Consider the following 115343-nt stretch of genomic DNA (forward strand, 5'->3'; position numbering starts at 1 on the left):
ATGATTTTCAGAACCTCCAGTAGAACCCGTTGTAACGGTTATTGTTCCTGAAGCAGTTACTGGAGTTCCTGCACTTCCAGAAGTGGTTACAGAGTAAGACACATTTGCAGTTGGAGTTCCTGTAATGGTAATGGTTTTTGCCGATGTATTTTTTACAAAAGACAATCCAGAAGCTGGTAATCCAGTTATTGAAGCGTCTGTAGCGTTTCCGCCCCAAGTAAACACAATCGAAGCAATTGCAGTTCCAGAAGAAACAGTTTGGCTATTGTTTCCAGAAGAAGTTAAAGTTTGGTTTCCAGCAGCAGTAACAGTTACAGTTCCTGAACCAGTGGCTGGAGAACCACTAGTTCCAGAAGTTGCAATGGAGTACGAAACTGTTGCAGTTGGCGTACCCGAAATAGTGATAGTTTTTGCTGATGTATTTTTTACAAAAGATAATCCAGAGGCTGGTAATCCCGTTACAGTTGCATCTGTTGCGTCACCACCCCATGTAAATACGATCGAAGAAATAGCAGTTCCGCTTGCAACAGTCTGATTGTTGTTTGAAGCAGATGTTAGCGTTAAAGTCTGTCCGCTTGAAGGCGGATTTCCTTCGCCTTGTACAGCAACTAGAGTTCCTGTATAGTTTGTTAGAGCTGTTTTTAATGCTGTAATAACTAAAGAAGAAGTATCATCTGTCGCATTATTGAATGTCCATTTTAAATCTCCTCCAGAAACACGTCCTGCATATTGAGTCGTTTTAGTTTTTGCCGCTGCTGGAGTATCAACTACTAGATTTTTTACATATAAATTAGCATCTGTATCAAAGTTATTGTAGGTATTAGCGCCCGATTTCGATTTTACAGAACTGCTTACGACTTCTCCTCTTGTAGCAGCTACATAGGCATCAAAATCTGTTGTAGAGCTTATCTTTCCTGAAATATTGTATAAAGGATTTGGATCATTATACGCTACAAAACGCATATTGTTTGTTCCGTTAGAAGCGTCAAAAGTATTGTTAAAAGCTTTGATGCTTCCACCTGCTTCACCAGAGAATGTTCCCATTGTTCCTGCGTTATTCACTTGGTTCGCTTCGTCCCAAATATCAGTACCTTGCAGTGAAGTTAGCATTGGATGCTTGCTGTTTCTATAATAATTTCCTTCAACAAAAAGTGAAGATCCTAACGTTGAACCTGCTCCATATTTAGAAACGCCATCATAATAGTTGTTGTAAATATGTGCAGAATAATAGCGCACTCGTGGATGACGAGAATCAGAATGGTCAAACCAGTTGTGGTGATACGTGATGTACAATCCTGAAGTTGTACCTTCGCTTAAACCTAAAAGACTTGCTTTTCCATTGTCCCAAAAGTGGTTGTAAGACAATGTAATATAAGTCGAAGTTTTGTTGTCTAATGCTCCGTCGCCTTTTATTTGGTCGGCATCGCTTCCTGCATTTCCATAGAATAAATCGCAGTTATGTACCCAAACGTGATCGTTGTCTTGCTGCATTCCTACGTTATCACCTGCAGTACTGTTACAGTTCATAAATCCAAGATTACTAACTTCTATGTTTGAAGCCGATTTCAATCTAACTCCCCAGCCATTTGCAACAGCGTCGTCACCAATACCTTCAAATGTAACATAACTTGAAGCATTGTTTGCATTTTCAATAACAACATCACCGCCTTCCATAACGGTCATATCGGTGATATTTCCAATCAAGCGAATAATGAACGGACGCGTATCTTTTCCTTTTTTAATAGCATACAAAATATTTTGTAAACCAATGCATGGATTTGAACTTGCCCCAGTAATATTCATAGAAATGGTGTTTTTGGTATTTTGCGTAATATAAAGAATTACGGCATTATCCTTTGGAGTTCCGTCAGCTTTATATCCGCCAGGAATACGGCCGCTTTCAAAAGCAAATCCATTTCGGTCATGTGCTGCCACAGTTAAGTTTCCCGTTGTGGTTCCAGTTCCCTCGTTGCCATTTATAACTGGCTTTACTTTTACGGTATAAGTTCCTGCTTTTAACCCAGGAATATCAGCGCGAAAATAAGAGCCATAACTTCTAATAAGTTGGTCGTCAATTTTTTTGTCTGTAAATCCGTTACCCGTGTAGTAAACATTGTAGGTCTGGGCACCGCTGACTGGCTGCCACTTTACAAAAGCATATTCCAACCAGCCGGAAGCTTCATTGATAGTTTGGGCCCATAATTGAGCTGTCATAAGAAAGACAGCTACGAAAAGTAGGTTTTTTTTCATAGTGTTTGTTTAAGATAGTTAATAAAATAAGTAAGTGGTTTTACTTTCGACTCCAAGTGGTTTAATTGTAATCGATTACACAAAATTATATATTAATTTTTAATACCGTAATTTTTTTACTAAAAAAAAGAATATACTTAATTTTTTTAGCTTTTAAAATATTAAAAATGTAATTAATTGCATGAATTGTAATTTATTACACATTGATTATTGTGTAAGCAAAGCCGTAATTTATTAGCTTTTTAGAATTTTACAATTTAAACAGGAAGAATTTCGAGGATTTGTAATTTTTTTTAATTACATAAATTACATTTCCTTTTTTTGTAGGAAAAGAATTCTTTTTGTTTTTTGAAGAACAGATTATTCTTAAAGATTTAATCTCAAAATTTACATTTAAACTTCAAAAAAGTAAATTTATTAAAATAAAAAAAGCCCTTTTGATTTTACTCAAAAGGGCTTAAATTTTTATAAAGAAGAATTAATCCTTACTATAAAGCTTAGCTAAAAGTCTTAGGAATTCAATGTATAACCAAACCAATGTAATCATTAATCCCATCGCTCCGTACCATTCCATAAATTTTGGCATTCTTTCTCTTGCACCTTTTTCAATTAAATCAAAATCTAAGAATAAATTAAGAGCAGCAATAATAATTACAAAAACACTGATCCCAATACTCATCATAGAATTTCCATAATGAACAGGCTGCCAGCTTGTAAATAGAGAGACTAACCAAGAGATTAAGTAATAAGTAGCAATTGCCAATGTTGCCGCAACAACCACAGATTTAAATTGTTCTGTAACCTTAACAATTCTGAATTTGTATAATCCTAAACAAACTAAGAAAGTAACTAGAGTTGCACCAACTGCATTAATTACGATTCCTGGAAATTTTAATTCAAATATTGCAGAAATCCCTCCAATAAACAATCCTTCAAATAAAGCATATCCCGGAGCTAGGTAAGGCGAAGCCTGTGGTTTAAATGAAGAAACCAACACTAAAATAAAACCAATAATTGCACCTCCAATTGTTGGAAGCATCGGATTCATCCCGTTAAAAGCCATCCACCATGTTACCATAGCAGCACCGCATAAAATAAGAAATAAAATTGCTGTTTTATTGATTGTTCCAGACACCGTCATTTCTTGATTGTAATCAATAATCTGAGCTTGGTGTACTTCTGTTCTTGAGTCAGCATTTGAAAAACGCTTGCTGTTTAAAAATGGATTTTTTGAATTAAAGTTCATAATTTAATACATTTAATTGAACCCAAATATATGGAGATTTTTTGAAGTGCAATCTCCGAAGAGAATTATTTAACATGAATTTCTGTTCTTTATAAAGCAAAAAAATCCATCAACCGAGACTGATGGATTTTTCTATATATTGTATTTTTTATCTTAATTCAATAAGTCTAAAACTAATGAAGGGAATAAACCAATAATAATATTTAAAGCAATTGAAACTACAGCAGTTGCGTAAATAAGGAATGGTCTTCCTGTTCTTTCCTGATTTGGTTCTTTAGAATACATAGCAAGAATTAATTTGAAATAGTATCCAACACTAATGATAGAGTTAATTACGGCAACAATTACTAAACCGATATATCCTGCTTGAATAGTTTGGTTGAATAAGAATAATTTAGCAAAGAATCCAGAGAAAATAGGAATACCTGCCATCGACAATAATGAACCTGTAAGGATTGCAGCCAATAACGGATTTGTTTTTCCTAAACCGTGGAAATTGGTAATGTCTTCATTGTCATGATCTCTGCAAACATATAAAATTACGCTGAAAGCTGCGATTCCTGATAATGCGTAAGCAGCAGTGTAGTATAATAAAACGCCAGCAGAAGCTGAAACAGTTAATAATGTCATTAACATGAAACCTGCGTGAGAGATTCCAGAGAAAGCCAACATACGTTTTACGTTTACTTGTCTTAATGCCATAATATTACCAACAGACATTGAAGCAATAGAAAGAACAACGACAATAATTTCAAATGTGTGTAAAAGATCTTGGTTGTCTAATGAAGCAATTAAATTTAAACCAGAAACCAATTTAAATAGCGTTGCAATTGCTACCACTTTTGCCAATGTGCTCATTAAAGCAGTTGTTAAAGCTGGTGAGCCTTCGTAAACATCTGGAGCCCAGAAATGGAAAGGTACAGCAGCTACTTTAAATAACATACCGATAACCATTAAAATCATACCGATTGGAAACCAGATTGGCAACTCAGCAGAAAGTGCGCTTTCGTGAATTTCGCTAATATCAAAACTTCCCATTGCACCGTAAATCAAGCAGATTCCAAATAAGATAATTCCAGAAGCAAAAGATCCCATCAAGAAATACTTCATACCGGCCTCGTTGCTCTTAATATTTAAACGATCGCTTGCTGCCAAAACATACAAAGCGATAGATAGAATTTCAATTCCTAAAAAGAACATTGCTAAGTTTCCAAAAGAAACCATTGCTACAGCTCCAGCCAGTAAGAAAACTTTAATAGCAACATAATCTGAAATTTTCGTTGGATGATTATGGTAGAAATTATGGCTTAATGCTACAAGGAAAATCGTCAGGACAATAAACAATGATGAAAAAGAAGTAGAGAACTTACTTACTGTAATCATATTGTTGTAATAACTTTGTTCCATTCCGAATTCGCAGAAATTGATTGCCAATACCCCTAGTAGACCTAAAATGGTAAAAGGAACGATGGCTTTTCTTAAATTAAGAATTTCAAACAATAGGCAGAAAATACCCAATCCTGTTATAGCTATTAATGTATTCATTTTTATCTTTTTGATTTAGGATTTCAATTTTTAAATGTAATCCTAATTTATTTTTTGTTTAAAATATTAGTTCTTATTGATAACTTGTAAAATGTTTTCCAAGCTTGGTGTAATCAAATCTGTGATTGGTTTTGGATAAAATCCGAAGAACAATAAAACAGCTATAATTACGGCGAAAGAAATTCCTTCGTTAAGCGTCACATCAGCAAAAGCTTTTGAGTTGGTTTCTCCCAACATTACGTGCTGGAACATTCTCAACATATAATAAGCTCCTAAAATAATAGTCGTTCCTCCTAAAATAGCAAACCAAATATTAATTTGAGATAAGCTGTATAAAACAGTAAATTCTCCAACAAAGTTAAATGTACTTGGTAATGCAACAGAAGCCAATACTAAGATTAAAAACATTGAAGCAAATTTTGGAGACTGTGTACGAATACCGCCCATTTCTGCAATTTCTCTAGTTTCATATCTTCTAAAAATAACTTCAGCAGCGAAGAATAATCCAACAACCACAAAACCGTGAGCAATCATTTGTAAAACCGCACCTCTTAAACCATCAAGTGTTAAGGTATAAGAAGCCGCCGCGATTAAACCAACGTGTGCAAGAGAAGAATAAGCTAATAATTTTTTAAGATCATTTTGTCTTAAGGCCACAATTGAGCCATAAATTACACCTGCAATTCCTAAAGCAATAAAGATGTACATGTATTCTTTTGCAGCAGTTGGCGCAAGTGGCAATTGCCATCTAAGAACACTGTAAAGTCCCATTTTTAGCATGATACCAGATAAAAGCATTGTTCCAACAGTTGGTGCTTTTTGGTACACATTTGCCTGCCACGTGTGGAAAGGGATAATCGGAATTTTAATAGCATAAGCTAAGAAGAAAGCCAAGAAAATCCAGAATTGCTCGCAAGCAGATAAATTTAATTTATATAAATCTTCAATTAAGAAAGATCCTGCTTTTGTGTATAAGTAAATAAAAGCAGTTAACATGAATAACGATCCAGCAAGTGTGTAAATAAAGAATTTAACCACTGCTTTTCTGCGTTCTTCAGCATCGCCATTACCCCAGATTAAAGCAATAAAGTAAATCGGAACAAGAGCAAGCTCCCAGAAAATATAATATAAAAGACCGTCAGAAGCTAAGAAAGTTCCTGTCATAGCAAATGCCATAAAAAGAATTAATCCGTAGAAAGCTTTTGCGTTTTTATATTCATTTCCAAAAGAAGAAAATATAATTATAGGAGTAAGGGCTGCAGTTAATAAAACCATTGCCAATCCTAATCCGTCAGCATTTAAAGCGAAAGAAATTTTCGGCTGTGTGATCCAGCTGTTGATTACGCTGATGTTCTCACCAGCATTATAATTATTCAATAATACAATTGAACATCCTAAAGCAACTAAGCTGAAAAGCAAAGCAACTTTTGAAGCTAGTTTGTCACCAGAAAAATAAGTGGCAAATGCACCAATTAAAAGTATAATTAATATAGTAGAAACGTTCATAGTTATAATATTATTGAGCTAAAAATATATAGGAAATAATGGCACACATTCCTAAAACAAATACAAATAGATATAATCCGATACTTCCTGATTGTAATCTCTTTCCTTGATAAGCGATTTCGTTCGTCACTTTACCTAATCCGAAAACAAGAGCAGATAAACCAGTTTCGATATAATCTCTAAAGAATTTAGATAAGCTATTAATTGGCTGAACAAATACGGCATCGTAAACTTCGTCTACATAATATTTGTTGTATAAAACTTTGCTTAAACCTGTAATGTTTTCATCAGATTCCGGTATATTGTCCTGCTTGAAGTATTTTACGTAAGCAATTAAAATTCCTAATAATCCACCAAGAACAGCAACACCCATTAAAGTATATTCAGTTGTACCTAAGTGATGCTCTTCGCCTGCTACTTTTGTGAAAAGAGGAGCTAGGTAATGATTTAACCAGCTGTTTCCAGGTAAACTAATTAATCCACCGAAAGTGGCTAAAATAGCTAAGATGATTAATGGAATAGTAATTAAAGAACCACTTTCGTGTAAATGATGTTTTTGCTCTTCTGTTCCTCTAAATTCTTTGAAGAAAGTCAAGAACATTAAACGGAACATATAGAAAGCTGTCATAATTGAAGCAACAGATCCAACAACGTATAATGGAATACTGTGGTGGAAAGCGGTCAATAAGATTTCGTCTTTAGAAAAGAATCCAGAGAAGAATGGAACTCCAGAAATGGCTAATGAAGAAATTAACATGGTCCAGAATGTAATTGGCATCGCTTTACGCAAACCTCCCATGTTACGCATGTCTTGCTCTCCGTGTAATCCGTGAATTACAGATCCAGAACCTAAGAATAAACAAGCTTTAAAGAAAGCGTGAGTGATTACGTGGAAAACAGCTACTTCGTAAGCTCCAAATCCTAATGCTAAAAACATTAATCCTAATTGAGAAACTGTAGAATAAGCTAAAACTTTTTTGATATCTGTCTGTACTAATCCAATTGTAGCAGCAACCAATGAAGTGATAGCTCCAATAATTGCGATTACATTTTGTACATCATGAGCTAAGTCAAATACAAAATTTAATCTTGTTACCATAAAGATACCTGCAGTTACCATCGTAGCCGCATGGATCAATGCAGAAACTGGAGTTGGCCCAGCCATCGCATCAGGTAACCAAGTATATAAAGGAATTTGAGCAGATTTACCACAAGCTCCAATAAATAAGCATAAAGCAGCTAAAGAAAGTAATGGTAAATTTAAATCAGCTGTTCCTGCAATTGCAGTTTTTAAAGTCGAATAATCCAAAGTTGAAAACATCGATCCGATGATGAACATTCCGATTAATAAACCTAAATCTCCAATTCTGTTCATGATGAAAGCTTTTTTTGCAGCATCATTGTAATCTTGGTTTTTATGCCAGAATCCAATTAATAGGTAAGAACAAAGTCCAACACCTTCCCAACCGATGAAAAGAACTAATAAGTTGCTTCCAATTACAAGCGTAATCATAAAGAATACGAACAGATTTAAATACGCAAAAAACTTGTGCATATTCTCATCGTCATGCATGTAACTGATAGAATATAAGTGAATCAAAGATCCGATTCCAGTTACGAATAATAACCAAAGAACAGATAATTGATCTAATAAAAATCCAAGATTGATTTTTAAGTTGCTAATTTGAATCCAATCAAATAAAGTAACCTCAATTCCTTTTCCTGTTGAAGTTATTTGATTAAAAAGTAAAAGAGAAACTACAAAAGAAATCGCTACAGCAACAGTTCCGATTGCACCAGAAGCTGTTTTTCCTAAGCTTTTTCCAAAAAAGACATTTACTAGAAAACCTAGTAAAGGAGTTAAAACTAAAATTAAAGCTAAATTGGTATCCATTTCTGATTATCCTTTTAAATTTTTTAAATTATCGATACTAATTGATCCGATATTTCTAAAGATAGAAACTAAAATGGCCAATCCTACCGCAACTTCGGCTGCAGCAACCGCCATCGAGAAGAACACAAAAACTTGTCCTTGCGCATCTTGATGATAAGTTGAAAAAGCAACAAATAAAAGGTTTACCGCATTCAACATAATTTCGATAGACATGAAAACGATAATAGCATTTCGTCTGTACAATACACCAAAAATACCAATACAGAAAAGTACAACACTCAAAAAGATGTAGTTTTCAATACCTATTTGATTTAATATATTACCCATTATTTATTTAATTTTTCTTTTTTAGACAATAGAACTGTTCCAATCATAGCAACCAAAAGTAAGATCGAAGCAAATTCGAAAGGAACCATATATTCGTCCAATAAAATTTTACCTAAAACTTTAATTGATTGGAAATCTTCTCCAGTAGAGTCGTATTCACCCACAATTGGTTTCGAGTTAATAAAGATTGTAATCAAAACAATCAAGATTAAACAGAAAGAAACAATAGCGCCAAGACGTGTAATTCTAGGACGGTGAACTTCTCGTTGTTCGTTCAGGTTCATCAACATGATGGTAAACAGGAACAGAATCATAATAGCTCCAGAGTAGACTATTATATGAACAACAGCTAAGAATTGAGAATTTAATAGTAAATAATGACCAGCAATTGAGAAGAAACAGATTACCAAATAAATGGCACTGTGAATCGGGTTTCTGCTGAAAATAGTCAAGAAAGCAGTAATAACGGTAATAAACGCTAAAAAGCAAAAGATAACTTGAACAGTTGTTGCGTGTGCAAAATCAGGAATATGTATCATTTAGTTAGCGTTTTTAAGTTGAGCGTTTTTCAAAGCCATTTCTAAAGGCATTACTAATTTATCTTTCCCGAAAATGAAATCTTCTCTGTTGTAGCTAGCAGGAACTAACACTTTAGATTCAGTCAAGTAAATAGCGTCTTTTGGACAAGCTTCTTCACATAAACCGCAGAAAATACAACGAAGCATATTGATTTCGTAGATTTCTGCATATTTCTCTTCTCTGTACAAGTGTTTTTCATCTGGCTTGCGTTCTGCAGCTTTCATCGTAATTGCTTCTGCAGGGCAAGATAATGCACATAATCCGCAAGCAGTACAGTTTTCACGGCCTTGTTCGTCGCGTTTCAGCATGTGCTGACCACGGTAAACTGGACTCATTTCACGAACTTGCTCAGGGTAATGAATGGTAACTTTTTTTCTAAAAAGGTGCTTTACTGTAATAACCAGACCTTTTACAATCGCCACAAGATACAATCGCTCAACAAAAGACATGTCTTTATTTGACACCACCTTTTTTCTACCCGATAATGATATAGTTTCTATTGACATTTTTACTATTATAGTTTATGATTTACAATTTGACATCAATCAAATTCAAAATCTATTTTGTTTTTTATTTGAAGCTAATCCTGCTATCCGCTATATCTTATATTTTTTAAAGAAAAAAATATAAGGATGCCGCTTCTATCAGGGCTAGGGCATTACGGTTCTTAGAAGCCTAAGGCAGCTAAGATTTCGTGTCTTAAAATAACAACACCTGTTATCATGATATTAATAATCGAAAGTGGAATTAAAATTCTCCAGCCTAAATTCATTAATTGGTCATATCTAAATCTTGGAATTGTCCAACGTACCCACATGTAAAAGAATATGAAGAAACATATTTTTACAAATAATGCTGCAATTCCTAATAAGTTAGCTGCATTTACACCTACATTTTCTACCATCCATTGCATTCCTGGGTAGTTGTATCCACCAAAGAATAAAACAGAAATAATAGTAGAAGAGATAAACATACTCGCATATTCAGCAAATAAATAGAATCCCATTTTCATTGACGAATATTCTGTATGGTAACCTCCAATTAACTCGTTTTCACATTCTGCTAAATCGAAAGGAGTTCTGTTTGTTTCTGCAAATGAACAGATTAAGAAAATTAAGAATGATAATGGCTGATAAAAAACGTTCCAGTTCATTCCTTGCTGCTGTAATGAGATTTCTTTTAAACTCATTGTTCCGGTCATCATCAATAAAGCGATTATTGATAATCCCATTGCAACCTCGTAAGAAACCATCTGAGAAGCAGCACGAATAGCTCCCATCAAAGAGAATTTATTGTTAGAAGCCCATCCACCAATCATGATGCCGTAAACTCCAACAGAAAGAACTCCAAAAATGTATAATAAAGCAATATTTACATCAGTAGCCTGAAGAATAATGTCTCTTCCGAAAAGGTGTAAACGATCTCCCCACGGAATTACAGCACTTGTCATCAAAGCTGTACTCATCGAAATTGCGGGACCTACGACGAATAAGAATCTATTAGGAGTGTTTGGGAAAAATTCTTCTTTCGAGAATAATTTCATACCATCTGCAAGCGGCTGTAATAAACCTCCCCATCCTGCACGGTTTGGTCCAACACGGTCTTGCAAGAAAGCAGCAACTTTACGCTCTGCCCAAGTAGAATACATGGCCATAATCATTGTAACCGCAAAAACGACTACAATAACAACACTTTTTTCTATAATTAACGCACTTTCCATTTCTTACTATTTTTGGTCTTTATCAGTTAATGGAATTGCTGCCATACTAATCTTTTTACGGTCAATATCACGGCCTAAAAGAATGTTCTTTTCTGTGTCGATCGTTACTTTCTCTAATTTCTGAGTGTAATTATTTTGATTGATTACAGAGTCTTTTTCAAATTCTCTTGGACCTTCAATTACCCAATCCTTCACATCTTTATGATCAAAACGACAGCTGTTGCAGATGAATTCTTCCACTTCATGGTACTCGTCTTTACGGCCAGTTACACGCTGAATTTCTCCACCAAACATCCAAACGGTAGTTTTTCCGCAACATCCTGGAGTTGTACATTCTCTGTGTGCGTTGTAAGGTTTGTTAAACCAAACTCTTGATTTAAAACGGAAAGTTTTATCTGTTAAAGCTCCAACTGGACAAACATCGATCATGTTTCCAGAGAACTCATTTGTAATAGCTTTAGAAATACAAGTCGAAATATTAGCGTGATCACCACGGTCTAATACCCCGTGAACTCTGTTGTCTGTCAATTGATCTGCAACTTGTACACATCTTTGGCAAAGAATACAACGGTTCATGTGAAGTTGAATATTCGGACCAATATCTTCTGGTTCAAATGTTCTTTTTTCTTCAATGTAACGCGACTTCGGATTTCCGTGTTCAAAACTTAAATTCTGTAAATCACACTCTCCAGCCTGATCACAAATAGGGCAGTCTAATGGGTGATTGATTAATAAAAATTCTGTTACAGATTTACGTGCTTCCGTTACTCTTGCAGACGATTTACTGTTTACTTCCATACCATCCATACATCCTGTTACACAAGATGCCATCAATTTTGGCATTGGTCGCGGGTCAGCTTCACTTCCTTTAGAAACTTCAACTAAACAACAACGGCATTTTCCGCCACTGCCTTTTAATTTTGAGTAATAGCACATGGCTGGCGGAACTAAATCTCCACCAATCATACGTGCAGCCTGCAGGATCGTTGTTCCTGGTTCTACGTCTATACTTTGACCGTCTATGGTTACTTTCATCTCTTATTGATTTGAATGTTGAAAGTAAGAATATTCAAAAGAGTTGCTGTCCTTTTAATATTTTTAACTTTATAACTTTCTGCTATATATTTTTATACGATTACTTTACCGCCAACTAAATGTTTAACCTGAGAAAAAGGCTCAGCTACAAAGTGATCTCTATTTTTAATTTTTTCTGGGAAACGAACGTGATATTCGAATTCGTCTCTAAAGTGGCGAATTGCTGCAGCTACTGGCCAAGAAGCAGCGTCACCAAGTGGACAAATTGTGTTTCCTTCAATTTTACTTTGAATGCTCCACAATAATTCGATATCTTCTTCACGGCCTTGACCGTTTTCGATTCTCCATAAGATTTTTTCCAACCATCCAGTTCCTTCACGGCAAGGAGTACATTGTCCGCAAGATTCGTGGTGGTAGAAACGAGCAAAGTTCCAAGTGTTTCTAACCACACAAGCAGTGTCGTTGTAAACGATAAATCCTCCAGAACCTAACATAGATCCAGTTGCAAAACCACCATCACTAAGAGATTCGTAAGTCATTAATCGATCTTCTCCGTTTGCTGTTTTGAAGATTAATTCAGCTGGTAGAATCGGCACAGAAGAACCTCCAGGGACAAATGCTTTCAAAGGTCTGCTTGAAGACATTCCTCCTAAATATTCATCAGAATTCATGAATTCGTCAACACTTAAACCTAATTCAATTTCGTAAACTCCAGGATTTTTAATGTGTCCAGAAGCAGAAATTAATTTAGTTCCAGTAGAACGTCCAATTCCAATTTTAGCATAATCATCACCAGAATTGTTTACAATCCAAGGCACCGTTGCAATAGTTTCCACATTGTTCACTACTGTTGGGTTTGCCCAAAGACCAGAAACCGCTGGGAAAGGTGGTTTAATACGAGGATTTCCTCTTTTACCTTCCAAAGATTCGATTAATGCAGTTTCTTCTCCACAGATATATGCTCCAGCTCCACAGTGAACGTGAAGTTCTAAATCATATCCTGATCCTAATATATTTTTTCCTAACCAACCGGCAGCTTTTGCTTCGGCGATTGCTCTTTCTAAGATTTTGAAAACCCACATATATTCTCCACGAATGTAGATATAAGATAGGTTAGCGCCTAGAGCATAGCTTGAAGTAATCATTCCTTCGATCAATAAGTGAGGAATATATTCCATCAAGAAACGATCTTTGAATGTTCCTGGCTCAGACTCATCGGCATTACACACTAAGTGTCTTGGTCTTCCTGATTTTTTATCAATAAAGCTCCATTTCATTCCAGCAGGGAAACCTGCACCGCCACGACCACGTAATCCTGATTTTTTTACTTCTTCAGTAACTTCATCTGGAGTAAGTGTTTTTAAAGCTTTTTCTACAGAAGCATAACCACCATTTTGGCGATATACTTCGTAGGTTTTAATTCCAGGAATATTGATTTTATCTAATAATATTTTTTGTGACATCTTATTTATCGTGTAATATTATTTTATCCTCTTTACAATCAGCAATAATCTGATCGATTTTCTCTTCTGTCAGTTTTTCTTTGTAGAAATCTCCCAACTGCATCATCGGAGCGTATCCGCAAGCGCCTAAACATTCTACGCCAGCAATGGTAAACATTCCGTCTGGAGTTGTTTCGCCCATTTTAATGCCTAGTTTTTCAGAAGTGTAATCCATCAAATCTTCAGCACCTCTTAAACAGCAGCAAGAAGTCTGGCAGAACTCAAACATATACTTGCCAATTGGCTTTTGGTTGAACATCGTATAGAAAGTAACCACCTCATAAACCTCAATCGGTTTTATCTGAAGAATCTCGGCAACTTTATCTTGAAGTTCAATGCTAAGCCAGTTGTTGTGTGCATCCTGAACTTCGTGCAAAACAGGCAGTAAAGCCGATTTTTGTTTGCCCTCAGGATAATGACTGATCAATTCATTGATGCGGTTCATCAATGCCTCAGTCATATTTATTTCTTGTTTGTAATGTTTACGTTCCATTTTTATTTTAGATTTTAGATTTTAGTCCCGATAGCTATCGGGATAGATTTTTTCAAATCTTTGTCCAATCCGTATTCTGCAATCTTGTTAATTTTAGATTTCTGAGTTTAGATTTTAGATTTTTTCAAATCTGCATCTATAATCTGTATCTATAATTTTTTAAGTTTTAGATTCTTCAATCTTTATTTGGGTTAGATTTATGACTCTAAATTTTAAAATCTGCGAAGCAATCTAAAATCTAAACTCTTAAATCTACAATCAATTACGCGTCTAATTCTCCTGCAATTACGTTCAAACTTGATAAGATGATAATTGCATCAGAAAGCATAGCGCCTTTAATCATTTCTGGGAATGCTTGATAATAAATAAAGCAAGGTCTTCTGAAATGTAATCTATATGGAGTTCTACTTCCGTCTGTTACTAAATAGAATCCAAGTTCTCCATTTCCTCCTTCTACTGGGTGATATACTTCTGCAACTGGCACAGGAACTTCTCCCATTACGATCTTAAAGTGATAAATTAAAGATTCCATAGAAGTATAAACATCTTCTTTTGGAGGAAGGTAGTAATCTGGAACTTCAGCATGGTATTCGTTTCCTGGAGGCATTTTCTCTAGCGCCTGACGAATAATGCTTAAACTTTCCCAAACTTCAGCATTACGAACACAGAAACGATCGTAAGTGTCTCCTGATTTTCCAACAGGGACAATAAAATCGAAATCTTCGTAAGAAGAGTAAGGCTGTGCTACACGTACGTCGTAATCAACTCCTGCAGCACGTAAGTTTGGACCTGTAAATCCGTAAGCCATAGCTTTTTCGGCAGTAATTCCACCTACGTTTACAGTTCTATCAAGGAAAATTCTATTTCTTTCGAATAAGTTTTGGAATTCCTGCCAAACTGGAGGGAATTCTTCAAGGAAAGCATCTAGTTTTTTGAAAACTTCTGGAGACCAGTCTCTTTCAAAACCACCAATTCTTCCCATATTGGTTGTTAAACGAGCACCACAAATTTCTTCGTAGATTTCGTAGATTTTTTCTCTAAATTGGAAAACATATAAGAAACCAGTATACGCACCAGTATCTACACCTAAAATTCCGTTACATATAATGTGGTCTGTAATACGAGCCAGCTCCATAACGATAACTCTTAAATATTGAGCTCTTTTAGGAACTTCAATACCTAATAGTTTTTCTACTGTCATCCACCATCCCATATTATTAATAGGAGACGAACAATAGTTCATACGGTCTGTAAGAGGTGTAATTTGATAAAAAGGACGATTTTCGGCAATTTTTTCGAAAGCTCTGTGGATGTAGCCAATAGTTGGCTCAGCCTCAAGAATTTTTTCACCATCCATCAACAAGATATTTTGGAAAATACCGTGTGTAGCTGGGTGAGTCGGACCTAAATTCAGTACAGAAAGTTCGCTTCCGTCGTCATTTAGTCTCTCCTTAATTATTTTAGCATAACGATGCTCTGGTGGTAATAATAGTTCTGACATTTTATAATGTTGAATTATTTTTTAGCAATTTGTTGTTGTTCTTCCAAAGAACCTGTCATCCTTATCAGTTCTTCCGCTGTCTTCCAATGGGAATTCTTTTCTCATTGGGTGAGACTGCATTTCGTCCATATTCAAAATACGTTTCAATTGAGGATGGCCTATAAAGTCAATTCCATAGAAATCGAAAGTCTCTCTTTCCATCCAGTTGGAAGACAAGAAAATATTTGAAATTGATTTTATTTCTGGTTTTTCTCCGTTTAGAAAAACTTTGATTTTTAATCTTTTGTTTTCGTACCAGTTGTGTAAATGATAAACAACTGCAAACTGACGTTCCGCTTCATTATCTGGGTAATGAATACCGCATAAGTCAGTTAAGAAATGAAATTTTAATTCTGGATCGTTTTTAAGGAATAGAATCAACGGTGTGATTTTATCAGCCGAAGCTTCTAAAGAAAAAATATCTCTTTCTTGTTGAAAGTTAAAAACATCATTGCTGAATGTTTCTACAAGTTTGTCTTGAATTTGGGTATTTTCTAAAGCCATCTTATGAGATATTATATGAAGCTAATAATTCTTGGTATTCTGGTGAGCTTCTTCGTCTCACAGATTCGCTTTTTACTAAATCTTGCAATCTCATAACTCCATCAACAATTTGTTCTGGTCTTGGCGGGCATCCTGGCACATAAACGTCAACCGGAATTACTTTGTCAATTCCTTGAAGAACAGAGTACGTATCAAAAACTCCTCCTGAAGAAGCACAAGCTCCAACAGCAATTACCCAGCGTGGTTCAGACATTTGTTCGTAAACTTGTCTTAAAATTGGCGCCATTTTTTTAGAAATAGTTCCCATTACTAAAAGCATATCAGCTTGACGAGGAGAGAAACTTACACGTTCAGAACCAAATCGAGCTAAATCGTAGTGAGATGCCATTGTTGCCATGAATTCAATACCACAGCATGAAGTCGCGAAAGGAAGCGGCCATAATGAGTTGGCTCTTGCTAAACCAACAACATCACTAAGTTTTGTAGCGAAGAAACCTTCACCAGTAACTCCTTCTGGCGGCGCAACCATATTTACTTTTGAATCGCTCATTTTATTTTAGATTTCTGATTTTAGATTTTAGATTTTTTAAATCGTAAAAAGTAAAATCAATTTTTTAAATCAGTACTTTAAATTTGAGTTCAAATTTTAAATCTCAGTATTAGATAAATCTAAAATCTCAGATCTAAAATCTAAAATCATTTATTCCCACTCTAATGCCTTCTTTTTGATGATATAAAAGAAACCAACTAAAAGTAAAGACATGAAAACTATCATTTTTAACATTCCTTCAACTCCTAAGTCTTTGAAGTTTACTGCCCATGGGTAAAGGAAAATAACCTCTACGTCGAATAATACGAACAAAATAGCAACTAAGAAGTATTTTACTGAGAAAGGAATACGGGCGTTACCAACAGATTCGATACCGCATTCGAAGTTTTTATCTTTAACTTCAGAGGTTCTTCTAGGTCCTAATTTTCCAGAAATAATGATTGTTCCTACCACAAAACCAACAGCTAGAATAAACTGCATTAAAATAGGAATGTAACTGTATTGATCAGATTGCATAAACTTCGATTTTTTACTTAAAAAATGAGCCACAAAGATAACTTGGAACTCTGTAAAACACAAGCTAAAGGAGGAGATAAGTAGTGCTTGAAACCGCGTTTATGTGTAATTTTTATTCATTATAAATAACATTGCGTTATTTTAATATTTTTTTAAGAAATGGGTAAAAAAAAACGTCCCGATATTTCGAGACGTTTTCTGAGACCATTCAGAGGCAAAAAAAATAAATTGCTATATTTTTCTTAGATTACTGCTACTTTAGCAGCAACTTTCCCTTTTCTTCCTTCTTCTTCTTCGTAGCTTACACGGTCACCTTCGCGTAATTCTTCCGCGTTAATTCCTGAAGCGTGAACGAAGATGTCCTTTCCTGTTTCTTCGTCTGTAATGAATCCATAACCTTTAGATTCATTGAAAAATTTTACTGTACCTGTACGCATTGTAATTGTAATAATAATTTATAATAAAACAAATGTAATATATAAAATAATACAAAAGACATCTACGTGTTAATTTTTTGTAAAAATTATTGATTTACAGTGTTTTTACGCGGTTTATTGCATCAATTTATTTATAGAATAGTGAAATTTGCGAATCATTAATTGTAAGAATCTAAAAATATTGCATTTGTAAGAATTTGATAATTCAAAAAAAATAGCCTTAAGATTTTTCTTAACATTTTATTAAACCAAAAAACGCGCTGCAATTGCAACGCGTTTTTAGTTTTTATGAAGGAACTATTTAAAACTAAGCAATATCTACTTTAATTTTTAGTTCTTTTAATTGTGCATCATCAATTGCAGCAGGTGCATCGATCATTACGTCGCGCCCAGAATTATTTTTTGGGAAAGCGATAAAATCTCTAATTGTTTCTTGTCCGCCTAAGATGGCAACCAGTCTGTCCAAACCAAAAGCAAGACCTCCGTGTGGCGGTGCTCCAAATTGGAAAGCATCCATTAAGAAACCAAATTGCGCTTTTGCTTCTTCTTCGGTAAATCCTAAATATTTAAACATCAATTGCTGTGTCGCCTTATCGTGGATACGAATAGATCCTCCACCGATTTCGTTTCCGTTCAAAACCATATCGTATGCATTTGCGCGAACTTTTCCTGGTTCTGTTTCCAATAAAGCCATATCTTCTGGTTTTGGAGACGTAAATGGGTGGTGCATTGCATGGTAACGGCCACTTTCTTCGTCAAGCTCTAATAATGGGAAATCTACAACCCAAAGAGGTGCAAATTCCTCTGGATTACGCAATCCTAAACGAGTTGCTAGTTCCATACGTAAAGCAGAAAGTTGTGCGCGTGTTTTGTTTGCAGGACCAGAAAGTACAAAAATCATATCGCCAGGATTTGCTTCTGTAGTTTTTGCCCAATTTGCTAAATCATCATTATCGTAAAATTTATCTACAGATGATTTATAAGTTCCATCTTCGTTGCATTTTACGTAAACCATTCCAGATGCTCCCACTTGCGGACGTTTAACCCAGTCAATTAATCCGTCGATTTCTTTACGAGTGTAGTTTCCTGCTCCTGGAACAGCAATTCCGACAACTAATTCTGCTGCGTTGAATACAGGAAATTCTTTATGTTGTGCAAACTCGTTTAATTCTCCAAACTTCATTCCGAAACGAATGTCTGGTTTATCGTTTCCGTATGTTTTCATGGCATAGTCGTAAGTAATTCTTGGGAATTTCTCTACTTCAATACCTTTAATTTCTTTTAATAAATGTCTTGTCAATCCTTCAAAAACATTCAAAATATCTTCTTGTTCCACAAATGCCATTTCGCAGTCAATTTGTGTAAACTCTGGCTGACGGTCTGCACGTAAATCTTCATCACGGAAACATTTTACAATTTGGAAATATTTATCCATTCCTCCAACCATCAAAAGTTGTTTGAAAGTTTGCGGAGATTGTGGCAAAGCATAAAACTGACCTTCGTTCATACGGCTTGGCACAACGAAATCTCTAGCTCCTTCTGGAGTAGATTTAATTAAATAAGGAGTTTCAACTTCACAGAAATCCAAATCAGATAAATATTTACGAACTTCCATTGCCACTTTGTGACGGAACAATAAACTGTTTTTTACAGGATTTCTTCTGATGTCCAAATAACGGTATTTCATTCTGATATCTTCTCCACCGTCTGTTTCATCTTCAATCGTAAAAGGTGGAGTTAAAGCCGAATTTAAAATTGTTAATTCAGAAACTAAAATTTCGATTTCACCTGTTGGAATATTTTTGTTTTTAGCTTCACGCTCAATTACAGTTCCTTTTACCTGAATTACAAATTCTCTTCCTAGAGTTTTTGCCAATTCAAAAACGGTTTTATCGGTACGGCTTTCGTCAAAAATAAGTTGTGTAATTCCGTAACGGTCACGTAAGTCAACCCAATTCATAAATCCTTTATCACGAGATTTTTGAACCCATCCCGCTAGTGTAACTTCCGTATTAATATTTGAGGCATTTAATTCGCCACAATTATGACTTCTATACATAATCAAAATTTTAGACTGCAAAAGTAAACACAAAATTCAAATTAATATAGTAAAGTGAGAAGTTGATGCAGAATAATTTTAAATATTTTGTTAATTGTCAAATCTGAAAGCTTTAATTTATTTAGTTTTGATTATCTAAAAACTAATTATAATACCTATGAAAAAACTTTTTATTGCGGGTTTGGTAATTTTTAATGCTTTGAATGTTATCGGTCAGAGCAAAAATTCAATAAAATTTACTGCTAAGATTGCCAATAGAAATAGCGATACTCTTGTAATAAGAGGTAGAGATAATTTCAGACAAGTAATTCCAATTGATAAAAAGGAAGTTTTTGCTGCAACTTTTGATGCTCCTCAGGGGTTTTATGTGTTTTCTGACGGAAAGGAATCTTCTAATTTATACTTAAAGCCAAATTCTGAAATCAATTTAACAATGGATGCAAAAGAATTTGACGAAACTATTGTTTATAAAGGTAAAGGTGTTGATGAAAGTAATTTTTTAGCACAGCAAGCCCTAAAGGACGAAAACTTTCAGAAAGATGCTTTTACTAAAGAACCAGCTGAATTTACTGCTTTGCTTGACGGCAAATTAAAATCGGATACAGAAAATTTAGAAAAGAATAATTTTGATCCAGAGTTTAAAAAATCTTTAAAACTTAGTTTCGAAAGTTTTCACCAATATGGCACAGAACAATACGAGAGAGCTGCAAAAGCTAATAAATTGACAGGAAAACCTTCTCCAGGTTTTGACTATGATAACTATAAAGGAGGAAAAACAAAACTTTCTGACTTGAAAGGAAAATATGTTTACATTGATGTTTGGGCAACTTGGTGCGCACCTTGTAGAGCTGAGATTCCGTATTTACAAAAGATCGAAGAGAAATATCATGGAAAGAATATTGAATTTGTGAGTATTTCTATTGATAAACTGAAAGACACTGAGAAATGGAAAAAATTTGTAAATGATAAGCATCTTGGCGGTACACAGCTATTGGCTGACAAGGATTGGGAATCTGAGTTTGTTGTTAACTACGGTATATTAGGAATTCCGAGATTTATCTTGATAGATCCAAATGGAAATATTCTGAAATCTGAAGCGGCAAGACCGTCTGATCCTGAATTAGATAAACAGCTTAGCGCATTATTGAACTAAATTTTTTACGAAATTTAAAACGTTTTCGTAAAATAGCATTTTTTATAAAACACCAGTAAAACCAGTGCCTGAGCGCTGGTTTTTTGTTTTTTTGCGGTTTTCCAATGTTAAGTTTTTATTTTATGTTACCAAATTGTTAAGCAAAAGTTTTTTTAATGTAAACATTTGATTATATTTGATAAAGATTTCTTAACATTAAATACCTAAAGATATGAAAAAGAGTGTAATTTTAGCTGCAATATTGTTCTCAGGAATTGTAGTTGCACAAGAAGGAAAGCCTGAATTGGAAGCTGCTGGAAACAAGGTAAAAGCAACGTATTACTATGACAATGGTAAAGTACAGCAGGAAGGCTTTTTTAAAGACGGTAAATTAGACGGTGTTTGGGTATCTTATGACGTAAATGGAAACAAAAAAGCCGTTGGAGAATATACAGACGGAGTAAAAACTGGAAATTGGATTTATTTTAATGAAAACAGTTTAAACGAAGTTGCGTATGTAGACAATAAAGTAAGCTCGGTTAAAAGCTTACAGAAAAATGCTTTAGCAAACAGAAATTAATCATAATTTCAGAAACCCCAATTATAAAAAAACCGTCCCGATACATCGGGGCGGTTTTTTTATGCTTTTCTCTTTTTAGATTTTCTGTTTCTTCCAAACCAAATTATAAATCCGCTTATGGGTAGTGCGGCTGCAATTAAACTTACGGTAAAGGCTAGAATTTTTCCAGGAAGATCCAAAACTTGTCCCGTATGTATTCCGTAATTCATTTCTACAACTTGTAGTCCTAAAGTTTTTTTATCGAAAGTCTGGCTTTGAATTAATTTTCCGCTTGACGGATGAAAATAATAATTGCTCTGCTGATCATAACGCAATGTATGCGGATAAGCGCCAGTACTCACAATATCTCCTTTTTGCTGCGGAATCATCACAAAAAACATTTCTGCTGTTGGCTCTAATTTTTGGGTCTGAATAAATGCTTTGTCAATTGCGGTAATCGAATTGGTTTTGAATGCAGTGGTATCAATTACAGGAGTTTTTGTTTCGGCTGCTTTGTCTCCGCCCAAATTAAAAGATTTGTAAATTCCGTCGCCAACCCATTCGTAGGTAAAAGTAAGTCCAGTTATGGCTAGAATTAAGGCAATTATCGAAATGTAAAAACCTGTAGTATTGTGCCAATCATAATTGATACGTCGCCATTTGGCATTCCATTTAATGGTAAAACTTCTTTTGAGATCACTTTTTCGTTTTGGCCACCATTGTATAATTCCGGAAATGAGCAACAAAATAAAAATGATAGTTGCTCCACCAATAATATGTTTTCCGATATAATCGGGCAGAAGAAGATACAAATGAATGTATTCTACAATGATGAAGAAATCAGTTTCGGGATTTTCAGATTGCAAATGTTTTCCTGTGTACGGATTAAAATATAAGTAAAGATTTTCGGTATCTGAATAGGTGTAAACAATTGCCGATCTGTTTTTCCCGTAATAAGCAACCATGCTGACTTTGTTATCAGGAACGGTTTCTTTTGCTTTTTCCTGCAATTCAGATGGCAATAAAAAAGGTTTGTTTTGAGGTTCAACTAAACGCCATTCTTTTCGGGTAATGTCTTTTATTTCGTCATGAAAACAAAAAATACAACCCGTAATACAGACTACAAAAACAATAAGCCCAGAAATTAATCCGAGCCATTTGTGCAGAAATCGTATTTTGGTCTTGAATCCCATTTTTTAATTAAAAGCGTAAAAGTATGCTCAAAATTTATATGGAACAAATCCTTGTGGATATTTTGTTTAAATGCGGAAATAAGATTGGAATATTTGAAGAAATGTTTCTCCCGCAGATTTGGCAGATTAAGCTGATTTTTTTCACGCAGATTTAAATATGATTCACGCGGATATTCGCAGATGACTCAATTTAAATCTGCTCAATCTGCCAAATCTGCGGGAAACAAAACTTTGCGACTCCGCGACTTTGCGAGATTCAAAAAAACTTAGTGCCTTCGTGTCTTCGTGGCAAAAAAAAACTTTTAGTTAGAAACCGCTTTTTTAGGTTTTAAATGATAAGCTGTATATAACGAAATGGAAGCCAAGAAAATCCAGAAAACATCAATAAAGAAAATCTGAATTTTGTTTTCCATAAAAGAAGTCCAAAACCAATCTCCAGAAACGATACCGTTTGTAATCGGAATCAAGAATCCTAAAATACTTCCAGAAATCAGACAGAACTTGTTGGTAAAAGCATCATTCTTTTTAATAATAAAGAAGATCGTAAGGATTAACCATCCACCAAAATAAAGTGCAAATAAATTAGATTGGCTTAAAGGATAGAAAATTTTACTTCCAATAAAAGACATGGCTGTAATTGGATACATGCTTAAGCAGATTGCCAAATAAATACGCACCACTGCAGCGTTGAAACGTCTTTTCTTTTCTGGCAAATTGTTTTTTTGTCGAGCAACAAGCCAAATCATAACTCCAGAAATTATGACAAAACAGGTTATAATTCCTAAAATGAAACTTACGATTTTTAAAGCATATCCGCCGTAATCTCCAAAATGGATACGGTATAAAACAGTTTTTACGGCATCAAGATAATTGTTTTGTGAAACTGGATCTTTTTTAGCAATTTCTTTTCCGTCAGATACGCGATATACTGCTTTTCCAACGCCGACAAATTTTTTATGAGATAATAATTCGCCTTCGACCAAAACATGCATATTAATATCTCCGTAATTCTGAATGATTACTCTGGTGATTTCAAAATCTTTCCAGTTGTTTTTTGCCTTTGCAACTAATTCATTTACATTAAAAGGATTGGCCAGTTTTTTATTTTCAAAAGTATAATCAGGATCGTTGTATTCTAATTCGTCATACAGTTTTTTATCATCTCCTCCATAAAGAGCCATTACAGCGGGAGCAACGATTAAAAGTTTAATCATAAAAAAGGCTCCTGTAACCGCATAAACAAATTGGAATGGTAGACCAATCATTCCTAATGCAGTGTGTGCATCTGTCCAAAGTGTTTTTAATTTTTCTTTTGGACGAAAGATGTAGAAATTAGATACAATTTTGTTCCAATGCAATAAAACTCCTGTTACGATTGCAAACAAGAAGAATAAAGCTGTAAATCCAGATAAATAATATCCGGCAGGATAAGGAATCTGCGCTAAAAAGTGCAGACGGTATAAAAGTTCTCCCAAAGAATACGATTCTTCGTAAGTGTACGATTTAAAATTTTTAGCATCAAGATAGAAAAACGAACCTTCTTTTTGTTTGGCTGGAGCCAAAGTATCTTTGGTTCCTTCCATGTAAACGGCTACTCTTTCTTCGACAGAAGGTTTAGAAATAGTAATATTTCTTCCGTGTAAAATATGTTTTTTGTCAAGATCTTTTAGCGCACTATTGTAGTCTAGTTGGATTTCTCTTGTAATTGCAGTGGATTCACTTCTTTCCCAATTGATGATTTCATCTCTAAAAAAAGAAAAAGACCCAGCAAAGAAAATTACAAAAAGAACTACGCTGATAACGATTCCGCTAACAGTATGTGTATGAAAATAGATATTGTAATGACGGTTATTCATAAATTATTTTGCCGTTGGATGGTAAGTTTGACCTAAGTAAATAAAAAGACAGAAAACTAAAGTAAGAAGAATGTAAATTCCCCAGATTTTCCAACCACTTTTGGCTAGAAAAGCAATGACCATAAGCGCAACCCAAAGAATAAAACCGCTATAAGCCATTGTCATTAAAACATTAGCTCGGTTAAACCAAGCTGCAAGGGCAAGGTGAAAAGAAACGGCAACGAAATAACCGCCTAAAATTGCGGCCGTGATTTTAAGAAAACGCGGCAAAAAGGCTGGAGTTAAATATTTTGGATTTGCTGGCATTCGTTATTGGATTTAAGCGTAATAAAATTCTAAAATAGAAATGATGATCAAAAGTGCTAAAAGCGCTTTGTGGTTCACTTTTTTAAGCGGTGCTAAAATGATGATTAAGCTTCCAACAGTCATTAGCTGAATAAAGAACATTAAAGTGCCACAGCCTAATGATTGTGTATAAAGCCAAGATGCATAAGCAATCAATAATAATCCTAGACCTGTAAGTTTGGTTTGCTTTGGATTGTTTTTCATCCATTTTTCAAAACCAAAATCATACGATAAAACAGCTCTTTTTGAGGTGTAATAAAGCGTATAAAAAGCTAAAAAAACGATAAGACTGGCTATAGTAATCATAATCTTAGAAATTTAAAAAACACCTTTCTAAATTTTTAGAAAGGTGTTTTTGTTTATTATTTATTAAAATCTATATGAAAAGTTTGCAGACACACTTCTCATGTTTTTTGGGTGAATGGTTGACCATCCGTCATAAGTGTCAACATTTGCAATATTGTCTAACTTAAGTGTCAATGTAAATTTCTCTGTTCCGTAGAAAATAGATGAATTTAATACGGTGTAAGAAGGAAGTGTAAACTGACCCACAACATTTCTGTTCATGATTAAGTTTTTATCAGCATAATTTCCTCCAAAACCTAAACCAAATCCTTGTAAATCTCCTTGTGGGAATTTATAGCTTGCCCAGAAGTTTGCAGTGTTTCTTGGTCCAGAACTTTCTGGTCTATGTCCTACAAAAGAAGGATCTCCAGCATTTAGGACAGCATCAACGTAGCTGTAACCTGCAACGATGTTTAAACCGTCAATTGGGCTTGCAACGATTTCTGCTTCAAAACCTTTGTTTCTTTGTTCACCATCCTGGTAAGAGGTTTGAGTTGGTACTCCGCCTGTAGAACCATAAACAGTATAAACTTGATCTGTTACCTTAATATCGTAGTAGCTGAATGTTGCATAAACTTTATCTTTAAGAACATTTAATTTCGTACCAATTTCAAATTGGTTAGCGTGTTCTGGTTTGAAAGTTCTTGGAATACCCATTCCGCCTAAGCCGGTATCAGTTGTTGGAGCTGTGTTAGTAAAACCATCCATGTAGTTAGCAAAAAGCGATACTTTATCAATAATTGGCTGATAAACGATACCAAACTTAGGTGAAAAAGAAGTTTGGTTAAAATCATCAGCATTTGTAGTAACGTCACCTTCTGTCATAAAACGGTCAACACGTAAACTAGCCATTGCAGATAATGCAGGCGTAATATTGATTACATCAGATGCGTAAGCACTAATAACTTCTTGTTTCGTTTTGTTGTTGTTTGCATCAGTTGCTGCAATAAGTTTGTCAGAACCAGCTTTTGTTAGATTACCGCTGTCATTATCTGTAATATATTTTGTTGGATCTGTAATTCCAAATAAATAATTATTTACAGTTGCTACATCTAAGTTTCCGATATAAACATATCCGTTTGATACGTATCCTGAACCATTGTCAACTTGTCCTCTATTAAAATAATCCAAACCAACAACAATTCTGTTTCTTAAACTGCCTAATTTAAAGTCGCCAATAAAGTTTTGTTGAATATCTGTTGTTAATGTAGTAGTGTCTTGGTAATTCATAGAACGTCCTAAAACAATTCCTTGATTAATCTGCGTCGGTGCAAATTGTGTTCCTTCGTATAAATAAGTATAATATCCTTCAGATTTAGATGATCCTCTAGATAGAACTGTTTGAGAAGTCCATTGGTCAGAAATTTTGTAATTCATCTGTCCTTGAAGAGAGTAAGAAGGAGTTTCGATAAATAATTCGTTGCTTGTATAAGAACGTTTGTTGTCGTATCCTAATTCATCCATGTTATGAACTCTCAACTCTGTTCCTCTATCTAAGAATAACATAGTTGGGTTCGTCTGTTTGTTATTCATGAATTCTGTATTAATCAAGAACGAAAGTCTATCACTAACTTGGTAAGATAATGAAGGAGCAAAGAAAAACGATTTTCTAAATCCAGCATCTTGAAAACTATTTTCGCTGTGGTAAGCTGTGTTAACACGGAAATTAATTTTGTGTTCATCATCTAATGGAGTGTTAACATCTGCAGTAACACGGTTTAATCCGTAGCTTCCAGCAGTGTAGCTTACTTCTCCACCAAAATGATCGTAAGGTTTTTTTGTCGTAAGGTTAATTAAACCTCCGTAAGAGATTAAACTACTTCCAAATAAAGTTCCAGATGGCCCTTTAATAACTTCAATTTTGTCAATGTTTGCCGGATCGATGCTTCCGTTATTCAAAGCTGGCAATCCGTTTGTCATAGTTGGCTGTACAGCAAAACCTCTAAGAGAGAAGTATCCTGCACCGTCTCCTCCACGTCCTGTAGAAGCCCAAAGCGGAGATAAACCTGGAGCATTTTTTAATGCATCATCAATATTTGTAACTACTTGTTCTTTTAAAAGTTCAGCAGTAATAGTAGTATAAACTTGCGGGTTTTCAAGATTTTTAAGAGGTAATCTTGATACTTGTGTTGTCTCTTTACGAGCTAACGGATTTTTTCTGTTTCCGTTTACCACAATTTCATTCAATTCTTGAGAGTTTTCGCTAATTCTAAAATCTTCAATAATAGAATCGCCTGCATTAAGGCTAACACTTTTTTCTTTAGAAGAATATCCAATTCCAGAAACTTTAATCACATAATTTCCTGGTTTAATGTTTTTAATTTCATAGAAACCATTTGCATCTGTACTTGTTCCTATTTTTGTTCCTTTCAATACTACAGAAACATTGTCTGCAGCTTCATTATTTGTTAAGCTAATTTGGCCTTTAATAGTTGCTTTTTCTTGAGCCAAAGCAGATACGCTGGTCATTAAAGCAAAACAAAAACTCAAAAAAGAAATTGTAAATTTGAATTTCATTTTTATTTAGAATTGATTTTAATAGCGCAAATGTACATGTTGAATGCATATAATGCAAGCTATTCTTATTTATTCTAAATAATTTTTTTAAATAATCATTTTTAGTCAGAAAATAGGTTTTGGAAATGGTTGTTTAAGAAGCAAAAAAGCCTGCTCAAACAAATGAACAGGCTTTTTATATTTTGAAAATTATGCTGATTACAATTCTAAAGCACGTTTAGCATCGCCATTCATTAATAATTCTACTGGGTTTTCTAAAGCTTCTTTAACCGCAACTAAGAAACCAACAGACTCACGTCCGTCGATGATTCTGTGGTCATAAGAAAGAGCAACGTACATCATTGGGTGAATTTCCACTTTTCCGTTTACTGCAATCGGACGCTCGATAATGTTGTGCATTCCTAAGATTCCAGATTGAGGAGGGTTGATGATTGGAGTAGATAACATACTTCCGAAAACACCACCATTTGTGATTGTGAAAGTTCCTCCAGTCATATCGTCAACTGTAATTTGACCATCACGAGCTCTTAAAGCCAATCTTTTGATTTCAGCTTCAATTCCACGGAAAGTTAAGTTTTCAGCATTACGAACAACAGGAACCATTAATCCTTTTGGTCCAGAAACTGCAATAGAAATGTCACAGAAATCGTATCCGATTTTGTAATCACCATCCATCATAGAGTTAACATCTGGGTATAATTGTAAAGCTCTTGTAACTGCTTTTGTAAAGAAAGACATAAACCCTAAACCTAAACCACCGTGTTTAGCTTTGAAAGCATCTTTATATTCGTTACGAATTTGGTTGATTGGCGTCATGTTTACTTCGTTGAAAGTAGTCAACATAGCCGTTTCATTTTTAGCAGAAACTAATCTTTCCGCTACTTTACGACGTAACATAGATAATTTAGTACGCTCAGTTCCACGGCTTCCTCCAGTTGGAGTTCCCATAGAAGGTACAGCATTTACTGCGTCATCTTTAGTGATTCTTCCATCTTTACCAGTTCCAGAAACTGATGCTGGAGCAATATTTTTCTCGTCTAATATTTTTCTTGCTGCTGGAGAAGGAGTTCCTGCTGCATAACTTGCAGCTGCAGGAGCTTCTGCCGCTTTTGGAGCTTCAGCTTTCGGTGCTTCGGCCTTTGGAGCCTCCGCTTTTGGCGCTTCTGCTTTCGGAGCTTCAGCTGCTGGAGCAGATCCTGCTGGTTTTGCAGCATCTGTATCGATTAAACAAACTACAGCACCTACAGCTACTGTATCGCCTTCTTCTGCTTTTAGTGTAATTACACCGCTCATTTCAGCAGGTAATTCAAGAGTTGCTTTGTCTGAATCAACTTCAGCAATAGCTTGATCTTTTTCTACATAATCACCGTCTTTTACTAACCAAGTTGCAATTTCAACTTCTTTTATTGATTCCCCTGGTGATGGGACTTTCATTTCTAAAATCATCTTGTTTTTGTTTAAAGTTTTAGTTAGTCTCAATCCCAATAGTGATCAGGATTGAAACAGGAAACAATTATTTTTTTATCTAAATAAATTTTTATCGAATACCATTCTGATAGCATCTGCGTGACGACGTTTTGCACGTGTGTAACTTCCAGATGCAGGAGCAGAATATGCTTTTAATGAAGCCAATCTCCATTTGATGAAATCAAAATTCATTAACATAAAGCTGTAAGCTCCCATGTTTTTAGGCTCTTCTTGCGCCCAAACATAATCATCAGCATTTGGATATTTTGCAATGATTTCTTTGATCTGTTCTGCTGGGAAAGGGAATAATTGCTCGATACGAACAACTGCAACGTCATTTCTTCCGTTATTTTCTCTTTCAGCAACAATATCATAGTAGAATTTACCTGTACAGAAAACCAAAGTTTTAACTTTCTTTTTATCTACAGTGTTGTCATCAATAGTTTCTTGGAAACTTCCGCTTGCGATTTCCTCAACTGTTGACACACATCTTGGATCACGCAATAAACTTTTTGGAGAGAAAACTACCAAAGGTTTACGGAAATTGCTCTTCATTTGTCTTCTCAATAAGTGGAAGAAGTTTGCAGGCGTTGTACAATCTGCAACATACATATTATGTCTTGCACAAAGCTGTAAGTAACGTTCCATTCTTGCAGAAGAGTGCTCAGCACCTTGTCCTTCATATCCGTGAGGCAATAATAGCACGATACCATTTTGGTTGTTCCATTTATCTTCTCCACAAGAAATATACTGGTCAATCATAATTTGCGCTCCGTTAGAGAAATCTCCAAATTGTGCTTCCCAGATTGTTAAGGCTTTTGGATTTGCTAAAGCGTATCCGTAATCAAAACCTAAAACTCCGTACTCAGATAAAAGAGAGTTGAATACGCCAAAGTTTCCTTTTTTGTTTTCAATAGCGTTTAGTAAAATTACTTCTTCTTCAGAATCTTCTACTTTAACCACAGCATGACGGTGAGAGAAAGTTCCTCTTTCTACGTCTTGTCCAGAAATTCTAACGTCAAATCCTTCTGTTAAAAGAGATCCGTAAGCCAATGCTTCAGCAGTTCCCCAATCAACAGTATTGTTATCATAACCTGCTTTTCTGTCAGATACAATTTTAGTGATTTTGTTGATGAATTTTTTGTCTTCTGGTAAAGTTGAGATTGTATTAATGATAGAATCCAATCCTTTTTTATCAAAAGTTGTATCTACTTTTTGAAGCATTTGCGTATCAGTAACCTGAACAAATCCTTCCCATTCGTTTTTCATGAATGGAGTAATGATAGTCAAATCTTTTTTACGAGAAGCTTCTAAATTTTCTTCCAATCTAGATTTGTATTCTTTTTCTAAAGCATTAACATAAGAAGCATCGATTACGCCGTCAGAAAGTAATTTCTCAGCATAAATGTCTCTTGGGTTTTTATGTTTAGCGATGATTTTATATAAAACTGGCTGTGTAAAACGAGGTTCATCACCTTCGTTGTGTCCGTATTTTCTATATCCTAAAAGATCAATAAATACGTCACGTCCAAATTGCATTCTATAATCTAATGCAAAAGATACAGCGTGTACAACAGCTTCAGCATCATCAGCATTTACGTGTAATACTGGCGAAAGCGTTACTTTGGCAACGTCTGTACAATAAGTAGAAGAACGAGCGTCTAAGTAGTTTGTTGTAAATCCAACTTGGTTGTTGATTACAATATGGATAGTTCCTCCAGTTTTGTAACCGTCAAGTTGAGCCATCTGAATAATTTCGTAAAGAATACCTTGTCCTGCAATCGCAGCATCACCGTGAACAGCGATTGGTAAAACTTTAGAGAAATCGTCATTATAATATTTGTCTTGTTTTGCTCTGGTAATACCTTCAATAACAGCTCCAACAGTTTCTAAGTGAGAAGGGTTTGGCGCTAAATTGATATTGATGCTTTTTCCAGTTCTAGTTTTTTTGTCGGCAGTAAGACCTAAGTGGTATTTTACGTCACCATCAAAATATTCCTGATCGTAATCTTTACCGTCAAATTCACCAAAAATATCTTGAGTCGATTTTCCGAAGATGTTTGCCAAAACGTTCAAACGACCACGGTGAGCCATTCCCATTACGAATTGCTCAACACCTTTTTCAGCAGCCTGTTCGATTAAAGCATCAAGAGCAGGAATGATAGATTCTCCACCTTCTAATGAGAAACGTTTTTGTCCAACATATTTAGTATGAAGGAAGTTCTCAAAAGAAACAGCTTCGTTAAGTTTATTTAAGATCGTTTTCTTTTCTTCTGTAGAGAAATTAGGCTGGTTTGTGTTTACAGATAATTTATCCTGAATCCATTTTACAACGCCAGGGTTTCTAATATACATATACTCAATACCTATGTGCTGGCAGTAAATAGCTTTTAATCGATTTACGATATCTTGCAAAGAAGAAGGCGCCATTCCGATAGTTTGAGCAGCATCAAAAACAGTTGAAAGATCTGCTGCCGATAACCCGAAGTTTTCGATATCCAAAGTTGGAGATGAAGTTCTACGGTCACGAACAGGATTTGTTTTCGTGAATAAATGCCCGCGCGTACGGTATCCGTCAATTAATTTTAAAACGTTGAATTCTTTCTTTAGTTTTTCAGAAACCTGACTGTAATCTGTGTTGTCGCTAGTCACGTACTCAACGATTGTCTGCACAGGGTTTTCGTCGTTATAAGTTGTTTGTCCAAAGTCAAAACCTTGAAAGAAACTTCTCCAGCTAGGCTCAACGCTGTCTGGGTTGACTAAATATTGATCGTATAATTGTGCAAAAAACTCGGTATGCGCTGCGTTTAAAAATGAAAACCTATCCATAATATGAGTGAATATACTTTTTGTTATATAGAAAGGCAAAAGTACAACAATCACCTTTATTTAAATCTTTTTTTTACGTACTTTTACGTAAAAATTTGTTAAAATAAACGTTAACTATGAATAAAATTCAATTTTCAATCGATTGCAGATATTTTTTTGTGATTTTGGCAGTGTTATTTTCTAGTTATACTATTGCGCAACAAAAATATGTCATTGACAACAGTAACCATTTTTGGGAAAAAGTTCAATTTGGAGGTGGTCTCGGATTGGGTTTTGGATCTGGCTACACCAATATCTCGGTAATGCCGAGTGCGATTTATAATATCAACGAAATTGTTGCCGTTGGTGTCGGATTGCAATTTGGATATTTATATCAAAAAAATTATTACGAATCTTTTGTTTACGGCGGAAGTTTTATCACGCTTGTAAACCCGATTCCGCAACTGCAATTATCTGCAGAATTGGAGCAGGTTAGGGTTGATACCGACTACGAAGAAAATTATTATCATCCCGGTTTTGCCGATGCCTATTGGAATACAGCTCTATATCTAGGAGCAGGTTACAGAACTAATAATGTGACAATTGGAGCACGCTACGATGTTTTGTATGATCCAAATAAAAGTCTTTACGGCTCTGGATTTATGCCTTTTGTGAGAGTTTATTTTTAAAGGTGCTAAGGTTCTGAGGTTCTGAGATTCTAAGTTTTTTAAATACAGAAATTTGAAGAAATATATTTTTATAATTGTCGCTATTATAGCTTTAAGCTGTAATAATTCGAAGAAGTCAAATATTGAAAATCAGAAGGTTGCAAAAAGAGAATTGCGACCTTTTTTTGATTCTGATGAAATTGATCATTATTATTTAAATTCAAGTGATTTTGAACATTCTTCTAGAGATAATGCGAAACAGGAGGAAAAGAAAAAAGAATTTTCAGCTGTATTTTATGGCTATTTTCCCGAGAATGTTGAAAAAAGTTTTGAAAATCTTTTGAAGAAATATGATTACAAAAAATCGAATTTGTCTATTAAGCAACAAAAAGAAATTCAAAACGTATTCAGTGAAAAAGATTCATTGCAAAATGAATTTGCGGCCTGTGTTGCAGAATATCGGGATATTTTTATTTTTAAAAAGAAACAAAAATTAATTGGTGTAGCAAAAATATGCTTTAAATGTGGTCGTTTTCAGATTGTTGGAAGTAAATTGAATACTGAAGGATTTGGTCTTTGGAAAGAATTAGATAAACTAAAAAGTATCGTTCGCAAAGAAGATAAACTTAGCTCCTTAGAACCTTAGCAACTCAGTACCTTAGAAGCTTATTTGTAATAATTTCTAAACCAAACCTTCTGCCATTCTCTTTTCAGAATCAAAAAAGCAACTTGCTCGGCTAGAATTACCAAATCAGATCCGTCTAAGCTTTTGATTTCGTTTTCTGGTACGTCAATAATGTAAAGAAGATTCAAATATTCAGCAAATTTGTACTGGATCATTCGGTAGATTTTTTCGTGCAGCTGAATTTTTAATTCGTCTGGCGAAATGCTTAAAGGAAAATCGATTCCTTCATTGGCCAGATTGAAATCCTTATTAATCTGTTCAATAAGATTAAGATATAAAGTCTGTGCCTGAGCCTGCTCTAGTAAAGATTCTGTATTTGTTGGTGCTACAAACATATTATTATTTTAGATTTTAGAGTGATGATTGTAGATTTACTGAATACTAAACTTTACGTCCCATTAAGTTCTCGCCAAAAGTTCTCAAAATGTCTTTCTTTTCGGCATTGATATCCATTTTTTCTAGCGTTTCAAAAGCTTTCAAAGTATACATTTCAATTGCATCTTGAGTTGCTTTTGAGGCTCCAGATTCATTGAAAATAGCTTTCGCTGTTTCAATTTTTCCTGAATTATCATCTAATTGTAACGTAAACAACTGTTCTAATTCTGAAGCTTTTTCGCTTGACGAAAATTCTAAAGCTTTTAGATATAAATACGTTTTTTTGTTCTCTATAATATCTCCACCAACTTGTTTTCCAAAAGTTTCCGGATCTCCAAAAGCATCCAGATAATCATCTTGAAGTTGGAAAGCCAGTCCTAAATTCAATCCGAAGTCGTAAATTAAATCAGCTTCTTTTTCAGAAGTTTTAGCCACAATTGCCCCCATTTTCATGGCTGCTGCTACTAGAACCGCTGTTTTGTATTCAATCATTTTTAGATATTGCGGGATCGTAACATCTTTACGAGTCTCAAAATCAACATCCCATTGCTGTCCTTCGCAAACCTCAAGTGCCGTTTTGCTGAATAATTTGGCAAGATTTCTAAAAACAGTTGGCTCATATTGTTCAAAATACTGATAAGCCAAAATCAACATCGCGTCTCCAGATAAAATTCCCGTATTTAAATCCCATTTTTCATGCACTGTAACTTGCCCTCTTCTTAAGGGAGCATCGTCCATAATGTCATCATGAACTAAAGAAAAGTTATGAAAAACTTCGACCGCCATTGCTGCGGGAAGTGCCGTCGAATAATCAGTATCAAAAACCTCTGCAGCCATTAAAGTTAAAACAGGGCGAATGCGTTTGCCGCCAAGTCCTAAAATGTATTCTATAGGTTCGTAAAGATTTTTAGGCTCTTTATGTATGTTTTGGTTTTTTAGATAATTGATGAAAAAATCTTGGTACTGACTTATATCGTGCATAATAAATTCTGATTTCGAGGCTCAAATATACAATTCATATATGAATTTTTGAGGACGAAATGTTAAAAGCCGATTAATGATTGGAATCGAGCTTTTAATTATTCTCATTTTTAATGTTTTAAAAAAAATCTAAAAAACTTGGAAACTTTTTTGGTATTCAGAGTTTCCTGTCTATATTTGCAGCGTTAATGGAAACTGAGAAAACCATAAAAGTTTCCATTAAGATTTTTGAATGATTTATAAAATCAATTAAATCAAGTGCTTATGAAAACAAAATGGACCTTAGATTCTAGCCAATCAGATGTTTTATTGAAAATGAGACAATCGCGAACTTCTTATTTGGGGGGAACTGCAAATAAATTTGATGGGTATGTGAATATTGAAGACAATGAAATTGAAGATGCTTCTGTAGAATTTTCATTGGATATCAATAACAAAAATGAAAGTTTCCAATCTATAGATGCTTATTTGCAGCTTCAAGATTTTTTTGAAGAAGATGAGCATCCAATTATCAGTTTCAAATCGACATCATTTCAAAAAGTAAATCAGAATATCAATTTCTTCAAAGGAGATTTAACGATAAAAGATATTACGAGAGTAGTTGAATTGGACGCAGAATTTTTAGGCGAGAATATTTACAACGGAGAAAAGAAAGTAGCTTTTGAAATTAAAGGGAATATCAAACGCGAAGACTTTGGTTTAGATTTCAGCTCTTTCAATCATTCTTCTGGTGCAGCTTTAGGTAAGGACATCAAACTTATAGCAAATTTAGAATTTAGCATATAAATCTTACTAAAATAATAAATTAATGTAAAATTATTACAAATAAATCGGAAACTATTTTTTTGATTTTAGTTTCCAAAGTATATTTGTAAGGCAATTCGAGAATTTAAAATGAAAGAGAAGATAATAGCAAAAGCAAGCGAATTGTTTTTAAAGCTTGGTTTTAAAAGTGTTACAATGGATGATATTGCAGGAGAAATGTGTATTTCGAAAAAAACGATTTACAAATATTTCTGCAATAAGGAAGTTTTGATTGAAGAAAGCACTTCACTGGTTCATAGTCAAGTTCACGAGATTATGGACACCATTATAGCAAAGAATTATAATGCAATTCATGAAAATTTTGAGATCAGAGAAATGTTTCGTGACATGTTTAAGAACAATATTGATACTTCTCCAATTTATCAGTTAAAAAAACATTATCCGGAGATTTATCAGAACATTCTATCGTACGAAATTGATCAGTGTACCCAGCTTTTTAGAGATAATATAGAAAAAGGAATTCGAGAAGGTCTTTATAGAAGTGATTTAAACATAGAGATTTATGTTAAATTTTATTACACTCTAGTTTTTCATATAAACGAAAATACGGTTTCTGAAAGTGAAGCGCAAAGAATAGAATTAGAAGCCTTGGAGTATCATACTCGTGCCATGGCAACTGAAAAAGGAGTAGAGGAATTAGAAAAGCAATTAAAAAAAATTAATAATTAATTATCCAAATTGTCGTCATTTTTCTGGGAGAGTTGTAAAAGATAAAATGACGATGCCATCTCAAATATTTAAATAAATAGTAACTACTTATGAAAAGAATCTTTCTTATAGTTTTGTGTACAATAGGCTTGTCTGCCGTCGCACAAACCACTACTTTAACTCTGAAAGACGCAGTCAATTATGCGCTTCAAAATAAAGCGGATGCTAAAAAAGCAAAACTTCAGGTTGAAAATAGTGAGTATCAAATTCAAGAAGTGCGTTCGAGAGCTTTACCGCAAATTAGCGCAAACGGAAATCTGACTTATAATCCAGTAATTCAAACCACAGTTATCGATGGAGCGGCTTTTGGTGCGCCAGGAACTACAATTCAAGCAGCTTTTGGTCAAAAATGGTCTTCAACTGCTGGACTTTCTTTAACTCAGGCAATTTTTGATCAATCTGTTTTTACAGGATTGAGAGCAGCAAAATCTACTCGCGAATTTTATCAAATCAATGATCAATTGACAGAAGAGCAAGTTATTGAGAGAGTTGCAAACAATTACTATTCTGTTTACGTACAACAAGAAAGACTTATTTTGTTAGATAGCAATTATGTAAATACTACAAAAGTTCGTGATATCGTACAAGGGCAGTTTGATAATGGTCTGGCTAAAAAAATTGACTTAGATCGTATTATCGTGAAAATGTCTAATATAGACACAGAGCGTCAGCAGATTAAAAATCAAATTGAATTGCAAGAAAATGCATTGAAGTTCTATATGGGTATGCCAATTGAAACTCAAATCGTATTACCAAAAGAAGAATTTGAAGTCGTTCCTGCAGCTTTAACAGAAGAGCCAAATATTGAAAACAGAACAGAATACTTATTATTGAAAAAACAAGAAGAATTGTTAGTATTCAATAAAAAAGCAGTTGAAGCAGGATATTATCCAACGCTTTCATTGTCTGCTGGCTACAATTATTTTGGGCAAGGTCCAGAAATGCCTTGGTTTGCAAAACCAGAAAAAGGAGTTTACTGGTCAGATTTCTCTGCAGTTGCTTTAAACTTACACGTGCCAATCTTTACAGGTTTCGGAACTCGTGCTAAAGTGAGACAAGCAGATGTTCAAATCAGAGAACTTCAAGAAGATATTAAAGACACCAAACTTTCTCTTGATTTAGATTATAGAAATGCTATGACTCAGATAAAAAACAATCTGGTTACTATTGAGAATCAGAGAGAAAATATGCGTTTGGCTGGTGAAATTTTAAGCAATACCAAAAACAATTACCTTCAAGGTTTAGCCTCTTTAACCGATTTGCTAGACGCAGAAAATGCATCGCTTGAAGCTCAAAATAACTTTACAAGAGCAGTTTTAAATTATAAAATTGCCGAAATATCTCTAATCAAATCGAAAGGCGAACTAAAATCTCTTACTAAATAACAAATTATTACAATGAAGAAAATAATTATAACAATCGTAATCATAGTCGTGGCTTTTGTCGGGATTAACTACATTTTAAATAAAAACAAAGCAGAAAACGAAGGCAAAACTGCAATTGTGGCTGAAAAGAATGCAGCGGTTTCTGTAAAAGTAGCAACAGTAAAAACAGAAGATGTTAACTTAGGTTTTACTGCAAACGGAAACTTTGCACCGATTCAAGAATTGACTTTCTCTGCTGAGAAATCTGGAAAAGTAATTAGTGTTTTAGTTAAAGAAGGTGACTATGTAAGAGTAGGACAGACTCTTTTAACAGTAAGAGGTGACGTTATCAACGTAAATGCTCAAGCAGCTGAAGCAGCGTATCAAAATGCAAAATCGGATTATGCTAGATATGAAAATGCTTTTAAAACTGGCGGTGTTACAAAACAGCAATTAGATCAGGCAAAATTGGCTTTGACAAATGCTCAATCTAACTATACTCAAGCTAAAATCAATGTTGGTGATACAAGAGTAAAAGCGCCAATTAACGGATACATCAATAAAAAATATATCGAACCAGGTTCTATTTTAGCTGGAATGCCTGCAACTGCTTTATTTGATATTGTAAATGTTTCGAAATTAAAATTGACAGTTACCGTAAACGAAAGCCAAGTGGCTAGTTTAAAATTAGGAAACCCTGTTGAAATTACTGCAAGTGTTTATCCTGATAAAACTTTCTCTGGTAAAATTACTTTCATCGCTGCAAAAGCAGATGCTTCTTTAAATTTCCCTGTTGAAATCGAAATTACAAACAACGCTAACAACGACCTAAAAGCAGGTATGTATGGAACGGCAAACTTTGGTGCTAAAAACCAAAAGCAAAACTTAAAAGTGGTTCCAAGAAATGCATTTGTTGGAAGTGTGAGCAGCAACGAAATCTTTGTTGTAGAAAACAATGTTGCTAAATTGAAAAAAGTTGTAGCTGGAAGAATTTTAGGAGATAAAGTTGAAATTATCAACGGTTTGAATGACGGAGAAGTTGTAATCATTACAGGACAAATCAACTTACAAGACGGAAATAAAGTAGAAATTATTAAGTAATAGTTAATTAGTTATTAGTACAAAGTACCTAGTCCTTAGAATTAGCCAAAAACTAACCGCTAGGGACTAAAAACTAAGGACTTAATAAAATAAAAAAATATATGAAATTAGCCGAAATATCCATTAAACGTCCGTCGTTGGTAATTGTATTGTTTACAATTCTGACATTAGGTGGATTGTTCAGTTACAGCCAATTGGGCTACGAGCTGATCCCAAAATTCGAAACCAACGTAATTACGGTTTCAACTGTATATCCTGGAGCTTCTCCGAGTGAGGTTGAAAACACGGTTACTAAGAAAATTGAGGACGCGATTGCTTCCTTAGAAAATATCAAGAAAATCGATTCGAAATCTTACGAATCTCTTTCTGTAGTATCGATCACATTACTTTCTACTGCCAATGTAGATATTTCGATGAACGATGCGCAACGTAAAATTAATGCGATTTTAAGTGATCTTCCAGACGATGCAGATCCGCCGTCCTTGACTAAATTCTCTTTGAGTGATTTACCAATTATGACGCTTGGCGCGAATGGAAAAATGGACGAAGCAGCGTTTTACGATTTGATCGATAAAAAGATTGCTCCAGTTTTGTCTCGTGTACAAGGGGTGGCGCAGGTAAATATTATTGGTGGTCAAGAGCGTGAGATTCAAGTAAACTTGGATGCTGTTAAAATGCAAGGTTACGGACTTTCTGTTCCTCAAGTACAGCAAACTATTTTGACATCAAACTTGGATTTCCCAACAGGAAATATCCAAACTAGAAATCAAAAAATCTTAATCCGTTTAGCGGGTAAATATAAGAACGTTGACGAATTAAGAAACTTAGTAGTTTCTTCTCAAAACGGAATTCAAATTCGTTTAGGAGATATTGCTGATGTTCAGGATACACAAAAAATCGCGGAGAAAATTGCGCGTGTTGATCAGAAAAGTGCGATCGTACTTCAAATTGTAAAACAATCAGATGCGAATGCCGTTGCGGTAAGTGAGCAGTTGATTAAAACAATTAAAACATTAGAGAACGATTACAAATCGGCTCAATTGAAATTAGAAGTGGCAAAAGACAGTACAGTCTTTACTCTTGAAGCAGCAGATTCTGTTGTACATGACTTGTTAATTGCGGTTATTCTGGTAGCATTTGTAATGTTGTTCTTCTTGCACAGTATTAGAAACTCATTGATCGTAATGGTATCTATTCCAGCATCTTTGATCGCAACATTTATCGGAATCTATTTATTAGGCTATACGCTTAACTTAATGTCTTTACTTGGTTTATCTCTTGTTGTTGGTATTCTTGTGGATGACGCGATTGTGGTATTGGAGAACATTTACCGACACATGGAAATGGGTAAAAGCCGAATTCGTGCTGCTTATGACGGAACTGCCGAAATTGGTGCAACTGTAACTTCGATTACATTAGTAATTGTGGTGGTGTTCTTGCCAATTGCAATGAGTACAGGATTAGTATCGAACATTATTACACAATTCTGTGTTACGGTAATTATCTCTACAATGTTCTCATTATTGGCTTCATTTACAATTATTCCATGGTTGTCTTCTCGTTTTGGAAAACTAGAGCATATTGAAGGTAAAAACCTTTTCGGAAAAATCATTCTTGGATTCGAAAGTTACTTAACTCGTTTTACAAACTGGGTATCAAACTTACTAAACTGGTGTTTAGATCACTATATCAAAACAATGGTGGCTATCATTGTCATGTTCTTTGGAACGATCTTCTGGTTAATGGGAGGCGGATACATTGGAGGAGAGTTCTTCGCATCATCTGATAGTGGGGAGTTCTTAGTACAAATCGAGATGCCAAAAGACGCATCATTAGAGCAGACTAACTTTATGACGCAAAAGGCAGAAGCTTTCTTAAAAGGAGAAAAATACGTTTTCAGCCAGATTACAACTGTAGGACAAACCAGTGAAGGTTTAGGAGCTGCTCAGGCAACGGCTTACAAAGCTGAGATCGACGTAAAAATGATCGAACAAAAAGATCGTACAGATGACGCGAATGTTTATGCTGCAAAAGTAAAACGTAAACTAGAAAAAGTTTTAGTTGGAGCTAAAGTTAAAACGGTACCGGTAGGTATCTTAGGAACTGCTGAAGATGCAACTTTAGGTTTGATCGTAACAGGTCCAAACGTAGAAAGCGCGATGAAATTTGCAAAAATGGCAGAAGCTGAATTACGTACCATTCCTGGAACAACTGAGATTAAATTAACAGTTGAGGACGGAAACCCTGAGATCAACGTTCAAGTTGATAGAGATAAAATGGCTGCTTTAGGATTAACGCTTCAAACAGTTGGTTTAACCATGCAGACTGCTTATAGTGGTAACACTGACGGTAAATTTAGAGCTGGTGAATACGAATATGATATCAACATCAAATACAACGAATTTGATAGAAAAAATATCACAGACGTTAGTAACTTGATTTTCATAAACAATGCAGGTCAGCAGATTAAATTAAACCAATTCGCTACCATTACTGAAGGTTCTGGACCAAGTAAATTAGAGCGTAGAGATAAAACTGCTTCTGTAACGGTACAAGGTCAGAACGTTGGGGTACCAGCAGGAACAATTGTACAGCAATGGCAGGAAAAACTGGATAAATTGCAAAAACCAACTGGAGTTAACTACATCTGGGGTGGTGACCAAGAGAACCAATCTGAAGGTTTTGGTACTTTAGGAATTGCATTATTAGCCGCTATTATTTTGGTTTACCTTGTAATGGTTGGTCTTTATGATAGTTTCGTTCACCCGTTTGTGGTATTGTTTGCAATTCCGCTTTCGTTCATTGGGGTTTTATTTGCATTGGCGTTGACAAACAATACATTGAATATTTTTACTATCTTAGGGGTCATCATGTTGATTGGTCTGGTGTGTAAGAATGCGATCATGCTTGTCGATTATACCAATCAGCGAAGAGCTGCTGGTGAGTCTATCAGAACAGCTTTGATTCAGGCAAACCACGCGCGTTTACGTCCGATCTTGATGACAACAATTGCGATGGTATTCGGTATGTTCCCAATTGCATTAGCATCTGGAGCAGGAGCTGAGTGGAAAAATGGATTAGCATGGGTAATCATCGGAGGTTTGATTTCATCATTATTCCTTACTTTGATTGTTGTACCAGTAATCTATGAAATTATGGAGAAAATTATCCGTAAGTTCTCTAAAGGAGAAAAAATCGATTACGAAGCTGAAATGCATGCCGATTATGAGCATACAGAATTAAGCGAAGACGGTTTTAATCCGAAACATACACATTAATAGTTTTAATTTTCAATAGAAATTCCGAACCCGAATTCGGAATTTCAAACAAAAATCCCAGATTCCTTAAATTGGAATTTGGGATTTTTCGTTTATTTGTACTTCATTTTTAAAATGTATTATGCTACAAAAAGATAAGTCTGCAGCGATTGGGTTTATTTTCATAACCATGTTAATAGACATTACAGGATGGGGAATTATTATTCCCGTAATTCCAAAATTAATAGAAGAACTCATTCATGGAGACATCAGCGAAGCCGCAAAAATAGGTGGCTGGTTAACTTTCGCGTATGCGATAACTCAGTTTGTATTTGCCCCTGTAATTGGAAATTTAAGTGATAAATTCGGAAGAAGGCCAATTATATTAATCTCGCTTTTCGGATTTTCATTAGATTATATTTTATTAGCATTTTCGCCAACTATAATCTGGCTTTTTATAGGAAGAATTATTGCTGGAGTTACGGGTGCAAGTATTACAACAGCATCAGCCTATATTGCCGATGTAAGTACGCCTGAAAACCGAGCTAAGAACTTTGGGTTAGTTGGAGCTGCTTTTGGATTGGGATTTATCATTGGACCTGTTATTGGCGGACTTTTAGGTCAATATGGATCAAGAGTTCCGTTTTATGCCGCAGCGGTTTTATGTATGCTGAATTTTCTTTACGGATTTTTTATTTTACCAGAATCACTTAAAAAAGAAAACAGAAGAGAGTTTGATTGGAAACGCGCCAACCCGATCGGCGCAATTCTAGGATTAAGAAAACACCCAACATTAATCGGATTAATAGCCGCAATATTTCTGTTGTATGTAGGTTCTCACGCCGTTCAAAGCAACTGGAGCTTCTTCACCATCTATCAATTTAATTGGGATGAAAGAATGATCGGAATCTCATTAGGAATAATCGGTTTATTGGTTGGAGTTGTACAAGGCGGATTAGTTCGTTACATCAATCCGAAAATAGGAAACGAGAAAAGCATTTATATAGGTCTGGCCTTATATACAATCGGAATGCTGTTATTTGCTTTTGCAACAGAAAGCTGGATGATGTTTGTTTTTTTAATTCCGTACTGTCTTGGAGGAATTGCCGGTCCAGCCTTACAATCCGTTGTGGCAAGTAAAGTAGCACCAAGCGAACAAGGAGAAATTCAAGGAACTCTGACCAGTTTAATGAGCGCTTCTTCAATCATTGGTCCGCCCATGATGGCCAATACCTTTTACTTTTTCACTCATGAAGATGCACCTTTCAAATTTGCAGGAGCATCTTTTATTTTGGGTGGAGTTTTAATGCTGTTGAGTACGGTTGTAGCTTATTTTTCGTTGAAAAAGCATTCGGTTTCAAAAACAGAAATTGTAGAACAAGAAATAGAATAAATAGTAAAGCCTTCAACAAGAAGGCTTTTTATTTGGAATTTGGATTTAAAAAATTGGAATTTCCTTTTATTTAAGATACACGTAATGATTAAAATAATCAATAATCGCTTTTCCTTCCAATAAAACATCGGCGCCGATTATGCCATGAACAGGTTTAGCTTTAAAAGATTCTAAAGCTTCATTTACATGCGAAAGATCAAAAATAACGATACTGAAATTTTTGCTTTTCCAGCTTCCTAACTGCAGTTTGTTTTCAGACGAAATCTGTGTAGTCATTCCAGTTCCTCCAGCTCCAGAAGCTTTTGTTTTAGAGTTTTTTGCAGAAAGTTCAAAACGCTCAATCGACTCAAAACCCACACAAGTATTGGATGCGCCCGTATCTAAAATGAAAATTCCAGAAATGCCATTAATCTTGGCTTTAATCTGCAAATGCTGTGTTTTGGTAATTTTAAACTTTATTTTTTTGTACTTCTCTATTTTGAGAATTTTGTGAAGATTTTCCATTTATCCCTGTTCTTAAATATCAAAAATAAAGCAATTACACCCAAAAAACTAATGATATAGAAGATATAATTTGAAGATTTCTCTGGTGCTTCTAGAGTTCCATAATACACAAAAGCGCTCCAATAATAGGGTGGTTTTTTCGCATTCGGAATATTTTCATCTTTTAAAAATGCTCTCTTCGCGTTTGCTGTTGCATGTACAAAAGAAGAATTGTGTTTTATTTCTTTATAAAAATAATCCATGAGAACGGAAGCTGTATAATCATTCACATTCCATAAAGAAAACAAAAGATTCTGCGCGCCTGCAAACTGAAAACCTCTTGCTACGCTCATGGCACCTTCGGCTTTAAACAATTTTCCAATTCCTGTTTCGCAGGCACTCAAAACAACCAAATCGGGTTGGAGTTGTAAATTATATAACTCAGAATATAAGATTTCCTGATCAGAAAACTTAATGCTAGCAGGAGTTTCCAAATCTCCTGCCGAAGCGTGTGTACTTAAATGAATAACCGATTTTCCAACGGCATTATTTTTAAAATTAGAAAAAGTTGCCTTTTCATTTTCAAAACACTGACCATCAAAATTATGCCTAATCGACTCTAATTCATTCTTAGAAAAACGCAGTTCATAATTAGTGTTTTCGAAAATTGGAAAAATTCCTATAACGGATTTTTTTCCTTTCGAAAGCGAAATAGAATTCAAATAAAATTCGGCCGAATTATTGTATGCCACATCAAAATCGTTCAATAAATAATGCATTTTAGCAAAATTGGTTGTCTCTGATGTTGTCGTTATTAAAGCTTCGAAAGGAAGAAAACCTAAAATCCCATCTGGAATTATAACAAGATTTTTGTGGTGATTAGGTTTTGGAATTTTAAGTTCTTTGTAAATTTTATTCCCAAAACGGTTATAATTTTTAGGATCATTTGCGACTGTCTTTGCGTCGTTAAAATAATTAATAAAGCCAACTATTTTAGTAAATCCTGTACCTTCTAATGAAATTGTATAAAGTTTAATCTTTCTGTTTTCAATAGTAAAATTATAAATAGAATGCGATCCAAAAAAGTATTCGACCAATATCGCTTTATCTTTTTCTAATTTCTCATAAAGTTGTTGCAAATCAAAATTAGTTTGAGATTTTGCATTGTTTTTAGTGGTTTTTGATTTTAGCAATAACATCAATTCGTTTTGCTTTTTTATAGCTTCATTTATTTTAGAAATGTCCGCCAATTCCAATTTTTGCTGCTCTTTTAGAATTGTCGTATTCCAATTTTGCATTTGCTGTAAAATCAGTTTTTGTTCTCTCGAAAGGGACGATGTATTCGAAAGATGATTTTTTAAAACAACCGATTTTGTTTTCTCCGAAAGTAAAAAAGCACTTTCCAGATAACTCGTTTTTTTCTCTTTTTGATAAAGCGAATAATAGATCTCGATGCACTTTTCAGTTCGATTTCGGTTTCTGATTTGGGTTACGATTTTAGAATTTTCATAGATCAAAAGTGTCTGTAATAACTCTTCAATATGAAATGAAAGAGCAAAACTTTTCAAAGCATCTTGGGGTTTATTTTCTGCTAAATAAATTTCTGATTGTAAATCTAAAGCATCCAATAAAACGGTTTCTGCATAAAGCGAATTCTGATTTGGAAGTATATTTTTCGAGTTGTAATTTGGAATCAAAGTCCTAAAAACAGCTGAAATATTCTGATTCGCTTCGGTAATTTTTCCTTGCTTAAAATTCAAAAAAGCAGTTTCATAATACAATTGCGCTATTTTGCGCGGTTCTTTGACCGTTTTCTGAAATTCGATATTCGCTTTCGCTAAAAATACTGAAGCCGATTCCAGATCGTTTTGCTCCATTTTTAGTTTGGCTAAATTTCGGTACGCATTCGCTAAAGTTTCACTTTGAGATTTATCTTTTTTCAATAAAGAAATTGCTTTTAAAAAAGAGTTTTCGGCATTCTTTACATTATATTTTACAACAAAACCAACATTCGTTAATAAATAATTAGCCCCTAAATTATTGTATAAAATGCCTTTTTGAGTAGGAGAAAGCTTTTCAGTTTGAAGTGTTTTTTCAATTAAATCAATAGCTTTTTCAACATTTCCAGTGTTTTGATAAACGTTGGATAAATTGAGAATCGCCGAAATTTTCTGCGTTTCGTTTTTTTCTTTGCTGGCAATAAAATAATATTGTTTGATGCTATTTTCGGCATTTTCATAATCGCCCAAAACCGTATATAAATTGCCCAAAGGTTTAAGGCAATATTCAGTTATATCGTAGTTTTTTAATTTATTCTTCTGATAAATCATCCAAGCTTTTTCATAGCTTTTTACCGCATCTAAAGTCTGCCCAAACTGATTTTCATAATAAGCCTTATTGCAATTAAGAATTACAATTGCCAGTAATTCGTCTTTAGTTTTCGGTTTGGCACTTTTCCAAAAAACACTTTCTGTATTTCTCAAATTTTGTAACGCTTCCGCGGAAGGTTTTGCAGTAAAACTATCAATCGCATTGTAGATTTTTTCTTCCTGACTTTGGCTGAAACCATTTATTGTCAAGAGGAAAAATATTAAACCATATAAGCGATATAAGTTCATATTAAAGTTGTTTTTTTATTTCGCAGAGATTCCCAAAGGATTTCCACAAAGTTTCGCCGAGATTTTTTGCCACGAATTAGCACAAATTAAATTAGTGAAAATTAGCGAAATTCGTGGCAAAACTTTAGCCAAAGAGTATAAAAAATCATTCTAATCCTTTTAATCTGTGGCAAAAAACTTTGTGTGTCTCTGCGTAACCAATCAAAACTTCCAAATCCCATAAAGCTGAATATAATTAAAATTCTGTTCGAAATTCATCACATAACGCGCGCCCAGACTCGGACCAATTCGGGCAAAACCAGCCGTTAGATCAAATAGAAGCCCCGCTTTATAATCGGTAAACGTGTTTTTTATTTTGTTTGAACTGGTTTCGGTGCTAATCAAGAAATTTTCCTTGTCGCCTTCGTAAGTATCCACCTGAATTGTTTGATTTTGTTCAGACGATACATTGACATTCGCCTGAATTCCTGCGCCAATTCCGATATAATTATTAATGTTATATCGAATCAAAATCGGAATCTCCCAATTGATATTTTTGTTTTCGGTTGAAGTTGTCGTACGCACCAATTGACGCGTTCCGTTGGCATTGGTGTTAAAGGCATCAACAACAGTTACAGCACTATTATATTGGTTTAAAGCATTTTCCCACTCTACCTGCCAGTAAAAACGATAGGATTTAAAAGGCGAAAGCGTCGCGCCCACAAAATAGCTCGTAGATTTATCTAAATCTGGATAAATATTATAACCTGCTTTGGCGCCAATCGAAATTCCTGGCAAGAATCTTGTCGTGGCATAATTGGTTATAATAGGTTCGTTTTTGTCAAAGATAATTGCTGTTCGGCTTCTGGTTTTTACTTTATGGAAATCCTCGCCAAACTTCATCGAATATTTGACAAAGCCTTTGGTGGAATCTTTTTCATGCACATTTTTTTGTTCTGTTCCTGGCAGATAAATGTTTTTGAAAGTGAAAATAATCTGCTTTTGTTTGATAATCGTATCGAGACAGCTCACAGTTGGTTCTTCGCCTTTTGGGCAAATCGGACATTCTGGATACATGCTTTCGATCTGAAATGTCTTTTTATCAAACATATCGGGAATATCTGTTTCTAAACGGATTTTTCGCGCCGGACCTTCACCATTATTTTGAAAACGAGTTTTGAAATTTACTCTTTTAAAACGCACCAATCTGTAATTCATAAAACTTCCGTTGGATCCCATTTTGTTTGGATCGTGAGAAGTTACAATTTCCATTTCCAGATTTTTCACCTTATGATTTTTATAGCTTCGATTCGGTACAAAAATACCGCGCATGGTAACTGTTGCACTCGTATCTTTTATCATTTCAGGAGTCGTTTTAAAAGTGTAAAAAACATTTCGCGTTTCTCCAGGATTGGCCTCATCAAATTCTAAAATAGAAACATTATGATAGGTTTTATTCGCATCTAGAAGCGAAGCATCCAAATCTTCTTCTGTTGTGGTATTGCGGTATTTTTTAGTTTTGAAATTCCCTTCGGCGGAAGCCAAAAAAGCATTCGAATCGTTGAGATCGTCAGTCGAAGCGACCAATTTTTCTTGAACTTCACGTTCGCCCGCATACGTTCTAAAATCGCTTAATTCGAAATTGTTGTGTTTGAATTGCTTTTCATTATAAAACAAATAAAGCTTTCCGCTCGAAACATAATTTTCGAGATTTTGGTAACTCACTACAACTACCATTTCCTGATCTGGAATTGGATCGCAGTTTTTAATAATCGCAAAACCGTTTTGGTCTGCAATAGAAGCAATGTCTTTATAATTGGTATCGGTAATATCGTTTACAGCAACTTTTTTAGGCCGTGTTGCAGGCGGTTTTCCGTTGTCATAATTATTCGTTACGGCAAGTCTTGTCGTGTAAGTGCCTTTCTTTTTATAAACGTGTTTCGGCTCGGCTTCTTTGCTGTAATGCCCGTCGCCAAGTTCCCATAAATACGAATAACTTGGTTTTGGCGCACCCGCAATCGGAATCAAAGGCGGTGTTTCGGGTTTAAAAATAACCTGATTTCCGTTTTGAGTAAAACCGATATTGGCTCTTCGGGTTATGGTGTCTTTTACTTTGGTTTGACCTATTGCAAGAATAGAAAATAGAATAAAGAAAATAGACAGTTGTGGTTTCATAACGAGATAGTTTTGGGCTTTAAAATCTTCAGAATCAATTTTAAAACAAGATTAAATGTAAAAAAAAGTGATGAGCAAATCATCACTTTCTCTTAAAAAAGCATTTGTAAGTTACTGTATGGCATTTATTGCAGCAACCAATTGAGCTTCTGTACCGACTGTTGTTTCGGCCAATGTAAAGGTGTAAACGGCATTTGCAGTTGTTGTTACTCCTTTTATTGCATAACGCCAGTTTCCATTATCTTCCGTTGCAAAAATGATATGGCAAGCTAAACCAACTGGAATTTGTCCGTAATGTTCGCTAAACAATCCTTCGGCAGTATAAGTGTCCAATTTGGCAAGAGCGTTTGTGCCTTCTCCATCATAAGAAAGATATACGGCGCTGTTTGTGTTGTTGTAGCCGTCTGGAACATCAACCAGAATAGTTGTTTTTGGTCTCGGGTCGTTGTAAAAACGGTCAACATTAGTCCATCCAAAGTTTCCGAATGTTACATAATAATTGTTTCCTTCGCCTTGTACGCCGCCTTTACCATCACCATTTGCATTGGCTTCTCTCCAAGCCAGTTCACCATCTTCATCTATAACTCCAGTCCATAAAGTCATTAAGTTGTCATATCCGTCAGTTAGCGCCGTTGGAACAATCATGCTCAACGAACAAGAAGTTTGCAATTCGACTCCCCCCTGAGTTGCTTTGATGAAGAATTCTCCTCCAGAAATTAAAAGATTTTTCTTTCCGTCGGGCATAATTCCCATTGTTGGTTTATTGGTAACCAGCATATTTCCCTTGTCAAAAAGTTCAATGTATTCTATATCGACTTGACCTGTAACCGGATTTCCGTTTTTGGTCAAACAATCTCCATTAATGTAAAGCTTTACACCCTTTGCTGAGGTTAGCGTTACAACGCCATTTCCCGCTGTCATCGTAAAATTTTGTGTATTTCTTTTTACTCCTTTTTCACTAATGCTTTTAAAAGCTCCAGCAGTTGGTGGCGAAAGTTTGATGTCATCTCCGTCGGTATTATCGCAGCTTGCAAAAGAGATCAGTAATAAAAGTGAAAGTCCGATTGTTTTAAAATTTGTTTTCATAATTTCTAGTTTTTATAAATCTGGCTTGATTGTTATCAAGTGGTTTTTCAGATTTTGGTTGTTATATTTATTTGTAAATCAATTTGGGTTTGATTTTGTTACCCTTTGTTTTGAATTTTTTTTAAAAGGCTTTTATAGTGTTATATCAATTAGACTGAAAAATTGTTACCCCATTAATGCTCATTTTTTTTTAAACACATAGAATCATAGTTTTTAGGAGTCTTTAAAAAAGGCGTTTCACTTAATTTAAATTCACATAGTAAAAATGGTGTAGGCTATGTGTTAGAAACTAGTTTCTTATAATATTCTTTCTACAGTATAAAAACCTATGTTTCTATGTGTTTAAAAAATTAAACAGAAATGCATTTGTCTTCAAATAGATTTCCATCTTCGTCAACAGCAACCAAAATGTCTTTTTTGCGAGAAAATGTAATAGTGAGATAAATCCATACAATCAACCAGAAACCCAAAGTAATGATGCTGAGAAACAAATGAAAAGGATGATTTACAGCTTTCTTTTCTTTAGACAAAACAACGTAAGGCAGTTTTTCATTTTGTTCTGTAATTACAAAACCGCTGCGAGTTTTGGCGGCGATTATTTCGTAAAATCGATCTATGTTTTTTTCAGTAATAAATTGGTAACTTTCCATTTCTTTTAATTTTTTAAAGGTTTTTAAAAGACTTCTGTTTTGATATATACAATTGATTGTAATATTGTTACCTCTCGTTTTTAAAGATTTTTAAGATTCTTTTTTTAAATTAGCTGTAAAATGTTTTTTTTATGGATCAAAATAAAATTCATCCTGATCAAAAATATATCGACGGACTTGCTGCAAACGATTCTGTAATTATCGAAATGATATATAAAAAGTTCGCGCCAAAAGTTGTCCAGTTTATCACTAATAATTCTGGTGACAAAGATCATGCGCAGGATGTGATTCAGGAAATCATGATTTTGCTTTTTAATCAGGCGAAAGCCGGAAAACTTCAGCTGACTTGCCCATTTGATGCCTATTTTTTCCTGTTATGCAAAAGACGCTGGCTGAACGAATTGAAAAATTCTGCCAATAAAGGGGTAACAATTTATGAGAATGTGGTATCTATCAATGAATCTGCTCACGAACTGATTGCTCAAGCAGAAGAATTTGATGAAAAACAAAAGCTTTTCGAAACCATGTTTCAGAAACTGGGAGAGAAATGTCAAGAAGTTTTGAAACTCAGTTTTTCTCTAAAATCGATGAAGAAGTGGCGCAAAAACTCAACGTAACTTACGGTTATGTCCGAAAAAAGAAATCGTTGTGCACAGGGCAATTAACGCAATGGATTCAGGAAGCGAAAAATTTTAACTCTTTAAAAAACAATTAATCATGAACGAAGAACGCTATATATTATTTGACCAATATCTTCAAGGCGAACTGACCGTTGATGAAAAAAACAATTTTGAGAAACAGCTCTCTGAAGATGCTACACTGGCTTCGGAGTTTGAAAGTTTCAAAGAAATGCATTTTCAGCTGGAAAATAAATTTGGAAAAGAACAGGAGCGAGCCGCTTTTGAAGAAAATCTGACTCGAATTTCAGATAAATATTTCAATAAAAAGAAACAAAAAGTCGTATCGCTTAAGCCGTGGTATTTTGCCGTTGCAGCATCGGTAATTATTATGTTCGGACTATTTTTCTTTGATTATAAACATTATCCAAATTTTGAAGATTACAATCATCCAGAAAGTGCTTATTTTACGGAGAGAGGCGTGTCTGAAGAAACTTTGAAAAAAGCAGAAAATGATTTTAATGGAAAAAGATATGAGAAAGCAATTCCACTTTTTGAAAGTATTTTGAAAGAAAATAATTCACTAGAAATTAAATATTTCTACGGTGTTTCATTATTGCAGGTAAACAAATATGTAAAAGCTGAAACTATTTTTAAAGAATTAGAAGCAGGAAATTCTGTTTTCAAAGAAAAAGCAAAGTGGAATCTGGCGTTGTCTAAGCTAAAACAAGGAAAATATGCCGAGTGTAAAGCAATTCTAGAAACCATCTCACAGGATTATGAAGATTATGATGAAGTGGAACATTTATTAGAAGAATTGGAATAAAATTCAACTTTTTGTAAAAAAAATGCCCAGAATACGGGAAACCTCAATCGAATTTGGAATTTTAGTTCTAAATTCGATTTTCTTTTTAGAGAAAATGAAGTTTGGAACGCACTTTGCTATTTATAGGAGCAGGTAAATTAAAAACCTGTTTGTCGTACTGAGGAACGAGGGATCGCACTAGCTGATCGAGAGAAAAAATGGGGGTTTTCTTTTTCGAAGCTTCTTGTGAGGTCCTTCGTTCGTTAGAATAACAAAAATAGGTTATTATTGTTCAGACCTTTGTCAAAGTTAAGCTTTGACAAAGGTTTTTTGTTTTTAGCAAGGTATAATAGTCCGTTTTTATTTGCGCTTTCGCGAAAGCGAATCTTTTAGATGCTTTTTAGTGTGCTAATTTTCAGTATAATTTGAGGAAAACCGTAATAGTTGTTTTGAAATATTTCCTACATTCGACGGAATTAAAAAATGAAGTTTCCCAAAACTTTTTCAAACCAATCCCAAACCTTGCATGAAAAAAATCACCTTATTTTTTCTTATTATCTTTTCTCAATTTATCTTTAGCCAAAAAGTTACCGAAACAGAAAAACTTGCCACAACGTGCAAAGTCTGGGGATTTCTAAAATATTATCATCCAAAAGTTGCCGCAGGAGAATTTAATTGGGATCAGCAATTGATAGACATTTTGCCAAAAGTCGAAAAGGCGCAAACCAGAAAAGAGTTTTCATTGGTAATTTCAAACTGGATAGATGCTTTAGGAGAAGTGCCGTTAATTGCACCAATTCCTGAGCCGAAAGATGTCAAGTTTTTTGATAAGAATTTTGATTTATCGTGGATCAATACAAGTGCTTTATTTTCTAGAAATCTTTCAGCAAAATTGAAATTTATTGAAGAAAATAGATATCAGGCTAATGAAGAATTTAGTCCTGATTTTGATGCTTTTAAAACGGTTAAAAATTACTTTGACCTTGATTATAGTAATAAAAACAACAGGCTTTTAATGACATTTGCTTATTGGAATGCAATAGAATATTTTTTTCCATATAAATATGTTATGGATCAAAAATGGGATATTACTTTAAATGAAATACTTCCTGCTATGGTTGAGGCGAAAAATTCGGATGAGTTTAATAAAGCATTAAGAAAAATGAGTACAAAACTAAATGACAGTCATGTTATGTTTCACATTTATCCAGATGCAACAACTGTAAAAAGCCCACTTTATTTTCCTGCAACAGGTAAAATAATAGATGAAAAGCTAGTCATTACTGAGATTTTAGGGGATAGTCTAGCTGAAGCTGATAATATTAAAATTGGAACCGTAATTACCAAGATCAACAATAAAACGATTAAAGAGCTTATTGAAGAAAAGAGGGATGTTGTTAGTGCTTCAAATGAAGTTTCTTATCAAAATAGAATTATTGCTAGTTTACTAAAAAGCGAATCTGAAAATGTTAAAGTAGAATTTTTAACAAACGGAAAATACGAAACAAAAACGATGAAATGGTTTAATTACCATGATTCACACAGAAATGAATTTAAAAAAGGAGCGCAGAAAAAGAAAGATAAATTTAAACTTCTGGAGAACAATATCGGCTATGTTAATATGGGCGAAATTAAACCCAAAAATGTTCCTGATATGGTAGAGAATCTCAAATCGACAAAAGCAATTGTTTTTGACATGAGAAATTATCCAAAAGGAACTTTTAAAGAGATTTCAGATTTTTTGAATCCAGAGGAAAAGAAATTTTGCGATTATACATATCCTTGTTTAAACTATCCAGGTAGATTTGTTTTTGAAGAAGGAAGAAAAGCTGGATTTGCCAACAAAGATCATTACAAAGGAAAAGTGATTGTATTGCTTAACGAAGATTCTATAAGTCAGTCAGAATGGACGGCAATGTGTTTTCAAACGGCAGGAAATACGACTATTATAGGAAGTCAGACAGCGGGAACAGATGGAAATAATTTTGAGTTTGATTTCAGAGGATTTCATACTGCTTTTACTGGAATGGGTGTTTATTATCCAGACGGTCGAGAAACACAAAGAATCGGAATCGTTCCTGATATTGAAGTTAAACCAACCATAAAAGGTATTCAAGAAGGGCGAGATGAGGTTTTAGAAAAAGCGCTTTCTTTTATAGAAAAAGGAGAATTAAAAACACAAGATTCTCAAAAGCAGCAAGCAACAATCAAGAATCTGGAAAATCTTAAAAACTAAGAAATCGCGATTATCCCGAGGTACGAGGGATCTTCGCAAGTAACTCGACAAAGTTTTGTCTTCCTGAGCGGAGTCGAAGGACAAGTGCAGTAACCACAATGTGTAGACGCAGCATGAGATCCTTCGACTCCGCTCAGGAAGACAAACGGTGTGTGAAAATCCGCCATATCTGCAAAATCTGCGAGAGGAAAAATTCGCAACAACTTGGCGTCTTGACCTGACAGGTTTTAAAAACTTGTCAAGTCTAACGATGCATAGAATTCTCTTTCAGAAATAACAAAAAAAATAAAATCCATTTTTCATTTGCGCTTTCGCGAAAGCGAATCTGTAAAATCTGCGTTCCAACTCCAGAATTGCTATTCTTTTAATATTGTCGTAATTTTGGCGTTTTAAAATGAAAGCCTTGAATTCAACACCCATTATTACCGACACGCACACACATTTATATTCTGAAGAATTTGATCAGGATAGAGACGAAATGATTCAGCGCGCTATAAACGCTGGAATTACACGTTTTTTTATTCCTGCAATCGATGCTGCAGCAACGCAGTCTATGTACGATTTAGAGAAAAATTATCCTGAAAATATATTTTTGATGATGGGTTTGCATCCCACTTACGTGAAAGATAATTATCTGGACGAATTGGCGCATGTGGAAACCGAATTATCTAAAAGAAAATTCTATGCAGTTGGCGAAATCGGAATCGATTTGTATTGGGATAAAACGCATTTAAAAGAACAGCAGATTGCTTTTAAAAGACAAATTCAGCTGGCAAAACAATACAAATTACCCATTGTAATTCACTGCAGAGAAGCCTTCGATGAAATCTTTGAAGTGCTAGAAGAAGAAAAATCTGAAGATTTGTTTGGGATTTTTCATTGTTTTTCCGGAACTTTAGAACAGGCATTGCAAGCTATTTCTTATAATATGAAATTAGGAATTGGTGGAGTTGTGACTTTTAAAAACGGAAAAATCGATCAGTTTTTAAATCAAATCGATTTAAAACATATCGTTTTGGAGACAGATTCTCCTTATTTAGCGCCAATTCCTTATAGAGGAAAAAGAAACGAAAGCAGTTATCTGGTAAACGTTATTGCTAAATTGAGCGATATATATGGAGTTTCTATAGAAGAAATCGCAACAATTACAACCCAAAACTCAAAAGACGTTTTTGGGATTTAACCTGTGCCTTACAAAACTTTAATTTTTTTTTTGTTCTTTTGCCCACTTAAATCTATATAAATAATGCAGAAATTTGATGCCATTCGACCTTTTTATGATTCCGAAATAAATGAAGCACTTCATGGTGTGGTTAATCATCCGATGATGAAAACCATGATGAACTTTACTTTTCCGGAAGTAGAAGATGAGGTTTGGAAGGAACAATTAAAGAAAACACACTCGATTCGTGATTTTCAATGCAACTTTATTTATAACACAATTCAGAAAGTCCTAGAAAAAAGCTCTGAAGGTTTAACGACTTCAGGTTTTGAAAAACTAGAACCTAATACTTCTTATTTATTCATCTCAAATCACAGAGATATTCTTTTGGACACCACTTTACTAAATGTATGTTTATTCGAACATGGTTTGGTAATGACAGCTTCGGCAATTGGAGACAATCTAGTAAAGAAAGCTTTCTTGGCAACTTTAGCGAAATTAAACCGAAACTTTTTGGTTTTAAGAGGATTAACGCCTCGTGAAATGTTGCAAAGTTCTAAGTTGTTGGCTGAATATATGGGGCAATTACTGCTTCGCGAAAACCGCTCGGTTTGGATTGCACAAAGAGAAGGAAGAACAAAAGATGGAAATGACGAAACCAATCCTGGAGTTTTAAAAATGATCGGAATGGGTTCTGACGAAGAAAACTTAATGGATTATTTTAAGAAATTGAGAATCGTTCCGGTTTCTATTTCTTACGAATATGATCCGACGGATGTACTGAAAATGCCGCAATTGATGGCAGAAGCCAACAACGAAGTTTACGTAAAAGATAAAAATGAAGATTTCATGACCATTATAAGTGGTATCATGGGAACTAAAAAAAGAATACATATTTCTGTCGGAGATGTTTTAGATACCGAAATCGATCAGATTGTAGCTGAGAATGATAATGCAAACAAGCAAGTTCAAGCTTTGGCACAAACTATTGATGATGTTATCTTGAAAAACTATCAATTGTGGCCAACTAATTTTATTGCTTATGATATTTTAAACGAAACAGACCGATTTGCTGACAAATACAAAGAAAGCGAAAAGTCGTTATTTGAACGTCGTTTAGAAATGAGAATCGGAAGCGATAATCCTGTTACCAGACAAGGGTTTTTAGCCATGTATGCCAATCCTGTTGTCAATAAATTAAAATACCAAGATGTCATCTAAAGCTAAAATTCTATTGATTTATACCGGAGGAACTATCGGTATGAGCAAAGATTTTGAAACTGGAGCGCTCAAAGCCTTCAATTTTGGTAAATTAATTCAGAAAATTCCAGAAATCAAACAATTGGACTGCGAAATCGAATCGATTTCTTTTGAGCACCCAATAGATTCTTCAAATATGAATCCTCAAATGTGGACCAAAATTGCCACAATTATTGAGGAAAGTTACAACGCTTTTGACGGATTTGTAGTCCTTCACGGATCAGATACGATGTCGTATTCTGCTTCGGCATTGAGTTTTATGCTAGAGAATTTAGCAAAACCAGTTGTATTTACGGGTTCGCAATTGCCAATTGGAGACTTGCGTACCGATGCCAAAGAAAACCTGATTACAGCAATTCAGATTGCGTCGCTTTTAGAAAACGGAAAACCGGTGATTACAGAAGTTTGTTTGTATTTTGAATATAAATTGTACCGCGGAAACCGAACTTCTAAAGTAAATGCAGAACATTTTAGAGCTTTTACGGCACCCAATTATCCTGAATTGGTAGAATCTGGCGTTCATTTAAAACTAAACAGACATTTATTTCTTCCTGTAAATAAAAATGCAAAACTGATCGTTCATAAAAACTTAGACAATCACGTTGCCATTATTAAAATGTTCCCTGGAATGAGCGAAATTGTTCTAGCTTCAATTCTTGGAACTTCTGGCCTACGCGGAATTATCTTGGAAACTTACGGTTCAGGAAACGCACCAACCGAAGATTGGTTTTTAAACTTAATTGAAAAAGCCATTAAATCTGGAATGCATATCGTAAATGTAACGCAATGCTCAGGCGGAAGCGTCAACATGGGGCAATACGAAACCAGCACAGCCCTAAAATCTTTAGGCGTTATTTCTGGAAAAGACATTACTACAGAAGCAGCAATTACAAAATTAATGTATCTGCTTGGACATAAAATTCCTCAAAACGAGTTTAAAGATGTTTTCGAAACTGCTCTTCGTGGTGAGATTTCGTAAATTTTTTTGAACCATATAAGTGATATAAGTTCAGTTTAAGTAACTGAACAAATGCGTCTAACTTTGTCAAAGTTAGACGCATTTGTTTTAAAAAAAACTTACATGACTTATATGGTTTAATTCAATTGGAATTTGGAATTTATTTTTTGGAATTTCCGTAAGGAACAGGACAAGTTTCCAAATCCTCCTCCGTAGCTTTATGTTTTTTGTAATACACATAAACAATCACAGAAAGAATACAAATAATTCCCTGAATAGCAACGGTAGCTCTTACGCCAAGAGAGTGAGAAACATACCCAATAATCAAACTTCCCACAGGAATCATTCCCTGATACGCCATCATATAATAACTGATGCTTCTAGAACGCATATTTACAGCGCTATGCGTCTGAATGTAAATGTTGATAGAAGAAGTTTGACCCATCATTCCGATTCCGCTTAGCGTCATACAGATCAAAGCGATTGTGATACTGCTTGAAACCGCTAAAATAATTACGCTGAAACCTAGAAGTAAACTTGCTGCGATCATCAATTTATTCATGTTTTCTGCAGATTTTAAATTGGCAAGATAAATGGCAGATAAAACGGAACCAATTCCGGCAGCGCTTTCGAACCAGCTGAAAGTTTCTGCATTTCCGTTAAAAATATCTTTGGCAAAAACCGGCATCAAAGTATTAAAAGAAATTACAAATAAACTGCTGCAGGTTAACATCATGAGCATTCGGGCCATTTCGGTTTCTTTTTTCACATAATCAAGACCTTCTACAAGATCGTCAATCATGTTTAGTTTGTTTTCAGTTTTGATATGCGGTGTAATTTTCATCATCATTAACGAAATAAGAACAGGAACATAACTCACAAAATTTCCGATAAAACAGATATCTTCTCCATATTCATGCAAAATAATCCCAGCAAGCGCAGGACCTGCAATACGGGCAAAGTTGTTTAAAGTGGAGTTAAGCGCCACCGCGTTTGGAAGATCTTCTTTATTGTCAACAATATCGATCATCATGGTTTGGCGGCAGGTCATATCAAAAGCATTAATAATTCCTTGAATAAGGCTCAATGCCAATATGAAATTGATATTGTATATTTTAAGATAAATAAGCAAAGCTAAAGCCCCAGCTTGAAGCATTGCCAAAGACTGTAATACCATCATGGCGCGGTGTCTGTCGTAGCGTCCAATAATACTTCCTGCCAAAGGCGCTAAAAACAAAGACGGAATCATACTTAAGAAAGTTGCCAAACCCAATAAAAAAACAGATCCTGTAATGCTATAGACCATCCAGCTTACGGCTGTTTTCTGCATCCAGGTTCCGATAACTGATACAGATTGACCGTAGAAAAATAACTTGAAGTTTTTTGATTTTAAGGCTTTAAACATGACTCTAAATATTTAATACAAAGGTCGGGATTATGATAGCATTAGAAAAATTAATAATTTTACTGATAATAAGTATTAAAACTTATCAATATGGAAATCTATCAACTGGAATATTTTATTAAAACGGCTGAGGTTTTGCACTTTACCAAAGCAGCCGAATTGTGTTTTGTAACGCAATCGGGACTTTCGCAGCAAATAAAAAAACTCGAAGAAGAGCTTGGTATGCCTTTGTTTAAGCGAATTGGCAAGAAAGTGCAATTGACAGAAGCAGGTTCGGTTTTTTTGATTCATGCGAAAAAAGTAGTCGAGAATGTTCAGAATGGAAAACAAGCGATCGAAGATTTAAATGAAATGATTGGCGGCGAACTCAGAATTGGCGTGACTTATATTTTCGGACTCTTGATTCTGCCTGTTGTCAATACATTTGCCAAACAATATAAAAACCTAAAAATTATTGTAGAATACGGCACCACAGAATCGCTCGAGCAAAAATTGATTAATAATGATGTTGATGTCGTTCTGGTCATTCCGTCGCATACCATTGAAAGTCCGATTTTAAAAGTGCCTTTGTTTACATCGAATATGGTGATGGCGGTTTCTAAAAATCATGCTTTGGCGCATTTAGATAAAATTGCTTTTAAGAAAATAGAAGAAATTCCGCTGATTTTGCCTGGAAAAGGTTCGAACTCAAGAGAATTTGTCGAAGAATTATTCCAGAAGTTTAACATGAAACCCAAGATTTCGATCGAACTGCATTCTATTCACGCACTGCTGCAAATGGTAGAAAACAGTGACTGGTCGACCATAGTTGCTGAAAAAGCATTAAAGGGCTGGGATGATCTCAAAGCGATACAAATTACAGGTGTTGCAACCAAAAGAGAGGCTTTTATGCTGACAATTGGCAGTTATCAGAAAAAAGCGGTAAAACTGTTTATGGAAGAATTTAGAAAAAGCATATAACTTCTATTTTACTTTTGTAAAGTCATATTTTTTTGTGTTATTTGCAGACCAAAATAGAGAGGTGTCCGAGTGGTTTAAGGAGCTAGCCTGGAAAGCTAGTATATGGGTAACTGTATCGAGGGTTCGAATCCCTTCTTCTCTGCTAAATAAAAATCCACAGTTTCATAAAATTGAAACTGTGGATTTTTTTATTCAGGTAAATATACTTGATAAAGATTCGTATTAAGATTATATATTTCAAGAAAATTTGATAGATTTATTTGAATTACGGATTGCCGTAAAAATTAATCTATATCCTAATTTAAATTTGAGTAAAATAATATAAAAGTTTAAGAATTTTAACAAAATTAGAATATGTCCAAAGAAGTTAACTTTACAATAAGATATACTGGAGGAAAGGCAGATGAAAGTTTATTAGATTTATATGATGCGGCTTCGTCAATGCATGGATTGGCTAAAGCATTGGGAATTACATCACATGCTTTAATCAATGATGGGGCAATCAGAAATAGAGTTGACAAGATACCAAATGTCAAGTTTTATTTACATCCTCCAAAAAAGGGAAGTTTTATTGAATTAGTCACTATTGTTTTTGAAGATCCAGCAGTTTTAGCAGTTGGTTCCTCTGTGATAGTTGCTTCTTTTTGGGATTTTATTGAATTTACTTGGAAACAAGCTACTGGACAAGAAGGTGAATTAACTCAGAGCACTACAAGGAAGATTGTGAGGGATAATGAATATTTAGCTCAGGAGATCGAACATGCATTGGAGAATCCTTTGCAGTTAATTCATAGGCCAATCCAGAATGATCGAAATATAGAAATTGAAATAAAAAGACCAAGGGTTGGAACCGTACTAAGATTTAATAGTGAAACGTTTGATTACGTCATGTCGCAAAATGAGGCAGAAGAGCGTGTAAATGTCATTGGGAATGTAACAAAATATAATAATATAAGTGGTATAGGAAGGTTTTATGATGATGCAGAACGTAAAACAATATCGTTTCATTGCCATAAAGATTTAACTGAAGAAGAAAAACAACTTTTAAGTTGGTCTCTTCATGCTGCCAATCAAGTTGTAGGAGAAGGTAAAATTCTTTTGACAATTGATGTGATAAAAAGTAATTCAGGACATGTAAAAAGATATATAATTAAAAAAGTTGAAAGAAATGATAACGCTCAACAAAGAGTTAGCTAAGAAAATTTGGACATTCCTATCTAACCCAATATTTGCGCTAATTTTTAGTATAATATCTGGTTTTTTTTTCTATTTTATCTCAATTTCATATAAAAGCCCTTCTTATTTTAATACTTCACCAGAATTGGTTGCTAAAAAATCTGATTCAAATTTGAAAATTTTATATAAGAAACAAGAGGTTAATAATGTTTATTTTACAACTCTTGTAATTTGGAATGATGGATCTAGTTATATTGATCATAGTGAGTTTATAGAATCTAAACCAATAAAATTTTATTCAAAAGATAGCATACAAATTTTATCGGTTTCTCTTGATAAAAAAAGTAGAAGTGATTTAATGTTTGAATCGTTTATAGATAAAAATAAGGTTATCGTTAAACTTTCAGAAGATGAAGCTCTTGAAGAAGGAGATGGTGTAAGCTTTAATATTTTGTATACAAAAATTACAGATAAGCATTCTCCATCATTTGAGTTAGAGTCTAGAGTCAAAGGCACTAAAAGAGGTTTTGTTTTTAAGGATGTAACCAATTTGAAAACAAAAAACCATAAGAAATCGATCTATATTTTATGGTCAATAATTATAATCCTTTTAACTACGAGAATTACTATTTTGTATCTGTTTAAAAAAGATATAGTTTTCAGAAATAAAGAATTTGTATTTATAATTTTACTTATAATTATCACAATTTGGATGACGATAAAAGAAATTTTTTATACAACTAGTTTGAATTGGTTATAATTAATCTTTTTTAATCATATTGTCGTTATTCTAAGCATATGAGCAAATCAAAAAAAGATCTTAATATTTTTCCCTTTTAGTGTTGGCTAAGGTGTTATAAAAACAAAAAACCTCTAATCTAGCCCCGATAGAAGCGACATCCTTTTATGGTCTCGTTTCTTTAACGAGACCATAAAAGATATAGTCCCGATAGCTATCGGGACGGGACTACACTTGTCCTGAAAACTCAAATTTCTGCTCCTTAAAAAACATCAAAACTATAAAAACATAGTCCTAAAAAGTTATTCTAAAAATACGGCTTCCCGCATTTTTTTATTACAGAAATATTATATATTTGGCTCCTGTGTAATACAAATAATTTGATGGATTTACCTCCTTATTCGCCAGGGTTGCATAAACTGGTTACTCTACATGTCGGCCAAATCTCGAAGCTTACAGACAGCAAAGGTTTTGTTGCGGTTACCAATTCTATTTTGGAGAAATATGAGCTTGAGAAGGTCGGAGCAGTGGTTCACGATTTTGATAACGATAGTTTTACGATTTCGTACTGCCTCAAAGAATCGCATATTTGTATACACACTTGGCCAGAATACAATCAGTTGACTTTAGACGTTTATTTGTGCAATTATCTTCAGGATAATTCGGCAAAAGTGCGTGCTGTAATGGCTGATTATGTTACGTATTTTGATGCAGCAGTTATTAAAGATTTTGAAATTAACCGTTAAGATATGAAGATTCCTTGTTACGACTGTAATACAGAAACCGAATTAGAGGTTGGTTTTGAAGTAATAAATTTTGTTTGTCCTGTATGTTATAGTGTTTATGTCGTTGATGATGCGGGACAATTTAGAAGAAGATCGCAATATAAAGCTCCTTTTCATGATTGTCCGCTGGCAATTGGCGACACTGGTTTCTTAAACGGAAGTGAGTACACAGTAACGGGAATTTTAAGGAAAAATGTGTATCCAGATTACACTTGGACAGAATTTATCTTGCAGAACAAAGAAAAAGAATTTCTTTACTTGTCGCTTTCAAACGGGCATTGGATGATGCTTACCGAAATGGAAGAGATTGCCAATATCAAAAAAGGAACGAAAGTTCTGAAATATGATGGAAGAGATTACGACTTATTTGAACATTCGGATGCTGACATAATTAATGCGAAAGGATTTTTCGATTTTCAGATTCCGAATAAGAAAATTCATTTGGCAGAATTTATAAATCCGCCATACATTGTTTCGGTTGAAAAAATGAATAATGTTCAAACTGCTTTTCATGGTGAATATCTCAGTAAAAATAAAATCAAAAAAGCATTTCCAGGAATAACATTGCCGTATCAGTCAGGAACTAGTATGATTCAGCCGTTTTATTTTGATCTTAAAAATACAGCTGTTATTTTCTGTCTTTTTGCTTTGCTGATTATTACTGCAAACTGGTATATTTATAAAGATCAAGTAGAGCAAAACGTATTTAACAGTAAGATTAAATTTAGCGAATTTGATAATAAGGAAATGACAAGTCCGTCGTTTGTGCTCAATGGCGCATCGGCGCCTATGACTATAAAGGTTTCTACAGGCGTTAATAATTCTTGGGCAAACGTAAATATTGCTTTGATAAACGAAGATACGAATGACGAGATTTACGCCAACAAAGACATAGAATATTATTACGGCAGTTCTGATGGAGAATCGTGGACAGAAGGAAGCCAGTCTGAGAAATTTAATATTTGCGGTGTAGAAGGCGGAAAATACCATCTTTTAATAACCCCAATGAAAGCTCCAGAAGATCTTTCGAACAGCGAAATGGCGATCAGTGTAGTCTGGAATCAACCTTCGAACAGAAATGCTTGGTTGGTTATTATCGGAATGATTGTAATTTACTTTATAGTACGTTATTTTAGAATTCAATTTGAAAAAAAGAGATGGGCAGACAGTTCTTACTCTACTTACGAATAAATTAATATGAAAAGAATTTTTGACTTCTTTACTTATAATTGGGCTCCATTAGCAATTGGATGCTTTTGCTTTGGAGTTTACATCTATTTTACTCTCGCAGGAAACCGAATCTGCGATTGCGAAACAACCGAAAATTATAAATCAACAACGAGCGGAAGCCGAACATCTTATAACCGTTTTTATCACAAATAAAAAAATCAATCAATATGGAATTAATTCACGCCCAGCCAATAGTAAACTCGATTATTTATTCTTTTTTAGGAATTGTTATTCTGTTAATCGGGTATTTTATTATTGAAAAACTAACTCCAGAACACACTTGGAAAGAAGTTGTAGAAAAAAATAATGTTGCTGTTGCGATTGTTCTGGCAGCGTTTATCATTGGAATCTCCATGATTATTAGTGCCGCAATTCATGGGTAAAAAGTTTCTTAGGTTCGAATATCTTTTACTTTTTGCCGTATTTATAATTGCCACCTGCGGACTTATTTACGAGTTGGTTGCAGGAACTTTGGCCAGTTATTTATTGGGCGATTCGGTAAAACAATTTTCGTTTATTATTGGCGTGTACCTGTTTTCGATGGGTATAGGCTCGTTTTTTTCCAAGTTTTTTCATAAAAATCTGCTCAACACTTTTGTAGAAATTGAAATACTGGTTGGACTTATTGGAGGTCTGAGTTCGGTAGTTTTATTTCTATTATTCGAAAATGTTGGGTCTTTTCAGTTTATTTTATATTTATTCGTTTTTGTAACGGGTTTCCTGGTCGGATTAGAGATTCCGCTTTTAATGAATATTTTAAAAGATAGAGTCGAGTTTAAAGATCTCGTTTCGAATGTTTTCACGTTTGATTATATCGGGGCTTTGCTGGCTTCAATTCTATTTCCGCTGGTTTTGGTTCCGAAATTAGGAATCATGGGAACTTCTCTTTTCTTTGGAATGATCAATGTAAGCATTGCAATCGTACTTTGTTTTTTGCTGAAAAGAGAATTAAAAAAGGTTTATTTTCTGAAAGCAAAAGCCATTTTTTCATTTGTATTATTGTTGGCGGTTTTTGTTTTTTCGAATGATATTTTGGCGTATTCAGAGGGCAAATTGTACGGAGAAAACATCATTTATACCAATTTGACACCTTATCAGCGTATTGTTTTAACGCACAATAAGAGCGATTACAGGCTTTATCTGAATAATAACTTGCAGTTTAGTTCGGCAGACGAATACCGTTATCACGAAGCCTTGGTTCATCCCGCAATGTCGATGGCAAAAAGCGTCAAAAATGTTTTGGTTTTGGGTGGAGGAGACGGTTTGGCGGTTCGTGAAATCCTGAAATACAAAGACGTCGAAAAAGTAACGTTGGTCGATTTGGACGAAGGAATGACGAAGTTGTTCAAGACCAATACGGTATTAACCAATTTCAATCAAAACTCTCTCAATAATCCTAAAGTAACGGTAATAAATACAGACGCTTATATTTGGGCAAAAAGCTGTAAAGAGCAATTTGATGTCGCGATAATCGACTTTCCAGATCCGTCCAATTATAGTTTGGGGAAATTGTATTCGCTGAATTTTTATCAGACTTTAAAAACCATTTTAAAGCCAGACGCAGTGGCAGTTATACAAACCACTTCGCCTTATTTTGCGCCAAAATCTTTCTGGTGTATTAACAAAACGGTGATGCAGGTTTTCCCGCAGGCAGATGCGTATCATGCGTATGTTCCGTCGTTTGGAGAATGGGGTTATACAATTGCTATAAACGGTTTCGGGACTACATTTAATACCGTAAACCGAAAAGCAGAAAAATTGAAATTTTACAATTATCAGTTTGACCGATTTAATTATTTTACAAACGATATGATTTCGAACGAAATCGAAATTAATCGTTTAGACAACCAGATTTTAGTACGTTATTTTGATGAAGAGTGGGGAAGACTGCAATAAATCGCGAAGAGGTTTTATAAAAGTAATTGGCGCGGCTTTAATTGCGGTTCCGTTTCTGCAGTTTTGTTCTGATAAAATTGCGGTGCTCATGATTCGTTTATCTGGAACCAAACATTTACTTGGACATCGTTTATGGATAAAAGATTTTCCTAAACCGACTAAGCAAATCAATATTCCGTATTTAATTGTGGGCGGAGGGATTTCGGGATTAAGCGCTGCAAGGCAATTTCAAAAAAGAGGCATTTCAGATTTTTTAATTTTAGAATTGGAAAACCATTTAGGAGGAAATTCTTCAAATGGACAAAACAAATACTCGAAATATCCTTTAGGGGCGCATTATCTGCCATTACCCAATTTTCAAGACAAAGAACTGCTTCATTTTCTAGAAGAAGAAAAAATAATTTTAGGTTACGATTCAAAAGGATTTCCCATTTTTGATGAATTGCAACTGACTTTTGCGCCAGACGAGCGTTTGTTTTACAAAAATAACTGGCAGGAAGGCGTAGTGCCAAAAAACGGCAATTTAGTTTCTGATGATTTGGAGTTTGAGAAATTCTTCAAACAAATGGATGTTTTTAGAACTGCCAAAGGTGAAGACCAAAAGTATTTATTTGATATTCCGATTTATCTTTCTTCAAAGGACGAAAAGACAAGAGCTTTAGACAAAATCACGATGAAACAATGGTTTATAGACAATCATTTTACTTCTGAACCTTTGTTTAATTATATCGATTATTGTTGTAAAGACGATTTCGGTTTGGGAATTGAATACGTTTCGGCTTGGGCAGGAATTCATTATTTTGCCGGAAGAAAGCAAGACAGCACGCCCGAAAAACACGACAGCGTTTTGACATGGCCAGAAGGAAATGCACGTCTTGCCACTCATTTGAAAAAATATACAACTGATAAATCTTTGAAGAATCATTTGGTTTATGAAGTGAAAATCGAAAACCAAAAAGTAATCGCAAAAGCTTTTGATGATGCAACAAAAACTTCTGTTGAAATCATTGCTGATAAAGTAATCATGGCATCTCCGCAGTTTGTAAATCAGTATTTGATTCCAGATCGAAAGACATTTACAAAAGATTTTCATTATACACCATGGCTTTTGGCAACTTTAATCGTCAATGATTTAGCAGACAATGGCAGTTTTCCGCTGTCTTGGGACAATGTGATTTATGATGCAAAAGGTTTGGGATATGTCTATGATCAGCATCAGACTTTGAATCAAGTTCAGGATAAAAAGGTCATTACATATTATTATAGTTTTTCTTCAGCCGATTTAAAGAAGACCAGAAAAGAGCTTTATAAAAAAGATAAAGAATATTGGAAGCAATTTGTTTTGAATGATTTAAAAATTGCTCATCCCGATATTGAAGACTGTACAGAAGATATAGAAGTTTTTCTTCTGGGACACGGAATGATTTCACCTTCTCCAGGATTTATTTTTGGTGAAGCGAAGAAAAAAGCCAAACAAAATATTCAGAAAAAGATATATTTTGCGCACAGCGATTTGTCGGGAATTTCGATTTTTGAAGAAGCTTTTCATCAAGGAATTAATGCAGTAAACGAATTATTAGATGACACAACCTTGGATTCATAAAGCCAAAACCGATTTAACTTTCATTATTGGACCGTCCTTTTTTGTGCTGGCGATTATCTTCATTTTTCAGGATTATATTACTGAAATTGAGGAGAATTATTCTTTTTATACGTGGCTTTTCCTGATTGTTTTTATAGACGTAGCGCACGTTTATGCGACTTTATTTAAAACTTATTTTGTTGCCGATGAATTCCAAAAACAGAAAAAAAGATTGGTTTTACTTCCTCTTTTTTGTTTTGTAACCGGAATTGTGCTTTTCTCTTTTGGAAGTTTGGTCTTCTGGTCGTTTTTGGCTTATGTGGCGGTTTTCCATTTCATCAGGCAGCAATACGGATTTATGAGATTGTACGCTAGAAAAGAAACTAAAACCAAAATGTCAGTTTGGATTGATAATTTGGCTATTTATGCTTCAACTGGATATCCGATGCTATATTGGTTTTTTTCGTCTAAGCGAAAGTTCAACTGGTTTGTGGAAAATGAATTTTTTAGATTTGAAAACGAAAAATTGCTGGAAGTTGTGTTTTGGATCTATGTCGCAATTATGGTTTTGTATGTGATCTATACTGCGGTAAAATCTATTCAAAATCAGTTTTTTAATATTCCTAAGAACATGATTATTCTAGGAACGGCACTTTCTTGGTATTTCGGAATTGTTTATTTTAATGATGATTTGATTTTTACTTTACTGAATGTCGTTTCGCACGGAATTCCGTATATGGCTTTGATTTATTTTAAAGAAATCGACGGGAAATCGGAATCAGAACTAGGGAAATTGTCTTTTTTAAAACAATATAAAGGACTTTTGATTTATATTGGAATTCTTCTTGCAATTGCCTTTTCGGAAGAATTTCTTTGGGAACTTTTTGTTTGGAATGAAAACATTAGCGTATCCAATTTTGATTTTTCGAGCTGGCAGATTTTATTGGTTCCATTACTGACTGTGCCTCAGTTTACGCATTATTTATTGGATGGTTTTATTTGGAAAACTAAGAAAATTGGTTAGATTGCTTTTGATTAAGTATTTTTAATATTAGAAAATAATGAGTAAATATCAGTATCATTTTCGTCCTGGCTATCAATCGAAAGAACTTTTAATTGACATTTTTGGCGGAGCTGAAAACGAAGATTTTAATTCGGATTTTCTGAAAGTCATTGCAGAAATAAACCCGAAAATGACTAACATTTTGGATTTATGGATGAATGATGAAGTTTTAATGACTTTTGAATCGGAAGTGGGGCAATTTTCGATTTCCAAAGATATTTGGGGTTTTGCATTTATCATGGTCGATGATAATCAGGAAGCTTTGGTAAGAATAAATTCCATTTTAGAAAAATCGGAAATTTTTGAAAAAGTTGAGGTTGATTTTGACCAATACCAATAGAATTAGAGAAATCGGGCCTTAAAAACAATAAATTTGTAATCTAGCCCCGATAGTAGCGGCATCCTTTTGTGTTGGGGTTCAACACAAAAGATATAGTCCCGATAGCTATCGGGACGGGACTAAACTTGTTCTGAAAACGAGTATTCTGCTTCTAACAATCAAAAAAATATCAATTCTGCAATGCCATTTTTACTTTCGGCATCATCTTGTCGACAAACATTTTATAAGCAGATTCTGAAGGATGAAGTCCGTCTGAAGCAACTAAACTTGGACTGTTAAGGCCTTCGCGAGTAATCTCAGTAATCGAAACAAAAGCAATTTGATTGGTATTGCAGTAGTTTTCTGCAAAATTATTGTATTGTGTAATTTCTGCTGAAATTTTGTTGCTTTGATCTCCTGCAAGAGCTTGACCGTATGGAGTATACGCGTAGTCTGGAATAGAAATCACAACAACATTTTTTCTGTCGCCTTTGGCCAGCATTATCGCTTTATTGACCAGTTCTGGAAATTCTTTTTCGTAAACAGAAAAACTTCTGTGCTGGTATTGATTGTTGACGCCAATTAAGAGTGTAACCAAATCATAATTGGATTCTGGCTTTTGGGTTTCAATTGCTGATAATAGATTAGATGTTGTCCAGCCTGTTGTCGCAATTATTTTAAGCGAAATCGAACTAGAATACATGGCGTTTAAACTCGCTTTGAGTTGTTCTGGAAAACGGCAAGTCGCGCAAACGCTTTGGCCAATGGTATAACTATCGCCTAAAGCTAAATAATTTATTGAACCTGAAATTGGAGGTTCGGGCGTTTTGGGCGGAGTTACAACCGGGGGAGTTATTACAGGCGGAGGTGAATCTGTTTCTTCGGCATTACAGCTCAAAAGAAAGATGGAAAATATAACGGTAACTATTTGTTTAAAATGTGGTTTCATAATCTGTTTAAATTAGATTTTGCAGTCGCTTTAAACAAATAGTTACGTTAAATATGCGGTTTTGGATTTTATACCATTTCGGTTTTCATCACTATTTCTTCTTCAATGGCATTCCAAAGTGCGATGCGTCTTTCTAAGGCAAGAATAGAAACTTCTTCAACTTCTTTCCATTTTTGAGCATCTTCTTCACATAATTCTGTAATCATTTGCATCGCCATTGGTCCGTGTTCGTCGGCATCTAGTTCGATATGTCTTTCAAAATAGTAAAGCAATTTTGTCAGATCAGTATCGGGAAGGTTTTGCTGGAAATTTTTCAAAATCTGCGTAAACATACTCGGAATCAAATCTTCTCTTCCGAAGGTGAATGCAGCTGCAATTTCGTGTGGTTTTCCTTCTTCGATAACTCTAAAAGTAAAATCAAGAAAAGACTTTACATTTGGATGCAATAAACTTTGTTTGATGGCAACAAATATATTATGTAGCGAATGTACTTCTGATAAAAAGCTTAAAACTCCAGTTGTATCGGCTCCGCAAGCTTCCATTGCTTCCAGATACATTTCGTAATGGCTCTGTCTTCTTCCGTCTAGCGTTAAATCGGTTTCTTCGGCAAGAACAATTTCATTAATTAAATAACGGGTTTCTGGGTTTTTAGTGGCAAACCAAGGTGTTGTCGTGCACGTAAGTTTGGCTTGTAATGCTTTTAATAGTGACATAAAATCCCAAACAGCAAAAACGTGAGTTTCTAAAAAGCTGTGTAACTCATCTATGTTTTGAATCTTGTTATATAAGGAGTGGTTTAATAATTGGTCTTTTTGTGGTTGTATGCTTTTGTTTATCGTTTCGATATTCATTTTAAAAAATTTTGATGCAAAGATAAAAAGCTTCTCTGTTAGAAGAAGCTTTTTAGATTGATTTTGTATATATTTTAATAATTATCAATTATTTAAACGCAGGAATTCCAGTTACATCCATTCCAGTAATCAGTAAATGAATGTCATGAGTTCCCTCATAAGTAATCACACTTTCCAGGTTCATCATGTGACGCATAATCGAGTATTCGCCAGTGATTCCCATACCTCCGAGCATTTGTCTTGCTTCGCGTGCGATGGTAATTGCCATGTTTACGTTGTTACGTTTTGCCATAGAAATCTGCGCTGTTGTCGCCTTTCCTTCATTTCTTAAAACACCTAAACGCCAAGTTAATAATTGCGCTTTTGTGATTTCGGTAATCATTTCGGCCAATTTTTTCTGTTGTAATTGAGTTCCTCCAATCGGTTTTCCGAACTGGATTCTTTCTTTTGCATATCGTAAAGCCGTATCGTAACAATCCATAGCAGCGCCGATTGCTCCCCATGCAATTCCGTAGCGAGCCGAATCTAAACAGCCAAGCGGAGCGCCCAAACCAGATTTATTAGGTAAAAGATTTTCTTTAGGCACTTTTACATTATCAAAAATCAATTCGCCAGTTGCCGATGCACGAAGTGACCATTTATTATGTGTTTCTGGAGTTGAAAATCCTTCCATGCCTCGTTCTACGATTAAACCATGAATTCTTCCTTCTTCATTTTTAGCCCAAACAATAGCAATATCAGCAAAAGGAGCGTTTGAAATCCACATTTTGGCACCATTTAAAAGATAATGATCGCCCATATCTTTAAAATTGGTAATCATACTTCCAGGGTCTGAGCCGTGATCAGGTTCTGTTAAACCAAAACAGCCGATAAATTCTCCTGTAGCCAATTTTGGCAAATATTTCATTCGCTGTTCTTCGTTTCCGTATTTCCAAATAGGATACATAACCAAAGAAGATTGTACAGATGAGGTAGATCTTACACCAGAATCACCTCTTTCAATTTCCTGCATAATCAGTCCGTACGAGATTTGATCTAATCCTGCTCCTCCATATTCTACCGGAATATAAGGACCGAAACCACCAATTTCACCAAGACCTTTTATAATTTGTTTCGGAAATTCAGCTTTTTGAGCATATTCTTCTATAATTGGAGAAACTTCTCTTTTAACCCACGCGCGAGCAGATTCTCGAACTAATTTATGTTCATCTGTTAGCAAATCGTCTAAGTTATAATAATCTGGAGATTGAAATAGGTCTGGTTTCATGTTGTTTAATTTTTATCAAAGCAAAGTTACACAATAAAAATATAACAAATAACGGTTAAATTGTTATATTTATATATAGTAAAAATATAATTAATAGGAATTTGGCAAATTAATTGTAGTTTATTGATAATTTATAGACTATTTTTGAATTCCAAAAACAAACTTTAATGAGGCTGATCATCTCTTTTTTCTTTTTATTACTAATACTTTGCAGTGGAGCCGCTCAAACTAATGGAGAGCTTTCAGAAGAGAAGTATTTAGAATTACAGGATAAAATACGTTTCAGCATTAATGGTAATTATGATGAAGGCTTGACTTATGTAAATCAAATACTTAAGTCTAAAAATGAGATTCATGTTGCATTTGCTTATGGAGCAGCTTCTTATTTATATCAATTAAAGAGCAACATTGACAAATCTGAAAAAATGTATGCTGAAGCTTTAAAGCATCTGAATAAGATTCCGGAGTCTAATGAGAAAACAAAATTGCATGCGTATTTATGTAACTATAGAGGTCTTATTTATTGGAAGAGATCTAATTATGGAAAAGCGCTAGGAAGTTATCAGGAAGGGGTTAAGCTTTCTTCTAAAATAAATGATGTTGTTCAGGTTATAAAATTCAAAGCGAATATTGCTTTACTCAATGAGAGTGTAGGCAATTATCAATTATCCATAAAAATTTTAAGACAGAATGATTTGTTTTTAGATAAGAATGAAGGGCTATATGAAAAAGATCAGTTTCAAAATGCTAAAAGTAATACCTATACTAATCTGGGAAATTCTTATGAAGGATTTTACAATAAAAATCGAGAGAAAAAATATTTATTAGATTCTGCAGAGTATTACTATAAAAAAAGTATAGCATACTCGGATAAGTTTATTAATAATAAAATTACTTCAAAACTTAGTTTGGGTAATATTTATGTATTTAAAAAAGATTATACCAACGCCGAAAAAATTTACTATGATATCTCTTTTTATGCTAAACAGGTAGAGAATGAATATCTATATCAAATTGCCAGTTATAACCTAGGAGACCTTTATTATTCTATTAAGAAATATGATAAAGCACTTATATTTTTAAAAAAGGTAGATTCTATTAGCCAAAAAAACAAAACCGCTGATATTGGTTTTTTTAAGTCTAACTACATACAGGCCAAAATTTACAGTATTAAAAACGAACCTGAACTGGCTTACAAACACTCTAAAGTATATTTGGATTCTTATGAAAAATACGAAGGGAATTTAAGAGAGGAAGCATTAGAGGTTAACTATAAACTGGGAACAGAAGATCTAAGTCAAGAAATGTTTGATGTCCAGGAGAAATATAAATATGAGGTTTTTTGGAATAAGGCCTTGAAAATATTTTATGTAATTCTGGTTATCGGAATTGTATTTTTCCTCATCAAAAATATTAGAGATAAAAATAAAGCCCAAAAGAAAATGAACGCTTTGATTGAAGAGTTCAAAGCTAATCTAGAAAGAAAAGAACTTGAGAAAACAGAAATAGAGAAAGCTCCTGCCGAAGAAGTGCTAATTGAGGCTGCTGAAAATGAAGATGTTATTCTCAAGAAAGAAAATGCGAATTTAAGTATTGATGAGGCTAAAGAAAATAAAATTGTAGAAAAACTACTTGTTTTAGAAGAAAAGTTAGAATACCTAAACGCCGATTTTACACTTTCGTACGCGGCAAAAAAAATAAAAACTAATACAACCTATTTATCTTATGTTGTGAATAAAAGATTTGGAAAATCTTTTAGTGAATATTCCAATGAACTGAAAATTAATTATGTAATTAACCAGATGATTACCAATCATTTGTATCGAAAATATTCTACACAAGCAATTGCAGAAAGTGTTGGGTTTAAAAATGCCGTTTCTTTTGCAAAATCATTTCGCAAAAGAACTGGAGTGTCTCCAGCTCAGTTTGCGAATAATATTTAATCGGTATTAAACTTCTATGTATTTCCATTTCCGCCATCGTTTTTTTTCGGATCGTTTGGATCAATAGGATCATCTTCTCCACCTCTAATCGTTTTTTGCTCTTTTCTAGAAATTGTTTCTAATTGAAAATCTTTGAATGTTAATTTGTTATTTTTCATGACATTATTTTTTTGATTAATTTTAAAAGTTTTTCTGGTTTGCTTTAGGTGTTACCATTTCCACCGTCATTTTTTTTAGGATCGTTCCCGTCAACTGGTTCTCCTTGTCCACCTTTGACTGTTTTTAACTCTTTTTTAGAAATTGTTTCTAATTGAAAATCGTTGAATGTTAATTTAGAATTATTCATGTTTTTATGCATTATATTAAAAATTAGTACTATAAATCTTTCATAATTTTTCTAGGCAACTTTATCAAATGCGACAAAAAACTGCGCTAAAAATTGGTTTATGTTAAGATTTTTTTTGGTTTATTTTAGTTTCAAAAAGCAGTAGAAAAAATATTACTTTAAGGTAATTCTATGTTTTTTAATTAATCCTAACTTACTTTTTTGGGAGTGTTTTTTGATATTTTTAAGGGGCAATTTTGACGATTTTAAATCATTTTTTGTTACCACTTTCTATGATTTTTTTCTTGTAAAATCATAGGTTTTAATTGGCCTATTTTTCATGTTTTTCAATGTTTAGATTATTGCTTATCCAAAACTAGATAAAAAGGAAGACCGTTAATCGAAAATGGACTTTCTGAGCTTTTTGGAAAAAAAATTACGCAGTAAAGTATTTATAATCAGGTAATTATAATGATCACTATACTTGGTATAATTTATAAATTGTATGTGGTATAATTAATAAAATGTATGCATATATGCATTTTTTATCAATAAAATCCCCAATCTTTGCAGTGTAATTATGATTTAAAAACGATCAAAAACGATGTTAAAACTGGTCCAAAAATTTCTGCAAATCAATCGCTACTCAGACATAAAAAATGAGTTCAAGGATCTGTTTTTGTCTCATCCGAATTATCCGAGTTTGTTTGCCATTACAGATTCGTTTGATTTGCTTTCTGTAGAGAATGCAGCCGTAAGAGTTTCGAAAGAACAGATCGAAGATTTGCCGTCTAACTTTTTGGCGTATTTTAAAGATGAATTAATCTTAGTCGAAAAGATCAAAAGCGGAGTTAGAATTACAACCACAAAAAAAGGAACTCAAAAATTATCGTATGACAAATTCCTTTTAGACTGGAATGGTGTAATTGTAGCTATTGAACCAAACAATGTTGTAGCAAGAGAAAATCTAAAAATCGAATACAATTGGTTAAAATACTTTTTGCCACTTGTGCTTCTAGCCGGATTGTCTTTCTTCTATAATCGTTTTGATATATTTAGCGCTTCATTTTTGGTAACATCTGTTCTTGGTTTAATTGTAAGCATCTTTATTGTACAAGAAAGATGGGGAGTTAAAAACACAGTGATTTCAAAATTCTGCAATTTAAGTTCCAATTCTTCTTGCCACTACGTAATAAGCTTTAATGATGATATTGCAAATAGATGGATTAGTTTTTCAGATTTGCCATTGCTTTTCTTTAGCTCAAGCATTATTGCGATATTGGTTCAGCCTTTAAGTTCAGCTGTTTTTGTTGGATTCTTAAGTCTATTGGCTATTCCAATAATAGTTTGTTCGATTTGGATTCAAAAATTTGAGATTCAAAAATGGTGCATCATGTGTCTAGCAATCTCATTTTTAATACTGGTTCAGAGTATTGTTTGGTTTTCTTCAGATCTATTTACACTAAGTTTTAGTTTCCAAGCCATTTTTCCATACGTGTTTTCTTTATTGCTTTTAATACCAATTTGGGCAACAGTTAAGGTAATGATTAGAAAAATGCTTGAGAATGAGAACTCTCTTAAAGAGCTTAAGAAATTTAAAAGAAATTATTCGCTATTAAACTTTTTGTCTAAAAAGGTAAAATATACAAAAGGATTTGAAGATTTAAGAGGTTTGACATTTGGTAATAAAAATGCAGGAGTTAGGCTTTCTGTAATCCTGAGCCCAAGCTGTGGACATTGCTATAAAACTTTTCAAGAAGCTTTTGATTTAGTGTTAAAATATCCAGATAAAATATTTTTGAATGTTCTTTTTAATATTAATCCAGAAAACAATGATAATCCATACAAAGCAGTTGTCGAAAGACTTTTAACGATTAATAGAACAACGCCAGGAAAAACAGTTGAAGCAATTTCAGACTGGTATATCAAGAGAATGATTCACAAAAAATGGCTTAAAAAATGGAATGTTGATTCTGTAAGCATGATGATAAATCAAGAAATTCAGAAACAATACGATTGGTGCTCTATGAACAATTTTAATTACACACCTATTAAAATTGTAAACGACAGGCTGTTTCCTAATGAATATGAATTGAATGAATTGAAATATTTCTTAAATGATTTTGTAGAAGAAGTTCAAATTTTAGAAAAAACAGCATAAAACACAGAAGTTTCAACTGTCCAAATAGAAATAGTTAAACCCCAAAAACCTGCAGTTATGTTAAAAAATATTTTGAAATTGAAAGGTGCAGTAGAATTGACTGCTAATGAACTGAAAACAATAAACGGAGATCATGCTCCTATTTGTGAAGACGGATTTAAAGCTAAAAGATGTACAGAATTTGGAACTGTGCCAGCGTACTGGAACTGCATTCCAAGTAATTATGTCGGAAGCTGTTAAAGAGGAAATTTTAAGCATCAAGTTATTAGAGATTTGAGGCTTAAACTCAAAAATGTAAATAGCTAGATTATGTTAGAAAAAATTTTGAAAAGCAAAGAAACAAGAAAACTGACAAAAAAAGAGCAGAAAAATATTTTGGGCAGTGATTATGCGCAAGAATTCAATTGCAATGATGCGGCTGTCGATAAATATTATGCTTGTTAATTTTCAAAGAAGTAACAGAAAGATAGTTACTAAAAAAGGTATTATATGCTAAAGAAAATTTTAAGCCTTGAAGGTGCTCAGCACATTAATAAAAGTGAGCAGAAAACCATTAGAGGAGGAATTCCAGAATGCTGGATTTATGCTTTGCAAGCAGGATGCATTTTAATACCGCCAGGCGAAACTTGTCCGCTAAATACATCATCGGGTATTTGTGATACAAGTCGTCTTTGTTGTTAATTTTTAACTTTTTTAAAAGTAATACGATATAGCCTTATTTAGAATTTAGTCATGTTTTTTTTGAATGTATAGGCGCTCGATCGTGGAACATTGAGCATATTCTCAGTATTGATGATTGGTACTGAGATTCTTAGGAGTTGGCCGCTGTGTTAATTTTATTTGGTTAGGGTAACCGCGGCCATGTCCTAAAGAAATTGTGTTGCTAAAATTTGTTTTTAAATAGTTAAACAGAGAAGATTTATATCTTCTCTGTTTTTTTATGGATTAACAAGAAAATTTTTTCTTACATTGGTCTTGAATAAATCAAAATAAAATTGAAAAAATTCGCGCATTATAGACAAGCAGACCATAAAGATTGTGGACCGACATGTTTAAAAATTATTGCTAAATATTACGGTAAAACAATCAATATTCAGGAGTTGAGAGATTTTAGCGAAACAACTCGTGAAGGGAGTAATTTGCTTTTTTTGAGTGATGCCGCCGAGAAAATCGGATTTCGAACTTTAGGGGTTAAACTGTCTGTAAAAAGAATTGAAGAAGCTCCTTTGCCGTGTATTCTTCACTGGAATAACGATCATTATGTAGTACTTTATAAAATTAAAAAGGGGAAATATTATATTTCAGATCCTGCTTTTGGCCTTTTAGAATACAATAAGCAAGAGTTTGTTAAATTCTGGATTGGTAATAATGCCAATGACCAAACAAAAGAAGGTATTGCCTTATTGATCGAAGCAACGCCTAAATTTTTTCAATCTGAATTTGATAAAGAAGAAAATTCAGGATTAGGATTCCGTTTTCTCTCCCAATATCTGCTTCAATACAAATCATTTCTTATCCAGCTTGCGATAGGACTTTTAGCGAGCAGTTTGCTCAATCTGATTTTTCCTTTTCTGACACAGAGTATTGTTGATGTCGGAATCCAGAATCAGAATATCCATTTTATCTATCTGATCCTTTTTGCCATGCTTTTTGTTTTTGCAGGAAGAACAGGCTTAGAACTCATCAGAAGCTGGATTCTGCTGCATTTATCCACTCGAATCAATATTTCTCTTATTTCAGATTTCTTTATCAAATTAATGAATCTGCCTATTTCCTTTTTTGATGTTCGAATGACGGGAGATATTATGCAGCGAATAAATGATCATCGCCGTATAGAGAAAATACTGACCACATCATCTCTGAATGTTCTTTTTTCTGTAATTAATATGTTTGTTATGGGCGGTGTTCTGGCCTATTTCAATCTGCAGATCTTTTTAGTCTTTTTTGCAGGAAGCGTATGTTATTTTGCATGGATTGTTTTGTTTTTGAAAAGAAGAGAAGCATTAGATTATAAACGATTTGCCGAAGTTTCCAATGAACAGAGTAAAGTGATGGAACTCATAAACGGAATGCAAGAAATTAAGCTTCATAACGCCGAAAAGCAAAAACGTTGGGGGTGGGAGTATGTTCAGGCAAGACTTTTCAGGGTTTCTATAAAAGGGCTCGTTTTGGAGCAGACACAAACCATTGGCTCTTCGATTATTAATGAATTAAAGAATATCTTCATCATCTTTCTGTCGGCAAAATTGGTTATTGATGGTTCTATAACGTTGGGTATGATGCTTGCCATAAGCGCCATTGTAGGCAGTTTAAATGGTCCGATTACACAGTTAATTGAATTTGTGAGAGAATTGCAAGATGCTAAAATATCGCTGGCCAGATTGTCTGAAATTCATGAGAAAGAAGACGAAGTGCAGCAGGAAATCAATCAGACCAACGAAGTGCCGCAAAATGTCGATATCGAAATTAAAAATCTTTCTTTCCGATATTTAGGTTCAGATGTTCCCGTTTTAGACAATTTAAACCTGATAATTCCGTGCAATAAAGTAACCGCAATAGTAGGAGTCAGCGGAAGCGGCAAAACAACCTTAATGAAACTGCTTTTGAAGTTCTACGAACCCGAAAAAGGAGAAGTTCTTATTGGAAATTCGCAGCTTAGAAATATATCGCAAAGTGCCTGGAGATCCAATATTGGCGCCGTAATGCAGGAAGGTTTTATTTTTAGCGATACTATTGCCAATAACATTGCTATTGGAGTTGACAGGGTAGATAAAGAAAAACTGCTTTATGCTGCTGATGTAGCCAATATTAAAGAATACATCAGCGAATTGCCTTTAGGTTTTAATACCAAAATAGGGGCAGAAGGTCTGGGAATGAGTACCGGACAGAAACAGCGTTTGTTAATTGCAAGGGCAGTTTATAAAAACCCTGAAATTCTATTTTTTGATGAAGCCACTTCAGCTTTAGACGCCAATAATGAAAAAGAAATCATGAAAAAACTGGATATCTTTTTCAAAGACAAAACGGTAGTGGTAATCGCGCACCGATTGAGTACAGTAATGAATGCAGATCAGATTGTGGTTTTGGACAAAGGAAAAATCATCGAGATCGGAAGCCATTCTGCATTGGTGGAACAGAAAGGAAATTATTTTGAATTGGTTAGAAATCAGCTGCAATTAGGAAATTAATCATGAACGAAGATACATTTGAATTAAGAAGCGAAGAAGTGCAGGATATCCTGACCAAAGTACCGCATTGGATGATACGATGGGGAACAGTTCTAATATTTGCCATAATTATCATGCTGTTTTTTGTTTCGTGGTTTGTAAAATATCCAGACGTTGTAAGGACAGAAATTGTAATTACTACTAATATTCCCCCAGAGAAAATAGTGTCAAAAACCTCTGGGCGCATTGAAGCCATTCTGGTTAGAAATAAAACCGTAGTTGCCAAAAACAGCACGTTGGCCATTATCGAAAATACAGCCAACTACAAAGATGTTTTTTTGTTAAAAGATATTGTGGACAAATACGATATAAACAATTCTAAAAAAGAATTTCCTTTTGAATTATTAAAAAACAAACAGTTAGGTGAAATAGAAAGCGCGTTTGCTGTATTTCAAAAAGATTATCAGGCGCAGGAATTAAACCAGGATCTGCATCCTTTTGAAATAGAAAGCAGAGCACAGCGATCAGAAAAAATCCAGATTACAGAGCGGTTAGAAATTCTGCAGCAGCAGAAAGTAATTAACGAGCGCGAATTGGAGCTTCAGAAAAATGAAGTTGCCCGTTTTGAAACTTTATTTAATAAAGGAATTATTTCGGCTCAGGAAATGGAAGCCAAGAAACTGAATTTTCTACAGGCACAAAAGAATTACAGGAGTTTATTGTTATCAATTTCCCAACTGAGGTCTTCTCTTATTGACAATACAAAATCGAGCCAGAATTCGCAGATAAATAGCACCAGAGAAGAAGTTAATCTCGGACGCAGCGTTTCACAATCTTTTTATCAGTTAAAGAAAGTAATACGCGATTGGGAACTGGCATACGCCTTAAAATCTTCGATTAGCGGAAAAGTTACTTTCCTGCAAGTCTGGAATGAGAATCAGACCATAAATGTGGGTGATAATGTATTTTCGATCATTCCAGATGCAAAAAACAGCTTTATAGGAAAAGTAAAAGCGCCGGCTTTAAATTCAGGAAAAATTAAAGTGGGGCAGAGAGTCAATATTCGACTGGCCAATTATCCTGATAGAGAATTTGGCGTTCTGAAAGGCGAAATAAAAAATATTTCTCTTGTGCCAGATAAAGATGGAAATTTATTGCTGGACGTGGCACTTCCAAACGGATTAAAAACTTCTTATAACAAACAGATTGCCTTTCAGCAGGAAATGAAAGGAAGCGCAGAAATTGTAACCGAAGATCTGCGTTTAATAGAACGAATTTTATATCAGTTTAAAAATATTTTTGAACAAGTTTAAAAAGCGCTGTGTACAAATCTTTGTCAAAGTTTTAAGCTTTGATAAAGATGTTTTTTTACATCTTCAAATAAAATTCTTTAGTTAATTCGATATATTCCGGAGTATAAACATGTCTGTCAATTTCGATAACTAATTCATTAACTTCGATTTCTGAAATTTCATTTCGGCTAAAAGCCAACAAACTACGTTTGATTTCAGAAGTCGGAGTTCCTTTTACTCTTGTAATTTTTATTGGATATAGTTCTGCTTCTTTTGCCAAAGCAATAAATTTTTCTTCTTCTTTGAAAGGAATAATAATCGCAAGAATACCATTTTCAGAAAGTAATAGATCGGCAGCTTCAACAATTTCTTCAAAAGGCATTGCATCTTGAAAACGCGCTAAATCACGTTGTTCACTTTCTGTTTTATAATTTTCAGCATAGAACGGCGGATTCGAAACAATTAAATCATATTCATCCTCAGGTTCTTCTATAAATTCATCCAAACCTGCATGAAAACAAAATAAACGATCGCCCCAAGGAGAACTTTCAAAATTTTCTACCGCTTGTTCGTATGCATCTTCATCAATTTCCAAAGCATCAATTTGTTCTGCGCTAGAACGCTGTGCGATCATCAAAGCAATAATTCCGGTTCCCGCACCAATATCTAATACACTAAACGGATGATGAGAAACAGGAGCCCATGCGCCTAATAAAACACCATCTGTGCCTACTTTCATTGCGGTTTTGTCTTGTAAAACAGAAAATTGCTTAAAAGTGAATTTAGACATAAATAAGAAATTAGAGATTATAAGTTCAATAAGAAAACTGAACACTCAAAACTGAACACTGAATACTTTTTTACAGGTACATCTCGATCAATCCCTCAGGAAGATCCATAACAACCTTTTTGTTCTCGCGGTCGATTTTTACCAAAAATTGGTCAATCATTGGAACTAAGATTTCAACTTCGCCATTTAAAACTTCAAAAAGAGGTTGGGCAGTTGAATCATTGATAGAAGTTATTTTTCCGAAAACGCCTAAACGTTTGTCTTCAATTTCAAAACCAATAACTTCGTGAAAGTAGAATTTGTTACCGCTAAGTTTTGGTAACATAGATAAAGGAAGATAAATACCGTTTCCAATAATAGCATCAGCTTCTTCTTCGGTATTGACATCTTCAAAACGAACTCTCAGAAAGTCGTTTTTGTGCATTGAGCTTGACTCAATAAAAAAAGGAACCAAGTGTTTGTTGTGTTCAACAAACACTGATTCCAGATTTTCGTATAACTCAGGTTCGTCTGTATCTAAATAGATCAGAACTTCACCTTTGAAACTAAATTTTTTAGCGATTTTACCTAAATAAAAACAGTCTTCTTTATGCATTATCGCTAAGTAAAATTATGCTTCAGTTGTTTCGTTATTCTCTTCAGCAGCAGGAGCTTCTTCAGTTGCTTCAACTTCAGCAACTTCTTCAGCAGGAGCTTCTTCAACAGCAGTAGCAGCAGCAAGCGCTTCAGCTTGAGCTTGAGCACGTTTAGCGTTTACTTCTTTTTCAGCTTTTAAAGCGTTAGCTTTAACATCTGCTTTTGCTTTAGATAAACCATCTTTCTTAGCATCAACTTTTCCAGTTTTAGCCTCTAACCAAGCTGCTAATTTAGCGTCTGCTTGCTCTTGAGTTAAAGCTCCTTTGCGGATACCTCCATCAAGGTGGTGTTTCAATAAAGCACCTTTGTAAGAAAGGATTGCTCTTGCAGTATCAGTTGGTTGTGCACCATTGTGTAACCATTTTACTGCGCTGTCAAGATCTAGCTCAACAGTTGCTGGGTTAGTGTTTGGATTGTAAGTACCGATTTTCTCTAAGTATTTACCATCTCTTTTTGAGCGTGCATCTGCAGCTACAACCCAGTAAAAAGGTTTTCCTTTTTTACCGTGTCTTTGTAATCTAATTTTTACTGACATAATCTAATGATTAAATTTTGAGGTACTCGACCTCTGTTAATTAAGGGCGCAAAGATATAATTTTTTTACGAAATATACGTTTCAAAAAGCATTAAATATCTAAGAGCTGTTTTTTTAGCATTTTTTTGACTTTTTAGTTAAAGTTCTTAGTGTATTAAGTCTGCATCAAATTCATTTTTAAACATGAAAAAATACTTCTGTTTTTTATCACTTATACTTCTGCTAGGATCTTGTACGTCAGATATTGCATCTAATAATACCGCTTTTCAGGCTCTAAAAGACAATACTTTTTGGAGAGCTCAAATTTATGGAGTAGAAATAGAAACGAATGGAGTTTTTATTGTCGAAAGTTCTCTTGGCTACGAACAAATCAATTTTCAGCTTCCTGAAATAGCTGAGAAAACTTTTGTCTTAGGTGTGGATGATAATACAAAGGCCGTTTATAAAAATACAAATGAAGGACAAGAAGCAGTATTTAGCACTGGAGCAGGTAAAGGAAATGGAGAAATTACAGTGACCGAATATAATAAGGAAGAAAATACTATTTCGGGAACATTCAAATTTACGGCTGTTAATACTAATCCTGACGCTGAAAAACAGGAAATACATTTTACAGAAGGTGTTTTTTATAAAATTAAGATAGGGTCAGATAATAAAATTTCAGCCGAATAATACTGCTATTCGGTTATGCTTAAATCCAAATAAAAACTTAAATAAACTTATATATAGTAGATTAGAAAAAAATAAGACTACATTTGTCAAGTATTATAAATAAATATCTATGAATATTTTTGTTGGAAGCCTTCCATTCAGTATTGAGGAAGCAGATTTAAGAGAGTCTTTTGAGGCTTATGGTGCAGTTGACTCTGTTAAAATTATTACTGATAAATTTACTGGAAGAAGTAAAGGATTTGGTTTTGTTGAAATGCCAAATGATAGTGAGGCTCAAAAAGCTATCGATGAATTGAACGGTGCTGTAGTTTCAGGACGTACAATTGTTGTGAATAAATCTGAGCCTAAACCAGAAGGCGAAAGAAGAAGTTTTAATAACAACCGTGGCGGAAACGACCGTGGTGGTTATGGAAACAACCGTGGTGGAAATGACCGTGGTGGTTATGGAAATGACCGTGGTGGAAACAGAGGAGGATATTAATATTTTTTTTCTAAAATATAAAAGGGATCAATTTTCATTGATCCCTTTTTTTGTTTCAAGTTCCAGCAACCTGCAACCTGAAACAAAAATTAACTAATTATACATTCGCAGCCAACCAGTCACCAACTTCTTTAGTTCCGTAGGCTTTGCCTCCGTTAGCTAAATCTTCAGTAACTACTCCAGCTTCTAAAGCTTTGTTTACAGCATCTCTCATTGCTTTTCCTTCTTCCATCAATCCGAAGTTTTCGAACATCATAGCAGCAGATAAAACAGTAGCCATTGGATTAGCAATGTTCAATCCTGTAGCTTGAGGGTAAGAACCGTGAATTGGTTCAAATAAAGATACTTCAGCTCCCATAGATGCAGAAGGCATTAATCCCATTGAGCCAGAAATTACAGAAGCTTCATCTGTTAAAATATCTCCAAATAAGTTTTCTGTAATCAATACGTCATAAGAATTTGGCCATTGAACCAAACGCATCGCAACTGCATCAACAAATTCGTAGCTTACTTCAACTTCTGGGTAGTCTTTTTCCATTGCCTGAACCGTTTCTCTCCACAAACGTGAAGTTTCCAAAACGTTTGCTTTGTCCACACAACATAATTTTTTAGAACGAGTCATTGCCAATTCGAAACCTTTTTTAGCCAAACGCTGTACTTCAGCTCTTGTATAAACACAGTTGTCATAAGCAGTGTCTCCGTTATCTTTTCTTCCTTTTTCTCCGAAGTAGATTCCGCCAGTTAATTCTCTTAAGAAAACTAAATCTGTTCCTTCGATTCTTTCTCTTTTTAATGGAGATTTGTCTAATAATGAAGGAAATGTAAAAGTTGGTCTTACGTTTGCAAACAAACCTAATGCTTTACGCATTTTTAACAAACCTTGCTCTGGACGAACTGGTGCAGAAGGATCGTTATCGTATTTTGGATGACCGATTGCTCCAAAAAGAACGGCATCGGCATTTTTACAAACTTCGTGTGTTGCATCTGGATAAGGCTCGCCAACAGCATCAATTGCAGCGGCACCAGTTAAAGCTGGTTTCCAAGTAATTTCATGTCCAAATTTTTGTGCAATAGCATCTGATACTTTTACGGCTTGATCGATTACTTCTGGTCCGATTCCGTCACCAGCTAAAAGGGCTATGTTTAATTTCATTCTATGTGTGTTATTAAGGTTCAAAGTGACAAAGTGACAAAGATTCAAAGTTTTCAAAGCAGGTCAAAAATCTTTGCTTCTTTGTCACTTTGAATCTTTGCAACTATATTAAGTTATAATGTTCAACATTTTCTGTGTTGCAATTATCGCTGCAACCGTTTGATCTGAATCTAAACCTCTGGTTTTAAATTCTTTTCCGTTATTTACCCAAGTAATAATTGTTTCGCATAAAGCGTCAGAACTACTTCCAGGTGGGATTCTTACGGCATAATCAATCAATTTTGGAAGCGTTAATTTTTTGCTTTTGTAAATCTTTGATAAAGCATTCATAAAAGCATCAAACTGACCGTCTCCTTGAGCGTTTTCTTCGATTATTTCTCCGTTTAAATTTAGAGACAAAGTCGTCGAAGGGCGCATTCCTTTAGAATGAACCAGCATATAAGAATTGATTGTGATTTTTTCTTCGTACGTATGACTGTCCAAAACATCAGAAATAATGTAGGGAAGATCTTCTTTGGTTACAGTTTCTTTTTTGTCGCCCAGTTCGATAATTCTTTGGGTCACCAATTTCAAATCTTCGTTGTTTAATTTTAAACCTAATTCTTGAAGATTCTTTTCGATATTGGCTTTGCCTGAAGTTTTTCCGAGTGCGTATTTTCTTTTTCTTCCAAAGCGTTCCGGAAGCAAGTCATTAAAATACAAATTGTTTTTGTTGTCGCCATCGGCATGAATTCCGGCAGTTTGCGTAAAAACGTTATCGCCTACAATTGGTTTGTTGGCAGGGATTCTATAACCCGTAAAAGTCTCCACTAGCTTACTTACAGAATACAAAGATGTTTCTTTAATGCCAATGTGTACTTCTGGCATATAATCGTTTATAACCGCGACAGTGCTTTCAAGAGGAGCATTTCCGGCACGTTCTCCCATTCCGTTTACCGTAACGTGAAGTCCGTTGATTCCAGCTTTTACGGCTTCCATCACGTTAGCAACGCTTAAATCGTAGTCGTTATGCGCGTGGAAATCAAAGTGAATCTGAGGATATTTTGCTTTTATTTTTGAAATAAATTCGAATGTCAAAGACGGAATTAAAACACCTAAAGTATCAGGCAATAAAATTCTTTTAACTGGCTGAGTCGATAAGAAATCTAAAAATTGAAAAACATAATCTGGAGAATTTCTCATTCCGTTGCTCCAGTCTTCTAAGTAAACATTGGTTTCAATGTCATTTTCTTTAGCGGAAGCGATAATTTGAGCAATTTCGGCAAAATGTTGTTCAGGCGTTTTCTTTAACTGATGCGTTAAGTGATTCATTGAGCCTTTGGTCAATAAATTCTGCACTTTCGCACCCGCTTTTTTCATCCAGTCAATCGAAACACCGCCGTCTACAAACGTAAGAACTTCGATTCTGTCAATATAACCACGTTCTTCAGCCCATGAAGTAATGCCTTTTACAGCTTGAAATTCTCCCTCGCTCACGCGTGCAGAAGCAATTTCGATTCTATCAATATTTAATTCCTCCAACAATAATTGTGCAATGGTCAGTTTTTCTGCAGCAGAAAAAGATACCCCAGACGTTTGTTCGCCGTCGCGGAGCGTTGTATCCATTATTTCAATTTTTCTTTTTTCCATATTGATATTCTAATTCTTAGTGTTTTGACGCAATTGCTAAATATATTTCATTGCGCATATTTGACGCTGATTTTACGGATTCGCTTTCGCGAAGGCGCTGAAAAAAACGGATTTTTAATATATAATAATTAAAAAATCAGCGTCAATCTGCTCCCGATAGCTATCGGGATTGCGGTAGCAAATCTGTGTCATCCGCGTTCTATATTCTAGAAAGACCCGAGAGGTTTTGAAGCCTTTCGGGTCTAATAGACTGAATGATATTGCTATTAGTAAGGAAGTTTATCAGCGAAAGCTTTAATATCCTCTTTCATATCTTGTAAATAATCAATGTCGTCAAAACCATTGATTAGGTTGTTCTTTTTGTATCCGTTAATAGCAAATGATTCTTGCTCACCAGTTGACAATAAAGTAATCGTTTGGTTTGGAAGATTGATTTCTAATTCTGTTTTAGGATCAGCTTCGATAGCTTTGAAAATATTTGCTAAAAACTCAGGGCTGATTTGTACTGGCAAAACACCAATATTTAAACAGTTTCCTTTGAAGATATCTGCAAAGAAAGAAGAAACTACGGCGCGGAATCCGTAATCGTAAACTGCCCATGCCGCGTGCTCTCTAGAAGATCCAGAACCGAAGTTTTTTCCTCCTACAAGGATTTTTCCGCTGTATGTTGGGTTGTTTAAAACGAAATCTGCTTTTGGAGTATCGTCTCCATTGTATCTCCAGTCTCTAAAAAGGTTATCTCCAAAACCTTCACGTTTTGTAGCTTTTAAGAAACGAGCTGGAATAATTTGATCTGTATCTACGTTCTCAATTGGCAACGGAACTCCGCTGCTAGTAAGTATATTAAATTTATCGTATGCCATTTTAATTTTAGATTTTTGGATTTTAGATTTTAGATTTTCTTCTCTGGTCGAAATCTAAACGCTAAAATCTTTTTGTATTAATAATGTGAATGAATTTTTATTTGAAGAAATTTAGATGAAGATTACGCAAAGTGAGCAATCTAAAATCTAAAATCTCCAATTTAAAATAATTCCCTTGGATCCGTTAGTTTCCCTGTAACCGCGGCTGCAGCAGCCATAATTGGACTTGCTAAAAGCGTTCTTGAACCAGGACCTTGACGACCTTCAAAGTTTCTGTTTGAAGTACTTACTGCATATTTTCCAGCAGGAACTTTATCATCGTTCATTGCTAAACAAGCAGAACATCCAGGCTGACGCAATACGAAACCAGCTTCAGTTAAAATATCTAAAATTCCTTCTTCTTTAATCTGAGCTTCAACAACGTGAGAACCCGGAACTAACCAAGCTGTAACATTGTCCGCTTTTTTTCTTCCTTTTACAATTTCAGCAAAAGCTCTAAAATCTTCAATACGTCCGTTTGTACAGCTTCCTAAGAAAACGTAATCGATTTGTTTTCCGATCATTACGTCGTCTTCGTTGAAGCCCATGTAAGCTAAAGATTTTTTGTAAGTTTCCTCGCCGCCTTCAACTTCATTAGCATTCGGAATATGTTTGGTGATACCAATTCCCATTCCAGGGTTAGTACCATAAGTAATCATTGGTTCAATGTCAGACGCTTTGATGTTTAATTCAGCATCAAAAACAGCATCTGCATCCGTTTTAAGAGTTTTCCAGTATTCAACTGCTTTAGTCCAAGCTTCTCCTTTTGGAGCGTAAAGTCTTCCTTCAAGGAAATCGAAAGTAGTTTGGTCAGGAGCAATCATTCCTCCACGAGCACCCATTTCGATACTTAAATTACAAACAGTCATACGGCCTTCCATAGTCATGTTTTCAAAAACATCACCAGCGTATTCAACAAAATATCCAGTTCCTCCAGAAGTAGTCAATTGTGCAATAATGTAAAGCGCAACGTCTTTTGGTCCAACACCTTTACTTAGTTGTCCATTTACGTTAATACGCATTTTCTTTGGTTTTGGTTGCATAATACATTGAGTAGAAAGCACCATTTCAACCTCAGAAGTTCCGATACCAAAAGCGATAGCTCCAAAAGCACCGTGAGTAGACGTATGCGAGTCACCACATACAATAGTAGCACCTGGCAAAGTAATTCCGTTTTCAGGACCAACTACGTGTACAATACCATTTTTTTGGTGACCTAATCCCCAGTGCGAAATTCCATATTCAGTTGCATTGTCTTCAAGCGCTTTAAGCTGATTTGCAGACAAAGGATCTGCAACAGGTAAATGCTGGTTTATAGTCGGTGTATTGTGGTCTGCAGTTGCAAAAGTACGTTCTGGATATAGAACGTTAACGCCTCTTGATTTTAATCCTAAAAAAGCAACAGGGCTCGTTACTTCATGAATGAAATGACGGTCAATAAAAAACACATCTGGTCCATCTTCAATTTTACGCACAACGTGTGAATCCCATACTTTGTCAAATAATGTCTTACTCATTTTTTATTTTTTTTTAAATGTAATTCTATAACTACAGCCTTTCCTGTTCATTATAATAGCAAAACAAAAGTAAAAAAAGATAAAAAAGCGTCAATTTCAATATTTCATTATATACGATACCCAAACTAAATTACAAATTGCCAATTGGCATTTGCAACTTCAAATTTGACAGAAAAATGATTTAGAAACTGATTTTGTTTTTCTTTTTCAGATTTAATTCTGCTTTATTGTTCTTTGTTTTAATAGTTTGCAAATTTATCTCAAAATCACTATAAAATACAGTGTTTGTTTTGAAAAAATGTAACAAAATGAATAAAAATAGTAATAATTGACAGTTTTTAAAATTTATAAAAAACACGTTTTTTTGCTTTTTTTTAATTGAAAAAAGCTTTTTAGAATGATTCTATGTCTTCAAAAAAAGACTAAAATACTACGACATCCAAGAAGTGAATTTTTGTATTTTTTTATGAATTTTAGGAAGAAAATGGGTTGGATGATTGGATGTTTTTTGAGAATTAATTCAGCGAATTTTTAAACTCCAAAGGCGTTAAATTGGTTTTCTTTTTGAATAATTTGCTGAAGGATTGCGGATATTCAAAACCTAATTGATAAGCAATTTCTGCAACTGAAAGATTGGTCGTAATCAAGAAATCTTTTGATTTTTCGATTAGTTTGGAATGAATGTGCTGTTGCGCATTTTGTCCCGTTAAATTGCGGAGCATATCGCTTAAATAATGCGTAGATACATTAATTTTTGAAGCCAGAAAATCGACCGTTGGTAAGCCTCTTTTTAAGCTTTCGGCATTATTAAAATAATTATCAAGCGTTTCCTCAACCTTCAATAACAAATCGTGACTGATGGTTTTTCTGGTAATGAACTGGCGTTTGTAAAAACGATTGCTGTAATTGAGCAAAACATCTATATAAGAAACAATTACGTCCTGACTCATTTCGTCAATCGCAGTATGAAGTTCGTTATCAATGCTTTTTAATAAGCCAATAATAATGGCTTTCTCGCTGTCTGAAAGATGAAGCGCTTCATTCGTATCATAAGAAAAGAAACTGTATTTTTTAATGCTTTTTCCCAGAGGATAATTGCGGATAAAATCGGGATGAAAAAGCAAAGTGAAACCGCCATATTTTGCGCCTTCTTCATTATCCGTAAAAATCAATTGATTGGGAGAAGCAAACATCAATCCGCCTTCATTAAAATCGTAATAACCCTGACCGTAACCCATTTTTCCGTTGGTCGAAAATTTATAGGATATTTTATAAAATTCAAGCAGAAAAGAACTATTGTCTAAATCGCCATTTATAACCAGCTGCGTGTTATCGACCAAACTAATCATCGGATTAAGCGGTTTGGGCAGATTCAATAAGCTGTGAAACTGTGAGATAGAAGAAATTTTTGCAGGAGGATTATTTTTCTTTTCCATGATATAAATGTATGAAATTAAAAGATTAATTAGGTTTTTCAGTAACAATTAAGCAACCTATTTATTTAGAAAAAAACAGCTTCGGAGAAGCGAAATATTTATAGAAATCCAACCATGCAGATGCAAAAGAGCTCCGGCGGAGCGAAATATTTTAATACTGATGTATTTCGCTCCGCTGGAGCTTTGCTATTAATAGGAAATATGATTTCTATAAATATTTCGCTTCTCCGAAGCTATTTTTATTATTCTCCAAAAAACTGTTTACCAAATGCTTCGCGAAAAACTTCATCGCCTTGCTCCAGTCTTTGTTTGTAAAGTGCTTTAGCATCTTCGCCGGCTACATATCTCAATTGATTTTTTCCGTCGGTTGCGGCTTCGTAAACGACTTCGGCAATTTGTTCTGGAGTTGATGCCATTTGAAACATCGCATCAACACTTGCAAACATATTGTTGGTCATAGCTTCATATTCCGGTTTTGTTCCTGTGTCAAGAGAACCGTGAATAAATTCGGTTTTAATTCCGCCCGGAGAAACCGTTTTAATGTGCACTCCAAAAGGATTCAATTCGTAAGCCATACTTTCGCTCCAACCTTCCAATCCCCATTTTGTGGCGTGGTAAACTGATCCTAAAGGAAAAGCGATCAATCCGCCGATAGAAGTTGTAGAGATAAACAACCCGCTTTTTCTTTCTCTGAAATAAGGAATAAAAGCATTTGTAATACGAATTACGCCCAATAAATTAGTGTCAAGTTGTTTGGTAATTTGTGCATCGCTAAGACTTTCCAAAGGACCAATTAAACCGTAACCGGCATTGTTGTAAACGATATCAATATCGCTTAATTCAAGTGCTTTTTGAACCGTGCTTTGAATCTGATCAAAATTGGTAACGTCTAAAGGTAAAAGCGTTACGTTTGCTAAATTAGAAAGTTCTGTTTCTTTTTCAGGATTTCTCATTGTAGCGATTACATTCCAGCCTTTTGCCTGAAATAATTTTGCTGTTGCTTTTCCTAAACCTGATGATGCGCCTGTGATAAAAATTGTTTTCATGATTATTATTTTTAATGTTATAATTTGATGAAGCAAAGTTCAGGATACACCACAGCTTAAAAGTGTTCATTTTGGTGTAATGAGTATCCAAAATGGATAATTGAACATTTTTAATGTAAAATTATAACGCGGATGAAGCTGATTTGCTTTGCAAAAACGCGGATTAAAACGGATTTTTATATTGTAAGTAAAAAATCCGTTTTTATCTGCGTCTTCGTGATAACGAATCCGTTTCATCCGCGTTGAAGAATTGCATTTTGTATAGGTGTTAAAAGTGCTTTTGTTAACAACTTTCGTTTCGTTATTTCTCTAAAAAAAGCGTAAATTTGACTTCCTTCCATTTTTCATTTCGCATTTAGTTATGTTTCATATTGTCAAATATTTACAATAGGAAAGATTTGGAATTTGGACTTTAATTTTTGACTTTTCTATAAAAATATATGTATTTAATATTCGATACCGAAACAACCGGATTACCAAAACGCTGGGACGCGCCAATTACCGATTCTGATAACTGGCCTCGCTGTATACAAATCGCATGGCAATTGCATGACGAAATGGGGCAGCTTATCGAGCATCAGGATTATTTGGTAAAACCAGAGGGATTTAATATTCCGTATGACGCCGAACGTATTCACGGAATTTCTACCGAACTGGCAGAAGCCGACGGAATCACGCTGGCCGAAGTTTTGGAGAAATTCAATATCGCTTTAAGCAAAACCAAATTTATCGTTGGTCAGAATTTAGGATTCGACGTTAATATTATGGGCGCCGAATTGCATAGAATGGGAGTTGATTCTCCTATGGCATCCATTCCGGTTCTGGATACTTGTACCGAAGTTACAGCTTCATTATTACAGCTTCCAGGAGGTCGTGGAGGAAAATTCAAACTTCCGACATTGACCGAACTTCACGAATATTTATTCAGTGTTCCTTTCGCGGAAGCGCACAACGCAACTGCCGACGTTGAGGCAACGACGCGCTGTTTCTTAGAATTGGTGAGAAGAGAGGTTTTTACCAAAGAAGAGCTTGACGTTCCGAAAGAATATTTCAAAGATTTTCAGGAAAGAAACCCAGAGCCGTTTAAGCTTATTGGTTTAAAACACATCAATTTAAAAGCGGCTTCTGATAAAATTAGAGAACAACTTAAAGCTCTGGCTGGAGAAGGTCAGCAGACAGTTGTTTCAGAAGAAGATAAAGCCGACTTTAAAGCGGCAAAATTTGCGCATTTGCACAATCATACGCAGTTTTCGGTACTTCAATCTACAATCGGAATTGGGAATATCGTTGCGGCTACAGCCAAAAACGGAATGCCTGCCGTGGCAATGACTGATACTGGAAACATGATGGGAGCTTTCCACTTTGTGAGCGCTGTTATGAACCACAATAAAGGAGCTTCTGCCAAAAATAAAGCGTTAGTTGAAGCGGGGGAAGAGCCAACAGAAACTGAAATAAAACCAATTGTTGGGTGTGAATTTAATATTTGTGAAAACCATTTAGATAAATCCAAAAAAGACAATGGTTATCAAGTTGTTTTAATGGCTAAAAATAAAGCGGGTTATCATAACTTGGCAAAAATGGCCTCGATTGCGTATACTGATGGATTTTATTATGTTCCGAGAATTGACCGCAAAATTGTTGAGCAATATAAAGGAGATATTATGGTTTTGTCTGGGAATTTATACGGAGAAATTCCGAGTAAAATCCTGAATATTGGTGAGAACCAAGCCGAAGAAGCTCTGATTTGGTGGAAAGAACAATTTGGCGAAGATTTCTACTTAGAAATAATGCGTCACAATCAGGAAGATGAAAATCGTGTCAACAAAACCCTGATTGAGTTTTCGCAAAAGCATAATGTAAAATTAATTGCGACCAACAATACCTATTATTTAAATAAAGAAGATGCCAACGCGCACGACATTTTATTGTGTGTAAAAGACGGTGAAAAACAGGCAACACCAATTGGCCGTGGTCGTGGTTACCGTTACGGACTTCCGAATCAGGAATACTATTATAAGTCGCAAGACGAGATGAAAAAGCTTTTTGCTGATCTTCCCGAAGCGATTATTAATATTCAGGAGATTATTGATAAAGTGGAAGGATATTCACTTTATCGTGACGTATTGCTTCCGAAGTTTGATATTCCAGAAGAGTTTGTTGATCCAGAAGACGAAAAAGACAATGGTGTTCGCGGTGAAAATGCTTATTTGAGACACCTTACGATGGAAGGTGCGAAAAGAAGATATGGCGAAATTACCGAATCAATTCAGGAACGTCTGGACTTTGAGTTATTAACGATTTCAAACTCAGGTTATCCAGGTTACTTTTTGATCGTACAGGATTTCATTGCTGAGGCAAGAAAAATGGACGTCTCGGTAGGACCTGGACGTGGATCTGCAGCGGGTTCTGCCGTTGCATACTGTCTCGGAATTACCAATATCGACCCGATTAAATACGACTTGCTTTTTGAGCGTTTCCTAAATCCTGACCGTGTATCGATGCCCGATATTGATATCGACTTTGATGACGAGGGGCGTGGACGTGTAATGGAATACGTAATCAACAAATACGGACAGAAACAGGTGGCGCAGATTATCACTTATGGTAAGATGGCGACCAAATCGGCGATTCGTGATACGGCGCGTGTACTGGATTTACCTTTATTTGAAGCGGATAGAATTGCGAAATTGATTCCAGGGATGATGCCATCAAAATGGAATCTGGCGCGTTTTATTTCTGAAAGTGAAGATGAGGTTAAAAAAGCCCTTCGTTCAGATGAATTTGACAATGTAAAAGAATTAATCGCGATTGCCAATGAAGATGATTTAGCAGGAGAAACCATTCAGCAGGCCAAAATTCTGGAAGGTTCGATGCGTAATACGGGAATTCACGCCTGCGGGGTAATCATTACACCGTCGGATATTACGAATTATGTTCCCGTTACTACCGCAAAAGATTCGGACTTATATGTAACACAGTTCGATAACTCGGTTGCTGAAAGTGCAGGTCTTTTGAAAATGGACTTCTTGGGTCTGAAGACCCTTACACTGATAAAAGATACCGTAAAACTGGTAAAATATAGAACGGGAATTGAGCTGAATCCAGATAATTTCCCGATTGATGATGAAGAAACGTACGCGCTGTTCCAAAGAGGTGAAACTGTTGGAATCTTCCAATACGAGTCACCTGGGATGCAGAAATACATGAAAGATCTGAAACCGACGGTTTTTGGAGATTTAATTGCCATGAATGCCTTGTATCGTCCAGGACCTTTGGAGTATATTCCGTCTTTCGTTCGAAGAAAAAACGGTGATGAGGAAATCAAATACGATTTAGATGCCTGCGCCGAATATTTATCTGAAACCTATGGAATTACGGTTTACCAAGAACAGGTAATGCTTTTGTCTCAGTCTTTGGCTGGATTTACAAAGGGTGAGGCCGACGTCTTGCGTAAAGCGATGGGTAAGAAACAAAAAGACGTACTAGATAAAATGAAGCCGAAGTTTGTGGAACAAGCGGCAGCAAAAGGTCATGATGCCAAAGTTCTAGAAAAAATCTGGAAAGACTGGGAAGCCTTTGCGAGTTACGCCTTCAACAAATCGCACTCGACTTGTTATGCGTGGATTGCCTATCAAACGGCTTATTTGAAAGCGCATTATCCTGCTGAATATATGGCAGCGGTACTTTCGAATAACATGAACGATATCAAACAGGTTTCGTTCTTCATGGAAGAATGTAAACGTATGGGCTTACAGGTTTTAGGCCCAGACGTAAACGAATCTTACTATAAATTTACGGTAAACGATGATTATGCCGTTCGTTTCGGAATGGGAGCGATTAAAGGGGTTGGTTCTGGAGCTGTAGAAACAATTGTAGAAAACAGAAAAGACGGAAGATATAAGTCGATTTTTGATTTGGCGAAGCGAATTGATTTGCGCGCTGCGAATAAAAAAGCGATTGAGAATTTAGCTTTGGCTGGAGGTTTCGATTCTTTTGAAGGAACAACCAGAGCTCAGTATTTTCACGATGATGGAGACGGAATTACATTCTACGAAAAAGCCATGCGTTACGGATCGAAATTTCAAGAAAATGAAAACTCATCGCAAGTAAGTTTGTTTGGAGAAGCGAGTGAAGTGCAGATTGCAGAACCAGTTGTGCCGCCATGTGAAGACTGGAGTACAATGGAAAAACTGGCGAAAGAAAAAGAGGTGGTCGGAATCTATATTTCCGGGCATCCGCTTGATGATTTTAGGTTTGAAATGAAATATTTCTGTAATGCCCGTTTAGAAGCTTTGAAAAGTATGAACGAATATGTTGGAAAGAATCTTCATTTTGCCGGAATCATCAACAACGTACAGCATCGTGTAGCCAAAAATGGAAAAGGGTGGGCAGCGTTTAACTTAGAAGGTTATGATGAGAGTTATGAATTCAAGATTTTTGGTGAGGAGTATTTGAAATTCCGTCATTTCTTGATTCAGAACAATTTTGCCTTTTTGAAAATATTAATAAAAGATGGCTGGGTAAATCATGATACGGGTAAGAAAACCGATCCGAGAATGCAGTTTGTGGAGATTCGACAGTTGCAGGATATTTTGGAAGCTTTCGCTAAAAAACTAATTTTATTATTGAATATTAAAGATCTTCATCCAGAATTTATACATAAGCTGAGCCATTTGTTTAATGAAAATAAAGGAGATAATTCGGTGACTTTTGAAATCATGGAATTGGAAAAAATAAAAAAGCTGGTTGAGGTAGAAACGCCAACAGATTTTGAAGCAGAAGATGCAGTTTTTGAAGTGGAAAACGAAACTGAAGATGGTCCTGAAAATACAAAAATTCAGGAAGTAAACGAGGTTGAAGAGATAAAAGTAGTAACCAAATTATCGATGCCTAGCCGCCGTTTGAAGGTTAGAATTTCAACTGAATTACTGCAAGAGTTAGAAAAAATGCAGATTAATTTTAAACTGAACTAAAAATTTAACAGTTAAAATTTAAACGGATGTTAATTTTTTTAGTTAAAAATATGCATGCATAATAGTTTTTTAGTAATATTGCGCCAAATTACAACGTTTTCGTTCCAAGTCTAACTTTGCAAACTGTAAGAATCTGTTAAATTATTCTAAGTTTGTATAAATCAATAAATCAAAATTATGAAAAAGAACCTATTTTTATTAGGAATGCTAGTTTGCTCTATGGCAACTATGGCGCAAACAGAAAAAGCAGAGAAGCCAGAAAGCTGGTATTTTAAATTAGGAGGGTCTTATTTTAACCAGACAGCTTCTACAGAGTTTCCAACAGTTGGAGGAAATCCAGCTTTAGATAGAACTTACGTAGGAGGAAAATTAGTTTCAGAAAAAAGTGTTACAGGTTCATTTGGACAAGGTTTTAGAACTGGTATTACTGCAGGTTACCGTTTTTCAGCACGTTTAGGAGTTGAGCTTGGCGTTAACTACTATAACAGTAACGACAAAAAGATGGCGCAAACTACTACAGATGCAATTTTTGTTTCGGGAGGAAAGCCTGTTTACAATTTTAAATCAGTTGGTCAAATTACAGCATTTGATGTTGCTCCAGCGCTAGTAATGTTTTTAGGAGAAGCTCATGGTTTTGAGCCATATACTAAAGTTGGGGTTTTAGTTCCAATTCATGGTGATTTAGAAATTACTACTGACGCTATCGTGCCAACAGGTGTTGCAAATCCTGCAACTGCGACTGTTCATAGTGTAGATAAAGTTAAGCCAAATCCAACAATTGGATTCTCTGCTGCTTTAGGGACTTCTTATAAATTAGGAAAACATATTTCAGCTTTTGCAGAATTAGAATACCGTAACTTTACAGTACACGGAAAATCTAAAGAAACTACTGAGTTTAAAATGAATGGTCAAGATGCTTTAGCAACTAGAACAACTGCTCAAATTCATACAAATTACAGAGATGGTTTAGATACAAATTCTAATAATGCATTAACAAACCCAAATGGTGTAGATTCTACAAAACCAATGGATGAGTTAAGCTCTTATGTTGGAATTTCTGGTTTAGGCTTAACTTTAGGTATCAAATACAGCCTATAATTTTATAGAAGTTTTTAGTTTAAAAAAAGAGGATATTCGAAAGGATATCCTCTTTTTGTTTGGCTTAATGATATTTTGCGAATTGTTTGTCATCCCGAGGAACGAGGGATCTTCGCAAGAAACTCGACAAAGATTGAAAACTATACTTTACGGAGCTACTTGCGAAGATCCCTCGTTCCTCGGGATGACAAACATTGCTTCAAATTTATTTCGAAGCCTCTCTAAACTCCTTCAAAACCTGATCGATAACCCAAGTTGTTCTAGCACCAGAAACTCCTTTTGATGGAGAAGCGCCTTCGTTACTTAAAAGTTCTGCAATAACCGTTTCAATAAAAGGCTGTTGAATATGAAGCGGATTTTCGATGGTAATAGTTTCTTTTTCGCCATTTGCATACTGAATGTGAAGCGGATCATTTCCGAAAGTTGAAAATGAAATCTTTCCTTTATCACCCACAATTTCAGTGTTGTCATAGCGCTCAAAACTGGCAAAATTCCATATCCCAGAACCGTGAATTCCGTTTTCGAATAAGAAAGACATCGAAACCGAATCTTCAGCAGGGTAAGCCATTAATTGAGAAGTGGCATGACCACGAACCGATTTTATTGGGCCTAAAACAAAGTCCAAGAAATCTAAAGTATGGCAAGCCAAGTCGACGAAAATTCCCCCTCCAGAGATATGTGGCAAAACTGTCCAAGGAAGATTGATTTCGTCATCATAGCGCTCTTCAAAAGGATGATATAAAACACAATTGACATGTCTGATATTCCCTAATTTTCCTTGGTCGATGATTTCCTTAATTTTTAAAAAACGCGGAAGTGCTCTTCTGTAATAAGCCACAAACAACGGAACATTATGCTCTTTGCAAGCGCTGATCATTTCGTTGCACTCTTCAAAAGTCAACGCCATTGGTTTTTCAACATACACTGGCTTTCCCGCTTTGGCACATAAAATAGTGTATTCTTTATGAGAAGATGGAGGAGTAGCAATATACACAGCATCAACTTCTGGATCATTTATTAAATCTTCAGCTTTTGAATACCATTTCGGAACATTGTGGCGTTTGGCATAATCTTCTGCAAGGGCAGCATCTCTGCGCATAACAGCCACCAAAGCAGAGTTTGAAGCTTTTTGAAATGCAGGTCCACTTTTAACTTCGGTTACATTTCCGCAGCCAATAATTCCCCATTTTATAATTTTCATGGTTTAAGTTTTAAGTTTCTCAAATTTAAAGTTTATTTAAAAAAGGTTAGCCACGAATTCACGAATTATTTTTTTATGGAAATTGCGTATAAAAAGGTTTGCCACGAATTACACGAATTCCACTAATTTTTTTGCCACAGATTAAAAAGATTAAAAGGATTAAACTTTGGGTGTATTTTGTTTCACGCAGATTTTGCAGATGGAGCAGATTTAAAATCTGTTTTTATCTGCCTAAATCTTTTAAATCTGCGTGAAACAAATTAGTGGAATTCGTGGAATTCGTGGCAAAAAAACAGCCACAAAATTCACAAAAATAATTCGTGAATTCGTGGCTATAAAAAAGTCTAGTTCTAAAATTTTACTTCGAAGGCAAAGCTTTAAAACCCATATTGTAAAGCGTAAACGCTTGAATATCTACATTTTCTTGAATAGTAGCCGCAACAGATTTTCCTGCGCCGTGCCCTGCTTTTACGTCTATTCTAATTAAAACTGGATTTTCTCCTGTTTGTTTTTCCTGCAATTCAGACGCAAATTTAAAACTATGCGCAGGAACTACACGATCGTCATGATCTCCCGTAGTTACCATAGTTGCTGGATAATTTGTTCCTTTTTTAACGTTGTGAACTGGAGAATATCCTTTTAAATATTCAAACATTTCTTTGCTGTCTTGAGCAGTTCCGTAGTCAAAAGCCCAACCAGCACCTGCTGTAAAAGCATTGTAACGAAGCATATCCATTACTCCAACTGCAGGAAGCGCTACTTTCATTAAATCAGGACGTTGCGTCATTGTTGCACCAACTAATAAACCTCCGTTAGATCCTCCGCGAATAGCTAAATAATCAGCTGAAGTATATTTTTGCGTAATTAAATATTCCGCAGCAGCGATAAAATCATCAAACACATTTTGCTTTTGCAATTTAGTTCCCGCATCGTGCCATTTTTTTCCATATTCACCGCCTCCTCTTAAGTTGGCAACAGCATAAACTCCACCGTTTTCCATCCAAACTGCATTGGCAATGCTGAAACTTGGCGTTAGGCTAACATTGAATCCGCCGTAACCGTAAAGGATTGTCGGGTTTTTACCGTCTAATTTTGTTCCTTTTTTATACGTAATAATCATCGGAACTTTTGTACCGTCTTTTGAAGTATAGAAAACCTGTTTAGATTCATAATCTTCACTTTTGAAATCTACTTTTGGTTTTTGATAAATTTCAGATTTACCCGTTTTTGGTTCCAAAGAATAGATGCTTCCCGGAGTAGTGTAATTCGCAAAGCTGTAATATAAAATTTTATCTTCTTTTTTACCGCTAAAGCCACCCGCAGTTCCAACAGCAGGAAGTTTAATTTCACGAATTAATTTTCCGCTGTAATCATATTGCTGTACGAATGAAACCGCATCTTTAGTATAATTAGCAAAGAAATAGCCAGCGCCAGTTGAAGGAGATAAAATATCTTTGGTTTCTTTGATGAAATCTTTCCAATTTTCAGGTTTCGGATTTGAAGCATCAACTGTCACAACGCGTTTGTTTGGAGCATTAAGATCGGTTTCGATAAACAATTTGTTGCCTTCATTTTCGATAACAGCGCTGTCACTGTTGAAGTTGTCTACAATGGTAACAATCGGACTGTTTGGCTTAGTCAAATCTTTAATATATAATTCATTTCCGTAAGTAGAATTAGCCGCTGTAATTACCAAATAATGATTGTCTTCAGTAACATATCCGCCAACATATCTTCTTTTCTGGTCAGCACCAAAAATTACTTTATCGTCTTTTTGAGAAGTTCCCAATTTGTGGAAATACAATTTGTGCTGATCTGTTTTCGCAGACAATTCGCTTCCTTTAGGTTTGTCGTAACTAGAGTAGTAAAACCCTTCATTTCCGTGCCAAGACACGCCGCTGAATTTGATGTCAACCAAAGTGTCTTCTAAAACTTTCTTAGAAAGCGCATCAATAATAATCACTTTTCTCCAGTCGCTTCCGCCTTCAGAAATAGAATAAGCCGCGATGTTTCCGTTTTTAGAAAAGTTTAAACCGCCTAGCGAAGTTGTTCCGTCTTTAGAAAAAGTATTCGGATCTAAGAAAACCTCTTCTTTTCCTTTTTCATCTTTTCTGTAAACTACAGATTGATTTTGAAGTCCGTTGTTTTTAGAATAATACGTAAATTTTCCTTCTTTAAATGGAGCTCCAATTTTTTCGTAATTCCAAAGTTGTTCCATTCGTTTTTTAAGTTGATCACGAAACGGAATTTTATTTAAGTAACCATAAGTAACCTCGTTTTCAGCTTTTACCCAAGCTCCCGTTTCAGCAGATTTGTCATCTTCTAACCAACGGTACGGATCGCTTACTTTAGTATCAAAATATACATCAACAGTTTCTCCTTTTTTAGTTTGCGGATATTGAAGTTTATCTTGACCAAATGATAGTCCTGCAGTTGTAATTGCCATTAATAAAAATGTTTTTTTCATAGTTAGTTTTTATCTGTTGTAACAAAAATAGCACTTTTTGTTGTGAAAAATTAGGAAGAAAAAGTTAAACCATATAAGTCATATAAGTTAATTTTATTTTCCTGCAAGGTTTCCAAAACCTTGTAGGTATAATTTGCGATCAAATCTAAAATAAACAAAACCTATAAGGTTTTAGAAACCTTGCAGGATGGCCCATTATGCTAAAATGAAATTATATAACTTATATGGTTCAAAAAATTTTTATAAATTAAAATTAACGCCCAAAACGATGTTTCTTCCAATATTCGGAATGCCGTCTGTTTTTAATCTTGAAAGGTGTGCGATATATTTTTTATCGAATAAATTGTTTCCGTTTAAGTTAATATCGAAAGCCGTTTTTCCGAGTTTAACTGTTCCTCCAAAACCTAAATTCACCAAAGTATATCCTTTAGAAGCCGTTTCAAAACCGCTTACATTATTCTGATTGAAAGTTGAAGAAACATTCAAAGAAGCAAAACCTTCGCTTAACCAGTTTTTGATATTGAATTCGGTTCTAAGCGTATTGTTCCAATTGTTTGCAGGAATTAAAGGCAGATAATCATCATTGTCTTTTTTGCCTGTAACAGTTTCAAAACTGGTTTCAAAATGCAACCAGTCTAATGGGTGCGGGTGGAAGTGAAGACCAGCTTCTCCACCAAATAATTGTGCATTGTCCTGAACGTAGGCAAAAACATCATTATCATCCAAAACTTCTCCTGTTGGCGAAGTGTAGATGTAGTTGTTTACGTGATTGTAGAATCCATTTACGAAAAACTCAAAATGAGAATTTTTATATTCTAAATTAAGATCGGTCTGAACATTTTGTTCGGTTTTCAAATTAGCATTTCCAATTTCGTAACGGTTTGTTCCTTCATGAACGCCGTTTGAAGTCAGTTCTGCTAAGTTTGGCGCTCTAAATCCTGTTGCTACATTTAAACGAAGCGTTAACGGTTCTGCCAATTTGGTTTTATAGCCTAAAGAAGCATTAAAGCTGTCAAAAGATCGGTCTAGAGCTTGAAAATATCCTTCTTCGCCTTCAGTTCCGTGTGCAATTGAATTCACATTTCTATTGTCAAAACGCAACCCGGCTTGAAGAACGCTGTTATTCCATTCGTAATTTGCCGTTCCAAAAACACCAAAATCGTTAGTTGTCGCATCTGGAATCAGGTACTCTTCACCAGAATTTTTATTTGTCTGATGCATTCCTTGAACGCCTAAAATAGTTTCGATTTTTCCGAATTTAGGAAAATGATATTTCGCATTATAATTAAAAGTATTCAATTTCATGTGCAAAGAAGCTTCATTACTGTCTTCAAATTCGCTTCTGTCATTAGCAATGTATCCTAAATCAACATCCAATTTTGAGTTTTCAAAGAAAATCACATTATTCAAACTCAATAGATGATTGTTAATTCCCTGTCTCGGAAATTGCGTGTCTTTGCTTGAAGATTGTTCTGCAATACCGTCTTCTGGAATTCCAATATCCAGTTTGTTAAAGTTGTATCGTAAAACACTTGAGAAAGTAGAATTGCTATAACCGATTCCTGTTTTAAAATCAGTTTCGTTGTAACGTGAATTGGTTACGCGGTCGCCATCAGCAATTTTGTAGTCTGAATGTGTATTGTAACTTCCTCGTGCTAAGAATTTCCAATTTTCTGTAGAAGTTTTTAAGCCAATAGAAGAATTGCTTCCTTGTGTATTTGTGAAATATTTTTGGCTGAAATTGGCTTTAAAATCACCCGCATCAGCAAATTTTTCAGGATTAAAATATAAAACTCCTCCTAAGGCATCCGAACCATATAATAAAGAAGCAGGGCCTTTTATCACTTCAACACTTTCGATTCCGGCATCATTCAGACCTAAACCATGTTCGTCTCCAAACTGCTGGTTTTCAATACGAACGCCTTGAGAATAAACCAAAACACGATTACCGCTAAGTCCGCGAATTACGGGTTTTCCGATAGAAGTTCCCGTAGAAATCTGCGAAACTCCAGGAATGGTCGCTAAACCTTCAATTAAGGTTGAAGTTCCTTTTTGCTGTAAAGTTTTAATGCTTTCGTGCTCGATTTTCATTACGTTTTGCGATTGCAATTTGTTGAAAGGCGTTGAAACGACTACTTCATCCATTTCTAAAATAGATTCTTCTAGAATTATGTCTAAAGTGTTTTGCTTTAATAATTTAGCAATTGTTTTGTTTTGATTCGCATATCCAACATAAGTAAAAGCAATACGCAGGCTTCCGCTTGGAAGATTATTCAATTCGTATTTTCCGTTTGCGTCTGTTGTCGTTCCTTTATGCAATTCTGGAGCATAAACAGAAACGCCAGGCAATGGATTGTTTTGAGTGTCGGTTACAATTCCTGAAACCGAATTTTGAGCATTCAGCATGCCCGAAAACCCTAAAATAAGGGCAATTATAAATTTTTTCATTTGAAAATGATGCTATAGTTAAATTAATTTTTCTTCGAATGAAAAACAAAAGCCAACAATAAAGCATTCTGATCCTAATTGATAGTAATAGGATGAGGAAACTCAATGTTATTTTGAATTTAATTAAAAGAAAAGTGATGTTTTTCGAATAATCGAAATTTAAGAAACTATAACAGCAGGAGGCCCCCGTAAGAAATACGAAGTGGTTGAAATTGAAAAAATCTTCTCTGAAAATGGGAAGAAATAAGGCGTTTCTCTGTCAAATGAATGAAATTCAAAAGAGAAATTTTGCGGAAGAATAAAAGATTCAAAAGCAAAATGACAAACAAAACAAACGTCATAATCATGATGCTGATGCGTTATCTCGCCATTAGGATCATTGTAATTATGATGGCACTGTTTTTCTGTAAGCTGTTTTAAAATATGCTCATAACTGTGTATGGACTCAAACAATATCGAAAACAATATTGTTACAGCAAACGATACACTTAATATGAGCTGCTTTCTCTTCATGCTCTGCAAAGGTATAAAAGATAAAAACAAAATTGATTAATTTTTTCTTTCAGCGAATTGATTTATTGAAAATAATGCAGCAATTAATTTTAATCGCAGTCAAAATGAGAATATTTTTACTTTGTATCTTTACTACAAAAAGCATTATATTATATTTGTATGTGAAATAAATAAGCGTACAAAAACGTTTATTTATAATCATCTCTTTAAAACCCAAAACCACGACATGCGAATTATTTTTAGCTGCTTATTTTTACTCACTTTTTTTAACTCTTTTGCACAAGAAGAGGTTAAACCTGAGATAAAACCAGTTGTAAAAATAGATTCTCTGTATCGAGAAGATCAGTTTTATTTTTCGGTTACGTATAATATGTTTACCGATATTCCGATCAATTTCAAACAAAATAAATTTTCTCTCGGACTTTCAGGAGGTTTTTTGCGCGATATGCCCATTAATAAATCTAGAACAGTTGCCATTGCAGCAGGTTTAGGTTTGAGTTATCAGAATTACTTTCAAAACTTAACGATTTCTGAAGATGCGTCAGGCAATCCAATATATGGTGTGAATAATTATGGCGAATTTGTATCGAACCGTTACCGTCAATATTCCGTAGATCTTCCTATAGAATTCAGATGGCGTAATTCGACTTATGAAAGCACTAAATTTTGGCGTATTTATGGCGGAGTAAAATTGAGTTATGTTTTTTCGAGCATGTCTCTTTTAAACGATGGCGAAAATACGTATAGAATCAATAACAACAAGAATGTCAATACATTTCAATACGGACCATACATTGCTGCGGGTTATAATACATGGAATCTTTATTTGTATTATGGCTTAAATCCGCTGTTTAATTCGACCACTACTTTGTCTGGAGAACCAATCAAAATGAAAACCTTAAATGCGGGATTGATTTTTTATATTTTATAACCAGAGATATAAAAATAAAAGCTGTGGCATTATTCCAATAAACAATCCTACTAATATTTCCCTAGGAGTATGCGCATTCATTTCTAAACGAGATGAAGCCACAATTCCCGACAATAAAATAAGTAGAGCTGGCCAATACGGATTGTGCATTTGAAGATGAATATTTAATCCGATAACAAAAACCGTTAACCCCGAAATAGCAACCATGTGCAGACTTGCTTTTGTCTTAAAAAGTACGCATACCAATGCTAAAATAGTACTGAACAAACCCGCAAGAAAAAAGAAGTGAAGTTCAGGATAACGGGTAATGACAATGCTTCTTTTGACTAATAAAATATATAAAAAACATTGCAGAATCAACGGAATAGTTCGTTCTGAAGTTTGGCTCAACATGATCGATTTTACATGTCCAGTCGATTTTAAAAGCAGATAAAACAAAACGGGAACGATGATATTGATTACTAAAATCTGTATTAATACAAAATACTTTTCCTGTCTGCTAAAAACGTCTTCTTTGCAAAACAGATAAAACAAAGTAGCGTACAGCGATATAAAAATCGGATGTAATATATAAGAGAAGAGTGGAAGTACTTTTTTCAAAACGCAATATTTGTGGTGTAAAAACAAATATACTTTTTTTGCCACGAATTCACGAATGATATAAAAAGGAAATTCGTGAATTCGTGGCAAATTAACTCTTAATACTGTAATTTTGAAAAAAAGAAATTACCAAATGAGCATAAATTTAAAAAGCCTGGTTTCAGTTCTTCATGCCAAATGGATTGGTTCAGAGGCTGATGTTTTAATCGATCATATTTCAATTGACAGCCGTTCACTTCAAAACGGATCGCAAACCTTGTTTTTTGCTTTGGCCGGCGTTAACAACGATGCTCATTTATTTATTCCCGATTTAATAGAAAACGGAGTTCAGAATTTTGTGGTACAGTATATTCCAGAAGGTTATGCAGATAAAGCTAATTTTTTGGTGGTCGAAAATACCCTTTTTGCACTTCAGGGATTTGCGGCTTATTACAGAAATCTGTTTCATTTTCCAGTTATCGGATTAACGGGAAGCAACGGTAAAACGATTGTAAAAGAATGGCTTAATTTTTTATTGAGCCCAGATTATAATATTATTAGAAGTCCAAAGAGTTACAATTCTCAGGTCGGGGTGCCGCTTTCGGTAATTGCCATTAATGAAAAACACAATTTAGGAATTTTCGAAGCTGGAATTTCGACAGTTAACGAAATGGTTAAACTAGAGGAAATTATAAAACCAACAATTGGTGTGCTTACCAGTATAGGTTCTGCGCACGACGAAGGGTTTAAAAATCTAGTGGAAAAAATAGACGAGAAATTGCTCTTGTTCAAAGATTGTCCGATAATTATTTATCAAAAAAACGAAATTGTCGATTCTTGTTTATTGCAGTTTGCAGCAGAATATATGATGCATCCGCGAAAGCTTTTTTCGTGGAGTTTTACAGATAAGAATGCTGATGTTTTTATTTCGAAAAAAGAAAGCAAAAATGAAATGACAGCAATTCAATATCAATACAAAAACGAAATTCATGATCTTATAATTCCTTTTAGCGATTCGGCTTCTGTAGAAAATGCGATTTCGTGTTTATTGGTTTTATTGCATTTTGATTACGATCAGGAAACGATTCAGAATCGAATTCAGATGCTTTATCCTGTTCGAATGCGTCTCGAAGTAAAAAACGGAATCAACAATTGCAGTATAATTGATGATAGTTACAGTTCCGATTTTCAATCGCTTAAAATTGCTTTGGATTTTCTGGAAAGCCAAAAGAAAAAAGGCGCTTCCAAAACTGTGATTTTATCAGATATTTTCCAAAGTGGATTTTCCAACGAAGAATTGTATTCTAAAGTTGCCCAGTTAATTTCAGACAATAAAATAAACCGAGTAATTGGTATTGGACCAACAATTTCTTCTTTTGAAGCTAAGTTTCCGAACAGTAAAATGTTTTTAAACACAGCCGATTTTATAGCCGAAATTGACAATTTAGATTTCAATAATGAAACGATCCTGATAAAAGGAGCGCGATCTTTTAAGTTTGAAGAAATTGTTTCTTACCTGGAAGAAAAGACGCATGAAACAATTCTAGAAATTAACCTCGATGCTATTAGCCATAACTTTAATTATTACAAATCAAAACTGGCTCCAAATGTCAAAATGATGGTAATGGTAAAAGCATTTGGATACGGAAACGGCGGTTTAGAAATTGCTAAATTATTAGAACACCATAAAGTAGATTATTTGGGTGTGGCTTTCGCCGATGAAGGAATCGCATTGAAAAACGGAGGAATAAAGCTTCCAATTATGGTTTTAAATCCAGAATCGACCAGTTTTCCTTCTATTATTCAATATCAATTAGAACCTGAAATTTACAGTTTGAAAGGATTAAACGCCTTTTTGAAAATCGCACGCGAAAAGAACTTAAAAGATTATCCAATCCATATCAAAATGGATACGGGAATGCATCGTTTAGGTTTTGAAAACAATACGATCGATGAATTGATTGCAACTTTAAAAGGAAATTCAACCGTTCGCGTACAGAGTATTTTGTCACATTTGGCGACAAGTGATGATCCAAAACATTTTGATTTTGTTAATCAGCAGATTGCATTGTTTGAGAAATTATCTTCAAGATTAATTAACGAATTAAATATAAGTCCAATCCGACATATTTTGAATACTTCTGGAATTAGCAATTTCCCAAATGCGCAATACAATATGGTGCGTTTAGGAATTGGTTTATATGGAGTTTCAAATGATGCTTCAGAACAAAAATATTTGGAAAATGTTGGAACTTTAAAGTCAATAATCTCTCAAGTCAGAACTATTCCTGCTGGTGACAGCGTAGGTTATGGACGCCGTTTTATGGCCGATACAGCAATTAAAATTGCGACAATCCCAATTGGTTACGCAGACGGAATTGCGAGATTATGGGGAAATGAGGTTGGTTATGTAACAATTAAAAACCAAAAAGCCAAAATCGTAGGAAGTGTCTGTATGGATATGCTAATGGTTAATGTAACCGATATAGATTGCAAAGAAGGCGATTCGGTGATTATTTTCGGCGAAAGCCCAACGGTTATAGAAATGGCTGTAGCGCTAAAAACGATTCCGTATGAGATAATGACAAGCATTTCTCAACGAGTAAAGCGCGTATTTTTCCGATAGCGTTAAAAAATTTCAATAAAATTGCGTATTTTCGATACTCGTTAATTATAAATATAAACAAGTCAGATATGGGATTTTTTTCAGAATTTAAGGCATTTGCAATGAAAGGCAATGTAGTTGACCTTGCTGTTGCTGTAATTATAGGAGCTGCTTTTGGTAAAATTGTAAGTTCATTTATTGAAGACGTAATTACACCGTTAGTATTAAAACCGGCTTTAGACGCAGCTCATTTGTCAAAGATAGAAGAGCTAACCGCCTTTGGAGGTGTTAAATACGGTTTGTTTCTTTCGGCAGTAATTAATTTTATCATTGTGGCATTTGTTTTATTTCTTGTTATTAAAGGAATGAATAGCCTTAAAAAGAAAGAAGAGCCAGCACCAAATCAGCCTGCTGCACCAACTCAAGAAGAGTTGCTTACAGAAATTAGAGATTTATTAAAAAATAAATAAAAATATAATACCGCTACACTAAGTCTAACTTAACCGCCTTCTAAAGAGGCGGTTTTTTTAAACTTATGGTTCATAATAAGCATTAATTCATGGGGTGTGATGTTAAATTTTATCGTTTAAAAAGAGATATTTTAACCTCTAAGTTTATTGAGGTTGATAAAGAGGATTTTGATAACTATTTGAAAAAAAGAGATAGTATTCAAGGTCATATCTATTCTTCAACGGAAGCAAATATTATAATTCAGAAAATAAAAACGGATACATTCTTATTAACTTTTCACGAATTAGATCGTATCAAAGACTATATTTTTGAAGTATCTGTAGGGATGGGGGAATGGGGTTATGATTCAGAAGATGAAAGATTTGTAGGTAAAATGAAGGAATTCGGTTTTGAATTAATGCATGATATATCGCATGGTTGCGCAAGTCTTTTTCTTTTAAGTCTAGGTGATTCGGAATCAGTAGATTACTCAACTTGGAATTATGATGAAAGAGATAGAATGAATCTTAAAAAAGAAGAGTTTATACAAGAGCTGGATTATATTATACTTTTACATAGTAGAATACAGCTCAATGAATGTGATGATCTGAATGAAAAAAAAGAGCTAATTATTACTATTGAAAATCTTGAGAAGGATGAATTATTAAAAAACACAGTAGAAAGCCATTTTGATAGCGCAATGCAGAATGAGAGACTGATAAATGAAAGTTGCTCTATATTGTCTAATGCTATTCACTTAAGTGAAAAAGCAAAAAGATTAAATGATGATATTGTAATTTTTTATTCTTAAAGGCTACAAGTTGCAGTTTTACTGAGTTGAATTTCAATGAATCAATTCTTAAATTTAAAACGAAATGTTTTATTTGTAACAAAATGTTATTTTTTGTGAATCACCTTGTCAGGACTTTTATTATACTTATTTTTGTCCTGTAAATTAGATTAATTGATTATTTAAAAATATAAAAATGAGAATTGCAGTTGTAGGTGCTACCGGAATGGTTGGCGAAGTAATGCTTAAAGTTTTAGCGGAAAGAAATTTTCCTGTTACAGAATTAATTCCTGTTGCATCAGAAAGATCAGTAGGAAAAGAGATCGAATACAAAGGAACTAAATATAAAGTAGTAGGTTTACAGACAGCTGTTGATATGAAAGCAGATATTGCTGTGTTCTCCGCTGGGGGAGATACATCTTTGGAGTGGGCTCCAAAATTTGCTGCTGCCGGAACAACTGTAATCGACAACTCTTCTGCATGGAGAATGGACCCAACTAAAAAATTGGTGGTTCCAGAAATCAATGCTGATGTTTTGACAAGAGAAGATAAAATTATCGCAAACCCAAACTGTTCTACAATTCAAATGGTTTTGGCTTTGTCTCCATTGCATAAAAAATACAACATCAAAAGAATCATTGTTTCTACTTACCAATCGATCACTGGAACTGGTGTAAAAGCAGTAAAACAGTTAGAAAACGAGTATGCAGGAGTTCAAGGAGATATGGCTTACAAATATCCTATCCACAGAAATGCGATTCCTCATTGCGACAGTTTTGAAGAAAACGGATACACTAAAGAAGAAATGAAATTGGTTCGCGAAACTCAAAAAATATTAGGTGATAATACCATCAGAGTTACGGCTACTGCAGTTCGTGTGCCAGTTGTAGGCGGACATAGTGAAGCAGTAAACGTTGAGTTTACAAATGATTTTGAAGTAAATGAAGTTCGCGAAATCTTACACAATACTGATGGAGTAGTAGTACAGGATAATTTAGATACCTTTACTTACCCAATGCCATTGTATGCTGAAGGTAAAAATGATGTTTTTGTTGGAAGGATCCGTCGCGATGAAAGCCAGCCTAATACATTAAACATGTGGATTGTTGCTGATAACTTAAGAAAAGGTGCTGCAACAAACACCATCCAAATTGCTGAATACTTAATTAAAGCAGGTTTGGTATAATCTAGAGATTAAATAAAATTGTTATAAAGGAAAAACCGTAATCGCAGCAATGTGATTACGGTTTTTTCGTTTCAAAAACTTTTGGCTTGGTTCTTAAATAATTAAATTAGCAGTTAAAACTTATAATATGAATTTTGACAACTATAAGATAATTCCAAATTATAATATGAATTTTGACAACTATAAGATAATTCCAAATTATAATACGAATAAAACTGACCTATTTACAGCCGACGAAGAAGAAATTCTGGCTTGCGAAAAGACATTAAACGTAGTGTTTGATGAAGATTATAAAGAATACGTTCAACAATATGGAAGCGGTATTCTTGGAGGAACTTATGTGCGAATTTATCTTCCTGAGACGATTGTTTTAACTCTGGAAGAATGGAAAAAGCGTATAACCGAATATTGGTTTTGGGATGAAGGAAAAGAGGTTTTAACGAAAGATCAAGTTTTAAATTCAATCAGAATTGGAGATACTTTTGATGGAGATGAAATTATTCTTTTAAATAATCGATATTATATTTTACCACGATATAGTGAAATGATTTACAACACAGGTAATTCGCTTGAAGAAACTATTTCATGGTTATGTTCAGCAGGAATATTGACAGAAGCATTTTCTGAAAGAGAATTTGAGCCTTTTGATCCATCAGAATTTTTAAAAAGTAATTAAGATGAGAGATGAAAATCTTGCTTATATCGTAGATAATTATCTGGAATTTGAAGAAGTCAAAAGGCTTACAAGATTATCTGATGATGAGTTAAATAAGCTTATTGAAGGTAAATTAATTCCGTCGCCCTCTTATGTAATTGATTCGGAAATAACGATTAGTTCTCCTTTAAATGATCAGCATAAATTAACAATATCCAAAAGATATTTTGCCAAGAACATTGTAGATCTGATTAAGAAAAATAGTGGGGAGAGTTATGAAAAATTAAAGCATGAATTTAAACAGAATTTATTATCTAATTTAAATAATCATGAGAATAAAGCATTTGCTTATGGAAATGTCTTTGATGAAAAAGGCCAGATAATTAGTGAAAAGGCTGATAAAGCATTAGAAGAAGAATGGGATTATTTCTGTAAAGGCGTTTACGGAATTTGTACTTTGAATAATGATGAAAATGCTATTATTGAAAAAGAAATCGCGATTAAACGCATTTTGGATTTTATTGCTAATAAATCATCTTTTCAAACAAATGAAGAAGAAAATTATCTGAAAGAATTGAATGATGAACTGAATAAATCGACAAGTTTGTTTGCACCTTATCAGCGTGAATTGAGCAGTAGGGGGAAATATTTAGATAAATTATTAAGAGAGTTTTCTTTAGATGATCTGATCAAGAAGTATTAAAAACAAAAAAGCGAGAATCATAAATTCTCGCTTTTGTATTTTTTAGTATTCTGGCGCTAATTCTAACTCCAAACCTTCCAAATCTTCAGTAATTGGAATCTGACAGCCTAAACGACTATTAGATTTAACATAAAATGCTTCCGAAAGCATGGCTTCCTCATCGTCACCCATTTCTGGTAATGCAACATCATTTAGAACATAACACTGGCAAGAAGCGCACATGGCCATTCCTCCGCAGGTTCCTTCAACAGGAAGTTCGTATGCTTTGCATAACTCCATTATATTCATTGCCATATCAGTTGGAGCCTGTAATTCGTGTATAACTCCTTCTCGATCTTTAATTTTTATTAATACATCCATTTTTAATTATTGGAATTTTGTGGCAGGATTTTATAACGTGAAAAAATCCTTATTTAAAATTAACTTTTTTCTTTTAAGCTAAAGGCATACTCTTTTCGGTTGCCTTCTTTCTGGCGCATTTTTACACCAATAATATTGCCCCCTTTTTCTAGTATTGTAACCAAAGCTATTACAGAATAATAATCTTTATCAGACTGAAAAATTAGGGTTCCCTCATAATTAGAATTTAAAATTCCCTGTTTGTCGGTTTGAGAACTAATTTTTCTTGGATGAGAAAATTCCGCAGAACTATAAGTGGCCTTGTTGGAAAATTTTGCTTTTCCTTCGCAAAAATCATATAGAAGATCATAGTTGCCAATTCTAAGACTTCCTTCTTCGCTACTTGCCGTGGTTGAGAAAATAATTTGACCAGCATACTGAAAGTCTGACCATTCTTCAGATTCATTTACCCACGCTTTATCTGCGAAGAGTGTTTGGTTTTGTTGGCCGTAATTTTTTGCGGCAAAAAACAATAATAAAAAAAGAGCGTAATGTTTTTTCATAAGTTTAAGATTGAGGGTTATGTCACAAATTTAAGTTAAAAATGTAACAATTCCTTAATTAAAACTCTTAAAACTTTGAGTTCTTTTTTGATAATGTCGTAAAAACTGCATTTCTTTTAAGACTGTTATTGAATAATTCCTAATCAAAATCCTTTAAGGATTATTATTCTTGTTAATATTCAAACTTACAATCTCTTCGAAAAGAGGCAATTTGTTACATTATATTTACCACAGTTTCAATTTGTGGTGCATATTTTTTTATAGTTGTTTCTACACCTGCTTTTAGCGTCATCTGATTAACACTACAGCTAATGCAAGCTCCTTCCAAACGAACTTTTACATGTTTGTCATCTTCAATAGAGATCAATGAAATATCTCCACCGTCAGATTTTAAGAATGGTCTTATCTCGTCTAAGGCCAATAAAACATTGCTTGTTAATTCTTCTGTTGTCATAATATTTAAATGTGTCAATTATGAAAATGTGCCAATTAGAAAATTTTAATCATTATCCAATTGGCAAATTATCTCATTATCTAATTTTTCTTAACTGCAGAACAGCCTGCCATTGTTGTAATTTTGATTGCTTCTGTTGCCGGTAAGCTCTCGTTTCTGTTTACTGTTTCCTGTACTACATTTCTAGTAATTTCTTCAAAAACTTTTTCTATTGGCGATGCTGTTTGTAAAGCTGCTGGGCGACCGTAATCTCCTGCTTCACGAATAGACTGTACAATTGGAACTTCTCCTAAAAATGGAACATCTAAATCCTCGGCAAGGTTTTTAGCACCTTCTTGTCCAAAGATATAATATTTATTTTCTGGCAATTCTTCTGGTGTAAAATAAGCCATGTTTTCAATAATTCCTAAAACAGGAACATTGATATTGTCTTGCATAAACATTGCCACTCCTTTTTTAGCATCTGCAAGTGCAACTGCTTGTGGAGTACTTACTACAACAGCACCCGTAATTGGAAGCGACTGCATGATAGAAAGGTGGATATCTCCAGTTCCAGGAGGCAAGTCAAGAAGCATGAAATCTAATTCTCCCCAATCTGCGTCAAAAATCATTTGATTTAATGCTTTTGCAGCCATTGGTCCTCTCCAGATTACAGCTTGGCTTGGAGCTGTAAAAAATCCGATTGAAAGCATTTTGATTTCATAGCTTTCAATAGGTTTCATTTTTGATTTTCCGTCAACTGTAATAGAAACAGGTTTTTCGTTCTCAACATCAAACATAATTGGCATAGATGGTCCGTAGATATCAGCATCCAAAACACCAACTTTAAAGCCCATTTTTGCAAGCGTTACAGCCAAGTTTGCCGTTACAGTAGATTTTCCTACTCCTCCTTTACCAGAAGCAACTGCAATAATATTTTTGATTCCAGGAATTGCACGCCCCTTAATTTCAGGTTTCTCTGGAGTTTCTACTTTAATATTTACTTTTACTTTCGCATCAGGAGATATTAAATCATGAATAGTTTTTTTAATATCGTCTTCCGCTCTTTTTTTGATATGCATAGCAGGCGTATGCAATACAAGGTCTACAACAGCTTCATCTCCAAATGTAATAACATTGGTTACAGCGCCGCTTTCCACCATATTTTTTCCTTCTCCAGCAATAGTGATTGTCTCTAAAGCTTTTAGAATTTCTTTTCTATCTAGTTTCATTGTAATGGGCTATTTTTTTTATTCCAAGAAAACAGTCTTATAAGATTATATTTATTTAAACTGTTTCAGGGTGCAAAGATAACAGATTAAGTTCGGAAATTAAGCGTTTTTGAATTGTAATTATTGATATTGAGATTATTCAAAATTATGCGGCATTAAATTTTGATGAAAATAAGAATTAAGAACGATCGGACTTTTGGATTGCGAGAGAAAAGTTTTTCCGATTCAAACAAATGTTTTTTATGTAAGTTTTCTTTTAATTAAATAAAAATTCTCACAAAACTTCGTTATATTTGATAGCCCAAATCGATGATTCTCAAGACATGAAAAAAATATTTGAAAACTAAGTTTTTTTAAAGTATTTATTGGGTTTTCGGTATTTTTTTTAAAGTTATTTCTTCAATTTAAACTTTAAAAATATGCGAAATTTTACTTTTTCATTGATTATTGCCGCAGTCAGTTTTTTTGCTTTTTCATTTAATTCTACTACCAAAAACAGAGCTGATTTTACAAATCGGAAAGCGGTTTCAATTATTACTATTGATGCTGCTTCGATTAATGCATTCTTTAAAAAATATCCTAAACTTAAAAAGTATCAGAAAGATGTTGAGGATATCTACAAAGCCAAACAATACAAATCTATTTGGTATGATGATAAAAGCATAACCGAATTTGGAGCGCTTTTATATCAAAAAGTAAATGTGCTCAAAGATCAGGGAATTGAGGCTACAATGCCTTATAAGGATGTAATTGACCAAGCTTTTAACGAAAGCGATAATATCGAGCCTCCGCAAATAGATACAGAATTATTGCTCACAAACATGTATGTGTTTTATGCCAGCAACGTTTACTCTGGAGTAGATCCTGCAACGTTAAAAAAAATAGGCTGGTTTCTTCCAGCGAAAAATATTTCTTACGCTCGAATTTTAGACTCTCTTATTGTTGATTCTGATCGATTA

General features: G+C 34.5%; 101 protein-coding genes and 1 tRNA gene (2 of these 102 only partly in view). 46 read left to right on the forward strand and 56 right to left on the reverse strand.

Features of this window, described 5'->3' with window-relative positions; genetic code table 11:
• The 18 genes from AC3E9W_RS03475 to aspS form a co-directional block, all read right to left on the reverse strand.
• On the reverse strand, positions 1–2250 hold the 5' portion of the coding sequence (locus AC3E9W_RS03475; RefSeq protein WP_488766901.1) for a pectate lyase family protein. It extends 606 nt beyond the left edge of the window; the window shows 2250 of its 2856 coding nt (coding positions 1–2250); the start codon lies at positions 2248–2250; its stop codon lies off the left edge, out of view.
• A 478-nt stretch (positions 2251–2728) separates the two neighbouring features.
• A complete protein-coding gene (locus AC3E9W_RS03480) occupies positions 2729–3496 on the reverse strand; it encodes a Bax inhibitor-1/YccA family protein (protein ID WP_306154553.1) in 768 nt (255 codons plus the stop codon).
• A 153-nt stretch (positions 3497–3649) separates the two neighbouring features.
• Positions 3650–5041, reverse strand: coding sequence for an NADH-quinone oxidoreductase subunit N (locus tag AC3E9W_RS03485; RefSeq protein ID WP_488766903.1), 1392 nt, complete (start codon positions 5039–5041; stop codon positions 3650–3652).
• 66 nt (positions 5042–5107) lie between these two features.
• Positions 5108–6547, reverse strand: a complete 1440-nt coding sequence (locus tag AC3E9W_RS03490) for a complex I subunit 4 family protein (protein WP_456891277.1) — start codon at positions 6545–6547, stop codon at positions 5108–5110.
• Between the two features lie 10 nt (positions 6548–6557).
• On the reverse strand, positions 6558–8441 hold the full coding sequence (gene nuoL / locus AC3E9W_RS03495; RefSeq protein WP_488766904.1) for an NADH-quinone oxidoreductase subunit L: 1884 nt from the start codon (positions 8439–8441) through the stop codon (positions 6558–6560).
• A 6-nt stretch (positions 8442–8447) separates the two neighbouring features.
• Entirely contained in the window at positions 8448–8768 is a 321-nt protein-coding gene (nuoK, locus tag AC3E9W_RS03500; protein ID WP_008466103.1) for an NADH-quinone oxidoreductase subunit NuoK, read from the reverse strand.
• Positions 8768–9307 carry an NADH-quinone oxidoreductase subunit J family protein gene (locus AC3E9W_RS03505; RefSeq protein ID WP_125718840.1) on the reverse strand — a complete coding sequence of 180 codons (540 nt, stop codon included), beginning with the start codon at positions 9305–9307 and terminating at the stop codon, positions 8768–8770. The genes nuoK and AC3E9W_RS03505 overlap by 1 nt, the downstream gene beginning before the upstream one ends.
• Positions 9308–9853: a NuoI/complex I 23 kDa subunit family protein gene (locus AC3E9W_RS03510; RefSeq protein WP_456891272.1), complete on the reverse strand. Its 546-nt coding sequence runs from the start codon at positions 9851–9853 to the stop codon at positions 9308–9310.
• Positions 9854–10014: 161 nt separating this feature from the next.
• Positions 10015–11067, reverse strand: a complete 1053-nt coding sequence (nuoH, locus tag AC3E9W_RS03515) for an NADH-quinone oxidoreductase subunit NuoH (RefSeq protein WP_456891271.1) — start codon at positions 11065–11067, stop codon at positions 10015–10017.
• Between the two features lie 6 nt (positions 11068–11073).
• Positions 11074–12102, reverse strand: coding sequence for an NADH-quinone oxidoreductase subunit G (locus tag AC3E9W_RS03520; protein ID WP_306154567.1), 1029 nt, complete (start codon positions 12100–12102; stop codon positions 11074–11076).
• Positions 12103–12194: 92 nt separating this feature from the next.
• Positions 12195–13565: an NADH-quinone oxidoreductase subunit NuoF gene (gene nuoF / locus AC3E9W_RS03525; RefSeq protein WP_109191391.1), complete on the reverse strand. Its 1371-nt coding sequence runs from the start codon at positions 13563–13565 to the stop codon at positions 12195–12197.
• 1 nt (position 13566) lies between these two features.
• Positions 13567–14097: a complex I 24 kDa subunit family protein gene (locus tag AC3E9W_RS03530; protein ID WP_379827605.1), complete on the reverse strand. Its 531-nt coding sequence runs from the start codon at positions 14095–14097 to the stop codon at positions 13567–13569.
• A 262-nt stretch (positions 14098–14359) separates the two neighbouring features.
• Positions 14360–15598: an NADH-quinone oxidoreductase subunit D gene (locus tag AC3E9W_RS03535; protein ID WP_306154571.1), complete on the reverse strand. Its 1239-nt coding sequence runs from the start codon at positions 15596–15598 to the stop codon at positions 14360–14362.
• Between the two features lie 21 nt (positions 15599–15619).
• Positions 15620–16141: an NADH-quinone oxidoreductase subunit C gene (locus AC3E9W_RS03540; protein WP_306154573.1), complete on the reverse strand. Its 522-nt coding sequence runs from the start codon at positions 16139–16141 to the stop codon at positions 15620–15622.
• Position 16142: 1 nt separating this feature from the next.
• Positions 16143–16691 (reverse strand): NADH-quinone oxidoreductase subunit B, encoded by a 549-nt coding sequence (locus AC3E9W_RS03545; RefSeq protein WP_111378918.1) that lies wholly within the window; start codon positions 16689–16691, stop codon positions 16143–16145.
• A 150-nt stretch (positions 16692–16841) separates the two neighbouring features.
• On the reverse strand, positions 16842–17207 hold the full coding sequence (locus AC3E9W_RS03550; RefSeq protein ID WP_306154575.1) for an NADH-quinone oxidoreductase subunit A: 366 nt from the start codon (positions 17205–17207) through the stop codon (positions 16842–16844).
• Between the two features lie 242 nt (positions 17208–17449).
• Entirely contained in the window at positions 17450–17644 is a 195-nt protein-coding gene (locus tag AC3E9W_RS03555; RefSeq protein ID WP_007137066.1) for a cold-shock protein, read from the reverse strand.
• A 307-nt stretch (positions 17645–17951) separates the two neighbouring features.
• Positions 17952–19703 (reverse strand): aspartate--tRNA ligase, encoded by a 1752-nt coding sequence (gene aspS, locus AC3E9W_RS03560; protein WP_488766908.1) that lies wholly within the window; start codon positions 19701–19703, stop codon positions 17952–17954.
• 157 nt (positions 19704–19860) lie between these two features.
• On the opposite strand from aspS, the gene AC3E9W_RS03565 reads away from it, so the two are divergent.
• Positions 19861–20856: a TlpA family protein disulfide reductase gene (locus AC3E9W_RS03565; protein WP_125718860.1), complete on the forward strand. Its 996-nt coding sequence runs from the start codon at positions 19861–19863 to the stop codon at positions 20854–20856.
• 211 nt (positions 20857–21067) lie between these two features.
• The gene (locus AC3E9W_RS03570; protein ID WP_306154625.1) at positions 21068–21415 is read left to right on the forward strand and encodes a toxin-antitoxin system YwqK family antitoxin; all 348 of its coding nucleotides are present in this window, start codon (positions 21068–21070) and stop codon (positions 21413–21415) included.
• A 59-nt stretch (positions 21416–21474) separates the two neighbouring features.
• Here AC3E9W_RS03570 and AC3E9W_RS03575 read toward each other — a convergent pair whose 3' ends face one another.
• The 7 genes from AC3E9W_RS03575 to AC3E9W_RS03605 form a co-directional block, all read right to left on the reverse strand.
• Positions 21475–22587: a PepSY-associated TM helix domain-containing protein gene (locus AC3E9W_RS03575; RefSeq protein WP_488766910.1), complete on the reverse strand. Its 1113-nt coding sequence runs from the start codon at positions 22585–22587 to the stop codon at positions 21475–21477.
• 302 nt (positions 22588–22889) lie between these two features.
• Entirely contained in the window at positions 22890–24443 is a 1554-nt protein-coding gene (locus AC3E9W_RS03580; protein WP_488766911.1) for a PepSY-associated TM helix domain-containing protein, read from the reverse strand.
• Between the two features lie 3 nt (positions 24444–24446).
• Entirely contained in the window at positions 24447–24749 is a 303-nt protein-coding gene (locus AC3E9W_RS03585; protein ID WP_306154631.1) for a hypothetical protein, read from the reverse strand.
• A 12-nt stretch (positions 24750–24761) separates the two neighbouring features.
• Positions 24762–25094 carry a hypothetical protein gene (locus AC3E9W_RS03590; protein WP_306154633.1) on the reverse strand — a complete coding sequence of 111 codons (333 nt, stop codon included), beginning with the start codon at positions 25092–25094 and terminating at the stop codon, positions 24762–24764.
• Between the two features lie 63 nt (positions 25095–25157).
• A complete protein-coding gene (locus tag AC3E9W_RS03595) occupies positions 25158–27650 on the reverse strand; it encodes a TonB-dependent siderophore receptor (RefSeq protein WP_488766914.1) in 2493 nt (830 codons plus the stop codon).
• Between the two features lie 198 nt (positions 27651–27848).
• Positions 27849–29096: a 2-oxoglutarate dehydrogenase complex dihydrolipoyllysine-residue succinyltransferase gene (odhB, locus tag AC3E9W_RS03600; protein WP_488766915.1), complete on the reverse strand. Its 1248-nt coding sequence runs from the start codon at positions 29094–29096 to the stop codon at positions 27849–27851.
• Between the two features lie 75 nt (positions 29097–29171).
• On the reverse strand, positions 29172–31946 hold the full coding sequence (locus tag AC3E9W_RS03605) for a 2-oxoglutarate dehydrogenase E1 component (protein WP_456891250.1): 2775 nt from the start codon (positions 31944–31946) through the stop codon (positions 29172–29174).
• Between the two features lie 116 nt (positions 31947–32062).
• Here AC3E9W_RS03605 and AC3E9W_RS03610 point away from each other — a divergent pair, with 116 nt between their 5' ends.
• Entirely contained in the window at positions 32063–32614 is a 552-nt protein-coding gene (locus tag AC3E9W_RS03610) for a hypothetical protein (protein ID WP_488766916.1), read from the forward strand.
• Between the two features lie 52 nt (positions 32615–32666).
• The gene (locus tag AC3E9W_RS03615; protein WP_488766918.1) at positions 32667–33239 is read left to right on the forward strand and encodes a hypothetical protein; all 573 of its coding nucleotides are present in this window, start codon (positions 32667–32669) and stop codon (positions 33237–33239) included.
• Between the two features lie 20 nt (positions 33240–33259).
• Here the strand turns inward: AC3E9W_RS03615 and AC3E9W_RS03620 are convergent, their stop codons facing one another.
• Both AC3E9W_RS03620 and AC3E9W_RS03625 read right to left on the reverse strand, forming a co-directional pair.
• Positions 33260–33613, reverse strand: a complete 354-nt coding sequence (locus AC3E9W_RS03620) for a hypothetical protein (RefSeq protein WP_306154643.1) — start codon at positions 33611–33613, stop codon at positions 33260–33262.
• A gap of 46 nt (positions 33614–33659) precedes the next feature.
• On the reverse strand, positions 33660–34634 hold the full coding sequence (locus tag AC3E9W_RS03625) for a polyprenyl synthetase family protein (protein ID WP_488766920.1): 975 nt from the start codon (positions 34632–34634) through the stop codon (positions 33660–33662).
• A gap of 264 nt (positions 34635–34898) precedes the next feature.
• Between AC3E9W_RS03625 and AC3E9W_RS03630 the strand changes: the two genes are divergently transcribed.
• The 6 genes from AC3E9W_RS03630 (at position 34899) to AC3E9W_RS03655 (ending at position 43282) form a co-directional block, all read left to right on the forward strand.
• Positions 34899–35420: a YceI family protein gene (locus tag AC3E9W_RS03630; RefSeq protein WP_306154648.1), complete on the forward strand. Its 522-nt coding sequence runs from the start codon at positions 34899–34901 to the stop codon at positions 35418–35420.
• 108 nt (positions 35421–35528) lie between these two features.
• Complete coding sequence (locus tag AC3E9W_RS03635) at positions 35529–36128, forward strand: TetR/AcrR family transcriptional regulator (RefSeq protein ID WP_306154650.1); 600 nt, start codon at positions 35529–35531, stop codon at positions 36126–36128.
• 89 nt (positions 36129–36217) lie between these two features.
• Positions 36218–37552 (forward strand): TolC family protein, encoded by a 1335-nt coding sequence (locus AC3E9W_RS03640; protein ID WP_306154652.1) that lies wholly within the window; start codon positions 36218–36220, stop codon positions 37550–37552.
• 12 nt (positions 37553–37564) lie between these two features.
• Positions 37565–38632 (forward strand): efflux RND transporter periplasmic adaptor subunit, encoded by a 1068-nt coding sequence (locus tag AC3E9W_RS03645; RefSeq protein ID WP_488766923.1) that lies wholly within the window; start codon positions 37565–37567, stop codon positions 38630–38632.
• A gap of 101 nt (positions 38633–38733) precedes the next feature.
• The gene (locus tag AC3E9W_RS03650) at positions 38734–41910 is read left to right on the forward strand and encodes an efflux RND transporter permease subunit (protein ID WP_488766925.1); all 3177 of its coding nucleotides are present in this window, start codon (positions 38734–38736) and stop codon (positions 41908–41910) included.
• Between the two features lie 121 nt (positions 41911–42031).
• Positions 42032–43282 (forward strand): TCR/Tet family MFS transporter, encoded by a 1251-nt coding sequence (locus AC3E9W_RS03655; protein ID WP_488766927.1) that lies wholly within the window; start codon positions 42032–42034, stop codon positions 43280–43282.
• Between the two features lie 66 nt (positions 43283–43348).
• On the opposite strand, the gene AC3E9W_RS03660 is transcribed toward AC3E9W_RS03655, so the two are convergent.
• From AC3E9W_RS03660 to AC3E9W_RS03680, 5 genes are all read right to left on the reverse strand, one after another.
• Entirely contained in the window at positions 43349–43786 is a 438-nt protein-coding gene (locus AC3E9W_RS03660; RefSeq protein WP_306154660.1) for a retropepsin-like aspartic protease, read from the reverse strand.
• Positions 43756–46383 (reverse strand): CHAT domain-containing protein, encoded by a 2628-nt coding sequence (locus tag AC3E9W_RS03665; protein ID WP_488766930.1) that lies wholly within the window; start codon positions 46381–46383, stop codon positions 43756–43758. The genes AC3E9W_RS03660 and AC3E9W_RS03665 overlap by 31 nt, the downstream gene beginning before the upstream one ends.
• A gap of 201 nt (positions 46384–46584) precedes the next feature.
• Entirely contained in the window at positions 46585–48537 is a 1953-nt protein-coding gene (locus AC3E9W_RS03670; RefSeq protein WP_488766932.1) for a PKD domain-containing protein, read from the reverse strand.
• A 111-nt stretch (positions 48538–48648) separates the two neighbouring features.
• Entirely contained in the window at positions 48649–49623 is a 975-nt protein-coding gene (locus AC3E9W_RS03675) for a hypothetical protein (RefSeq protein WP_488766934.1), read from the reverse strand.
• A gap of 350 nt (positions 49624–49973) precedes the next feature.
• The gene (locus tag AC3E9W_RS03680; RefSeq protein ID WP_488766936.1) at positions 49974–50273 is read right to left on the reverse strand and encodes a hypothetical protein; all 300 of its coding nucleotides are present in this window, start codon (positions 50271–50273) and stop codon (positions 49974–49976) included.
• A gap of 131 nt (positions 50274–50404) precedes the next feature.
• Between AC3E9W_RS03680 and AC3E9W_RS03685 the strand changes: the two genes are divergently transcribed.
• From AC3E9W_RS03685 to AC3E9W_RS03710, 6 genes are all read left to right on the forward strand, one after another.
• Positions 50405–50890, forward strand: a complete 486-nt coding sequence (locus AC3E9W_RS03685) for an RNA polymerase sigma factor (protein WP_488766938.1) — start codon at positions 50405–50407, stop codon at positions 50888–50890.
• 100 nt (positions 50891–50990) lie between these two features.
• Positions 50991–51716, forward strand: coding sequence for a tetratricopeptide repeat protein (locus AC3E9W_RS03690; protein WP_488766939.1), 726 nt, complete (start codon positions 50991–50993; stop codon positions 51714–51716).
• 505 nt (positions 51717–52221) lie between these two features.
• A complete protein-coding gene (locus AC3E9W_RS03695; RefSeq protein ID WP_488766941.1) occupies positions 52222–53931 on the forward strand; it encodes a S41 family peptidase in 1710 nt (569 codons plus the stop codon).
• A 394-nt stretch (positions 53932–54325) separates the two neighbouring features.
• Positions 54326–55114, forward strand: coding sequence for a TatD family hydrolase (locus AC3E9W_RS03700; protein ID WP_306154677.1), 789 nt, complete (start codon positions 54326–54328; stop codon positions 55112–55114).
• Between the two features lie 63 nt (positions 55115–55177).
• Positions 55178–56314, forward strand: coding sequence for a 1-acyl-sn-glycerol-3-phosphate acyltransferase (locus tag AC3E9W_RS03705; RefSeq protein WP_306154679.1), 1137 nt, complete (start codon positions 55178–55180; stop codon positions 56312–56314).
• Entirely contained in the window at positions 56304–57332 is a 1029-nt protein-coding gene (locus tag AC3E9W_RS03710) for an asparaginase (RefSeq protein WP_488766943.1), read from the forward strand. Before AC3E9W_RS03705 ends, AC3E9W_RS03710 begins: the two co-directional genes overlap by 11 nt.
• Positions 57333–57471: 139 nt before the next feature.
• Here the strand turns inward: AC3E9W_RS03710 and AC3E9W_RS03715 are convergent, their stop codons facing one another.
• Positions 57472–58716: an MFS transporter gene (locus AC3E9W_RS03715; RefSeq protein ID WP_456891217.1), complete on the reverse strand. Its 1245-nt coding sequence runs from the start codon at positions 58714–58716 to the stop codon at positions 57472–57474.
• A 90-nt stretch (positions 58717–58806) separates the two neighbouring features.
• Here AC3E9W_RS03715 and AC3E9W_RS03720 point away from each other — a divergent pair, with 90 nt between their 5' ends.
• From AC3E9W_RS03720 to AC3E9W_RS03770, 11 genes are all read left to right on the forward strand, one after another.
• On the forward strand, positions 58807–59676 hold the full coding sequence (locus AC3E9W_RS03720) for a LysR substrate-binding domain-containing protein (protein ID WP_306154684.1): 870 nt from the start codon (positions 58807–58809) through the stop codon (positions 59674–59676).
• A 55-nt stretch (positions 59677–59731) separates the two neighbouring features.
• Positions 59732–59818, forward strand: a tRNA-Ser gene (locus AC3E9W_RS03725).
• Positions 59819–60030: 212 nt separating this feature from the next.
• Entirely contained in the window at positions 60031–60873 is an 843-nt protein-coding gene (locus AC3E9W_RS03730) for a DUF7946 domain-containing protein (RefSeq protein ID WP_488766946.1), read from the forward strand.
• The gene (locus AC3E9W_RS03735; RefSeq protein ID WP_488766947.1) at positions 60845–61612 is read left to right on the forward strand and encodes a hypothetical protein; all 768 of its coding nucleotides are present in this window, start codon (positions 60845–60847) and stop codon (positions 61610–61612) included. Before AC3E9W_RS03730 ends, AC3E9W_RS03735 begins: the two co-directional genes overlap by 29 nt.
• Positions 61613–61974: 362 nt before the next feature.
• Positions 61975–62337, forward strand: a complete 363-nt coding sequence (locus AC3E9W_RS03740; protein WP_488766949.1) for an S-adenosylmethionine decarboxylase family protein — start codon at positions 61975–61977, stop codon at positions 62335–62337.
• Between the two features lie 3 nt (positions 62338–62340).
• On the forward strand, positions 62341–63567 hold the full coding sequence (locus AC3E9W_RS03745) for a DUF4178 domain-containing protein (RefSeq protein WP_488766951.1): 1227 nt from the start codon (positions 62341–62343) through the stop codon (positions 63565–63567).
• 206 nt (positions 63568–63773) lie between these two features.
• Positions 63774–63989, forward strand: a complete 216-nt coding sequence (locus tag AC3E9W_RS03750) for a DUF350 domain-containing protein (RefSeq protein ID WP_306154691.1) — start codon at positions 63774–63776, stop codon at positions 63987–63989.
• A complete protein-coding gene (locus AC3E9W_RS03755; protein ID WP_488766953.1) occupies positions 63982–65502 on the forward strand; it encodes a polyamine aminopropyltransferase in 1521 nt (506 codons plus the stop codon). Before AC3E9W_RS03750 ends, AC3E9W_RS03755 begins: the two co-directional genes overlap by 8 nt.
• Entirely contained in the window at positions 65477–67105 is a 1629-nt protein-coding gene (locus AC3E9W_RS03760) for a flavin monoamine oxidase family protein (RefSeq protein WP_488766955.1), read from the forward strand. The genes AC3E9W_RS03755 and AC3E9W_RS03760 overlap by 26 nt, the downstream gene beginning before the upstream one ends.
• Complete coding sequence (locus AC3E9W_RS03765) at positions 67083–68108, forward strand: hypothetical protein (protein ID WP_488766956.1); 1026 nt, start codon at positions 67083–67085, stop codon at positions 68106–68108. Before AC3E9W_RS03760 ends, AC3E9W_RS03765 begins: the two co-directional genes overlap by 23 nt.
• Positions 68109–68145: 37 nt before the next feature.
• Positions 68146–68487 (forward strand): hypothetical protein, encoded by a 342-nt coding sequence (locus AC3E9W_RS03770; protein ID WP_488766958.1) that lies wholly within the window; start codon positions 68146–68148, stop codon positions 68485–68487.
• 169 nt (positions 68488–68656) lie between these two features.
• Here the strand turns inward: AC3E9W_RS03770 and AC3E9W_RS03775 are convergent, their stop codons facing one another.
• The 3 genes from AC3E9W_RS03775 to AC3E9W_RS03785 all read right to left on the reverse strand — a co-directional run bounded on the left by AC3E9W_RS03775 (position 68657) and on the right by AC3E9W_RS03785 (position 71533).
• Positions 68657–69415: an SGNH/GDSL hydrolase family protein gene (locus AC3E9W_RS03775; RefSeq protein ID WP_488766959.1), complete on the reverse strand. Its 759-nt coding sequence runs from the start codon at positions 69413–69415 to the stop codon at positions 68657–68659.
• 68 nt (positions 69416–69483) lie between these two features.
• Positions 69484–70266: a DUF3050 domain-containing protein gene (locus tag AC3E9W_RS03780; protein WP_488766960.1), complete on the reverse strand. Its 783-nt coding sequence runs from the start codon at positions 70264–70266 to the stop codon at positions 69484–69486.
• Between the two features lie 88 nt (positions 70267–70354).
• A complete protein-coding gene (locus AC3E9W_RS03785; RefSeq protein WP_248729059.1) occupies positions 70355–71533 on the reverse strand; it encodes an acyl-CoA dehydrogenase family protein in 1179 nt (392 codons plus the stop codon).
• Positions 71534–71700: 167 nt separating this feature from the next.
• On the opposite strand from AC3E9W_RS03785, the gene AC3E9W_RS03790 reads away from it, so the two are divergent.
• Positions 71701–73476, forward strand: coding sequence for a helix-turn-helix domain-containing protein (locus AC3E9W_RS03790; protein WP_488766962.1), 1776 nt, complete (start codon positions 71701–71703; stop codon positions 73474–73476).
• A 14-nt stretch (positions 73477–73490) separates the two neighbouring features.
• Here AC3E9W_RS03790 and AC3E9W_RS03795 read toward each other — a convergent pair whose 3' ends face one another.
• Both AC3E9W_RS03795 and AC3E9W_RS03800 read right to left on the reverse strand, forming a co-directional pair.
• Positions 73491–73634 carry an rSAM-modified peptide gene (locus AC3E9W_RS03795; protein WP_488766963.1) on the reverse strand — a complete coding sequence of 48 codons (144 nt, stop codon included), beginning with the start codon at positions 73632–73634 and terminating at the stop codon, positions 73491–73493.
• Between the two features lie 44 nt (positions 73635–73678).
• Complete coding sequence (locus AC3E9W_RS03800) at positions 73679–73822, reverse strand: TIGR04149 family rSAM-modified RiPP (RefSeq protein ID WP_306154711.1); 144 nt, start codon at positions 73820–73822, stop codon at positions 73679–73681.
• Between the two features lie 583 nt (positions 73823–74405).
• Here AC3E9W_RS03800 and AC3E9W_RS03805 point away from each other — a divergent pair.
• The 6 genes from AC3E9W_RS03805 to AC3E9W_RS03830 all read left to right on the forward strand — a co-directional run bounded on the left by AC3E9W_RS03805 (position 74406) and on the right by AC3E9W_RS03830 (position 80442).
• Positions 74406–75962 carry a vitamin K epoxide reductase family protein gene (locus AC3E9W_RS03805; protein WP_488766965.1) on the forward strand — a complete coding sequence of 519 codons (1557 nt, stop codon included), beginning with the start codon at positions 74406–74408 and terminating at the stop codon, positions 75960–75962.
• 57 nt (positions 75963–76019) lie between these two features.
• A complete protein-coding gene (locus AC3E9W_RS03810) occupies positions 76020–76202 on the forward strand; it encodes a hypothetical protein (protein ID WP_306154715.1) in 183 nt (60 codons plus the stop codon).
• A 69-nt stretch (positions 76203–76271) separates the two neighbouring features.
• On the forward strand, positions 76272–76406 hold the full coding sequence (locus AC3E9W_RS03815; protein WP_306154717.1) for a hypothetical protein: 135 nt from the start codon (positions 76272–76274) through the stop codon (positions 76404–76406).
• Positions 76407–76451: 45 nt separating this feature from the next.
• Positions 76452–76643 carry a hypothetical protein gene (locus AC3E9W_RS03820; RefSeq protein WP_306154719.1) on the forward strand — a complete coding sequence of 64 codons (192 nt, stop codon included), beginning with the start codon at positions 76452–76454 and terminating at the stop codon, positions 76641–76643.
• A 314-nt stretch (positions 76644–76957) separates the two neighbouring features.
• The gene (locus tag AC3E9W_RS03825; protein WP_488766967.1) at positions 76958–79150 is read left to right on the forward strand and encodes a peptidase domain-containing ABC transporter; all 2193 of its coding nucleotides are present in this window, start codon (positions 76958–76960) and stop codon (positions 79148–79150) included.
• A gap of 2 nt (positions 79151–79152) precedes the next feature.
• Positions 79153–80442, forward strand: coding sequence for an HlyD family secretion protein (locus tag AC3E9W_RS03830; RefSeq protein WP_488766969.1), 1290 nt, complete (start codon positions 79153–79155; stop codon positions 80440–80442).
• 55 nt (positions 80443–80497) lie between these two features.
• On the opposite strand, the gene AC3E9W_RS03835 is transcribed toward AC3E9W_RS03830, so the two are convergent.
• The 3 genes from AC3E9W_RS03835 to AC3E9W_RS03845 all read right to left on the reverse strand — a co-directional run bounded on the left by AC3E9W_RS03835 (position 80498) and on the right by AC3E9W_RS03845 (position 82382).
• Positions 80498–81211, reverse strand: a complete 714-nt coding sequence (locus AC3E9W_RS03835) for a tRNA1(Val) (adenine(37)-N6)-methyltransferase (RefSeq protein WP_488766971.1) — start codon at positions 81209–81211, stop codon at positions 80498–80500.
• Positions 81212–81281: 70 nt separating this feature from the next.
• Entirely contained in the window at positions 81282–81806 is a 525-nt protein-coding gene (gene rimM / locus AC3E9W_RS03840; RefSeq protein WP_488766973.1) for a ribosome maturation factor RimM, read from the reverse strand.
• Positions 81807–81821: 15 nt separating this feature from the next.
• Complete coding sequence (locus AC3E9W_RS03845; protein WP_488766975.1) at positions 81822–82382, reverse strand: 30S ribosomal protein S16; 561 nt, start codon at positions 82380–82382, stop codon at positions 81822–81824.
• A gap of 183 nt (positions 82383–82565) precedes the next feature.
• On the opposite strand from AC3E9W_RS03845, the gene AC3E9W_RS03850 reads away from it, so the two are divergent.
• Both AC3E9W_RS03850 and rbp read left to right on the forward strand, forming a co-directional pair.
• On the forward strand, positions 82566–83054 hold the full coding sequence (locus AC3E9W_RS03850; protein ID WP_488766977.1) for a DUF6252 domain-containing protein: 489 nt from the start codon (positions 82566–82568) through the stop codon (positions 83052–83054).
• A gap of 109 nt (positions 83055–83163) precedes the next feature.
• Entirely contained in the window at positions 83164–83535 is a 372-nt protein-coding gene (gene rbp, locus AC3E9W_RS03855; protein WP_306154737.1) for an RNA-binding regulator, read from the forward strand.
• Positions 83536–83632: 97 nt separating this feature from the next.
• Here rbp and leuB read toward each other — a convergent pair whose 3' ends face one another.
• From leuB to AC3E9W_RS03885, 6 genes are all read right to left on the reverse strand, one after another.
• The gene (gene leuB, locus AC3E9W_RS03860; protein ID WP_289664457.1) at positions 83633–84688 is read right to left on the reverse strand and encodes a 3-isopropylmalate dehydrogenase; all 1056 of its coding nucleotides are present in this window, start codon (positions 84686–84688) and stop codon (positions 83633–83635) included.
• Positions 84689–84796: 108 nt separating this feature from the next.
• Positions 84797–86317, reverse strand: a complete 1521-nt coding sequence (locus tag AC3E9W_RS03865) for an alpha-isopropylmalate synthase regulatory domain-containing protein (RefSeq protein ID WP_488766979.1) — start codon at positions 86315–86317, stop codon at positions 84797–84799.
• A gap of 266 nt (positions 86318–86583) precedes the next feature.
• Positions 86584–87180 carry a 3-isopropylmalate dehydratase small subunit gene (gene leuD, locus AC3E9W_RS03870; protein ID WP_091490627.1) on the reverse strand — a complete coding sequence of 199 codons (597 nt, stop codon included), beginning with the start codon at positions 87178–87180 and terminating at the stop codon, positions 86584–86586.
• Between the two features lie 161 nt (positions 87181–87341).
• Complete coding sequence (gene leuC / locus AC3E9W_RS03875; protein WP_488766982.1) at positions 87342–88736, reverse strand: 3-isopropylmalate dehydratase large subunit; 1395 nt, start codon at positions 88734–88736, stop codon at positions 87342–87344.
• Between the two features lie 515 nt (positions 88737–89251).
• Entirely contained in the window at positions 89252–90172 is a 921-nt protein-coding gene (locus tag AC3E9W_RS03880; RefSeq protein ID WP_488766983.1) for a helix-turn-helix domain-containing protein, read from the reverse strand.
• Between the two features lie 242 nt (positions 90173–90414).
• Entirely contained in the window at positions 90415–91218 is an 804-nt protein-coding gene (locus AC3E9W_RS03885; RefSeq protein ID WP_488766984.1) for an SDR family oxidoreductase, read from the reverse strand.
• A 440-nt stretch (positions 91219–91658) separates the two neighbouring features.
• On the opposite strand from AC3E9W_RS03885, the gene dnaE reads away from it, so the two are divergent.
• A complete protein-coding gene (dnaE, locus tag AC3E9W_RS03890) occupies positions 91659–96191 on the forward strand; it encodes a DNA polymerase III subunit alpha (RefSeq protein ID WP_488766986.1) in 4533 nt (1510 codons plus the stop codon).
• A 177-nt stretch (positions 96192–96368) separates the two neighbouring features.
• The gene (locus AC3E9W_RS03895; RefSeq protein ID WP_488766988.1) at positions 96369–97289 is read left to right on the forward strand and encodes an outer membrane beta-barrel protein; all 921 of its coding nucleotides are present in this window, start codon (positions 96369–96371) and stop codon (positions 97287–97289) included.
• A gap of 205 nt (positions 97290–97494) precedes the next feature.
• Here the strand turns inward: AC3E9W_RS03895 and AC3E9W_RS03900 are convergent, their stop codons facing one another.
• From AC3E9W_RS03900 to AC3E9W_RS03915, 4 genes are all read right to left on the reverse strand, one after another.
• Positions 97495–98490: a Gfo/Idh/MocA family protein gene (locus AC3E9W_RS03900; RefSeq protein WP_488766990.1), complete on the reverse strand. Its 996-nt coding sequence runs from the start codon at positions 98488–98490 to the stop codon at positions 97495–97497.
• A 358-nt stretch (positions 98491–98848) separates the two neighbouring features.
• Entirely contained in the window at positions 98849–100957 is a 2109-nt protein-coding gene (locus AC3E9W_RS03905; protein ID WP_488766992.1) for a prolyl oligopeptidase family serine peptidase, read from the reverse strand.
• A 240-nt stretch (positions 100958–101197) separates the two neighbouring features.
• Positions 101198–103405 carry a TonB-dependent receptor gene (locus AC3E9W_RS03910; protein WP_488766994.1) on the reverse strand — a complete coding sequence of 736 codons (2208 nt, stop codon included), beginning with the start codon at positions 103403–103405 and terminating at the stop codon, positions 101198–101200.
• A 159-nt stretch (positions 103406–103564) separates the two neighbouring features.
• Positions 103565–103918 carry a hypothetical protein gene (locus AC3E9W_RS03915; RefSeq protein WP_488766996.1) on the reverse strand — a complete coding sequence of 118 codons (354 nt, stop codon included), beginning with the start codon at positions 103916–103918 and terminating at the stop codon, positions 103565–103567.
• 226 nt (positions 103919–104144) lie between these two features.
• Between AC3E9W_RS03915 and AC3E9W_RS03920 the strand changes: the two genes are divergently transcribed.
• Entirely contained in the window at positions 104145–104849 is a 705-nt protein-coding gene (locus AC3E9W_RS03920) for a porin family protein (protein WP_306154760.1), read from the forward strand.
• Here AC3E9W_RS03920 and AC3E9W_RS03925 read toward each other — a convergent pair.
• Positions 104844–105449, reverse strand: coding sequence for a hypothetical protein (locus tag AC3E9W_RS03925; RefSeq protein ID WP_456891156.1), 606 nt, complete (start codon positions 105447–105449; stop codon positions 104844–104846). The genes AC3E9W_RS03920 and AC3E9W_RS03925 overlap by 6 nt on opposite strands.
• Before the next feature lie 133 nt (positions 105450–105582).
• Between AC3E9W_RS03925 and AC3E9W_RS03930 the strand changes: the two genes are divergently transcribed.
• The 6 genes from AC3E9W_RS03930 to AC3E9W_RS03955 all read left to right on the forward strand — a co-directional run bounded on the left by AC3E9W_RS03930 (position 105583) and on the right by AC3E9W_RS03955 (position 111817).
• A complete protein-coding gene (locus tag AC3E9W_RS03930; RefSeq protein WP_488766999.1) occupies positions 105583–108054 on the forward strand; it encodes a bifunctional UDP-N-acetylmuramoyl-tripeptide:D-alanyl-D-alanine ligase/alanine racemase in 2472 nt (823 codons plus the stop codon).
• A gap of 68 nt (positions 108055–108122) precedes the next feature.
• Positions 108123–108503 (forward strand): large conductance mechanosensitive channel protein MscL, encoded by a 381-nt coding sequence (gene mscL, locus AC3E9W_RS03935; RefSeq protein ID WP_456891152.1) that lies wholly within the window; start codon positions 108123–108125, stop codon positions 108501–108503.
• A gap of 89 nt (positions 108504–108592) precedes the next feature.
• Positions 108593–109294 carry a hypothetical protein gene (locus AC3E9W_RS03940; RefSeq protein WP_488767001.1) on the forward strand — a complete coding sequence of 234 codons (702 nt, stop codon included), beginning with the start codon at positions 108593–108595 and terminating at the stop codon, positions 109292–109294.
• 175 nt (positions 109295–109469) lie between these two features.
• Positions 109470–110459 (forward strand): aspartate-semialdehyde dehydrogenase, encoded by a 990-nt coding sequence (locus AC3E9W_RS03945; protein WP_488767003.1) that lies wholly within the window; start codon positions 109470–109472, stop codon positions 110457–110459.
• Between the two features lie 127 nt (positions 110460–110586).
• On the forward strand, positions 110587–111135 hold the full coding sequence (locus tag AC3E9W_RS03950; protein WP_488767005.1) for an SMI1/KNR4 family protein: 549 nt from the start codon (positions 110587–110589) through the stop codon (positions 111133–111135).
• Between the two features lies 1 nt (position 111136).
• Positions 111137–111817 carry a DUF6058 family natural product biosynthesis protein gene (locus AC3E9W_RS03955; protein ID WP_488767006.1) on the forward strand — a complete coding sequence of 227 codons (681 nt, stop codon included), beginning with the start codon at positions 111137–111139 and terminating at the stop codon, positions 111815–111817.
• Between the two features lie 42 nt (positions 111818–111859).
• On the opposite strand, the gene AC3E9W_RS03960 is transcribed toward AC3E9W_RS03955, so the two are convergent.
• The 4 genes from AC3E9W_RS03960 to AC3E9W_RS03975 all read right to left on the reverse strand — a co-directional run bounded on the left by AC3E9W_RS03960 (position 111860) and on the right by AC3E9W_RS03975 (position 114384).
• Positions 111860–112177 carry a 2Fe-2S iron-sulfur cluster-binding family protein gene (locus tag AC3E9W_RS03960; RefSeq protein WP_091490641.1) on the reverse strand — a complete coding sequence of 106 codons (318 nt, stop codon included), beginning with the start codon at positions 112175–112177 and terminating at the stop codon, positions 111860–111862.
• A 59-nt stretch (positions 112178–112236) separates the two neighbouring features.
• Positions 112237–112719, reverse strand: a complete 483-nt coding sequence (locus AC3E9W_RS03965) for a hypothetical protein (RefSeq protein ID WP_306154776.1) — start codon at positions 112717–112719, stop codon at positions 112237–112239.
• A 214-nt stretch (positions 112720–112933) separates the two neighbouring features.
• Positions 112934–113173, reverse strand: coding sequence for a NifU family protein (locus AC3E9W_RS03970; protein ID WP_306154777.1), 240 nt, complete (start codon positions 113171–113173; stop codon positions 112934–112936).
• An 80-nt stretch (positions 113174–113253) separates the two neighbouring features.
• A complete protein-coding gene (locus AC3E9W_RS03975; protein WP_125719000.1) occupies positions 113254–114384 on the reverse strand; it encodes an Mrp/NBP35 family ATP-binding protein in 1131 nt (376 codons plus the stop codon).
• Between the two features lie 419 nt (positions 114385–114803).
• On the opposite strand from AC3E9W_RS03975, the gene AC3E9W_RS03980 reads away from it, so the two are divergent.
• Positions 114804–115343, forward strand: partial view of a L,D-transpeptidase family protein gene (locus AC3E9W_RS03980; RefSeq protein WP_488767010.1) — the 5' end (the start) only. Its footprint extends 1053 nt past the window's final position; only the first 540 of its 1593 coding nucleotides appear in the window; its start codon is at positions 114804–114806; its stop codon lies beyond the right edge, outside the window.

The sequence above is a fragment of the Flavobacterium sp. 38 genome (genome assembly GCF_057799715.1).

Excerpts from the sequence above, each read along its gene's own strand:
- AC3E9W_RS03480 (WP_306154553.1), bottom strand. The coding sequence starts at position 3,496 with ATGAACTTTAATTCAAAAAATCCATTTTTAAACAGCAAGCGTTTTTCA.
- AC3E9W_RS03485 (WP_488766903.1), bottom strand. The coding sequence starts at position 5,041 with ATGAATACATTAATAGCTATAACAGGATTGGGTATTTTCTGCCTATTG.
- AC3E9W_RS03490 (WP_456891277.1), bottom strand. The coding sequence starts at position 6,547 with ATGAACGTTTCTACTATATTAATTATACTTTTAATTGGTGCATTTGCC.
- nuoL (WP_488766904.1), bottom strand. The coding sequence starts at position 8,441 with ATGGATACCAATTTAGCTTTAATTTTAGTTTTAACTCCTTTACTAGGT.
- nuoK (WP_008466103.1), bottom strand. The coding sequence starts at position 8,768 with ATGGGTAATATATTAAATCAAATAGGTATTGAAAACTACATCTTTTTG.
- AC3E9W_RS03505 (WP_125718840.1), bottom strand. The coding sequence starts at position 9,307 with ATGATACATATTCCTGATTTTGCACACGCAACAACTGTTCAAGTTATC.
- AC3E9W_RS03510 (WP_456891272.1), bottom strand. The coding sequence starts at position 9,853 with ATGTCAATAGAAACTATATCATTATCGGGTAGAAAAAAGGTGGTGTCA.
- nuoH (WP_456891271.1), bottom strand. The coding sequence starts at position 11,067 with ATGGAAAGTGCGTTAATTATAGAAAAAAGTGTTGTTATTGTAGTCGTT.
- AC3E9W_RS03520 (WP_306154567.1), bottom strand. The coding sequence starts at position 12,102 with ATGAAAGTAACCATAGACGGTCAAAGTATAGACGTAGAACCAGGAACA.
- nuoF (WP_109191391.1), bottom strand. The coding sequence starts at position 13,565 with ATGTCACAAAAAATATTATTAGATAAAATCAATATTCCTGGAATTAAA.
- AC3E9W_RS03530 (WP_379827605.1), bottom strand. The coding sequence starts at position 14,097 with ATGGAACGTAAACATTACAAACAAGAAATAAATATGACTGAGGCATTG.
- AC3E9W_RS03535 (WP_306154571.1), bottom strand. The coding sequence starts at position 15,598 with ATGTCAGAACTATTATTACCACCAGAGCATCGTTATGCTAAAATAATT.
- AC3E9W_RS03540 (WP_306154573.1), bottom strand. The coding sequence starts at position 16,141 with ATGGCTTTAGAAAATACCCAAATTCAAGACAAACTTGTAGAAACATTC.
- AC3E9W_RS03545 (WP_111378918.1), bottom strand. The coding sequence starts at position 16,691 with ATGAGCGATTCAAAAGTAAATATGGTTGCGCCGCCAGAAGGAGTTACT.
- AC3E9W_RS03550 (WP_306154575.1), bottom strand. The coding sequence starts at position 17,207 with ATGCAATCTGATCAATACAGTTACATTCCTATTTTAATGCAGTTTATT.
- AC3E9W_RS03555 (WP_007137066.1), bottom strand. The coding sequence starts at position 17,644 with ATGCGTACAGGTACAGTAAAATTTTTCAATGAATCTAAAGGTTATGGA.
- aspS (WP_488766908.1), bottom strand. The coding sequence starts at position 19,703 with ATGTATAGAAGTCATAATTGTGGCGAATTAAATGCCTCAAATATTAAT.
- AC3E9W_RS03565 (WP_125718860.1), top strand. The coding sequence starts at position 19,861 with ATGAAAAAACTTTTTATTGCGGGTTTGGTAATTTTTAATGCTTTGAAT.
- AC3E9W_RS03570 (WP_306154625.1), top strand. The coding sequence starts at position 21,068 with ATGAAAAAGAGTGTAATTTTAGCTGCAATATTGTTCTCAGGAATTGTA.
- AC3E9W_RS03575 (WP_488766910.1), bottom strand. The coding sequence starts at position 22,587 with ATGGGATTCAAGACCAAAATACGATTTCTGCACAAATGGCTCGGATTA.
- AC3E9W_RS03580 (WP_488766911.1), bottom strand. The coding sequence starts at position 24,443 with ATGAATAACCGTCATTACAATATCTATTTTCATACACATACTGTTAGC.
- AC3E9W_RS03585 (WP_306154631.1), bottom strand. The coding sequence starts at position 24,749 with ATGCCAGCAAATCCAAAATATTTAACTCCAGCCTTTTTGCCGCGTTTT.
- AC3E9W_RS03590 (WP_306154633.1), bottom strand. The coding sequence starts at position 25,094 with ATGATTACTATAGCCAGTCTTATCGTTTTTTTAGCTTTTTATACGCTT.
- AC3E9W_RS03595 (WP_488766914.1), bottom strand. The coding sequence starts at position 27,650 with ATGAAATTCAAATTTACAATTTCTTTTTTGAGTTTTTGTTTTGCTTTA.
- odhB (WP_488766915.1), bottom strand. The coding sequence starts at position 29,096 with ATGATTTTAGAAATGAAAGTCCCATCACCAGGGGAATCAATAAAAGAA.
- AC3E9W_RS03605 (WP_456891250.1), bottom strand. The coding sequence starts at position 31,946 with ATGGATAGGTTTTCATTTTTAAACGCAGCGCATACCGAGTTTTTTGCA.
- AC3E9W_RS03610 (WP_488766916.1), top strand. The coding sequence starts at position 32,063 with ATGAATAAAATTCAATTTTCAATCGATTGCAGATATTTTTTTGTGATT.
- AC3E9W_RS03620 (WP_306154643.1), bottom strand. The coding sequence starts at position 33,613 with ATGTTTGTAGCACCAACAAATACAGAATCTTTACTAGAGCAGGCTCAG.
- AC3E9W_RS03625 (WP_488766920.1), bottom strand. The coding sequence starts at position 34,634 with ATGCACGATATAAGTCAGTACCAAGATTTTTTCATCAATTATCTAAAA.
- AC3E9W_RS03630 (WP_306154648.1), top strand. The coding sequence starts at position 34,899 with ATGAAAACAAAATGGACCTTAGATTCTAGCCAATCAGATGTTTTATTG.
- AC3E9W_RS03635 (WP_306154650.1), top strand. The coding sequence starts at position 35,529 with ATGAAAGAGAAGATAATAGCAAAAGCAAGCGAATTGTTTTTAAAGCTT.
- AC3E9W_RS03640 (WP_306154652.1), top strand. The coding sequence starts at position 36,218 with ATGAAAAGAATCTTTCTTATAGTTTTGTGTACAATAGGCTTGTCTGCC.
- AC3E9W_RS03645 (WP_488766923.1), top strand. The coding sequence starts at position 37,565 with ATGAAGAAAATAATTATAACAATCGTAATCATAGTCGTGGCTTTTGTC.
- AC3E9W_RS03650 (WP_488766925.1), top strand. The coding sequence starts at position 38,734 with ATGAAATTAGCCGAAATATCCATTAAACGTCCGTCGTTGGTAATTGTA.
- AC3E9W_RS03655 (WP_488766927.1), top strand. The coding sequence starts at position 42,032 with ATGCTACAAAAAGATAAGTCTGCAGCGATTGGGTTTATTTTCATAACC.
- AC3E9W_RS03660 (WP_306154660.1), bottom strand. The coding sequence starts at position 43,786 with ATGGAAAATCTTCACAAAATTCTCAAAATAGAGAAGTACAAAAAAATA.
- AC3E9W_RS03665 (WP_488766930.1), bottom strand. The coding sequence starts at position 46,383 with ATGAACTTATATCGCTTATATGGTTTAATATTTTTCCTCTTGACAATA.
- AC3E9W_RS03670 (WP_488766932.1), bottom strand. The coding sequence starts at position 48,537 with ATGAAACCACAACTGTCTATTTTCTTTATTCTATTTTCTATTCTTGCA.
- AC3E9W_RS03675 (WP_488766934.1), bottom strand. The coding sequence starts at position 49,623 with ATGAAAACAAATTTTAAAACAATCGGACTTTCACTTTTATTACTGATC.
- AC3E9W_RS03680 (WP_488766936.1), bottom strand. The coding sequence starts at position 50,273 with ATGGAAAGTTACCAATTTATTACTGAAAAAAACATAGATCGATTTTAC.
- AC3E9W_RS03685 (WP_488766938.1), top strand. The coding sequence starts at position 50,405 with ATGGATCAAAATAAAATTCATCCTGATCAAAAATATATCGACGGACTT.
- AC3E9W_RS03690 (WP_488766939.1), top strand. The coding sequence starts at position 50,991 with ATGAACGAAGAACGCTATATATTATTTGACCAATATCTTCAAGGCGAA.
- AC3E9W_RS03695 (WP_488766941.1), top strand. The coding sequence starts at position 52,222 with ATGAAAAAAATCACCTTATTTTTTCTTATTATCTTTTCTCAATTTATC.
- AC3E9W_RS03700 (WP_306154677.1), top strand. The coding sequence starts at position 54,326 with ATGAAAGCCTTGAATTCAACACCCATTATTACCGACACGCACACACAT.
- AC3E9W_RS03705 (WP_306154679.1), top strand. The coding sequence starts at position 55,178 with ATGCAGAAATTTGATGCCATTCGACCTTTTTATGATTCCGAAATAAAT.
- AC3E9W_RS03710 (WP_488766943.1), top strand. The coding sequence starts at position 56,304 with ATGTCATCTAAAGCTAAAATTCTATTGATTTATACCGGAGGAACTATC.
- AC3E9W_RS03715 (WP_456891217.1), bottom strand. The coding sequence starts at position 58,716 with ATGTTTAAAGCCTTAAAATCAAAAAACTTCAAGTTATTTTTCTACGGT.
- AC3E9W_RS03720 (WP_306154684.1), top strand. The coding sequence starts at position 58,807 with ATGGAAATCTATCAACTGGAATATTTTATTAAAACGGCTGAGGTTTTG.
- AC3E9W_RS03730 (WP_488766946.1), top strand. The coding sequence starts at position 60,031 with ATGTCCAAAGAAGTTAACTTTACAATAAGATATACTGGAGGAAAGGCA.
- AC3E9W_RS03735 (WP_488766947.1), top strand. The coding sequence starts at position 60,845 with ATGATAACGCTCAACAAAGAGTTAGCTAAGAAAATTTGGACATTCCTA.
- AC3E9W_RS03740 (WP_488766949.1), top strand. The coding sequence starts at position 61,975 with ATGGATTTACCTCCTTATTCGCCAGGGTTGCATAAACTGGTTACTCTA.
- AC3E9W_RS03745 (WP_488766951.1), top strand. The coding sequence starts at position 62,341 with ATGAAGATTCCTTGTTACGACTGTAATACAGAAACCGAATTAGAGGTT.
- AC3E9W_RS03750 (WP_306154691.1), top strand. The coding sequence starts at position 63,774 with ATGGAATTAATTCACGCCCAGCCAATAGTAAACTCGATTATTTATTCT.
- AC3E9W_RS03755 (WP_488766953.1), top strand. The coding sequence starts at position 63,982 with ATGGGTAAAAAGTTTCTTAGGTTCGAATATCTTTTACTTTTTGCCGTA.
- AC3E9W_RS03760 (WP_488766955.1), top strand. The coding sequence starts at position 65,477 with ATGAAGAGTGGGGAAGACTGCAATAAATCGCGAAGAGGTTTTATAAAA.
- AC3E9W_RS03765 (WP_488766956.1), top strand. The coding sequence starts at position 67,083 with ATGACACAACCTTGGATTCATAAAGCCAAAACCGATTTAACTTTCATT.
- AC3E9W_RS03770 (WP_488766958.1), top strand. The coding sequence starts at position 68,146 with ATGAGTAAATATCAGTATCATTTTCGTCCTGGCTATCAATCGAAAGAA.
- AC3E9W_RS03775 (WP_488766959.1), bottom strand. The coding sequence starts at position 69,415 with ATGAAACCACATTTTAAACAAATAGTTACCGTTATATTTTCCATCTTT.
- AC3E9W_RS03780 (WP_488766960.1), bottom strand. The coding sequence starts at position 70,266 with ATGAATATCGAAACGATAAACAAAAGCATACAACCACAAAAAGACCAA.
- AC3E9W_RS03785 (WP_248729059.1), bottom strand. The coding sequence starts at position 71,533 with ATGAAACCAGACCTATTTCAATCTCCAGATTATTATAACTTAGACGAT.
- AC3E9W_RS03790 (WP_488766962.1), top strand. The coding sequence starts at position 71,701 with ATGAGGCTGATCATCTCTTTTTTCTTTTTATTACTAATACTTTGCAGT.
- AC3E9W_RS03795 (WP_488766963.1), bottom strand. The coding sequence starts at position 73,634 with ATGAAAAATAACAAATTAACATTCAAAGATTTTCAATTAGAAACAATT.
- AC3E9W_RS03800 (WP_306154711.1), bottom strand. The coding sequence starts at position 73,822 with ATGAATAATTCTAAATTAACATTCAACGATTTTCAATTAGAAACAATT.
- AC3E9W_RS03805 (WP_488766965.1), top strand. The coding sequence starts at position 74,406 with ATGTTAAAACTGGTCCAAAAATTTCTGCAAATCAATCGCTACTCAGAC.
- AC3E9W_RS03810 (WP_306154715.1), top strand. The coding sequence starts at position 76,020 with ATGTTAAAAAATATTTTGAAATTGAAAGGTGCAGTAGAATTGACTGCT.
- AC3E9W_RS03815 (WP_306154717.1), top strand. The coding sequence starts at position 76,272 with ATGTTAGAAAAAATTTTGAAAAGCAAAGAAACAAGAAAACTGACAAAA.
- AC3E9W_RS03820 (WP_306154719.1), top strand. The coding sequence starts at position 76,452 with ATGCTAAAGAAAATTTTAAGCCTTGAAGGTGCTCAGCACATTAATAAA.
- AC3E9W_RS03830 (WP_488766969.1), top strand. The coding sequence starts at position 79,153 with ATGAACGAAGATACATTTGAATTAAGAAGCGAAGAAGTGCAGGATATC.
- AC3E9W_RS03835 (WP_488766971.1), bottom strand. The coding sequence starts at position 81,211 with ATGTCTAAATTCACTTTTAAGCAATTTTCTGTTTTACAAGACAAAACC.
- rimM (WP_488766973.1), bottom strand. The coding sequence starts at position 81,806 with ATGCATAAAGAAGACTGTTTTTATTTAGGTAAAATCGCTAAAAAATTT.
- AC3E9W_RS03845 (WP_488766975.1), bottom strand. The coding sequence starts at position 82,382 with ATGTCAGTAAAAATTAGATTACAAAGACACGGTAAAAAAGGAAAACCT.
- AC3E9W_RS03850 (WP_488766977.1), top strand. The coding sequence starts at position 82,566 with ATGAAAAAATACTTCTGTTTTTTATCACTTATACTTCTGCTAGGATCT.
- rbp (WP_306154737.1), top strand. The coding sequence starts at position 83,164 with ATGAATATTTTTGTTGGAAGCCTTCCATTCAGTATTGAGGAAGCAGAT.
- leuB (WP_289664457.1), bottom strand. The coding sequence starts at position 84,688 with ATGAAATTAAACATAGCCCTTTTAGCTGGTGACGGAATCGGACCAGAA.
- AC3E9W_RS03865 (WP_488766979.1), bottom strand. The coding sequence starts at position 86,317 with ATGGAAAAAAGAAAAATTGAAATAATGGATACAACGCTCCGCGACGGC.
- leuD (WP_091490627.1), bottom strand. The coding sequence starts at position 87,180 with ATGGCATACGATAAATTTAATATACTTACTAGCAGCGGAGTTCCGTTG.
- leuC (WP_488766982.1), bottom strand. The coding sequence starts at position 88,736 with ATGAGTAAGACATTATTTGACAAAGTATGGGATTCACACGTTGTGCGT.
- AC3E9W_RS03880 (WP_488766983.1), bottom strand. The coding sequence starts at position 90,172 with ATGGAAAAGAAAAATAATCCTCCTGCAAAAATTTCTTCTATCTCACAG.
- AC3E9W_RS03885 (WP_488766984.1), bottom strand. The coding sequence starts at position 91,218 with ATGAAAACAATTTTTATCACAGGCGCATCATCAGGTTTAGGAAAAGCA.
- dnaE (WP_488766986.1), top strand. The coding sequence starts at position 91,659 with ATGTATTTAATATTCGATACCGAAACAACCGGATTACCAAAACGCTGG.
- AC3E9W_RS03895 (WP_488766988.1), top strand. The coding sequence starts at position 96,369 with ATGAAAAAGAACCTATTTTTATTAGGAATGCTAGTTTGCTCTATGGCA.
- AC3E9W_RS03900 (WP_488766990.1), bottom strand. The coding sequence starts at position 98,490 with ATGAAAATTATAAAATGGGGAATTATTGGCTGCGGAAATGTAACCGAA.
- AC3E9W_RS03905 (WP_488766992.1), bottom strand. The coding sequence starts at position 100,957 with ATGAAAAAAACATTTTTATTAATGGCAATTACAACTGCAGGACTATCA.
- AC3E9W_RS03910 (WP_488766994.1), bottom strand. The coding sequence starts at position 103,405 with ATGAAAAAATTTATAATTGCCCTTATTTTAGGGTTTTCGGGCATGCTG.
- AC3E9W_RS03915 (WP_488766996.1), bottom strand. The coding sequence starts at position 103,918 with ATGAAGAGAAAGCAGCTCATATTAAGTGTATCGTTTGCTGTAACAATA.
- AC3E9W_RS03920 (WP_306154760.1), top strand. The coding sequence starts at position 104,145 with ATGCGAATTATTTTTAGCTGCTTATTTTTACTCACTTTTTTTAACTCT.
- AC3E9W_RS03930 (WP_488766999.1), top strand. The coding sequence starts at position 105,583 with ATGAGCATAAATTTAAAAAGCCTGGTTTCAGTTCTTCATGCCAAATGG.
- mscL (WP_456891152.1), top strand. The coding sequence starts at position 108,123 with ATGGGATTTTTTTCAGAATTTAAGGCATTTGCAATGAAAGGCAATGTA.
- AC3E9W_RS03940 (WP_488767001.1), top strand. The coding sequence starts at position 108,593 with ATGGGGTGTGATGTTAAATTTTATCGTTTAAAAAGAGATATTTTAACC.
- AC3E9W_RS03945 (WP_488767003.1), top strand. The coding sequence starts at position 109,470 with ATGAGAATTGCAGTTGTAGGTGCTACCGGAATGGTTGGCGAAGTAATG.
- AC3E9W_RS03950 (WP_488767005.1), top strand. The coding sequence starts at position 110,587 with ATGAATTTTGACAACTATAAGATAATTCCAAATTATAATATGAATTTT.
- AC3E9W_RS03955 (WP_488767006.1), top strand. The coding sequence starts at position 111,137 with ATGAGAGATGAAAATCTTGCTTATATCGTAGATAATTATCTGGAATTT.
- AC3E9W_RS03960 (WP_091490641.1), bottom strand. The coding sequence starts at position 112,177 with ATGGATGTATTAATAAAAATTAAAGATCGAGAAGGAGTTATACACGAA.
- AC3E9W_RS03965 (WP_306154776.1), bottom strand. The coding sequence starts at position 112,719 with ATGAAAAAACATTACGCTCTTTTTTTATTATTGTTTTTTGCCGCAAAA.
- AC3E9W_RS03970 (WP_306154777.1), bottom strand. The coding sequence starts at position 113,173 with ATGACAACAGAAGAATTAACAAGCAATGTTTTATTGGCCTTAGACGAG.
- AC3E9W_RS03975 (WP_125719000.1), bottom strand. The coding sequence starts at position 114,384 with ATGAAACTAGATAGAAAAGAAATTCTAAAAGCTTTAGAGACAATCACT.